The 115,343-nt window shown below is 73.9% G+C and carries 93 protein-coding genes and 1 pseudogene (2 of these 94 cut by a window edge); 47 read left to right on the top strand and 47 right to left on the bottom strand.

The features are described from left to right. From PO879_RS12360 to PO879_RS12335, 6 genes are all read right to left on the bottom strand, one after another. A protein-coding gene (locus PO879_RS12360) for a LacI family DNA-binding transcriptional regulator (RefSeq protein WP_278235185.1) crosses the window boundary here: on the bottom strand, positions 1-592 show its 5' portion. Its footprint begins 419 nt before the window's first position; the window shows 592 of its 1,011 coding nt (coding positions 1-592); its start codon is at positions 590-592; its stop codon lies off the left edge, out of view. A 20-nt stretch (positions 593-612) separates the two neighbouring features. Beyond that, positions 613-2,184 carry a family 1 glycosylhydrolase gene (locus PO879_RS12355; protein WP_278235184.1) on the bottom strand — a complete coding sequence of 524 codons (1,572 nt, stop codon included), beginning with the start codon at positions 2,182-2,184 and terminating at the stop codon, positions 613-615. Positions 2,185-2,262: 78 nt separating this feature from the next. Next, positions 2,263-3,183, bottom strand: coding sequence for a carbohydrate ABC transporter permease (locus PO879_RS12350; RefSeq protein WP_278235183.1), 921 nt, complete (start codon positions 3,181-3,183; stop codon positions 2,263-2,265). Next, on the bottom strand, positions 3,180-4,364 hold the full coding sequence (locus PO879_RS12345) for a sugar ABC transporter permease (protein WP_278235182.1): 1,185 nt from the start codon (positions 4,362-4,364) through the stop codon (positions 3,180-3,182). The genes PO879_RS12350 and PO879_RS12345 overlap by 4 nt, the downstream gene beginning before the upstream one ends. A 133-nt stretch (positions 4,365-4,497) precedes the next feature. Continuing rightward, positions 4,498-5,844: an ABC transporter substrate-binding protein gene (locus PO879_RS12340; RefSeq protein WP_278235181.1), complete on the bottom strand. Its 1,347-nt coding sequence runs from the start codon at positions 5,842-5,844 to the stop codon at positions 4,498-4,500. Between the two features lie 270 nt (positions 5,845-6,114). Beyond that, positions 6,115-6,615, bottom strand: a complete 501-nt coding sequence (locus tag PO879_RS12335; protein WP_278235180.1) for a DUF2505 domain-containing protein — start codon at positions 6,613-6,615, stop codon at positions 6,115-6,117. A 63-nt stretch (positions 6,616-6,678) separates the two neighbouring features. Here PO879_RS12335 and PO879_RS12330 point away from each other — a divergent pair, with 63 nt between their 5' ends. Next, complete coding sequence (locus tag PO879_RS12330) at positions 6,679-8,154, top strand: PAS domain-containing sensor histidine kinase (RefSeq protein ID WP_278237530.1); 1,476 nt, start codon at positions 6,679-6,681, stop codon at positions 8,152-8,154. Positions 8,155-8,230: 76 nt separating this feature from the next. On the opposite strand, the gene PO879_RS12325 is transcribed toward PO879_RS12330, so the two are convergent. The 8 genes from PO879_RS12325 to PO879_RS12290 all read right to left on the bottom strand — a co-directional run bounded on the left by PO879_RS12325 (position 8,231) and on the right by PO879_RS12290 (position 20,128). Beyond that, positions 8,231-8,479, bottom strand: coding sequence for a WhiB family transcriptional regulator (locus PO879_RS12325; protein WP_171247655.1), 249 nt, complete (start codon positions 8,477-8,479; stop codon positions 8,231-8,233). 181 nt (positions 8,480-8,660) lie between these two features. Continuing rightward, on the bottom strand, positions 8,661-13,172 hold the full coding sequence (locus PO879_RS12320; protein WP_278235179.1) for an FtsK/SpoIIIE domain-containing protein: 4,512 nt from the start codon (positions 13,170-13,172) through the stop codon (positions 8,661-8,663). 181 nt (positions 13,173-13,353) lie between these two features. Beyond that, entirely contained in the window at positions 13,354-15,924 is a 2,571-nt protein-coding gene (locus tag PO879_RS12315; protein WP_278235178.1) for an FtsX-like permease family protein, read from the bottom strand. Then, positions 15,924-16,742 carry an ABC transporter ATP-binding protein gene (locus PO879_RS12310; protein WP_278237529.1) on the bottom strand — a complete coding sequence of 273 codons (819 nt, stop codon included), beginning with the start codon at positions 16,740-16,742 and terminating at the stop codon, positions 15,924-15,926. Before PO879_RS12310 ends, PO879_RS12315 begins: the two co-directional genes overlap by 1 nt. A gap of 228 nt (positions 16,743-16,970) precedes the next feature. Then, positions 16,971-17,369, bottom strand: a complete 399-nt coding sequence (locus tag PO879_RS12305; protein WP_278235177.1) for a PPOX class F420-dependent oxidoreductase — start codon at positions 17,367-17,369, stop codon at positions 16,971-16,973. Positions 17,370-17,389: 20 nt separating this feature from the next. Next, a complete protein-coding gene (locus PO879_RS12300; RefSeq protein ID WP_278235176.1) occupies positions 17,390-18,100 on the bottom strand; it encodes a hypothetical protein in 711 nt (236 codons plus the stop codon). 40 nt (positions 18,101-18,140) lie between these two features. Continuing rightward, positions 18,141-18,812: a response regulator transcription factor gene (locus PO879_RS12295; protein ID WP_278235175.1), complete on the bottom strand. Its 672-nt coding sequence runs from the start codon at positions 18,810-18,812 to the stop codon at positions 18,141-18,143. Beyond that, positions 18,809-20,128, bottom strand: a complete 1,320-nt coding sequence (locus PO879_RS12290) for a histidine kinase (RefSeq protein WP_278235174.1) — start codon at positions 20,126-20,128, stop codon at positions 18,809-18,811. Before PO879_RS12290 ends, PO879_RS12295 begins: the two co-directional genes overlap by 4 nt. Before the next feature lie 143 nt (positions 20,129-20,271). Between PO879_RS12290 and PO879_RS12285 the strand changes: the two genes are divergently transcribed. Together PO879_RS12285 and PO879_RS12280 are read left to right on the top strand one after the other, a co-directional pair. Further along, a complete protein-coding gene (locus PO879_RS12285) occupies positions 20,272-20,958 on the top strand; it encodes a response regulator transcription factor (protein ID WP_278235173.1) in 687 nt (228 codons plus the stop codon). 6 nt (positions 20,959-20,964) lie between these two features. Further along, positions 20,965-22,311, top strand: a complete 1,347-nt coding sequence (locus tag PO879_RS12280; RefSeq protein WP_278235172.1) for an ATP-binding protein — start codon at positions 20,965-20,967, stop codon at positions 22,309-22,311. A gap of 2 nt (positions 22,312-22,313) precedes the next feature. Here the strand turns inward: PO879_RS12280 and PO879_RS12275 are convergent, their stop codons facing one another. Next, positions 22,314-22,799: a GtrA family protein gene (locus PO879_RS12275; RefSeq protein ID WP_278235171.1), complete on the bottom strand. Its 486-nt coding sequence runs from the start codon at positions 22,797-22,799 to the stop codon at positions 22,314-22,316. Between the two features lie 45 nt (positions 22,800-22,844). Here PO879_RS12275 and PO879_RS12270 point away from each other — a divergent pair, with 45 nt between their 5' ends. Then, positions 22,845-24,074 (top strand): 5-(carboxyamino)imidazole ribonucleotide synthase, encoded by a 1,230-nt coding sequence (locus PO879_RS12270; protein WP_278235170.1) that lies wholly within the window; start codon positions 22,845-22,847, stop codon positions 24,072-24,074. Next, positions 24,074-24,595 carry a 5-(carboxyamino)imidazole ribonucleotide mutase gene (purE, locus tag PO879_RS12265; protein ID WP_278235169.1) on the top strand — a complete coding sequence of 174 codons (522 nt, stop codon included), beginning with the start codon at positions 24,074-24,076 and terminating at the stop codon, positions 24,593-24,595. The genes PO879_RS12270 and purE overlap by 1 nt, the downstream gene beginning before the upstream one ends. 61 nt (positions 24,596-24,656) lie before the next feature. On the opposite strand, the gene PO879_RS12260 is transcribed toward purE, so the two are convergent. The 3 genes from PO879_RS12260 to PO879_RS12250 form a co-directional block, all read right to left on the bottom strand. Beyond that, positions 24,657-25,823 carry an LCP family protein gene (locus PO879_RS12260; RefSeq protein ID WP_278235168.1) on the bottom strand — a complete coding sequence of 389 codons (1,167 nt, stop codon included), beginning with the start codon at positions 25,821-25,823 and terminating at the stop codon, positions 24,657-24,659. 208 nt (positions 25,824-26,031) lie between these two features. Next, a complete protein-coding gene (locus tag PO879_RS12255) occupies positions 26,032-27,414 on the bottom strand; it encodes an LCP family protein (protein ID WP_278235167.1) in 1,383 nt (460 codons plus the stop codon). Between the two features lie 75 nt (positions 27,415-27,489). Beyond that, the gene (locus PO879_RS12250) at positions 27,490-29,604 is read right to left on the bottom strand and encodes an N-acetylmuramoyl-L-alanine amidase (protein WP_278235166.1); all 2,115 of its coding nucleotides are present in this window, start codon (positions 29,602-29,604) and stop codon (positions 27,490-27,492) included. Between the two features lie 159 nt (positions 29,605-29,763). Here PO879_RS12250 and PO879_RS12245 point away from each other — a divergent pair, with 159 nt between their 5' ends. Then, positions 29,764-31,071: a UDP-glucose/GDP-mannose dehydrogenase family protein gene (locus PO879_RS12245; protein WP_278235165.1), complete on the top strand. Its 1,308-nt coding sequence runs from the start codon at positions 29,764-29,766 to the stop codon at positions 31,069-31,071. Positions 31,072-31,093: 22 nt separating this feature from the next. Here PO879_RS12245 and PO879_RS12240 read toward each other — a convergent pair whose 3' ends face one another. Continuing rightward, complete coding sequence (locus tag PO879_RS12240; RefSeq protein WP_278235164.1) at positions 31,094-31,822, bottom strand: TIGR03089 family protein; 729 nt, start codon at positions 31,820-31,822, stop codon at positions 31,094-31,096. A 175-nt stretch (positions 31,823-31,997) separates the two neighbouring features. On the opposite strand from PO879_RS12240, the gene PO879_RS12235 reads away from it, so the two are divergent. From PO879_RS12235 to PO879_RS12225, 3 genes are read left to right on the top strand one after another with little or no spacing between them, the layout of a single operon-like run. Next, entirely contained in the window at positions 31,998-32,336 is a 339-nt protein-coding gene (locus PO879_RS12235) for a WhiB family transcriptional regulator (protein WP_278237528.1), read from the top strand. Between the two features lie 48 nt (positions 32,337-32,384). After that, positions 32,385-35,648: a glycosyltransferase gene (locus tag PO879_RS12230; RefSeq protein ID WP_278235163.1), complete on the top strand. Its 3,264-nt coding sequence runs from the start codon at positions 32,385-32,387 to the stop codon at positions 35,646-35,648. Further along, positions 35,645-37,252 (top strand): DUF5719 family protein, encoded by a 1,608-nt coding sequence (locus tag PO879_RS12225; RefSeq protein WP_278235162.1) that lies wholly within the window; start codon positions 35,645-35,647, stop codon positions 37,250-37,252. The genes PO879_RS12230 and PO879_RS12225 overlap by 4 nt, the downstream gene beginning before the upstream one ends. Before the next feature lie 26 nt (positions 37,253-37,278). Here PO879_RS12225 and PO879_RS12220 read toward each other — a convergent pair whose 3' ends face one another. Continuing rightward, on the bottom strand, positions 37,279-37,710 hold the full coding sequence (locus PO879_RS12220; RefSeq protein ID WP_278235161.1) for a metallopeptidase family protein: 432 nt from the start codon (positions 37,708-37,710) through the stop codon (positions 37,279-37,281). 67 nt (positions 37,711-37,777) lie between these two features. Here PO879_RS12220 and PO879_RS12215 point away from each other — a divergent pair, with 67 nt between their 5' ends. Next, on the top strand, positions 37,778-38,170 hold the full coding sequence (locus tag PO879_RS12215) for a DUF3499 domain-containing protein (protein WP_278235160.1): 393 nt from the start codon (positions 37,778-37,780) through the stop codon (positions 38,168-38,170). A gap of 7 nt (positions 38,171-38,177) precedes the next feature. On the opposite strand, the gene manA (PO879_RS12210) is transcribed toward PO879_RS12215, so the two are convergent. Continuing rightward, entirely contained in the window at positions 38,178-39,386 is a 1,209-nt protein-coding gene (manA, locus tag PO879_RS12210; RefSeq protein WP_278235159.1) for a mannose-6-phosphate isomerase, class I, read from the bottom strand. 59 nt (positions 39,387-39,445) lie between these two features. On the opposite strand from manA (PO879_RS12210), the gene PO879_RS12205 reads away from it, so the two are divergent. Beyond that, positions 39,446-40,873, top strand: a complete 1,428-nt coding sequence (locus tag PO879_RS12205; protein WP_278235158.1) for a phosphomannomutase/phosphoglucomutase — start codon at positions 39,446-39,448, stop codon at positions 40,871-40,873. Next, complete coding sequence (locus tag PO879_RS12200) at positions 40,870-41,067, top strand: hypothetical protein (protein ID WP_278237580.1); 198 nt, start codon at positions 40,870-40,872, stop codon at positions 41,065-41,067. The genes PO879_RS12205 and PO879_RS12200 overlap by 4 nt, the downstream gene beginning before the upstream one ends. A gap of 36 nt (positions 41,068-41,103) precedes the next feature. Here the strand turns inward: PO879_RS12200 and PO879_RS12195 are convergent, their stop codons facing one another. Continuing rightward, complete coding sequence (locus PO879_RS12195) at positions 41,104-42,420, bottom strand: SpoIID/LytB domain-containing protein (protein WP_278235157.1); 1,317 nt, start codon at positions 42,418-42,420, stop codon at positions 41,104-41,106. Between the two features lie 163 nt (positions 42,421-42,583). On the opposite strand from PO879_RS12195, the gene PO879_RS12190 reads away from it, so the two are divergent. Genes PO879_RS12190 through PO879_RS12175 form a run of 4 tightly spaced genes read left to right on the top strand, consistent with a single transcriptional unit; the run spans position 42,584 to position 49,487 of the window. Continuing rightward, positions 42,584-44,407 (top strand): glycosyltransferase, encoded by a 1,824-nt coding sequence (locus PO879_RS12190; protein WP_278235156.1) that lies wholly within the window; start codon positions 42,584-42,586, stop codon positions 44,405-44,407. Positions 44,408-44,417: 10 nt separating this feature from the next. After that, entirely contained in the window at positions 44,418-46,277 is a 1,860-nt protein-coding gene (locus tag PO879_RS12185) for a glycosyltransferase (RefSeq protein ID WP_278235155.1), read from the top strand. A gap of 11 nt (positions 46,278-46,288) precedes the next feature. Continuing rightward, a complete protein-coding gene (gene glf, locus PO879_RS12180) occupies positions 46,289-47,425 on the top strand; it encodes a UDP-galactopyranose mutase (protein WP_278235154.1) in 1,137 nt (378 codons plus the stop codon). 46 nt (positions 47,426-47,471) lie between these two features. Beyond that, a complete protein-coding gene (locus PO879_RS12175) occupies positions 47,472-49,487 on the top strand; it encodes a CDP-glycerol glycerophosphotransferase family protein (RefSeq protein ID WP_278235153.1) in 2,016 nt (671 codons plus the stop codon). On the opposite strand, the gene manA (PO879_RS12170) is transcribed toward PO879_RS12175, so the two are convergent. Continuing rightward, positions 49,484-50,716, bottom strand: coding sequence for a mannose-6-phosphate isomerase, class I (manA, locus tag PO879_RS12170; protein ID WP_278237527.1), 1,233 nt, complete (start codon positions 50,714-50,716; stop codon positions 49,484-49,486). The genes PO879_RS12175 and manA (PO879_RS12170) overlap by 4 nt on opposite strands. 88 nt (positions 50,717-50,804) lie before the next feature. Here manA (PO879_RS12170) and PO879_RS12165 point away from each other — a divergent pair, with 88 nt between their 5' ends. Then, on the top strand, positions 50,805-51,581 hold the full coding sequence (locus PO879_RS12165; RefSeq protein ID WP_278235152.1) for a hypothetical protein: 777 nt from the start codon (positions 50,805-50,807) through the stop codon (positions 51,579-51,581). Here the strand turns inward: PO879_RS12165 and PO879_RS12160 are convergent. Beyond that, complete coding sequence (locus PO879_RS12160; protein ID WP_278235151.1) at positions 51,533-52,471, bottom strand: hypothetical protein; 939 nt, start codon at positions 52,469-52,471, stop codon at positions 51,533-51,535. The two genes, PO879_RS12165 and PO879_RS12160, sit on opposite strands and share 49 nt — an antisense overlap. Beyond that, entirely contained in the window at positions 52,468-53,349 is an 882-nt protein-coding gene (locus PO879_RS12155; protein WP_278235150.1) for a hypothetical protein, read from the bottom strand. The genes PO879_RS12160 and PO879_RS12155 overlap by 4 nt, the downstream gene beginning before the upstream one ends. Positions 53,350-53,546: 197 nt before the next feature. On the opposite strand from PO879_RS12155, the pseudogene PO879_RS12150 reads away from it, so the two are divergent. From PO879_RS12150 to PO879_RS12130, 5 genes and pseudogenes are all read left to right on the top strand, one after another. Next, a pseudogene (locus tag PO879_RS12150) lies at positions 53,547-54,674 on the top strand (acylneuraminate cytidylyltransferase); the annotation flags it as partial. Positions 54,675-54,746: 72 nt separating this feature from the next. Next, positions 54,747-55,646: an N-acetylneuraminate synthase family protein gene (locus PO879_RS12145; protein ID WP_278237526.1), complete on the top strand. Its 900-nt coding sequence runs from the start codon at positions 54,747-54,749 to the stop codon at positions 55,644-55,646. A gap of 31 nt (positions 55,647-55,677) precedes the next feature. Next, complete coding sequence (locus tag PO879_RS12140; RefSeq protein WP_278235149.1) at positions 55,678-56,649, top strand: glycosyltransferase family 2 protein; 972 nt, start codon at positions 55,678-55,680, stop codon at positions 56,647-56,649. Beyond that, positions 56,646-58,067, top strand: coding sequence for a polysialyltransferase family glycosyltransferase (locus PO879_RS12135; protein WP_278235148.1), 1,422 nt, complete (start codon positions 56,646-56,648; stop codon positions 58,065-58,067). Before PO879_RS12140 ends, PO879_RS12135 begins: the two co-directional genes overlap by 4 nt. Beyond that, positions 58,060-59,136: a glycosyltransferase family 2 protein gene (locus PO879_RS12130; RefSeq protein ID WP_278235147.1), complete on the top strand. Its 1,077-nt coding sequence runs from the start codon at positions 58,060-58,062 to the stop codon at positions 59,134-59,136. Before PO879_RS12135 ends, PO879_RS12130 begins: the two co-directional genes overlap by 8 nt. Here PO879_RS12130 and PO879_RS12125 read toward each other — a convergent pair whose 3' ends face one another. Continuing rightward, positions 59,137-60,339, bottom strand: a complete 1,203-nt coding sequence (locus PO879_RS12125) for a DUF6716 putative glycosyltransferase (RefSeq protein WP_278235146.1) — start codon at positions 60,337-60,339, stop codon at positions 59,137-59,139. It lies immediately after the preceding gene. Next, positions 60,336-61,349: a hypothetical protein gene (locus PO879_RS12120; RefSeq protein ID WP_278235145.1), complete on the bottom strand. Its 1,014-nt coding sequence runs from the start codon at positions 61,347-61,349 to the stop codon at positions 60,336-60,338. The genes PO879_RS12125 and PO879_RS12120 overlap by 4 nt, the downstream gene beginning before the upstream one ends. A 165-nt stretch (positions 61,350-61,514) precedes the next feature. Here PO879_RS12120 and PO879_RS12115 point away from each other — a divergent pair, with 165 nt between their 5' ends. The 3 genes from PO879_RS12115 (at position 61,515) to PO879_RS12105 (ending at position 64,819) form a co-directional block, all read left to right on the top strand. After that, positions 61,515-62,789, top strand: a complete 1,275-nt coding sequence (locus tag PO879_RS12115; protein ID WP_278235144.1) for a CDP-glycerol glycerophosphotransferase family protein — start codon at positions 61,515-61,517, stop codon at positions 62,787-62,789. 160 nt (positions 62,790-62,949) lie between these two features. Then, a complete protein-coding gene (locus tag PO879_RS12110; RefSeq protein WP_278235143.1) occupies positions 62,950-63,858 on the top strand; it encodes an ABC transporter permease in 909 nt (302 codons plus the stop codon). Beyond that, positions 63,851-64,819: an ABC transporter ATP-binding protein gene (locus tag PO879_RS12105; protein ID WP_347568600.1), complete on the top strand. Its 969-nt coding sequence runs from the start codon at positions 63,851-63,853 to the stop codon at positions 64,817-64,819. Before PO879_RS12110 ends, PO879_RS12105 begins: the two co-directional genes overlap by 8 nt. Here the strand turns inward: PO879_RS12105 and cysC are convergent. Both cysC and PO879_RS12095 read right to left on the bottom strand, forming a co-directional pair. Then, complete coding sequence (gene cysC, locus PO879_RS12100; protein WP_278235142.1) at positions 64,810-66,045, bottom strand: adenylyl-sulfate kinase; 1,236 nt, start codon at positions 66,043-66,045, stop codon at positions 64,810-64,812. The genes PO879_RS12105 and cysC overlap by 10 nt on opposite strands. Then, positions 66,042-67,004 carry a sulfite exporter TauE/SafE family protein gene (locus tag PO879_RS12095; protein WP_278235141.1) on the bottom strand — a complete coding sequence of 321 codons (963 nt, stop codon included), beginning with the start codon at positions 67,002-67,004 and terminating at the stop codon, positions 66,042-66,044. Before PO879_RS12095 ends, cysC begins: the two co-directional genes overlap by 4 nt. A 132-nt stretch (positions 67,005-67,136) precedes the next feature. On the opposite strand from PO879_RS12095, the gene PO879_RS12090 reads away from it, so the two are divergent. The 6 genes from PO879_RS12090 (at position 67,137) to PO879_RS12065 (ending at position 73,466) form a co-directional block, all read left to right on the top strand. Next, positions 67,137-68,033 (top strand): inositol monophosphatase family protein, encoded by an 897-nt coding sequence (locus tag PO879_RS12090; RefSeq protein WP_278235140.1) that lies wholly within the window; start codon positions 67,137-67,139, stop codon positions 68,031-68,033. Next, positions 68,030-68,932, top strand: a complete 903-nt coding sequence (cysD, locus tag PO879_RS12085) for a sulfate adenylyltransferase subunit CysD (RefSeq protein WP_278235139.1) — start codon at positions 68,030-68,032, stop codon at positions 68,930-68,932. The genes PO879_RS12090 and cysD overlap by 4 nt, the downstream gene beginning before the upstream one ends. A 3-nt stretch (positions 68,933-68,935) precedes the next feature. Further along, positions 68,936-70,246 carry a sulfate adenylyltransferase subunit CysN gene (cysN, locus tag PO879_RS12080; protein WP_278235138.1) on the top strand — a complete coding sequence of 437 codons (1,311 nt, stop codon included), beginning with the start codon at positions 68,936-68,938 and terminating at the stop codon, positions 70,244-70,246. Between the two features lie 112 nt (positions 70,247-70,358). Continuing rightward, a complete protein-coding gene (locus PO879_RS12075) occupies positions 70,359-70,979 on the top strand; it encodes a sulfotransferase family 2 domain-containing protein (protein ID WP_278235137.1) in 621 nt (206 codons plus the stop codon). A 31-nt stretch (positions 70,980-71,010) separates the two neighbouring features. After that, entirely contained in the window at positions 71,011-72,783 is a 1,773-nt protein-coding gene (locus PO879_RS12070) for a glycosyltransferase family 2 protein (protein ID WP_278235136.1), read from the top strand. 56 nt (positions 72,784-72,839) lie between these two features. Continuing rightward, positions 72,840-73,466 carry a sulfotransferase family 2 domain-containing protein gene (locus PO879_RS12065; protein WP_278235135.1) on the top strand — a complete coding sequence of 209 codons (627 nt, stop codon included), beginning with the start codon at positions 72,840-72,842 and terminating at the stop codon, positions 73,464-73,466. On the opposite strand, the gene PO879_RS12060 is transcribed toward PO879_RS12065, so the two are convergent. Both PO879_RS12060 and PO879_RS12055 read right to left on the bottom strand, forming a co-directional pair. Continuing rightward, positions 73,460-74,503: a sulfotransferase family 2 domain-containing protein gene (locus tag PO879_RS12060; RefSeq protein WP_278235134.1), complete on the bottom strand. Its 1,044-nt coding sequence runs from the start codon at positions 74,501-74,503 to the stop codon at positions 73,460-73,462. The two genes, PO879_RS12065 and PO879_RS12060, sit on opposite strands and share 7 nt — an antisense overlap. Positions 74,504-74,529: 26 nt before the next feature. Then, positions 74,530-77,109 carry a glycosyltransferase gene (locus PO879_RS12055; RefSeq protein ID WP_278235133.1) on the bottom strand — a complete coding sequence of 860 codons (2,580 nt, stop codon included), beginning with the start codon at positions 77,107-77,109 and terminating at the stop codon, positions 74,530-74,532. Between the two features lie 218 nt (positions 77,110-77,327). On the opposite strand from PO879_RS12055, the gene PO879_RS12050 reads away from it, so the two are divergent. Continuing rightward, a complete protein-coding gene (locus PO879_RS12050) occupies positions 77,328-78,386 on the top strand; it encodes a sulfotransferase family 2 domain-containing protein (protein WP_278235132.1) in 1,059 nt (352 codons plus the stop codon). A 28-nt stretch (positions 78,387-78,414) separates the two neighbouring features. Here the strand turns inward: PO879_RS12050 and PO879_RS12045 are convergent, their stop codons facing one another. The 3 genes from PO879_RS12045 to PO879_RS12035 all read right to left on the bottom strand — a co-directional run bounded on the left by PO879_RS12045 (position 78,415) and on the right by PO879_RS12035 (position 83,027). Next, positions 78,415-80,475 carry an acyltransferase family protein gene (locus PO879_RS12045; RefSeq protein ID WP_278235131.1) on the bottom strand — a complete coding sequence of 687 codons (2,061 nt, stop codon included), beginning with the start codon at positions 80,473-80,475 and terminating at the stop codon, positions 78,415-78,417. A 102-nt stretch (positions 80,476-80,577) separates the two neighbouring features. Next, positions 80,578-82,365 carry a gamma-glutamyltransferase gene (locus tag PO879_RS12040; RefSeq protein ID WP_278235130.1) on the bottom strand — a complete coding sequence of 596 codons (1,788 nt, stop codon included), beginning with the start codon at positions 82,363-82,365 and terminating at the stop codon, positions 80,578-80,580. After that, complete coding sequence (locus tag PO879_RS12035) at positions 82,362-83,027, bottom strand: YoaK family protein (protein WP_278235129.1); 666 nt, start codon at positions 83,025-83,027, stop codon at positions 82,362-82,364. The genes PO879_RS12040 and PO879_RS12035 overlap by 4 nt, the downstream gene beginning before the upstream one ends. Positions 83,028-83,431: 404 nt before the next feature. Between PO879_RS12035 and PO879_RS12030 the strand changes: the two genes are divergently transcribed. From PO879_RS12030 to PO879_RS12020, 3 genes are all read left to right on the top strand, one after another. Further along, positions 83,432-84,625: a betaine/proline/choline family ABC transporter ATP-binding protein gene (locus PO879_RS12030; RefSeq protein ID WP_347568599.1), complete on the top strand. Its 1,194-nt coding sequence runs from the start codon at positions 83,432-83,434 to the stop codon at positions 84,623-84,625. 8 nt (positions 84,626-84,633) lie between these two features. Further along, on the top strand, positions 84,634-85,539 hold the full coding sequence (locus PO879_RS12025; protein WP_278235127.1) for an ABC transporter permease subunit: 906 nt from the start codon (positions 84,634-84,636) through the stop codon (positions 85,537-85,539). 119 nt (positions 85,540-85,658) lie between these two features. After that, positions 85,659-86,615: a glycine betaine ABC transporter substrate-binding protein gene (locus PO879_RS12020; protein WP_278235126.1), complete on the top strand. Its 957-nt coding sequence runs from the start codon at positions 85,659-85,661 to the stop codon at positions 86,613-86,615. 84 nt (positions 86,616-86,699) lie between these two features. Here the strand turns inward: PO879_RS12020 and PO879_RS12015 are convergent, their stop codons facing one another. Then, the gene (locus PO879_RS12015; protein ID WP_278235125.1) at positions 86,700-87,947 is read right to left on the bottom strand and encodes an acyltransferase; all 1,248 of its coding nucleotides are present in this window, start codon (positions 87,945-87,947) and stop codon (positions 86,700-86,702) included. A gap of 65 nt (positions 87,948-88,012) precedes the next feature. Next, positions 88,013-88,405 (bottom strand): glycerol-3-phosphate cytidylyltransferase, encoded by a 393-nt coding sequence (tagD, locus tag PO879_RS12010; protein WP_278235124.1) that lies wholly within the window; start codon positions 88,403-88,405, stop codon positions 88,013-88,015. A 185-nt stretch (positions 88,406-88,590) separates the two neighbouring features. Here tagD and ahcY point away from each other — a divergent pair, with 185 nt between their 5' ends. Then, complete coding sequence (gene ahcY / locus PO879_RS12005; RefSeq protein WP_278235123.1) at positions 88,591-90,129, top strand: adenosylhomocysteinase; 1,539 nt, start codon at positions 88,591-88,593, stop codon at positions 90,127-90,129. Between the two features lie 41 nt (positions 90,130-90,170). Here ahcY and PO879_RS12000 read toward each other — a convergent pair whose 3' ends face one another. Both PO879_RS12000 and PO879_RS11995 read right to left on the bottom strand, forming a co-directional pair. Beyond that, positions 90,171-91,778 carry a hypothetical protein gene (locus PO879_RS12000; protein WP_278235122.1) on the bottom strand — a complete coding sequence of 536 codons (1,608 nt, stop codon included), beginning with the start codon at positions 91,776-91,778 and terminating at the stop codon, positions 90,171-90,173. Next, on the bottom strand, positions 91,775-92,686 hold the full coding sequence (locus PO879_RS11995) for an ABC transporter ATP-binding protein (RefSeq protein ID WP_278235121.1): 912 nt from the start codon (positions 92,684-92,686) through the stop codon (positions 91,775-91,777). The genes PO879_RS12000 and PO879_RS11995 overlap by 4 nt, the downstream gene beginning before the upstream one ends. A 79-nt stretch (positions 92,687-92,765) precedes the next feature. On the opposite strand from PO879_RS11995, the gene PO879_RS11990 reads away from it, so the two are divergent. Then, positions 92,766-93,383: a TetR family transcriptional regulator gene (locus tag PO879_RS11990; protein WP_278235120.1), complete on the top strand. Its 618-nt coding sequence runs from the start codon at positions 92,766-92,768 to the stop codon at positions 93,381-93,383. Here the strand turns inward: PO879_RS11990 and PO879_RS11985 are convergent. Then, positions 93,356-94,189, bottom strand: coding sequence for an RDD family protein (locus PO879_RS11985; protein ID WP_278235119.1), 834 nt, complete (start codon positions 94,187-94,189; stop codon positions 93,356-93,358). The genes PO879_RS11990 and PO879_RS11985 overlap by 28 nt on opposite strands. Before the next feature lie 49 nt (positions 94,190-94,238). Here PO879_RS11985 and PO879_RS11980 point away from each other — a divergent pair, with 49 nt between their 5' ends. After that, on the top strand, positions 94,239-95,228 hold the full coding sequence (locus PO879_RS11980) for a stage II sporulation protein M (RefSeq protein WP_278235118.1): 990 nt from the start codon (positions 94,239-94,241) through the stop codon (positions 95,226-95,228). 118 nt (positions 95,229-95,346) lie between these two features. Here the strand turns inward: PO879_RS11980 and PO879_RS11975 are convergent, their stop codons facing one another. The 5 genes from PO879_RS11975 to PO879_RS11955 are packed head-to-tail and all read right to left on the bottom strand — an operon-like array spanning position 95,347 to position 100,966. Beyond that, a complete protein-coding gene (locus tag PO879_RS11975) occupies positions 95,347-96,717 on the bottom strand; it encodes a DUF58 domain-containing protein (protein ID WP_278235117.1) in 1,371 nt (456 codons plus the stop codon). A gap of 1 nt (position 96,718) precedes the next feature. Next, complete coding sequence (locus tag PO879_RS11970) at positions 96,719-97,900, bottom strand: AAA family ATPase (protein WP_278235116.1); 1,182 nt, start codon at positions 97,898-97,900, stop codon at positions 96,719-96,721. Continuing rightward, the gene (locus tag PO879_RS11965) at positions 97,897-99,138 is read right to left on the bottom strand and encodes a DUF4350 domain-containing protein (protein ID WP_278235115.1); all 1,242 of its coding nucleotides are present in this window, start codon (positions 99,136-99,138) and stop codon (positions 97,897-97,899) included. The genes PO879_RS11970 and PO879_RS11965 overlap by 4 nt, the downstream gene beginning before the upstream one ends. Then, complete coding sequence (locus PO879_RS11960) at positions 99,135-99,788, bottom strand: DUF4129 domain-containing protein (RefSeq protein ID WP_278235114.1); 654 nt, start codon at positions 99,786-99,788, stop codon at positions 99,135-99,137. The genes PO879_RS11965 and PO879_RS11960 overlap by 4 nt, the downstream gene beginning before the upstream one ends. Then, positions 99,785-100,966 carry a glycerophosphoryl diester phosphodiesterase membrane domain-containing protein gene (locus PO879_RS11955; protein WP_278235113.1) on the bottom strand — a complete coding sequence of 394 codons (1,182 nt, stop codon included), beginning with the start codon at positions 100,964-100,966 and terminating at the stop codon, positions 99,785-99,787. Before PO879_RS11955 ends, PO879_RS11960 begins: the two co-directional genes overlap by 4 nt. A 116-nt stretch (positions 100,967-101,082) precedes the next feature. Between PO879_RS11955 and mtrA the strand changes: the two genes are divergently transcribed. The 8 genes from mtrA to secA all read left to right on the top strand — a co-directional run bounded on the left by mtrA (position 101,083) and on the right by secA (position 113,058). Beyond that, positions 101,083-101,763: an MtrAB system response regulator MtrA gene (gene mtrA, locus PO879_RS11950; protein ID WP_278235112.1), complete on the top strand. Its 681-nt coding sequence runs from the start codon at positions 101,083-101,085 to the stop codon at positions 101,761-101,763. Then, positions 101,750-103,516, top strand: a complete 1,767-nt coding sequence (mtrB, locus tag PO879_RS11945) for an MtrAB system histidine kinase MtrB (protein WP_347568598.1) — start codon at positions 101,750-101,752, stop codon at positions 103,514-103,516. Before mtrA ends, mtrB begins: the two co-directional genes overlap by 14 nt. Then, positions 103,513-105,249 (top strand): LpqB family beta-propeller domain-containing protein, encoded by a 1,737-nt coding sequence (locus tag PO879_RS11940; RefSeq protein WP_278235111.1) that lies wholly within the window; start codon positions 103,513-103,515, stop codon positions 105,247-105,249. Before mtrB ends, PO879_RS11940 begins: the two co-directional genes overlap by 4 nt. Before the next feature lie 101 nt (positions 105,250-105,350). Beyond that, a complete protein-coding gene (locus PO879_RS11935; RefSeq protein ID WP_278235110.1) occupies positions 105,351-106,073 on the top strand; it encodes a ComF family protein in 723 nt (240 codons plus the stop codon). A 219-nt stretch (positions 106,074-106,292) separates the two neighbouring features. Beyond that, entirely contained in the window at positions 106,293-106,952 is a 660-nt protein-coding gene (raiA, locus tag PO879_RS11930; protein ID WP_278237523.1) for a ribosome-associated translation inhibitor RaiA, read from the top strand. A gap of 75 nt (positions 106,953-107,027) precedes the next feature. Beyond that, positions 107,028-108,272, top strand: coding sequence for a crosslink repair DNA glycosylase YcaQ family protein (locus tag PO879_RS11925; protein ID WP_278237522.1), 1,245 nt, complete (start codon positions 107,028-107,030; stop codon positions 108,270-108,272). A 56-nt stretch (positions 108,273-108,328) separates the two neighbouring features. Continuing rightward, the gene (locus PO879_RS11920; RefSeq protein WP_278235109.1) at positions 108,329-109,912 is read left to right on the top strand and encodes a cation:proton antiporter family protein; all 1,584 of its coding nucleotides are present in this window, start codon (positions 108,329-108,331) and stop codon (positions 109,910-109,912) included. A 176-nt stretch (positions 109,913-110,088) separates the two neighbouring features. After that, on the top strand, positions 110,089-113,058 hold the full coding sequence (gene secA, locus PO879_RS11915; protein WP_278235108.1) for a preprotein translocase subunit SecA: 2,970 nt from the start codon (positions 110,089-110,091) through the stop codon (positions 113,056-113,058). Positions 113,059-113,086: 28 nt separating this feature from the next. On the opposite strand, the gene PO879_RS11910 is transcribed toward secA, so the two are convergent. Further along, on the bottom strand, positions 113,087-113,644 hold the full coding sequence (locus PO879_RS11910; protein WP_278235107.1) for an Rv3235 family protein: 558 nt from the start codon (positions 113,642-113,644) through the stop codon (positions 113,087-113,089). 76 nt (positions 113,645-113,720) lie between these two features. Continuing rightward, positions 113,721-114,554, bottom strand: a complete 834-nt coding sequence (locus PO879_RS11905) for a hypothetical protein (protein WP_278235106.1) — start codon at positions 114,552-114,554, stop codon at positions 113,721-113,723. Positions 114,555-114,686: 132 nt separating this feature from the next. Between PO879_RS11905 and PO879_RS11900 the strand changes: the two genes are divergently transcribed. Beyond that, positions 114,687-115,232 carry a hypothetical protein gene (locus PO879_RS11900; RefSeq protein ID WP_278235105.1) on the top strand — a complete coding sequence of 182 codons (546 nt, stop codon included), beginning with the start codon at positions 114,687-114,689 and terminating at the stop codon, positions 115,230-115,232. Here PO879_RS11900 and PO879_RS11895 read toward each other — a convergent pair whose 3' ends face one another. Next, positions 115,233-115,343, bottom strand: partial view of a helix-turn-helix domain-containing protein gene (locus tag PO879_RS11895; protein WP_278235104.1) — the 3' portion only. It continues 99 nt past the right edge of the window; only the last 111 of its 210 coding nucleotides appear in the window; the start codon falls outside the window, past its right edge — the gene reads right to left on this strand; the stop codon is at positions 115,233-115,235.

Here is a 115,343-nt window from a genome sequence, read left to right as displayed (position 1 = left end):
TGTCCCGCGGCCCGGTCAGGGTCGCGATCGACCGGCACCCTCGGTCGATGAGCCGCTGCGTGGCGACCCGGGCGCCGGCCCGGTTGTCGACGTCCACGTAGTGCAGGCCGGCGGCGTCGAACGGGCGCCCGACGAAGATCGCGGGCAGCGAGCCGGACCGCAGCTCGGGCTCGAGGTTGTCGTCCTTGTGGTGCGAGGCGACGATGACGCCGTCCACGTGCCCGCTGGTCAGGTACCGGGCGAGGTGCCCGGGGCGCTCGCCCTGGCGGGCCAGCAGCAGGACGAGCTGCAGGTCCGTGCCCCCCAGCCCCTCGCTGACGCCGCGCACGACGCCGGCGAGGAACGGGTCGGTGAGGATCCTCGCGTCCGGCTCCGGGACCACCAGGGCGATGGAGTCCGTCCGTCGGGTCACGAGCGACCGGGCCGCCCGGTTGGGTGCGTACCCGAGGCGCACGATGGCGGAGTCCACGGCTTGCTGCGCCTCGGGCGAGACCCGGTCGCCGCCGTTGATCGCCCGCGATGCGGTCGAGCGCGAGACGCCGGCGGTGCGCGCGACGTCGTCGAGCGTCGGTGCGATGTGCTTCGTGACCACGGTCGGAGATTACCTTCCGCTCAATCCTGTGCCGGGACGGCGTTGTCGCGGGCGACCTCGGCGTACCAGCGGCCCGAAGCCTTCACGATACGCTCCTGGGTCTCGTAGTCGACACGGGTGAGGCCGAACCGCTTGGTGTAGCCCAGCGCCCACTCGAAGTTGTCCATCAGCGACCAGGCGAAGTATCCGCGCACGTCGGCGCCGGCGTCGACAGCGTCCTTGACCGCGCGCAGGTGACGGTCGATGAACTCCAGGCGGTCCTGGTCGTCGACGCTGCCGTCCGCCTCGACGACGTCGGGGTAGGCCGCGCCGTTCTCGGTGACGACCAGCGCCGTGCCGCGCGGCCCCGCGTAGTCCCGCTGCAGCCGCGTCAGCAGGCGCGTCAGTCCCTCCGGCTGCACCTCCCAGCCCATGTCGGTCAGGGGCAGGCCGCGGCTGTGCGGGTGCACGCCGTCCGGCACCGGGTTCGGCGAGCGGGTCTCGCGCACCGGCCCGGACGCGTCCGGGGTGCGTTCGCCGTCGGGACCGGCGGTGCCCTCGGGGCTCGCGGTGCCGTCGGGACGGGTCCCGGCCTGCGGCGTCGCGGAGACGGCGCCGCCGTTGTAGTAGTTCACGCCGAGCACGTCGATCGGCGTGGAGATGATCTCCAGGTCGCCGGGGCGGACGTGGTCGGCCAGGCCCAGGTGGGCGACGTCCTCCAGGAGGTCCTGCGGGTAGGCGCCCCGGAAGATCGGGTCGAGGAAGATCCGGTTGAACACGGCGTCGTCACGGCGCGCGGCGTCCACGTCGGCCGGGTCCGTCGGGTCGACGGGGTCGGAGACGGTGAAGTTGAGCGTCAGCCCCAGCGTCGCCTCGGGGTCACGGTCCCGCAGCGCCTCCACGGCCAGGCCGTGCCCGAGCATGAGGTGGTGCGCTGCGGCGAGGCCGAGCTCGGGGGACGTCCGGCCGGGGGCGTGCACCCCGGCCGTGTAGCCGAGGAACGCCGAGCAGTACGGCTCGTTGAGCGTCGCCCAGATCTTCACCCGGTCGCCCAGGGCCTCGTGCATGGTGGCGGCGTAGTCCGCGAACCGGTAGGCCGTGTCCCGGGCCGGCCAGCCGCCGGCCTCCTCGAGAGCCTGCGGCAGGTCCCAGTGATACAGCGTGAGCCAGGGGGTGATGCCGGCGCCCAGCAGCTCGTCGACGAGGCGGGAGTAGAAGTCCAGCCCCTCCGGGTTCGGGGTGCGGCCGTCCGGCATCACCCGGGCCCAGGAGCTCGAGAACCGGTAGGCGCCCAGGTTCAGCCGGGACATCAGCGCGACGTCCTCGCGGTACCGGTGGTAGTGGTCGCAGGCGACCATGCCGTCGTCACCGTGGACGACCGCACCGGGGACCCGGCAGAAGACGTCCCAGATGGAGTCGCCCCGGCCGCCCTCGGCCCCGGCGCCCTCGATCTGGTAGGCGGCGGTGGCCGCTCCCCACAGGAAGCCCTCGGGGAACGCGACGCGGCCACGGGCGTTGGCCGTCGGCTCGGTGAGCGGGGAGGACGGGGTGAAGGGGACGGGCGTCCCGGGGGCTGCGGTCCGGGCTCCGGCGCCCGGTGCGATCAGAGTCATGTCAGCAGTTCTTCCCTGTGAGGTGGAGGGGCCCGGACGCGACGGTCCGGGCCCCGCGGAGGATCGGTCGGTCGCGCGTCAGCCCTTCACCGCACCCGCCATGATCCCGGCGACGAGCTGGCGGCCGACGAAGAAGAACATGATCAGCAGCGGCAGCGTCACGAGGAACACGCCACCCATCACCAGCGAGTAGTCGACGAAATAGTTGTCGCGCAGCGACTGCACCACCAGCGGCAGCGTCGGGTTGTCCGAGGTGAGGATGATCGACGGCCAGAAGTAGTTGGTCCACTGCTGCACGAACTGGAAGAGCCCGAGCATCGCCGCCGCGGGCAGCGCCGCCGGCATCGCGACCGACCAGAAGGTCCGGAACATCGACGCCCCGTCGACGCGGGCGGCCTCGATGAGCTCGTACGGCAGCGCCTCCGAGAGGTACTGGGTCATCCAGAACACGCCGAACGCGGTGACCAGACCGGGCACGATGACCGCCTGGACCTGGCCGTACCAGCCGATCTCGCTCATGAGGATGTACAGCGGGATGATGCCGAGCTGGACCGGCACCGCCATCGTGGCGATGACGAAGACGAGCAGCGGGCCCCGTCCCCGGAAGTTCAGCTTGGCGAAGGAGTACCCGGCGAGCGTCGAGAAGAACACCACCGACAGCGACGAGAAGACGCCGATCAGCGTGGAGTTCCACAGCGCCTTCCAGAAGTTGATGTTCGAGTCGGTGATGACCGTGGCGAACTGCGAGAAGAGGCTGGAGTCGGGCAGCCACTGCGGGATCGGGTTCTGCGCGATCGCGACCGGGTCGGAGGACCCGAGCAGGAGCGTGTAGTACAGCGGGAAGATCGAGATCAGCAGGACGGCGCCGAGCAGGAAGTAGGTCAGGCGTCCGGCACGGCGGGCCGACCCGCCGAGCGGCACCTTGCGCTGGCGACGCTTGGCGGCGGCTCGCGCGGCGCCCGCCCCGGCGGTCTGTGCGGTGACGGCGACGGAGCTCATCGGACGTCCTCCCCGGAGTTCGTGGTGGGCGAGTCGGCGGACGGCTGCGGGGGCGGGTCCACCGGGGGTGGTGGCGGCGACCCGGGCTGGGGGCCGGGGGTGCCGCCCGGCGGGGCCGACGTCGTCGGGGTCTCGCCCCGGGCCGCGGCGGCGCGGGCCTCGGCCATCAGCCGCTTGGTGTGCCGGCGGCTGATCTTGGCGCCCTTCGGCCCGGCGGTGGCGATCCGCTGGGTCATGAGGAAGTTGACCATGCCGACGGCGACGATGATGAGGAACAGCAGCCAGGCGACCGCGGCGGCGCGGCCGAAGTTCTTCTGGTTGCCCCACGCGACGTCGTAGAGGTAGACGACCGTGGTCATCCAGTCGCGGTTCGGGCCGCCGAGGCCGCCGGCGTCGTACATGCGGACCTCGTCGAAGATCTGCATGCCGCCGACGGTGGAGGTGATGACCACGAAGATGACGGTCGCGCGGATCTGCGGGACGGTGACCGAGAAGAACTGTCGGACCCGGCCGGCGCCGTCGATGACGGCCGCCTCGTAGAGGTCGCGCGGGACGGCCTGCATGGCCGCCAGGAAGATCAGGGTGTTGTAGCCGGTCCACCGGTAGTTGACCATCGTGGCGATCGCGACGTGGCTGGCGATCCGGTCGCCGTGCCAGGCGATCGGGTCGATCCCGACGAGGCCGAGCAGCTCGTTGATGAAGCCGTACTGGTCGGCGAAGAGGCGGCCGAAGATCATCGAGATGGCGACCGGGGCCACGATGAACGGCACCAGCACGCCCATGCGCCAGAATGTGGCCGCGCGCAGGTTCTGGTCCAGCAGGGCGGCGATCGTGATCGCCATGATCACCTGCGGGACCGAGGAGAACAGGAAGATCGAGAAGGTGTTCCCGACCGACTTCCAGAAGGTCGGCTGCTGCAGGACGTCGACGTAGTTCTGCATGCCGACGAACTCGCCCTGCCCGCCGAGCAGGTTCCACTCGTACACCGACACCACGGCGGTGTAGGCGAGAGGGAACAGGCCGACGACGGCGAAGAGCAGGAAGAACGGGGAGATGTACAGGTACGGCGAGACCTTGACGTCCAGGCGTCCGAGTCGTTGGGAGAAGCCGAGCCGTCGCGGCGGACGGTCGTCGGAGCCGTCGCGCGGCTGCGCGGGCTTGGTGGGGGACAAGAGGGCCATGAGCTGCTTCCTGTACGTCTCCGGTACGTGCTGCGGGCGCGTGTCGGGCCGGTCGCCGGGGACGGCGACCGGCCCGACACGGTGGTGATCGAAGGGTGGGGTGCGGTGACCGCTCACCCTTGCGCGGGTGGTGTCAGAGACCCAGCTCGTTCACCGAGGAGACCGAGGTCTCCCAGGACTCCTCGGGGTCCTCACCGTTGAGGTCGACACGGTTGATGCCGTTCTGGACCTCCTGGTGGATGGAGAAGTAGTGCGGCCCCTTGTAGACGGCGCCGTCGATGGCCTGCGCCCGCGAGGAGAAGATCGCACCGGCGGGTGCCTCGCTCATGAAGTCGTTGACGAAGGACTGCACCTCGTCGGACTCCTGGGCCTCGATCTGCGACGGGAAGGTGCCGGCCTCGACGAAGGCCTGCGTCTGGACCTCGGGGGAGGTCAGCCAGTCGGCGAGCTCCTGGGCGGCCTCGACGTTGTCGCCGGAGGCCGGGACGGTCAGGAAGGAACCGCCCCAGTTGCCGCCGCCACCCGGGAAGACGTCGGCGATGTCCCAGCCCTCGACGCCACCGGCGTTCTGCTCGATCGGCCCGGTCATCCAGGACGGGCAGAGCATCGTGGCGAAGGCGTCGTTCTGGAAGCCGGCCGACCAGTCGTCGCCCCACTGCTCCAGACCGGCCGAGAGGTTGTCGTCGACCGCGGCCGTGATGACCTGGTCGTAGAGGTCCTTGACCTCGGTGTTGGAGGCGAGGTCCTTCGGCTCCCCGGTCTCCGGGTCCTCGTAGGCGGCCTCGACCTGGTTGATCATGCCCTGGTAGGTGGCGACCGCCCCGTCGAACCAGGCGTTGCCGCTGGCGTCGACGTACTCCTTGCCGGCGTCGAAGTAGCTCTCCCAGGTGGCGCTGTCGCCGCCGATCCACTCGGCGACCTCCTCGCGCTCCGACGGCAGGCCGGCGGCCTCGAGCAGGTCGGAGCGGTAGCAGATCGCCTCGGGGCCGATGTCGGTGCCGTAGCCGATGAGCTTGCCGTCCGGTGTGGTGGCCTGCTCGACCTTCCAGTCGACCCAGCGGCCGTCGACGGCGGGCATCTCGGCGAACAGGTCCGGGTACTGCATGAACTCGGACAGCCAGTCGACCTCGACGGCCTCGATGTCGGCCAGGCCCTCGCCGCCGGCGGCGAGCTTGGTGGACAGGTTGGTGCGGGCGTCCTCGGCCTGCGCTGCCGTCGTGTGCTCGACGGTGACGTTCGGGTGCTCCTCCTCGTACTGCGCGAGCAGCTCGTCGGTGTACCCGAAGTTGTTGAAGGTGGCGACCGTGAGGGTGATCTCCTCGTCGGTCGACGCGCCACCGTCCTCTTCGGCGGCGGTCTCCTCACCGGCGGGCTCCTCGGCGTCGCCGGAGCAGGCGGCGAGGAGAAGGCCGAGGGACGCGATGCCGGCGGTGGCCGCGGCGAGGCGGCGAGTCCGGCGCGGGCGGGTGCTGCTGAGCACGGTGACTCCCTTGTCTGGTTCGATCAGTGTCGGCGCTGTGGGAGCGCAACCACATCGTTGGATGGTAGCGCTTCCACGACCGAGCACGATGTTTCCGCTGCGGACGGGCCCGCGTCAAGCCGTCCTGGGGATAGTTGTCGGACGGTGATGTTGCCTGCGGATGTCGTCGCAGGTCAGCAGGGGTGTGGGAGCGCTCCCGTTATTAAACCGTGATGCGCTGTCTTCCGGGTCCGCAAGCGCGGAGGGGTCTCGGGAGGGGCTGCGGGGCCGTCAGGACCGGGCCAGCCAGTCACGGCCGGCCTGCGCCTCCGCCTCCAGGGCACGGCGGACGGCTGCGGCCGCGGCGTCCTCGACGGCCGCGGCGAACAGGGGGACCGAGGCGTGCACGACGCCGTCGACGACCTGCCGGGTTCCGCCGTCGTCCGTCGGGGCCAGGAGCAGGGTGCCGGTGAGACGGACCGGGGCGCCGGTGATCTCGACGACCACGGTGCCCGTGTAGCGCCCCTCGGTCGGGGGTTCCCACGCCTCCGCCTGACGGATCTCCAGCTGGTCGCCCACCACGTGCCGCAGGTGGACGGGGATGACGTCGGTGGGCAGCGTCCGGCGCAGGGCCACGGTGAACCCCGCGTGCGGCGAGCCGGACTGGTCCACCACGGTCGCGGCGGCCGCACCCGGGTCGCGGGCCCGCCAGCGCAGGAACTCCGGGTCGCTGAGCATGGCGGCCACGGAAGCCGTGTCCGCCGGGTAGGTCAGCTCCACCGTCAGGTGCACGTCCACACCCTACCGGCGCCGTCGAGCGCCGTGCGGGCCCGTAGGCTGGTGGGCGTGTCCGCCATGAGTGACCTGATCGCCGAGCACGCCGACCTGCACGAGGGGGACGGCGAGTGGCTCCACCTCCTCGTCGGCGACTGGCAGATCGTCTCCGACCTCGCCTTCGCCGACCTCGTGCTCTGGCTGCCGACCCGCGACGGCCGCTTCGTCGCCGTGGCGCAGTGCCGGCCCAGCACCGGTGCCACCGTGCACTACGACGACGTCGTGGGGTCCTTCGCGCCCGACGGGCAGACGCCGCAGCTCACCGCGGCGATGGCCGAGGCGCGCGCCCAGCGGTCCCGCGAGCCCCGGTGGTTCGGCGCGTACGCCGTCCGGGAGGAGGCCGTGCCCGTCGTCCACGAGGGCCGCGCGATCGCCGTCGTCGCCCGGCAGACCAACCTCGGGTCCGGGCGGACGCCCAGCCGCCTCGAGCTCAACTACGTCGAGTCGGCCGACGACCTGCTCGCGATGATCGGGCGCGGGGAGTACCCGTCGCCCAACGCCGCGACGGGGCCGCGGCGGGGCGCGCCGCGCGTCGGGGACGGTCTCATCCGGCTGAACTCCGAGGGCGAGGTGCTCTACGCCAGCCCCAACGCGCTGTCGTGCTTCCACCGGCTCGGCGTCATCGGCCCGCTGGTCGGCCAGTCGCTCGTCGAGGTCACCGCCGGGATCGTCGAGCAGCAGAACACCGTCGACGAGTCCATGCCGCTGGTCGTCATGGGTCGCGCGCCCTGGCGCACCGACATCGAGGCCGGCCGCGTGGCGCTGTCGTTGCGCGCCCTGCCGCTGACCGACCACGGTCAGCGCATCGGCGCCGTCCTGCTGTGCCGCGACGTCTCCGAGCTGCGCCGACGCGAGCGCGAGCTCATGACCAAGGACGCCACGATCCGCGAGATCCACCACCGCGTGAAGAACAACCTGGCCACGGTGGCCGCCCTGCTGCGGCTGCAGGCCCGCCGCATGGACGTCCCGGAGGCGCGGGCCGCGCTGGAGGAGGCGATGCGGCGCGTCGCCACGATCTCGCTGGTGCACGAGTCGCTGTCGCAGACGCTGGACGAGCAGGTCGGGCTCGACGACATGCTCAAGCGCGCGCTGCGCCTCGCCGCGGACGTGGCCTCGACCCACACCTCGGTGCGCACGGAGCAGCAGGGGTCCTTCGGGATGATCCCCGCGCCGGATGCCACGCCGCTGGCGCTGGTGCTCACCGAGCTGGTGACGAACGCCGTCGAGCACGCGTTCCCCGACCGTGAGTCCGGGACCGTGTGGATCGACGTGCAGCGCGAGGCCGCGGGGCTCCGCGTGGTCGTGGCGGACGACGGCGTCGGCATGCGGGAGGGGATCGAGCAGCTCGGGCGGGCGTCGCGCAGCGGGCTCGGCTCGCAGATCGTCAAGACGCTCGTGACGAACGAGCTGCGTGGCACGATCGACTGGCGCCCCCGCGAGGGCGGCGGCACGGAGGTCGTGCTCGCGGTGGAGCTGCGCGAGGACTCCCACCGCTGACCGGCGGTCGTCGCCGCACGCGAACGCCCCCCTCGCTCGGGAGCGAGGGGGGCGTGGCGCGACGTGTCGCGAGGGGTCAGCCGGCGCGGCGCGCGCGAGCGGTGCGACGCTTGAGCGCGCGACGCTCGTCCTCGCTCATCCCGCCCCAGACGCCGGCGTCCTGACCGGACTCCATGGCCCACTTGAGGCAGGTGTCGACGACGTCGCAGCGACGGCAGACCGCCTTGGCCTCCTCGATCTGCATGAGCGCGGGGCCGGTGTTGCCGATCGGGAAGAAGAGTTCGGGGTCCTCGTCGAGGCAGGCCGCCTGGTGCCGCCAGTCCATGTCATCTCCTCAGTGCTCGTCCCCGGCCTCGGGCGCTCGACCCGGCGCATGCCGACGGCTGCCCGTCCGGGTCCGGTATCGTCCAGGGGGGTTCGGAATCTGCCATCAAGACTCACACCTCGTGAAGCGCCGCACAAGGGGTTACACCGAGATTTCTGCCGCGTGAACCCTGAGGGTTTCATCACACTGCACAACGGGGCAGGTCAGCCGTATCATCACGACGATGCCCACCTCTGACGCCCCCTCGGGCCCGGCCGACGCCACCCCGTCCCCGGCCGGGATGCCCCGGGCTCTGCTCGCCGTCGTGGCGGGCGTCGGGCTCGAGGTCGTGGCGATGGTGGTCTTCGCCGGCGCGATGATCGTCGACCTCGTCGTGGGCCAGGCGGAGAGCCTCGGCGTCAGCCTCTTCACGGCCGCCTTCTTCCTCGCCCTCGCCTGGCTCCTGGGCTGGTCCGCGCGCGCCCTGTGGCAGGGCCGCCGGGGCGGCCGGTCGCCCGTCGCCGGCTGGCAGATCTTCCAGGGGCTGATCGCCATCGCGCTGCTGACCAGTGGGTCCCTGGTGGTGACGCTCGGCGGGGTGCTGGTGCTCGCGCTGGCCGCCGGCGTCCTGGTCTGCCTCATGACGCGCGGCGTCGTCGAGCACACGCTCGGCTGAGCCCGTCCCGGCCGCGACGGGCCGGGCCACCTGGACGCAGACCGCCTCCCCGGACCGGACCAGCGCGCCGCGCCCCGGTCGCGGCGGACCGGGGTCCGCGACGTCGGCGACCGGCGTCCCGAGCACCTCGTCCGCGCCCCGCTCGCCCGGCGCCAGCACCACCCCGGTGCGCCGCCCGCGCAGCTCGGCGAGCACCCCCCGGTGGGCCATCAGCGCCCCCTGGGTGGTCGCCGAGGCCACCACGCGCAGCCCCTCCTGCTCGAGCGCGGCGAGTCGTTCGGCCTCCACCGGGCACGTCTGCGCCACGGCGTCCAGGTCGTCGACGACGACGGTGCCCGACCCGGGCGACAGGGACTCGACGAGCCCCCGTACCGCCGCGGAGGCGAGACCCGCCGTCGGCGCGGTCCCGGCGTCCTCGCGCAGGGTCCGGTCGCGGGAGACGACCGCGGCGAGCCGACCGCGCCGGGCGAGGGCGCGGGTGACGGTCCGCAGCGTGGTGGTGCGGCCCGAGCCGTGCGGTCCGACGACCAGTGCGCCCTCGCCGACGTCGAGGGAGACCGGGACGGCGGCGTCCCCGCCCAGCCCGACCGTCACCGCGGTCCCCTCGTCGGTTGCGGCGGCGTCCGGCGGGCCGGTGCCCAGGGTGCGGCGGGTGCCAGGTGGGCCTCCACCGAGGTGCGCCGGCGTCACGTCCGCGGGGAGCGGCAGCACCCGCACGGGCGTGCCGGCGACCGCTGCGTCGGAGACCCGCGCGTCGCGCGACGGAGCGACGGGCTCCGGCGACAGCACCTGGCAGGCCAGCGGGGTTCCCTGGGTGAGCCAGACGGCACGTCCTGGCGGGCCGCCCGTCCCGGCGAAGGGCGCCGGCGCGCCGAGCATGACGTCGGTGTGCTGGTCGGTGCCGAGCAGCACAAGCCGCGGTCCCACGCGCGCGGCCACCCCGCCCACGGTGGCGCCGTCGGCCGTGACCGCGAACGCCGCGCGGCCCGCGGAGAGTGCCGTGACGAGCGGGTCCCAGGGGTCCGTCCCGGCGAGCGCGGCGCGCAGGGCCGCGACGTCCTCGACCAGGACGAGGGGCGCCGGGCCGTCGTCCGCACCGGACGGCGCGGGTGCGGCGAGGAGCTGCAGCAGGCGGCGCGCCCGGCGCGGGTCGTCGGCGCCGGCGAGCGTGCCGAACCCGGGACGGTCGGCGAGAGGGGCGAAGCGGTGCTGCGCGGCGGCGGGGGCGAGCACGTGCACGGCGCGTCCGCGCTCCAGCGCCGCCCGGGCCAGGGTGACCAGGGCGGTGGTGCGTCCGGACCGGGCGGGGCCCAGGACGGCGAGGTGGCCGTCGGCCGGACGCCAGCAGGCGGCCGTCCGGCGCTGGCGGTCGGGATCGTCGGCCAGCGCCAGGGGCAGGTGGTCGTGCCCGGCCGGGGCGTCCGAGGGCAGGTCGGCGACGGTGACCCGGGCCGGCAGGGCGGGGAGCCACGGTGCCGGGCCGGGGCGGTGGCCACCCGCCGCGGCCGCCTCGCGCAGGACCGTGACGGCCGCGGCGACGGTGTCGGCGTCGTCGGGCCGACCGGGTGCTGTCGGAGCGGCAGCGGTTCCGGCCGGCGGTGTCGGGTGCGTGCCGGGGACCCGCCGCACTGCCGAGGTCGACTCCCCGCCGGGTGCTCCCGCGTGGGCGCACTGGAGCGCGACCGGCGGTGCGGAACCGATGCGCAGCACGGCGCGGCCGGGTTCGCCGACCCGGATCGCCGCGGCGCCCGGGTGCTCGACGACGTCGCGCGAGTCGGCGGGGTCGACGACCCGCAGCGCGAGTCGTGCCGAGACGTTGGCGCGCAGGTCGGCGCCGACGGCGCCGGCCGGGCGCTGGGTCGCCAGGACGAGGTGGACCCCGAGCGAGCGGCCCTGGGCAGCGATGCGGAGCAGGCCGGGCAGGAAGTCGGGCAGGTCGTCGGCCAGGGCCCGGAACTCGTCGATGACCACCAGCAGCCGGGGCAGGGCTCCGCGCGGGAGATCGTGCGAGGCGGCGACGCCGTGGTCGGCGAGCACGCGCTCGCGGCGGTGCAGCTCGGCCCGCAGCCCGACCAGGGCGCGGCCGGCGAGCCCGGCCTCGAGGTCGGTGACCTGCCCGACGACGTGGGGAAGCTCGGCGCAGCGGCCGAACGAGGCACCGCCCTTGAAGTCGACGAGCGTGACGGCGAGGTCGGCGGGGGAGCGGGTGGCGGCCAGCCCGAGCACGAGGGACTGCAGCAGCTCCGACTTGCCGGCCCCGGTGGTGCCGGCCACGAGCAGGTGGGGCCCGTCGGTGTCGAGATCGAGGTCGACGGTGCGTCCCGCGGCGTCGCGGCCCAGCGGGACGCGCCAGGTGTCGGCGCGTGCCCAGCGGTCGGCGGGGTCGTCGAGGTCCACGAGGTCGGCCAGCGCGACCGAGGACGGCAGCCGCGGGTCGGTGGGGTCGGTGCCGTCGCCCTCCGGTGCGGTCGCCGCCTGCGCGGACGGCCCGGTCGCGGGGCGGCGCAGGTGGCGCAGACCCGCCAGCCGCCGCGCGGTGCGCTCCGCCCACGCGGTGCTCACCCCGGTCGCAGGGGCGAGGGAGTCGCTGCCGTCGGGGGCGGTGCGCAGGACACGGCCGTCCGGGCCGATCGTCCAGGTGGTGCGGCACCAGGCCGGGGCGGGCACCGGACCGCCGGGGCCGTCGTCGGGCAGGCAGAGCACGACCACGCCCCCGTGGCGCGCCGTCCGGTCCGCCGTCGCGAGGTCGTCCGCGGTCGGGGCGTCGGCGACCAGGACGCCCGGTGTGCCGTCCGCGGCCGGCGCGGGGTCCGGGGCGAGCCACCGGCACCAGCGCCAGGCGCCGCGGCCCGTGCCCACGGCGCGCACCGGGGCGCCCGTGGTCGCGAGGTCGACCACGACGGAGCGTGCCACGGACCGGACCGACGCGGCCGGCCCGCGCAGGCACAGCGCGCCGTCGGGCAGCATCGTGCCCGGCGTGGGCGGCGGTACCGGGGTGCCGGCGGTGGCGCGTTCGGCGAGCGCCCGCGCGGCCCGGCGCCAGGCACCGTCGGAGGCCTGGTGCGCCGCGGCGATCCGTGCGGCGGTGCGGCCCGGGGCCGCGCCGACGTCCGCCGGGACGTCCGGGCCGACGGTCCGCGGGGCCCGTCGGCGACGACGCACGGCCGCGACGAACTGCGGTACCAGCGCGACGACCGCGACGAGCGAGAACAGCGCGTACAGGGGCTGGCGCAGGGTCACCGCGAGCACGACCGAACCGAGCACGGGCACCAGTCCCGTCGCGAGCATCGCCGGCCCGACGGTCGGTGCAGTGTCCGTCGGCGCCGCCCCCAGGGCGAGCCAGACCTCGACGTCGCCGGACCGGTGCAGCGCGTACCGGACACCGTCGAGGTCGAGCTCGTGGTGGGACGGCCAGCGGCGTGGCCACCACCCGAGCCCCCGACGGCGGCGGACGCCGGGGTGCCCCAGCGTGGCGGGCCGCCGTCGGCCGGGCCACGGCAGACCGGGCCGCGGCAGACCGGGCCACGGCAGACCGGGCCGCGGCAGGCCGGGCCACCACGGACCGGCCCGTCCCGGTGCGGTGCCGCCCGTCGGCGGCACGGGCGACAGCAGCCGGACCCGGACGCCTCCGCGCGCGCCGGCGGTCACCCGGACCCGGTGCCTGCCTTGCGCGAGGGTGAGGGGTGCGCCGGGAGCCAGGGGCCGGGGCTCCCCCGCGGCGAGCCCGGTCGTGGCCGCCACGCACCACGGGCTGCGCAGGACCGCGACGTCCGCCGCACCGTCCGTGGGGTCGCCGGCGGCGGGTCTGCCCAGGGCACGTCCGCCGGACCGTGCGGGGCGCAGCACCGTGCCCGGCAGCAGGGGGCGGGAGCCGACCCGGGCGTCGTCACCCACGGGGCGGTCGTCGGCGAGCAGGTCGGCGCGCAGCAGCTCCGGGCGGCGCACGAGATCGGCCAGCGGGGCGCGCAGGTCACCGAGCCGGACGTCGTCGGGCAGCTCGACGTCCTCGTCGGGGTGCAGGGTGAGGCGGACGGGCATGTCGCCAGCGTGCCGCCCTCGGGCGGCCGCGCGCCGCCGTCGTCCACAGCCTGTGCACGGCCGCGAGATCGACGCACCCGGCCGAGATCGACGCACCGTCCGTCGATCTCGGCCCGGGCACGTCGATCTCGCGGCCGGGGATGGAGGGAGCGGGCACCTCGGGCTCCTCGGGCTCCTCGGGCTACTCGGTGGCGAGCGCCTCCACCGGCGAGGCCTTCAGCGCCGTGCGGGCCGGGGCCACCGAGGCGACCAGACCGGCCAGGAGCGCCACCAGCAGCACGAGGCCCACCTCGAGCCACGGGACCGAGAGCGCCACGTCCCCCATGATCCCGAGCGCCGCCGCGGCGCCTGCCCACCCGTAGACCAGGCCGAGCACGACGCCGAGCACGGCGCCGACACCCGCGATGAGCAGGCCCTCGATCGCGAGCATGCCGCGCAGCTGGGCCTTCGACAGCCCGATCGCGCGCAGCGTCGCGGACTCGCGCCGCCGCTCGATCACCGACAGCGACAGCGTGTTCGCCACCCCGATCAGGGCGATGACCACGGCCACCGCGAGCAGCCCGACGACGATGCCCAGCATCGTGTCGATCACCTGGTCGAACAGGGCGCGCTGGGACGCGATGCCGGTGACCTGGGCCGACTCGCCCGAGTCCGCCACGACGTCCTGGATCGCGCCGACGGCGGACGCGGCGTCCACGTCGTCGTCCAGCGCCAGGTACATCCCCGTCACGGGCGCGTCCGGGGACAGCGCCGCCAGGTCGTCGGTCGTCAGGTAGTTCGTGTAGCCCGACGCTCCGACCGCCACGGTGACGGTCACCGCGCCGTCGGTGTCCGTGAGCTCCACGGTGTCCCCGGAGCCCAGCCCCAGGTCCTGCGCCTGGTCGTGACCGACGAGCACCGTGCCCGGCTCGAGGCCCGCCAGGACGTCCGGGGAGTTCAACGCCTCCGCGCCGGCTCCCGGGTCGATGGCGGTGAGCGGCAGCCAGTTCGCGACCGACCCGGCGCCGGACGTCGCCTGCACCAGGATCTCCGAGACGTCGGTGGTCGCACCGACGCCGTCCACGGCGGCCACGTCGGCCCGCAGCTCGTCCGCCAGCGCCGCCTGCTCTCCGCCGGCGCCGTACTCCGCCGACGTGACCACCACGTCCACCGGGAACTGCTCGTCCATCGCCGCCGTCAGCGACGTCCGGGCGCTCGCGGCCCCCGTGGTCATCATCGCCACCAGGGTCACGCCGATGAGAAGCGCCGTGCTCGTGGTCGCCGTGCGCCGCGGGTTGCGCAGCGTGTTCGCGGCCGCGAGCCGCGCCGTCGGGCCCGAGGCTCCGACCAGCCGCCCGGCCGCCGCGGCGACCTTCGGCAGCCAGAAGACGGCCCCGACGGCCACGCCGACGAACGACAGCGCGCCGCCGGCGATCCCGGCCGGGAGGCCGAGCGTCGGCTCCTGCCAGGCCGTGCCCAGCGCGGCGCCCGCGCCGAGCAGCCCGAAGCCGACGACGGTGGCCAGCAGCGACAGCACCAGGCGGACCTTTCCGGCGCGGCGCGACGTCGTGGGGGAGTCGGCCGGACGGAGCGCGGCCAGCGGTGCCACCCGGGTCGCGACCCGGGCGGGGACCAGCGCGGCACCGACGGTGACCAGGGTGCCGACCAGCACCGGGACCACCACGACCTGCCAGGTGAGCGTCACCGTGCCGGGCAGCGGCACGGGGACGTCCAGGGCGTGCGCCACCCACAGGGCCGCCTGCCCGAGCGCCGTGCCGAGGAGCACGCCGGCCACCGAGGCGACCAGGCCGAGGATCGCGGCCTCGGTGAGCACGCCGCGTCCGACCTGCGCCTTGTCCGCTCCCACGCAGCGCAGCAGCGCCAGGGTGCGCGCCCGCTGGGCCACCAGCACCTGGAACGTGTTGGCGATGACCAGCCCGGCCACCACCAGGGCGATCGCGGCGAAGGTCAGCACGAACACGAGGAACATCAGGTCCTGGCCGCCGGTGAGCTCGGCGGCGGACTCGGCGGCACGCTCGTCGGTGGTGACCGCCCACCGGGGGGCGTCCGTGCTGGTGCTTCCGCCGACGGTCTCGGCGAGCGCGGCTTGTGTCTCTGCCACGTCCGTGCCGTCCGCCACGACGACGGCGGCCTCGGTCACGGCGACCGGTTCGCCCCAGCGATCGCTCTGCCACGTCGTGTACGTCGCGGGGTCGACGACGGCGGCACCCCCGGTCCGCGCGTACGCCCCGAACGGGTCGTCCAGCAGCCCGACGACCGTCGGGGACTCGGTGACCTGCTGCCACGAGCCGTCGTCGACGACGTCGCGGTGCACGTCGACCGTCTCCCCGACCCCGACGCCGAGCCGGTCGGCGACCTCGGTGGGCAGCGCGATCTCGTCGGCGGCCGACGGCATCGCGCCCTCGGTCACCTCGAGGGGCATGAGCCGCTCGTCGGCGGTGGGGACGATGCTCTGGTAGACCGAGCGGCCCCCGTCGGTCAGCTCGGCGTCCGTGGACGTCACCGGCGCCACGGCCGCGACGCCGTCGGTCGCGGCCAGCGCGTCGAGGTCGAGCGGGTCGTCCGTCGTGGCGCCCACGACCAGGTCGGCGTCACCGTACTGCGCGGCGATGGAGTCGTAGGTCGTGCGCGTGATGACGCCCGAGGCCAGCAGCGTGGCGGCCACGAACGCCGTGCCGATGACGATCGCGACACCGGCCGCGGCGAGCCGGCCCGCGCTGCGGCGCATCTGCGCCAGCGTGATCCGCAGCATCAGGCACCCGCCGGCGTGCCGTCGTCGGACGGGGTCCCGGTCACCGGGGCCTCGAGGGAGCGCAGCGCGTCCAGCCCGGCGAGCACGGCCTCGGGGGTCGGGTCGGAGATCTCCCCGGCGATGCGGCCGTCGGCGATGAGGACCACCCGGTCCGCGTACGCGGCGGCCGTGGGGTCGTGGGTGACCATGATGATCGTGCGGCCCAGCTCGCGCACCGACCGGCGCAGGAAGCTCAGTACCTCCACCCCGGCGCGGGAGTCCAGGTTGCCGGTGGGCTCGTCGGCGAAGACGACCTCCGGCTGGGCGATGAGCGCGCGGGCGACGGCGACGCGCTGCTGCTGGCCGCCGGACAGCTCGCTCGGGCGGTGGGTGAGGCGCTCGGACAGCCCGAGCGTGGTCACCAGCGTGTCGAACCAGGCGCGGTCCACGGTCCCGCCGGCGAGCTCCACGGGCAGCGTGATGTTCTGCTCGGCGGTGAACATCGGCAGCAGGTTGAACTGCTGGAAGACGAACCCGACGCGGTCGCGGCGCAGCCTCGTCAGGGCCTTGTCGCCCAGGGCGGTCACGTCGGTGGAGCCGAGGAACGCCTGCCCGCGCGTGGCGCTGTCGAGGCCGGCCAGCAGGTGCATGAGCGTGGACTTGCCCGACCCGGACGGCCCCATGATCGCGGTGAACCGGCCGGCCGCGAAGTCCACGTCGACGCCGTCCAGGGCGCGGACCTGCGCCTGGCCGGTGCCGTAGGTCTTGGTCAGGGCTCGGGCGCGCACGGCGGGGGTCTGGTCGCTGGGGGCGACGGCGCCGGGGGCGTCGTCGTCGATCGGGACGTACACGGTGGTGTCCACGGGGATGCTCTCCGCATGTCTGGTGCTGACGGCTCCCGTCGGGGAGCGCGATGACAGCACCGACGCTACGGAGCGCCGGGCGCGGCGTCGTCGGCCCCGAGGCTGGTCCCGGCGGGCGTCCAGGTCATCCTCAGGGATGACCTCCACCCCGGGCGCCCTCGGGGTTCCCCCGGACGCGGTCGGGGGAACCCGGAGGGCGACGGCTCAGCGCGGCGGCCAGAGGTGGGACGAGGTGACCGTCATCCAGGCGCTCACCCGGGGGTTGTCGCGGACCACGTACGGCTTGCCGGTGTAGTGCCGGGCGAGGCGGTCGATGTCGGCCAGGTCCGGGTCGTCGACGAGCTCGACCTCGCCGCGCAGGCTCACGTGGTGGTACCAGTTCGCGTCCAGCACCGTCAGCGAGACCCGCGGGTCGTGCTCGAGGTGCCGCAGGCGGGCGCGGCCGGCGTCGAGGTTGAGCAGGACGCGCTGCGAGTCGTCGTCCCAGAGGTACCAGGTGGCCACCGACACGGGTGCCCCGGAGGGCGTCACCGTGGCCATGACGGCCGGGTTCGGACGGCGGAGCAGCTCGACGGTCTCGGGCTTCAGGGGAGTGGTCGCCATCGGCCCATTCTGCGGGGTGGTCAGCCGTCGTCGCGCAGGCGCGCCCGCACCAGCACGAAGACCGCCGCCGACAGCAGCAGGCCGGCGAGCAGGACGAGCCACACGTACGCCGGACCGCCGACGAGGCTCTCCAGCAGGACCCGGCTCTGCGACGTCGGGTCGGCGAGGACCACGGCCACGAAGGCGGCCACGACGGCGATGATCACCCCGGTCAGGACCCGCTCCCACCGCTTGTCCAGCCGGGAGTGGTCCATGACCCGCCGGCCGGCCCGGACGATGTGGCGCGCGCGCAGCAGGCGCAGCGCACCGACCGCCCGCACCAGCCGCAGGAGCTGGGTCGGGCCGATGGCCAGCACCGCCGAGACCACGATGGCCAGCGTCACGACGACCAGCCACCGGTGCTGCCACACCCACCGCCGCTTGTCGCCGGAGACCGCGAACAGCACGACCGTCTCCGCGAGCAGCACGGCACCGGTGAGCAGGCTGCCGACGGTGCCGACCGTCGCGTAGGGCTCGGAGAGCAGGGTCAGCCAGACGGCGGGCACGGAGGCCAGGGCCGCGACGATCACCGGCCAGGCGAACCGCCGTTCCCAGCGCTCCTCGGCCTGCTCTGCCGGCTCTGCCGGCTCTGCCTGCTCGGCCCGCGGGGTCTGCCGGGTCTGCCGGGTCTGCTCGGTCGACGGCTCCTCCGTCACGGAGGAGCCGCGCTCGACGGGGGACTGGCGGGACACGGCACCCAGGGTAGAGGCAGCCGGCCCGGCGCGGCGCCGCTCAGGCGCCGGGCCGCACCAGCCCGGTCTCGTAGGCGGTCACCACGGCCTGGACGCGGTCCCGGGCGCCGAGCTTGGCCAGCACGCGTCCGACGTGCGTCTTGACGGTCGCCTCGGCGACGAACAGGTCCGCCGCGATCTCGGTGTTCGACCGGCCCCGCGCCATGAGGACCAGCACCTCGCGCTCGCGCTCGGTCAGCGCCGCCAGGGCCGCGTGCTGGGCGGGGGCGGACGACGCCGGCAGCGCGGTGACGAGGTGCTCCAGCAGCCGGCGGGTGGACGACGGCGCGATGACGGCGTCGCCGCGCTGGACCGTCCGGACCGCGGCGAGCAGCTCCTCGGGCGGGGTGTCCTTGAGCAGGAAGCCCGACGCCCCCGCGCGGATCGCCTCCAGGACGTACTCGTCGAGGTCGAAGGTCGTCAGCACGACCACCGTCGGCGCGTCCGGGGACGCCGTGAGCCGAGCGGTGGCCGTGAGCCCGTCCATGGTGGGCATGCGCACGTCCATGAGCACCACGTCCACCCGGTGGTCGGTCAGCAGCCGCAGCGCCTGCGCGCCGTCGGCGGCCTCGACGACGACGGTCAGGTCGTCCTGGGAGTCGATGACCATGCGCAGGCCGGCGCGCACGAGCTGCTGGTCGTCGACGAGGGCGACCCGGATCGGTGCCGTCATGCCTGCTCCTCGGGTTCGTCGGACGTCCCCGCGGTCGAGGCGGGGACCGGCATCGTGAACCGTACCCGCCACCCTCCGCCCGGTCGGGGACCGGCGGTGACCGAGCCCCCGAACACAGCGGCGCGCTCGCGCATGCCCAGCAGCCCGTAGCCGTCCGTGCCGGGCAGGGCCGCCGCCCCCCGGCCGTCGTCGGACACCTCGACGGTCACCGCCTCCGCCTCCCAGCGCAGCACCACCGTCACGCGCGGCTGCGGACCGGCGTGCTTGCGGACGTTGCTCAGGGCCTCCTGAGTCACCCGGTGCAGGGTGAGCCCGGCTCCCGGTGGGAGCCGGCGCGGCGTCCCGACACGCACCAGCGACACCCGCATCCCGGCCTCGCGGGCCTGCACCACGAGGCCGTCGAGCTCGGCGTCGTCCGGCTGCGGGGCCAGCGGTGCCGGGGACGACGGCGGTGCGGTGGCCCCGGACGGTGTCGCGGGCCCGCCCCCGCCCGGTGCCGGCCCGGCGCCCGACAGAGCCGGCGCCCGGACCACGTGACCGTCGTCGTCGCGCAGGACGCCGAGCAGGCGGCGCATGTCCGCCAGTGCGGCGCGCCCCGTCTCCGACACGACGTCGAGGGCGCGCACGGCGGCCTGCGGGTCGGACGAGGCCGCGTAGCGGCCGCCGTCGGCCTGGGCGACCACGATCGAGAGCGAGTGGGCCACGATGTCGTGCATCTCGCGGGCGATGCGGGCGCGTTCGGCGGCGGTGGCGATCCGGGCCTGCTGGTCGCGCTCGACCTCGAGCCGTTCGGCGCGGTCCCGCAGCGCCTCGACGGTGACCCGACGGTAGCGGCGGACCAGCGCCAGCGCCCACACGGCCAGCGCGACGGTCGAGCAGAACAGGCTGATCCCGAGAGTGTCCGCGAGCCCGGAGAACCAGGCGCCCTGCAGGACCAGCACCGGACCGAGGAGGAAGCAGCCGGCGACGGCGGAGACGATCGCCGTGACGTGGGCCCACCGGGGTCCGTAGACCGTCACCGCCCACAGCGCGGCGAGCACCGCGAGGTCCCCGGGCAGCAGCAGCGGCAGCCCGGAGACGAGGTGGGCCAGCGCGACCGCATAGACCGCGACGACGGAGGCGACCGGGTGCGTGCGTCGCCAGGCGAGAGGGACGACCAGGGCCACGGACCAGACGACGACGGCGGGACCGCGGTCGCTCCCCGACAGGTCGCTGGCCGTCAGCAGCACGACGAGGGCGAGGATCCCGGCCCCGACGGCGTCGACGAGGAACCGATGGTGCTCGAACCACCGGTTCACCCGTCCTGACCAGCCCATGCTCGCTACCCTAGGCAGGTGCGGGACGGCACGACGTCCCCCTCCGGTCGGATGTGCGACGGATCGCGACATGCCACCCGGGGGCGATCTCACCGTCGTGTCCGACGTGCCGTGCGCAGGGGTATTGCCGCTAGCATGAGGGAATGACCCACGTACTGCTGGCCGAGGACGACCCGGCGATTGCCGAGCCTTTGGCGCGGGCCCTTTCTCGTGAGGGTTACGACGTCGTCGTGCAAGGAACAGGTCAAGGAGCGATCGATCACGCCGGGGACGCGGACATCGTGGTCCTCGACCTCGGCCTGCCGGACGTCGACGGGCTCGACGTCGCCCGGGAGATCCGCGGCCGCGGCCTGTCCACGCCGATCCTGGTGCTGACCGCGCGCGCGGACGAGGTCGACCTCGTGGTCGGGCTCGACGCCGGCGCCGACGACTACGTCACCAAGCCGTTCCGGCTGGCCGAGCTGCTCGCACGGGTGCGGGCGCTGCTGCGGCGCACGCACGGCGAGGCGACCGAGGACGAGGAGATGCGGGCGCAGGACGTGCGCGTCGACGTCTCCGCGCACCGTGCCTTCCAGGGCGACCGCGAGCTGCACCTGACCACCAAGGAGTTCGACCTGCTCAAGGTGCTCGTGGGCAACGCGGGCTCCGTGGTCGTGCGCGACACGCTCATGCGGGACGTGTGGGGCTCGGACCCCGTCGGCTCGACCAAGACGCTGGACATGCACGTGTCCTGGCTGCGGCGCAAGCTCGGCGACGACGCGAACGCGCCGCGCTACATCTCGACCGTGCGAGGTCTCGGCTTCCGCTTCGAGCTCGGTCAGCAGGCCTGAGGCACCGTGCGTCGTCGCGTCCTGCAGGCGACGATCTCGGCGGTCGCGGTCGCGGTGATCCTGCTCGGCGTCCCGCTGGGCATCTTCGGCGCGCGCTACGTCGTCGCCGGTGCCGAGCAGCGGATCTCCGACCGGCTCGACGCCTTCACCCTGACGGTGTCGCGCGCGGTCGAACGGGGCGAACGGCCCACCGACGACCAGCTGCAACGCGCCGCCGAGGGACGCGAGGGCGACCTGCCGGCCCGCGTGACCGTCAGCCTGCCCAGCGGCGAGCAGCTCACCTACGGCGAGGAGATGGCCGACCCGGTCGTCGTCAAGGCGCGGCAGACCGAGAGCGGGCGCGCCTGGATCTCCTTCGAGGTGTCCGCCCGGGGCGCCTACATCCAGGCCGCCCAGATCGTCGCCCTCGTCGTCGTGGCCGGGGTCGTGGCCATCGGAGCCGGGGTCGCGATGGCCGTGTGGCAGGCCAACCGGCTCTCCGCGCCCCTGGTGTACCTGGCGGCGTCGGCCGAACAGCTCGGCTCGGGCCAGGTCCGCCCCAGCCTGGATCCCTCCGGCGTGGAGGAGATCGACCTCGTCGCCGCCGAGCTGGCCCGGTCCGGGGACCGCCTGGCGGGCCGGCTGGCCGCCGAGCGCCAGTTCACCCAGGACGCGTCCCACCAGCTGCGCACCCCGCTGACGGCGTTGTCGATGCGGCTGGAGGAGATCATGCTGACCTCCACCGACGAGGAGGTCGTCGACGAGGCACGGGTGTCGCTGGAGCAGGTGGAACGGCTCGTCACCGTCGTCGACGACCTGCTGGCCACCTCGCGCCGCTCGCAGGGCGGCACGACCGAGGCCGTGGTCCTGCTCGACGTGGTGCGCCAGCAGCACGAGGAGTGGGCCGACACCTTCGCGGGGGCCGGCCGCGAGCTCGTGCTCGACGTCGCCGAGGACCACCGGGTGCTCGCCACGCCGGGAGCCCTGGCCCAGGTGATCGCCACCCTGCTGGAGAACTCGCTGAAGTACGGCGACGGGACGACCACCATCCGGTCGAAGCCCTCGGGGCCGAAGAACGCCGTCGCCCTCGAGGTCACCGACCAGGGGCCGGGCGTCGACGACGAGATCGCCCCGCGGATCTTCGAGCGGGGAGCCTCCACGGGGGGCAGCACCGGTCTCGGCCTCGCGCTGGCCCGTGACCTCGTGGCGGCCGACGGCGGACGCCTGGAGCTGGCGCAGCGGCGGCCGCCGGTCTTCCGGATCTTCCTCTCCGGCGTGCCGCGCACCCTCGACCCGCGGGTCGTGCTGCCGCCGGGGACCACGATCTCGTCGCGCGGACGGCGCCGCGGCTGGTTGCACCACCACGAGGACTGACGTCAGCCGTCGCCGCGGAACACCACCGTGCGGTACAGGACGTAGCGGAACACCATCCCCAGGACCAGGCCGACCACCTTGGCGGTGTTGTCGGCGAGCACCGAGTCCAGGTCCAGCAGGTAGCGGGAGACGGCCAGGCAGAGCGAGGAGATCGCCATGCCGCCCACGTTCACGGCCCCGTACTCCAGGAGCTCCCGCACCCGGTGCCGGGTGCGGCGCGTGGCGAACGTCCAGTACCGGTTGCCCACCCAGGAGACCAGGGTGGCGACTCCGGTGGCGATGATGTTGACCGTCACCGGCTTGTGGGCGAGGACGTCCACCGGCCCGTGCGTCATGAGGTTGAACAGCGTGAAGTCGACGACGAACGCCACGCCCCCGACGGTGCCGAAGCGCAGCAGCTCGAGCCGGCGCCGCCACAGCGCGGCCACGAGCCGGACCGGCCACACGGGTCGCCCGACGGAGGCGGGGGCGGGGGCCGACGGGGACATGGCCGTCAGCCTATCGCCCGGCGCGGGACGGTATCCTCGTCGTCCGTGACTCCCGCCGCCCCGCACCCCGCACCCCCCGTCGTCGCCGTCGTCGGTGGCGGCCAGCTGGCGCGCATGATGGCGCCCCCGGCCGCCGAGCTCGGCGTGCACCTGCGCGTCCTGGTCGAGGACCCCACGACCTCGGCCGCGCAGGTCGTCGTCGACACCCCGGTGGGCGCGGCGTCCGACGACGCGGCGATCCGCGACCTCATCGCCCCGGCCGACGGCCGGCCCGGTGCCGACGTGCTCACCTTCGAGCACGAGCACGTCCCGAACGCGCTGCTCGCCGACCTCATCGACCACGGCACCCCGGTCCGCCCGGGCCCCGAGGCCCTCGTGCACGCGCAGGACAAGATCATCATGCGGCGTCGGCTCACCGACCTCGGCGTGCCCTGCCCGCGCTGGGCCGCCCTGCCGAGCGAGCCCGCGGAGGCGCGCACCGCGCTGGCGGCCTTCCTCGCCGACACGGCGGACGGCGAGGCGGTCGTCAAGACCGCCCGCGGCGGGTACGACGGCAAGGGCGTCCGGGTCGTCGGCGCGGCCGACGCGGCGGACGACTGGATCGCCGCGCACCGCGACGGCGGCCCCGAGCTCCTCGTCGAGGACAAGGTGCCGTTCACCCGCGAGCTCGCCGTGCTCGTCGCGCGCCGGCCCTCGGGCGAGGTGCGCACGTGGCCCGTGGTCGAGTCGATCCAGCGCGACGGCGTCTGCGCCGAGGTCGTCGCCCCGGCCCCGGACCTGTCGGCCGACCTCGCCCGCGAGGCACGCGACGTCGCCGTGCGGATCGCCGAGGGTCTGGACGTCACCGGGGTCTTCGCCGTCGAGATGTTCCAGGCGGCCGGGCCCGACGGCGCCCCGCACGTCCTGGTCAACGAGCTGGCGATGCGTCCGCACAACTCGGGGCACTGGACGATCGACGGTGCCGTCACCAGCCAGTTCGAGCAGCACCTGCGGGCCGTCCTGGATCTCCCGCTCGGCTCCACCGAGCCGGTGGCCGGCTGGACGGTCATGGCCAACGTGCTCGGCTCGTCCCTCGAGCGGCTCACCGACGCGCTGCCGGCCGTCGGCGAGCGGTTCCCGGACGCGCACGTCAACCTGTACGGCAAGGGCATCCGCCCGGGACGCAAGCTCGGTCACGTGAACGTCTGCGGCGACGACCTGGACGAGGTGCGCCGCCGTGCCCGCGCCGCCGCGGCGCTGCTGCGCGGCGAGACCTCCGAGGAGCAGGAGAACTGATGAGCGACACCGCACCCGCCGTCGGCATCGTCATGGGGTCGGACTCCGACTGGCCCGTCATGGAGGCCGCCGCCGACGCGCTGGCCGAGCTCGGCGTGGACTGCGAGGTCGACGTCGTGTCCGCCCACCGCATGCCGACCGAGATGATCGACTACGGCCGGCGGGCCGCCGACCGGGGCGTGCGGGTGATCATCGCCGGCGCCGGCGGCGCCGCGCACCTGCCCGGCATGCTCGCCGCCGTCACGCCGCTGCCCGTCATCGGGGTCCCGGTGCCGCTCAAGCACCTGGACGGCATGGACTCGCTGCTGTCGATCGTGCAGATGCCCGCCGGGGTGCCGGTCGCGACCGTCTCCATCGGCGGAGCCCGCAACGCAGGGCTGCTGGCCGCCCAGATCCTCGGTGCCGGCACCGACGCCGCGTCCCTCGCGCTGCGCGAGCGGATGGTGGAGTTCCAGGAGGGGCTGCGCGAGGTGGCTCAGGAGAAGGGCGCGCGGCTGCGCGCTTCGCGTTCCGGTCGCTGAGCGGTCGGGTGGCGGGCCCCCGGGGCGCGGTCGCGCTCACGGGCGCTGCGCGCCCTGCGGGTCAGAGGCCGCCGACCGTGCTGCCGGGCTCGAGGTCGCCGGAGAGGACGTCGGACCAGAACTGGTCGGCGTCGTCCGAGAGCAGCACCGTGGAACCGACACCGTTGCCGGGGTTGTAGCCGGGGTCGGCGATCGGCGGGGTGCCGGTCACGCCCTCGGGCCCCGTCGCGTCGCGGAACGCCAGCGCCAGCCGGCCCAGGTCGATCATGCCGGTGTCCTCGTCGACGAGCAGGGCGTCGGTGCCGGCCTCCACGAGCTGGACCTGGTCGATCGGGTTGAGCAGCACGCTGGGCTGGACCACCTTCCCGGCGACGGCGGCGATCACCTGGCGCTGCCGCTCGGCACGTCCGATGTCCCCCTGCGGGTCCGAGTACCGCATGCGGGAGAACGCGAGGGCCGTCTGGCCGTCGGACACGTGGCAGCCCGCCTCCCAGTCGAGCTCGCTCTTCTCGTCCTGGACCGTCCGGTCGTAGCAGAGCTCGACGCCGCCGACCGCGTCGACGATCTCCTCGAGGCTGCCGAACCCGACCTCCGCGTAGTGGTCGACGGTCATCCCGGTCAGGCCCTCGACCGTCTCCACCAGCAGCGGCGGCCCGCCCCAGGCGTAGGCCGCGTTGATCTTGCTGGCGCCCTCCCCGGGGATCTCCGCGTAGGTGTCGCGCGGGATCGAGATCAGGGCGGTCGGCCCGCTGCGCGGTGCGTGCAGCACCATGATCGTGTCCGTCCGGGCGCCCGAGGTGCTGTCGTCGACACCGCCGGACCCTCGCGCGTCGGACCCGGCGAGCAGGTAGGTCGTGCCCGGCGTCCCGGAGGCGTCGGACAGGGCCTCGGTGTGCTGGATCTTGCCGTTGGCCCAGACCACCAGCCCGATCGGCCAGGCGAGCAGCAGCACGAGCACCATGGCGAGCACCAGCACCGCGACGCGGCCCTTGCGCACGCGGAAGCCGTCGTCGCCCCCGGCGGTCCGGGAGCCGGCGGGCGGACCCGAGGGCGGGGGAGTGCGGCGCGGGGGCGGTGCCGCCGCACGGGCGGCACCCTGCTGACGCGCGGCCGCCTGCTGACGCCCGGCCGGGGGGTGCGACGCGGGCCGGGCGGACCGCTCGGTACCGCCGGGCGGATAGGCGCGCGGCTGGCGCTGAGGCGCGGCGGAGCGACGCGGGGGCGTCACGGGGATCTCCCGGGAGGACTGCCGGCGGACACGGGGCTCGCGGCTCTCCATCGGCACCGCGTCGTCCCGTCGGCCGACCCGGCCCGTGGGGCGAGGGGTGCGGTCGGAGCCGCCGACCGAGATGGCGTCGTTCGTCGCGGCCGGGCGGGCGCTGCGGCCTCCGGCCGGGGTAAAGCTCGGGGGGATGCGTCGTTCGTCCGTCATGCGATCACCCGCACACCGCGGTCACGTCGGCCCCGGTGAAGGCTTCCTCGCGCGGGTCGCGCGTCTGTCCGGGGGAGGGCTCCTCGGTCGGCGTCGCCGTCGGCCCGTCGGTCTCCGCGTCCGTCACGACGGTCTGCGCGACCGTGGTCGCCGCGGCGTCGGACTCCGCCCCGTCGGCCGCAGCGCCCTCCGAGGACGACCCGTCCTCCTCGGTCCCGCCGTCGGAGGTCTCGCCGTCGCCGGTCCCCGGGGACGGCTCGGTCTCCTCCGAGCCCGCGACGACGTCGCTGAGAGGACGGTCGTGCCGCAGGTCGTCCCACGTGGTGGCCGCTTCCTCGGTGAGCACGACGTTCGCGGGGTTGTCCGGGTCGTAGCGCCACGGGACGGTCATGAAGGCGATGCTCTCAGGCCGCACCCCGCGGGCGCTGTACGCGAGCCCGGCGAGTCCTTGGACCGAGGCGAAGTTGCTGCTCATCGTCAACGACCCGGTCGTCGCCCCGAGGAACTGCAGCAACCGGGCGGAGTCGGTCAGCATGTTCTGGTCCAGGACGGTGCGGGCCAGGGCCGCCATGAGCTCCTGCTGGCGGGCGATGCGCCCGATGTCGGAGCCGTCGCCCAGCCCTTGGCCGGTGCGGGCGCGGGCGTACTGCAGCGCGGTCTTGCCGTCCAGCTCCTGCACGCCCGCCGACAGCACGAGGTCGTCCGCCTTGGGCGCCGAGATGTCGTTCGGGATGCACATCTCGACGCCGCCGAGAGCGTCGATCATGCCCCGGAAACCGGAGAAGTCGACCACGACGAACCCGTCCATCCGGACGTCGGACAGCGTCTCGACGGTCTTCATGGTGCACAGTGCACCGGACTCCACGTCGCCGCCGTACGTCACTCCCTGGGAGAACGCGGCGTTGAACTTCACGCCGTACAGCGGCGGGGTCTCGCCGCCGGAGGTGGTCGGGCAGGCCGGGATGTCCGTCGTGGTGTCCCGCGGGATCGACATCAGCTCGACCCGGGATCGGTCCGCGGACAGGTGCAGGACCATCGTGGTGTCCGAGCGTGCCCCCTCGGTGCCGTCGGCGTCGTTGCCGTTGTCGCCTTCGCGCGAGTCGGACCCGAGCAGGAGGATGTTCAGCGGCGCGCCGGCGTTCGGGTCGTCCGGGACGACCTTCTCGGGGCGGTCCTCGCCGAGCGCGGCCTCGGCGTCGACGGCGTCGATGTTGCCGGTGAGCTGGACGGCCGCGGTCGCGGCTCCGACACCGACGAAGGCGAGCACGGCCGTCATGAGCAGCGCGCCGACACGCAGGAGCGAGGCTCCCGGCTGCGTCCGGGCGTGCGCCGGCCCGGTCGCGGTGCCGTGTCGCGGCGCGACGTGGCGGGCGGTCGGGGGAGTCACGGTAGGCGAGCATAGATGCCGTGGGCGTCGCCCCTGCGGCTGCGGGCCGCCGTTCCCGTAGAGGTCCTGTGAGAATCAGAGCGGTGAGCCGACCGGAAGTTGCCGCTTCGTGACCTTGAGGATGACGTGCACCGGCGGCTTCGTCCCCCCGTTGAGCTGTCGGGCCCGCGCTCGGGACACCGGCCGCAGCTCGCCGTCGCGCACCACGTAGAGCTGGCTCTGCTTGCGGACCCGCACCACGACGACGTCGGGCCGGCCTCGGAAGCGGGGGACCTCGGCCATCAGGGCCTTGCCCCAGTGCTGCGTGCCGGCGGAGGGGAGGACCTGACCCGTGCCGTCGGTGCGGACCAGACCCTGGCGGGTCATGAGGAACTCGCGACCGTTGTTGCGCGCGACGACGCCGGTCGTGCGGGACACCCGGGGCAGCAGCGAGACGCTGCGGCCGTCGAGACGCTCGGTGTCCAGCTCGCCGAGCGGAGTGCGCCGGTAGAGAGCGTTGTTCAGGTACCCGTGCTTGCGCCCTTGCACGACGAGCCGCCGGTTGCCGTTGTCGCGGTTGACGACGACCACCGCCGGACGGACGACCGGCGTGCCGTACGGGAGCCCGTCGACGGCGCTGAACGACATGGTCACCACCGGGGTGTCCTTGTCCACGCGCTGCAGCGACTCCATGTCGAACGCCTCGCGCTTCGTCCCGTCGACGATGCGGTACAGGCGACCGTCGGTGGTGCGGACCGTGCGGTGGAGGCGGCCACCGGGCTCGAGCGCGCGCCACTGCGCGCGGGTGACGGGAACGGCTCCGTCGCAGTCGGCCCCGTAGTGCTGGGCGACGTCGCACCGGGACTTGTGCTTGCGGCCCTGCTCGACGAGGGCGAGCGTGCCGCGGGGGTGCTCGACGAAGCTGCCGTCGGGCACGTCGAGCTCCGCAGCGGCCTCCTGTGCCGCCGCGGCCCGTCGCCGGATCTCGCCCAACCGGTCGTACAGGGTCCGGCCGGGGCACGCCGTCGAGCCGACGTCACGGTGGCCGAACACGGCGGCGAGAGGCGTGCCGGCGATGGAGATCGAGTCGTCCGCGGCCACGCCGTGCAGAGCGAGCTTCCAGGCGACGAGGCGGACGACGGCGCTGACGGCCGCGTTCGACACGGTGGTGGTCTCGTAGTTGCCCAGCACGCTGACGCCGGTGGAGCCGCTGTTGTAGCCACGGGCGTGGGCGCCGACGGTCTGCCGGTCGACGCCGCCGGCGCGGCCCTCCCAGATACGGCCGAACTTGTCGACGAGGAAGTTGTAGCCGATGTCCCCCCACCCGCGGGTCTGGGCGTGGTAGGAGTAGATGCCGCGCAGGATCCCGGGGACCTGGCTCTCGCTGTAGGAGTTCGTGCCGGCCGTGTGGTGGATCGCGGCGCCGCGGACGTCGCCCTGGCGCGGCGTCCAGGTCATGATCGACTCGTCCGCACCCCAGGCGGCGCGCGAGGCGATCGTGGGACGGTCCGGGACGGGAGCCGCGGCCACGGCCCGTCCCGAGGGCGAGGTCTCCTCGGAGGGCACGGGGACGTCGTCGTCGGCCGGGGACGTGCCGGGGTCGATGACGGTGAGCCCCAGGTCGCGGACCGCGCCGGCGGACGGGCCCGAGACGCGGGCCTGTACCCGGGCGACCTCCCCGACGACCACGGGTTCGGTCCCGTCCAGGTCCCCGCGCGGCGACGGTTCGACGTCGACCCGCTCCCAGGCGCTCCACGCGCCGTCGTCGTCCGGCGCGGCACTGGTGTCGTCGGAGGTACGTACCTCGACCACGAGGGCGTCGTGCGCGACCGGGCTCGACCAGGTGACGCCCACGACGCCGAACCCCGTGACGTCGGAGGTCGCCTCGAGCGGGACGCCGGCGTGCTCCGGCCGGTCCGGCGGCCCGGCGGAGTCCCGCGGGGCGTCCTGCGCTCGTGGCGAGGCCGGCGAACCGGCGGCAGCCGGCGCTGCCGGGGAGAACCCGGTCGTCTCGGTCGTGGCCTCGATCGGTTCCGCCGACCTGCCGTGCGCTGCGCCGGGTGCTCCGGCGTCGTCGGAGGAGTCGGCGGCGACCGCGCCCGGGGACGCGGGGACGGCCTGTGCCCCGGGGACGGCGACCAGCGAGAACGACAGCAGGCCGACCAGGACGGTCACGGCGGTCCGCCGGCCTGCACGTGTGGCGGGTGTCACGAGAGAGACGGTATGTGTCGCCCGGAGCACGCGCATCGGCGACCCGGTCATGGGCCCCACGCCGGGAATGTCGGACCTGCGGGGATGACCGACGAGTGTTCACCGGGTGGCCATCGGGACGCCCGCTCCGCGGGCGGACCGCGACCTAGACTCGCGATCATGTGGATCTCCGTGGTGGGGCTGGGGTATCTGGGCGCGGTGCATGCGGCGTCGATGGCCGCGCTGGGGCACCGGGTCGTGGGTGTCGACGTGGACGAGGCGCGGGTGGAGTCGTTGGCGTCGGGGCGGGCGCCGTTCTTCGAGCCGGGGTTCGACGAGCTGTTGTCGCAGGTGGGGGGCACGGGTCGGTTGTCGGTGACGACGGAGACGGCGGCGGTCGAGGGTGCCGGGGTGCACTTCGTGTGTGTGGGCACCCCGCAGCGTGCGGACGGCTATGCCGCGGACCTGACGTACGTGGAGCTGGCGGTGTCGGGTCTGGTGCCCCACCTGGCCCCGGGTGATGTGGTGGTGGGCAAGTCCACCGTGCCGGTGGGGACCGCGGCGCGGCTGGCCGCCCAGGTCGAGGCGGCGGGCGCGACGCTGGTGTGGAACCCGGAGTTCTTGCGCGAGGGCTTCGCGGTGAAGGACACCCTGCATCCGGACCGGATCGTGTACGGCGTGCCGGACGGCGAGGCCGGGGTGCGCGCGGCGGGGGTGCTGGACGAGGTGTACGCGACCCCGCTGTCCGAGGGGATCGCGCAGGTGGTCACGGACTACGCGACCGCGGAGCTGGTCAAGGTGGCGGCGAACTCGTTCCTGGCCACGAAGATCTCGTTCATCAACGCGATGGCCGAGCTGTGCGAGGTCGCCGGGGGTGACGTGACCCGGCTGGCCGACGCGATCGGGTTCGACGAGCGCATCGGGCGCAAGTTCCTCAACGCCGGTCTCGGGTTCGGCGGTGGCTGTCTGCCGAAGGACATCCGGGCGTTCATGGCCCGCGCGGACGAGCTCGGTGCCGGGGAGGCGGTGGCGTTCCTGGGGGAGGTCGACGAGATCAACACCCGGCGCCGGCACCGCATGGTCGAGCTGACCGGTCAGGTCCTGGACGGGGAGGTCACGGGCAAGCGGGTGACGGTGCTGGGGGCGGCGTTCAAGCCGAACAGCGACGACGTGCGTGACTCCCCGGCCCTGGACGTGGCCGCCCGCCTCGGCGAGGCCGGCGCGGACGTGGTGGTGCACGACCCCCAAGCCATCGACAACGCCCGCCGCAAGGCCCCCGCGCTGCGCTACGAGCCCGACCTGGAGACCGCGCTGACCGGAGCCGACGCCGTCCTGGTCCTGACCGAGTGGCAGCACTACAAGGACCTCGACCCGCACTGGGCCGGTGACCTCGTCGCGCAGGCGCACGTCCTCGACGGGCGCAACGCCCTGGACCGCGACACGTGGCTCACCGCCGGCTGGACCTACCGCGCCCTCGGCCGGAGGTGAGCGCTGCCCGGTGTCGACCGGGTCAGGGCCGCGTGATCTGCTCCGTGGCGACGAGCCGCTCCTGGCGCGCCGGCTCGGCGTCCAGGACGGCCGCCGTCGCGGCGGAGGTGAGCACGACCGACCCGCCGGCGGACCACACGGCGACGCACGCGGACAGGACCTGCGCCACCGTGCCCGTGCCCCGGACCAGGACACGACCCGCCGCGTCCGCGTCCGTCGACGCCGACGGACCGCCGTCCCCCGTCAGCAGGGTCAGGGGTGTCGCGGCACCGGGGGCCGGGTCGAGGCCGATGGCGTCGCCGTAGGTCATCACCGCCGCCGCCGCGTCGATCGCGCCGTCGGGCAGCTCGCCGTCGAACCGGCGGGCCAGCGCGGGCAGCGCGACGGCGACGATCTCGTCGACGTCCGGCCACCGGAGCGGGCGGGAGGTCACCACGACGTCCGCCGCCGCGTGCCCGGGCGGGTCCGTCGTCGGGTCCAGCAGGACGACCCCGGCCCCGCACCGCGCGGCGGCCAGCGCCCAGACGAGCTGGCGCCACCCGACGGGCAGGTCGACGACGACGGTGCTGCCGGGCTCGGTGTCGAACTCCTCGGCGAGGAGGTTGACGGTCTTGGCGACCCAGTTGTCGAGGACGGCGCCGGACAGCTCGATCCGTTCGCCGTCGTCGCCGTACCACGTCAGGGCGGGGCGTCCGCCGAGCGCGGCGAGTCGGGCGAGGAGGCCGGTCACGGTGGTGGGTGGGGTGCTCACCCCGTCACCCTACGAGGCACCCAGCAACCTCAGAGGTACCTCAACGTTGCCTCAGACACGGGTGAACAGGTCGTGGAATTGTGCTGCCTAGCACATTTCGGCTTGACGCCCCGTCATGACACGCGTGTAATTCCAGGTATGCAGTTTCCTCGAGAACGGCATGGAGGGGCACGCCATGTGGAATTTGCTCGACGGGGACCAGGGGGCCTTCCCGTCTGACGTCCGTCAGGAACCGGACCGGGTCGCTCCGGTCCTTCCGCTCTTCGGCCAGGAGATCGTCGCCGAGGACGAGACCCTGTTGGGGTGGCAGGAGCGAGCCCTGTGCGCCCAGACCGACCCGGAGGCCTTCTTCCCGGAGAAGGGCGGGTCCACGCGCGAGGCCAAGAAGGTCTGCGCCTCCTGCGAGGTCCGGTCGGAATGCCTCGACTACGCGCTGGAGAACGACGAGCGTTTCGGGATCTGGGGCGGGTTGTCCGAGCGGGAACGGCGAAAGCTCAAGCGGCGCGCCGTCTGAGCCAAATCCCCGCCGAGGACGTCCGGGCGCCGCATCATGGCGCTCAGGATGACTGCACCGCACCTGACCCGGACGCCGGACGGGGCTGACGTCCACGACGTGGCCCCGGACCCGGTCACGGGCGTGCCCGCACGGCAGTCCGTGACGGTGGCGGCCGTGGTCGTCACCCGCGGACGGACACCGTTCCTGCCGGACACCCTCGACGCCGTCGCCGCCCAGGTCCGCGCGCCGCAGGACGTGGTCGTCGTCGACGTCGACGCCGCCTCCTCCACCGGCCAGCACCCCGACCTGCGGCTCGGGGACCGGCACTTCGTCGGCGCCGCCGGGTCCCGCACCCTCGGCGAGGCCGTCGACCACGCGCTGACCACGCTGGGGCTCGAGGACACGACCTGGCTGTGGATCCTGCACGACGACTCCGCACCGGCGCCGGACGCGCTCGCCGCGCTGCTGCGGGCCGTGGAGCACTCCGCGGCGGTGGCGGTCGCGGGCTGCAAGCAGCGCCGCTGGCCCCTCGACGAGGACGGGAACCCCCTCACCCCCGACCCCGACCGTCCCGGGCTGCTCGTCGAGGTCGGGTACACCGTCTCGCCGCTCGGGCGGCGGATGACGGGCATCGACGACTCGGAGATCGACCAGGGCCAGCACGACGCCCGCGAGGACGTGCTGGCCGTCGGGCTGGCCGGCGCGCTGGTGCGGCGGTCCGCGTGGAGCGAGCTCGACGGCACCGACCCCGAGCTGGGCCGGTTCGGCGACAGCCTCGACCTGTGCCGGCGCGCCCGGCTGGCCGGACATCGCGTCGTCGTCGTGCCCGACGCCGTCGTCCACCACGCGCAGGCCTCCCTGCGCGGACTGCGCGGGCCCCGGAGCCACCGCACCCGCGGCAGCCGGGACGCCTCCGCCTACGCCCGCCGGCGCAGCCAGCTCTACGCCCGGCTCGTCACCGTCCCGCTGCCCCTGCTGCCGCTGGCGCTGGTCGCCCTGATCGTGTGGGCGCCCGTCGCCGCGGCCTACCGGTTGGCGCTGACGCGTCCGGCCGAGGCGCGCGACGAGCTCGTCGCCCCCGTGGTCACGGTGCTGCGGGTGGTGCCGCTCGTCCGCGGCCGACGGCGGGCCGCGCGCACCCGCGCGATGCCGCGGCGCGTCCTGCGCCCCCTGCAGGCAGGCTGGCGCGACGTCGCCGCCCGACGTCGCGACGCCCGCCTCACGCGGGCCGAGACCCACCGCTCACGCCGGTCCCTGACCGATCTCGAGCGCGCCGAGCTGCACGCTCTGGCCCGCCGGCGCCGCGCCGGCCTCGCCGTCGTGCTGACGGCCACCGTCCTGCTCGCCCTGGTGACCTTCGGCCCCTGGCAGGGAGTTCTCGCCGACGGCGGGCGGGTGGTCGGGGGCGCGCTCCTGCCCGCCCCCGCCTCGTTCGCCGAGGTGGCCGACGCCGCCACCTCCGGATGGGTCCACGACGGGCTCGGCACCGGCGCGCCCGCGGACCCGTGGCTCGGCGTGCTGACGGTCCTGACCGCGCTGGCCGGGGGCGCGGCGCAGACGGCGGTGAACGCGCTCGTCCTGGCCGCCCTGCCGCTGGCCGCGGTCGGTGCCTGGTTCGGTGCCGGCGCCGTGTCCCGGTCGGTCTGGGCCCGCCTGGCCGCGGCCCTGGTGTGGACGGCCTGGCCCGGGTTCCTGGAGTCCCTGACCACGGGCCGGTTGGGTGCCGTCGTGGCCCATCTCGCCCTGCCCTGGCTGCTGCTCGCCGCGCTGCGGGCCGTCGGCCACCAGGCGCGCGACGACGTCGGGCCCACGGTCGGTCCCCGCGGCTCCCGCGGCTCCCTGGGCGCGGCCGCGGCCGCCGGCCTGCTGCTGGCCGTCGTGGTCGCCGCCGCCCCCGCGCTCGCGTCCGTCGCCCTCCTGGCCGGGGCGGTCGGGCTCGCCGTCGTCCCCCGGCACTGGCGTCGGGTGCTGGTCGTGCTCGGCCCCGCCGTCGTCGTCGCGCTGCCGTACTGGTGGCACGCCGCCGCGACCTGGACCGCGGGAGGGTGGCGACCTCTGCTGGCCACCCCCGGGGCTCCCGTCGGGGGAGCGGACGTCGACGGCATCACCCTGCTGCTCGGCCACGCGACCACGCCGCAGCCGTGGCTGGCCGGCCTGGACCTGCCGACGGGCCCCGTGCTCGACGCCGGTCCGTGGATCCTCGGGGCCGCGCTGACGGTCCTCGCGGTCGCCGGTCTCGTCCTGGGCCGCCGCCCCCTCGCGGCGCGGCTCGGCGTCGGCCTGGCCGCCCTCGGTCTGGTCCTGGCGCTCGTGGCCGAGGGCACCGTGGTGGCGGCCGACAGCGCCGGCGGACCCGTCCACGGCTGGCCCGCGCCGGGACTGTCGGTGCTGCTCCTCGGGCTCGGGGTCGCGGCCCTGGCCGCGGTCCCGGCGCCCGGCACCCGACGCGCGCTGCGCGTGGCGGCCGGGGCGCTGGCCGCCGTCGCCCTGCTCGTACCGGTGCTCGGGCTCGGTGCCTGGTGGTACGCCGACGGGCGCGGCCACGCCGTCGGCGACCTCCGGGTCGACGACACCGCGGTGGTGCCCGCCGTCGGCCGTCAGCTCCAGTCCGCACCCCAGGCCGCCCGCGTGCTCCAGCTCGACCGGGTCGACGGCGTGGTCGAGTACACGCTGCTGCGCCGCGACGGGTCGAGCGTGCTCGACTCCTCCACGGTGGTCCGCGCACGCGAGGCGGGCCTCGCGCCCGGCGGCGCGCGGGCCGACGTCGCCGCCCTCGACGAGCTGACCGCCCAGGTGGCGGCCGGGCGCAGCCCCGACCTGACCACCCGGCTCACCGCTCTCGGGGTCGGTGCCGTCCAGATGCCGGCCGACGGTGACACCGAGCTCGTCACCACCCTCGACCTGGTCCCCGGCCTGACCCGGGTCACCGAGAGCTCCGTGCTGCTGTGGCGGGTCGACCCCGACGGGCCGGCGCCCGCCTGGGCGACGGTCCTGCGCCGGGCACCCGACGACGGGCAGGCGGGCGCGGCGGTGCGCACCCTCTCCGGCGACGGCCGCACCGTGGACGACACCGTCGGCACCGGCGAGCAGGACCGGATGCTGGTGCTGGCCGAGAGCGAGGGGGCGGGCTGGCGCGCCACGCTCGACGGCCGTCGGCTCCCCGCCACCGCCCTGGACGGGCGCCAGGCGTTCCGGCTCGGGGCCCAGGCCGGCGACGTGCACGTCGAGTACGCCGCGCCGTCGCGCCCGCCGTGGTTCGCGCTGACGGGGCTCGTGCTCGTCGTCTACGTGCTGCTGGCGCTGCCGCTGTCGCGACGGAGGCACCGATGAGGGGCCGCCGGACCGTGCGCCGGATCGCCCTCGTGACGTCCGGCACCGCCGTCGCCGCGGCGCTCGTCGCCACGGCGGCCGTCGGGGAGCAGTGGGCGCAACGATTCACCGCCCCCGAGTCGACGGCGGTCGCCGCGACCACGCGCCAGGTCGAGGTCGACCCGCCGACCTCGACGTACGTCTGCCCGCGACCGGCCCGCCTGCCCGAGGGCTCGGACGTGGGGGACGACCAGTTCGGTGCGGCACCCGTCGAGACGCGCACCGCCGCGGCCGCGGTCGTGGGCGGAGCGGCCGGCGACCCCGTGCTCGCGCGGCTGGACGGCAGCCGGGGCACCGGCCTGACGGCGGGGCCGGACCTCGACGTGCTGACCCGGGAGGTCTCCGGGACCCGGGTCCTGCTCGCCGACCCCCGCGCCGGGTCGGCGCTGCGTCTCGCGGGAGCCCTCGCGTCCAGCACGGCCGCCGGCGACCTGCGCGGGCTGGCGGCCGCCTCGTGCCGCGCCCCCGCCACCGAGCACTGGCTGGTCGGCGGCGGCAGCCAGGTCGGGCGTACCGCCGTGCTGACGGTCCAGAACCCCAGCGAGTCCCCGGCGACGGTCGGCCTCGCGGTGCACGGGCCGAACGGCCCGGTGTCCATCGGCGGACGGGGCGCGTTCACCGTGGCGCCCGGTGAGCAGGAGGTGCTGCGTCTCGACTCCCTGGCGCCGGAGCAGCGTCGTCTCGCGGTGCGCGTCAGCGCCGCCGGCGCCCGCGTCACCGCCTCCTGGCAGACCCAGGGGATCGACGGGCTCGTCCCGGCGGGCACGGACCTGCTCGAACCGGGGGCTCCGCCGTCACGGACCGTGGCGTTCAGCGGTGTCGTCAGCCGCGGCGAGGCGCCCCTCGAGGACCAGGCCGCGGAGCTGTGGCTGCTCGCCCCCGACGACCGGTCCGGGACGGCCCGGGTGAGCGTCTACGGTCCGCAGGGCCGGGTGACGCTGCGCGGCGCGGACATCGTCGACCTGGGGGCGGGCGCCGTGACCACCGTGCCCCTGGGCGGGCTCGACCCCGGCACCTACACGGTCGTCGTCGACGCGGACGTACCCGTGGTCGGTGCGGCCCGCTTCGCGCTGCCGGGGGAGCAGCCCGAGGACTCCGTGGTGGACGGCACCCCGTACGACCTCGCCTGGAACGCCGGCCAGGTCCTGGCGGACGAGCCGGCCGGTGCCGGCCAGGTGGCCCTGCCGGCGGTGGCCGAGGAGGCCACGGTCGTGCTCTCCGCCGTGCCGACGGACCGCTCCGAGGACGCGGACCTCGACGGGACCGTGGCGGTGCGGCTGCGGGGCGTCGACACGGACGGCGGCGTCGCGGGGGAGCAGCAGGTCGACGTCCCGGTCGGGGGGACCGTCGAGGTCCCGGCGGCCGACGTCGGCGCCGCGACGGCGGTGTTCGTCGACCCGGCCACGGACGGCGCGGGCGGCGCCGCGGCGCGGGTGCTCTGGTCGGTCCGGCTCACGGCCTCCGACGGGACCGGCACGGACGGGACGCTCGTGGCGACCCTGGACCCCACGTCGGCCGCCGAGACGGACGGCGTCGAGGAGGTCCGCCGCGTCGACGCGCCGTGACGCGCTCCGACGGCGACCCAGGAACCTCAGCGGTCGCCGAACCGCGGGTCGATCTCCTCCGGCGTCCGGGCCAGCAGGTGCGCGACCTGCTCCACCACGACCTCGTGGACCAGGTCGGCGAGGTCCTCCGGGTCGACGGCGCGGGTCTCCACCGGTCGGCGGTAGACGACGACGCGGGCCGGCTGACCGGCCTCGGCCGGGAAGAGCCGCCCCAGCGGGACGCCCCTCGACTCCCAGGGCGCGGGGTCCGACGGGGGCACGTCCTCGACGCCGAACTCGGCCCGGCCCACCGCCGGCCACCGACGCTCGATCGACTCGACCGCCGCCAGCACGGTGTCGTCGAACCGCTCGGCGCGCGTGCGGTGCCCCGGCAGGCCCGGGGGCACCAGAGGGCCGCGCAGCCCTCGCCCACGGCGGTCGCGGCGACGGAGGCCGTGGTGCGGTGCGGCGTCGTTCACGATCCGAGGGTATCCAGTCCCGGCGCGCCTGGAGCCCAGGTCCCCGCGCGACACGTATTCTCCCTGCGTGAGATCGGTCAGGCAGTGCTCGCGGACGGCATGCACGCAGGCGGCGGTGGCAACCCTCACCTACGTGTACGCGGACTCGACCGCGGTGCTGGGGCCGCTGGCGCAGCGCGCCGAACCGCACAGCTACGACCTGTGCGCCCAGCACGCGGAGCGCCTCACGGCGCCGCGCGGCTGGGAGGTGGTGCGGCTGCAGCCGGAGTTCGAGACGCCGGCCCCTTCCAAGGACGACCTGTCGGCGCTCGCCGAGGCGGTCCGCGAGGCGGGGCGCGGGGGGCGGGTGACGCAGCGTCCGGCACCGGCCGAACCCGCCAGCGTCACCGAGACGGCGCGCCGCGGGCACCTCCGCGTGCTGCGCGCCGAGTCCGACGGCGGGCCCGCCGCGGGCGTCTGAGGTCCGGTCAGGGCACCCACGCGCAGACGACGTGCCCCGACCCGGCGACCGCGAGGCTGCCGGCGTCGTGCGGGACGAAGACCGACGACCCCCGGGGCAGGTCGGCCGGCCCGGTGTCGCAGTGCTCCGCCGTGAGCGTGACCGCGCCGTCCAGGCACAGCACGATCCGCGGCCCGGCGTCCGGCAGGTCGACCGGTCCCGACGGGTCGACGTCGGCGACCGTCAGGGCGAACTCCGGTACCGGGGCGCGGTACGTCGTCACGTGCCCCCGCGTGCCCGTCGTGGTGATCTCGGGGGTCGCCGGGCGCCGCGGCGCGAACGAGGCGCACTCCAGCAAGGCCTCGACGTCGACGTGCTTGCTGGTCAGCCCGGCGCGGAGCACGTTGTCGCTGGACGCCATCACCTCGACGGCCGTCCCGCCGAGGTAGGCGTGCACCTCGCCGGGTGGCAGGAACAGGGCGTCGCCCGGGTCGAGGGTGACCCGGTTGAGCAGCAGCGAGGCGATGACACCCGGGTCGCCGGGATGCTCCTGCGCCAGCGCCAGCACGGTGGCGTCGGCCCGCTGGGACGGGGACCCGGGCCCCAGCCGGGCACGAACGTCGGCGACCGCCTTCTCGACGGACTCCGGGCACGACGTCGAGTCCCGGGACGCCAGCAGCGTCCGGAACGCGGCGCGGACCCCCCGCTCCGAGCGGTCGGCCCGCAGCTCCGCGCGCACCGCGTCGACGATCGGGCCCTCGAGCCCGTCCAGGAGCGCGAGGGCGCTGCGGGGCGTGCGGAAACCCGCGAGCCCCTCGAACTCGGTGAGCGCGACCACCATCTCCGGCTTGTGCTGGTCGTCGTGGAAGGACCGCTCGGGCGAGCCGGCCGGGATGCCGAGCCGGTTCTCCCGGTGGAAGCCCGCGCGGGCCAGGTGCGGCCGGGGATGGACCTGCAGCGACAGCGACCGGTCGGCGGCCAGCACCTTGAGCAGGTAGGGCAGCCGGGGACCGAACCGGTCGGCGACCCGTTCGCCCAGGACGCCGACGGGGTCGGCACGCACGATCTCGTGCAGCGGGACGCCCGCCGAGGTGCTGGGTGCGCTGCGGTGCGCTCCCAGCCAGAGCTCGGCGACGGGACGGCCGTCCGCGGGCAGGCCCAGGAGTGCGGGGATACGTGTCGGCGACCCCCAGTCGTACCTCCTCAGGGGGTTCTCGAGCGGGTGCAGCGCGGCCACGACGCCCAGCCAACCACACTCGTGCCGACCGTTCCGGGTGCGCGCCGTAGGGTGGGTGGGTGACGACGAACCTGGCGAAGATCGTGAAGGCCTACGACGTGCGTGGCCTGGTCCCGGCCGAGCTGTCGCCGCGGGTGGCGTGGGCGCTGGGCGTGGCGTTCGCGGAGGTCGTGGCGCTGCGCGAGGGGGCGTCGCGGGTGGTGGTCGGCCGGGACATGCGGGACTCGGGTCCGGCGCTGGCGCGGGAGCTCGCGGCGGGTCTGACGAGTCGGGGCGTGGACGTCGTCGACGTCGGGCTGTGCTCGACCGACGGGTTGTACTTCGCCTCGGGCAGCCTGGAGGCGCCCGGGGTGATGTTCACCGCCTCGCACAACCCGGCGGAGTACAACGGGCTGAAGCTGTGCCGGGCCGGGGCGCGGCCGGTGGGCCAGGACACGGGCCTGGCGCAGGTGCGCGACCGGGCCCAGGAGATCCTGGACGGTTCCGAGCCGGACGTGGCCGCCACGCCGGGCCACGTGGTCGAGCAGAACGTGCTGGGCGACTACGCGGGGTTCCTGCGTTCCCTGGTGGACCTGTCGGCGGTCCGGCCGCTGAAGGTCGTCGTGGACGCCGGGAACGGCATGGCCGGGCTGACTGTCCCGGCGGTGCTGGGCGAGGCGGCGGGACTGCCGGCCGTTCCCGTCGAGGTCGTGCCGCTGTACTTCGAGCTGGACGGCACGTTCCCGCACCACGAGGCCAACCCCCTGGAGCCGGAGAACCTGCGCGACCTGCAGCGCGCGGTGGTCTCCCACGGCGCCGACCTCGGGCTCGCCTTCGACGGCGACGCCGACCGCTGCTTCGTGGTCGACGAGACGGGCGCGGCGGTGTCCCCGTCGGCGATCACCGCGCTGGTGGGGATGCGCGAGATCGCCCGCGAGCAGGCCGCCGGCCGGCCGGCGACGGTCATCGCGAACCTCATCACCTCCCGGGCGGTGACCGACCTGCTCGGTGAGTCCGCCACCGTGGTGCGCACCCGCGTGGGCCACTCCTTCATCAAGCAGACCATGGCCGACCACGAGGCCGTCTTCGGCGGGGAGCACTCGGCGCACTACTACTTCCGCGACTTCTGGTTCGCCGACACCGGCATGCTCGCCGCGCTGCACGTGCTGGCCGCGCTCGGCGGCCAGCCCCACCCCGCCAGCGCGCTGTCCGACATGTACACGCCGTACAGCGCCTCGGGCGAGATCAACTCGACCGTCACCGACCCCGGCGCGACCGTGGAGCGCGTGCGCACCACCTACGAACGCGCCTACCCCGAGGCGGTCGTGGACACCCTCGACGGCCTGACCGTCACGCACTGGGACGACCAGCACCCCAAGTGGTGGTTCAACCTGCGCGCGTCCAACACCGAACCCCTGCTGCGCCTCAACGTCGAGGCCGCCGACCACGACATCATGACCAAGCTGCGCGACGACGTGCTGTCCCTCGTGCACGAGGAGGACCTGTGAGCGACCCGACCCCCCCGATGGACCCGTGGGTGCGCAGCGTGCTGCGCTGCCCGGTCACCGGTGCCGAGCTGGTCGACGCCGTCGGCCCCGAGGGCGCCCCGGAGCTGCGCTCGACCGACCCGGAGCGGCCGCTGGCCTACCCGGTCCGCGACGGGATCCCGGTGCTGCTCGAGACCGAGGCACGGGCGCTCTGACGACCGAGGCGGCCCGCAGGTGCCTCGCGAGTCGCCTCAGCTCCCCTGAACGTCCGTGATCCAGGCCGCGGGCATGCTGCCGCGTTCGGTCGCCCGGCCGATCCAGTGACGCATCTGGTCCGCCTTGCCGCTGATCGTGGCGGTGCGCCCGTTCGGTTGCGTGCCCTGCAGCGTGCGGACCTGACCGCTGGACCACGTCCGCGTCACCTCGATGGAGGCGACGTTGTTCAGGTCGAACAGGTCGCGGGCGGCCTGCTGCGTGATCGTGCGGGTCCATGACGCGTAGGAGTTGCCCGGCGCGCGCAGGCTGTCCGGGTCGTCCACGCTGCGCTCGTAGGACAGCGCGCTGGACCACACGTCCTCGGAGTTCGCCGTCCGTCCGCCGCTGGAGGAGAAGAAGTGGGCGATGACGGGCTCCCCTCCGACCTGGAGGGCGCGCGCCTCCCGCGCGCCGCGGGTGTTCTTGTCGACGGCCGCGACCCACTGCGCGCCGTACCGGCCGTCGCTCCCCTCGCTCTCCTTGAGCCAGCCGGTGTAGTGCTGGTCGCGCACGTCGTCGACGAGGTGGCAGCGGCAGTCCGGCTTCCCGTCGTGCTTGGCCATCGCGTAGGACCGCGCCGTCATCGCCTGGGCCCGCAGCGCGTACTTCCCGCCCGAGAAGCCCCACGACGACGGCATCTCGGCGATCCCGTACAGGTACTCGGTGTTCAGCAGGACGTCGTGGGTGATGTTCGGGGTCATCTCGCGGTTGACGATGGTCAGCCGCCCGTGCCGGTACGCCCCGTGCGCACCGTCGATCGTGGCGACGGCCTGGTCGCCCCGGGTCCGCCAGTAGCTCGTGCCGGACCACTGGATGCGCATCATGTCGCCCTTGTAGACCCGGCCGTCGACCTTCACGCGCACGGCCCCCTTGTTGCCGATGCGCACCTTCATCGTGACGGGGCCGCTGCCCTTCGCCTTGGTGCCGACGCCGGGCTTGCGGATCCTCCAGTCACCCCCGGTGATGGTGACCCAGGTCGTGCGGCCGCCGTCGCCCCAGGACGAGCTCGAGTATCCGTACGGGTCGGGGCCGTAGACCTGGACCCTGATGCGCTTCGGCGTCGTGGTGTACGGGGCGCGGGCACCGGTGTAGTAGTGCTTGAGGATCTTGATCCCCCCGGCGCCCTCGCGGGAGAGCTGGTAGGCGCCGAACTGGCTCATCCCCACACCGTGGCCGTAGCCGGAACCCGTGACGGTGAACTCGTCCGGGTAGCTCGCCGCGGACGCCGACGTCGTCGTCGCAGCACCACCGGCCAGGACGAGGAACCCGGTGAGTGCGGCTGCTGCCAGTCGGCGGACTGCTTGGTAAGACATCACGAAAGACCCCCTCCGACCATGGTGCACCAGCCGGTGGCGGGCAGCACCCCGGACCGGTGGCGGGCAGCACCCCGGAGCGAGGACGACGAGCGAGCAGCGGCACGTCGTCGACACCTGCTCGGGCGGCCGGTTAATGACGAGCACCCAGTAGGCTCCCGTCGTGCTCCTTGCCCAGCGACTGGTCCTGTCCGGTAGCCCCGAGCGCCGTCTGCTGTGCCTGCCGCCGGGGCCGGGCCGCGTCGTCGACGGCGTGCTCCGGGTCCCCGACGGCACGGTGCAGTCCACGGCGGCGTACCTCAACGGTCTCCCTGCCGCGTACTGGGTCCGGTGGACGGGCGCGCGGCGAGCTCGACTCACGCTCGACGTGACCGGCCAGGGTCAGGTCCGCGTCCTGCGCTCCGACGAGGAGGGGCGGGCCCACGAGGTGACCCGTGGTCTGCTCGGGGAGCCGCTCGACGTCGATCTGGCCGGGATGGCCGGTGGCGGCTGGCTGTGGTTCGAGGTGGAGGCCGGCGCGGGCGGTGCGGAGATCTCGGCCGGGGCATGGTGGCTCGACGCGGACCGGCGTCGGTCCGGCGAGGTCGTCGTCTCGATCACCACGATGGACAAGCCCGACTACTGCCTGGCCACGTTGCGCACGCTCGCGGACTGCGCGGAGCTCGTCGACGAGGACGTCCGGGTCCAGGTGGTCGACCAGGGGACGCGGAAGGTCTCCGCCCAGGACGGGTTCGCCGAGGTGGCCGCCCGGCTGGGCGATCGTCTGCACGTCGTCGACCAGCCGAACCTCGGGGGCTCGGGCGGCTTCTCCCGCGGGATGCTCGAGACGCTCGACGCGGGGGCCGACTCCGTGCTGATCTGCGACGACGACGTCGAGGTCGAGCCGGAGTGCCTCCTGCGAGCCGTACGGTTCCACCGGGCGGCGGCGTCGCCGGTGATCGTGGGTGGGCACATGTTCGACCTGGCGCGCCCGACGGTGCTCAACTCGTTCAGCGAGGTGGTCCACCGGCGCACCTTCAACTGGGGACCACCCCGGATGGACGAGCAGTGGCAGGACCTCGGCGGCGGTCTGCGCACGGCCCCGTGGGTGCACCCGCGGGCCGCGTCGGACTTCAACGGGTGGTGGATGTGCCTCATCCCCGCCGAGGTGCTGCGGACCGTCGGGCTGAGCATGCCCTTCTTCCTCAAGTGGGACGACGCCGAGTTCTGCCTCCGCGCCGGCGAGGCCGGCTACCCGACCGTGTCGCTGCCCGGGGCCTGCCTGTGGCACATGGCCTGGACGGAGAAGGACGACTCCGTGGAGTGGCAGGCCTACCTGCACGTGCGCAACCGGGTCGTGACGGCGCTGCTGCACGCGTCGGGCCCCCGCCTCCTCCCGCTCGCCCTGCTCGGCACCGACCTCAAGCTGCTCCTCGCGATGCGGTACTACCCGGTGGACCTGCACCTGCGGGCGCTGCAGGAGGTCGTCGAGGGCCCCGAGCGCCTGCACGCCGAGCTCGGCACCGTCGTGGGTCGGGCGCGCGCCGTGGGTGCCGAGCACCCGGAGACCGTGCGGTACCGGACCGGTGACGCGGTGTTCGACGCCGTCGCCGAGGACCCGCAGGACGTCGCCGCGGCCGGAACGGGCCGGCCGACGGGGCCGTGGGCCCTGGGCCGGTTCGTCCTGCGCGGGCTCGTCCGGACCCTGCGTCCGCTGCCCGACGCCGCCCGAGAACGTCCCTCGACCGTGCTCGCCCGGGAGTCGGCGTCGTGGTGGGAGGTGCCGGCGCACGACTCCGTGCTCGTGCTGGACGCCGACCGCCGCAGCGGGGTCTGGCTGCGTCGGGACCGCGCGACCTTCTGGCGGCTGGCGAGGTCCGCCGTCGTCGAGCACGCGCGACTGACGTGGCGCTGGCGCTCCCTGGCGCGTCGGTGGCGGACGGCTGCGCCCCGGCTCACGTCCCCGCAGCGGTGGCGGTCGACCGTGGCACCGGACCCGGACCTTTAGGATGTCGAGGATGTCCGCCCCCGTAGTCGTCGCCGTCGTCGTGTCGTACAACCGGGCCGAGTTGCTCGGCCAGGCGCTCGACGCCCTCGGCGACCAGAGCCGTCCGGTCGACCACGTCGTCGTGGTCGACAACGCGTCGACCGACGAGGCGCTGTCCGTGGCCCGTGAGCACCCCACGGAGCCCCGCGTCGTGCCGCTCGCGCGCAACACCGGTGGCGCCGGCGGCTTCGCGGTCGGCGTCGCGACGGCGGTGACCGACCACGGCGCGGACCTCGTGTGGGTGATGGACGACGACACCGTCCCCACCCCGACGGCCCTGGCCGAGCTGCTCGCGGCGCGGGACGCCTACGACGGCGAGGTCGTCACGCTGTGCAGCCGGGTCGTGTGGACCGACGGCTCCGACCACCCGATGAACACCCCGCGCCCGCGCCCGGGCGTCTCGCCGGCCGATGCGGCGCGCGCCCACGAGGCCGGAGCGGTCCCGGTCCGCTCGATGTCCTTCGTGTCCATGCTGATCGACGCCGCGGCCGTCCGCCGCGCCGGTCTGCCGGTCACCGACTACTTCATCTGGAACGACGACTTCGAGTACTCCGCCCGGCTGCTGCGGCACCGCGTGGGTCTCTCCGTCCCGGCGAGCGTCGTCGAGCACCGCACCAAGAAGCTGGGTGCCACCGACGCCGACCCCGGCCCGCGCTTCTACTACGAGGTGCGCAACAAGGTCTGGATGTTCACCCGGTCCGACGCGCTGGGCGCCGGCGAGCGGATCCTCTACGGCGGGTCGACTCTGCGGCGCTGGGCACGGACGTTCTGGCGCTCGCGGGACCGCTCGACCCTCGTCACGGCCGGTGCCCGGGGTCTGTGGCACGGCCTGTTCCGCGGACCGCGACCGGACACGGAGGTCCTGTCCGGCGTCGGACCGGCCGCCCTGACGGTCGCCCGGCTGGAGGCCGGGGCGTCGTCGCCGGCCCCGGTCCACGTCAACCGGATCGCGGCCGCCCCCGGGTCCTTCGTCGCCGGGGAGCCGCTGGAGGACCGACGGTTCTCCGTGCTGCTGCCGGTCTACCGGGGGGACGACGCGGCGCACCTCGAGCGGGGCTTCCGCTCGGTGACCGAGGACCAGGAGCTGCGTCCGGACGAGGTCGTCGTGGTCCGCGACGGCCCCGTCGGCGAGGAGCTGGCCGCCGTGCTCGAGCGGCTGCCCGGGCTCACCGAGGTGCCGGTGACCGTGGTGCCGCTGCCGCACAACCTCGGACTGGCGCGCGCCCTGGAGGAGGGGCTCGCCGTGTGCGCGCACGAGATCGTCGCGCGGGCGGACGCCGACGACATCTCGCTGCCGGAGCGGTTCGCCGAGCAGGTGCCGCTGGTGTCCTCCGGGTACGACATCGTCGGCTCGGCCATCTGGGAGTTCGACGAGGACGAGCACGACCGCGGCCTGGTCCGGGTGCCGCCCACCGGTGCCGGCATCGCCGAGGCGGCCCGGTTCCGCGACCCCTTCAACCATCCCTCGGTCGTGTACCGGCGCTCCGCGGTGGCCGCCGTCGGGGGCTACCAGCACCTCGACCTGATGGAGGACTACCTGCTCTTCGCCCGCATGCTGGCGGCGGGTGCCCACGCGCAGAACATCACCGAGCCGCTCGTGCTGTACCGCGTCGGCGCCGGCGCGTACGCCCGGCGCGGGGGACGACGGCTGCTCGCCTCGGAGCTGGCGCTGCAGCGGACGCTGCACTCCGAGGGGTTCGTGTCCACCCCGCAGCTGGTGCGCAACGTCCTGGTGCGGGCCGGGTACCGGCTGGTCCCCGAGCGGGTCCGCGCCGCGGGCTACCGGACCTACACCCGCCGCCGCGGCGGCTACGTCCCCGACGACCTGTAGGAGATGACCGCATGAACGCCGACCTCGTCGTCGTCGGGACCGGGTTCTTCGGCCTGACCGTGGCCGAGCGGATGGCCGCGGCCGGGCGCAAGGTGCTGATGATCGACCGCCGGGACCACCTGGGTGGCAACGCGTACTCGGAGGCCGAGCCCAGCACCGGCATCGAGGTGCACCGCTACGGCGCCCACCTGTTCCACACCGCGAACGAGCGGGTGTGGGAGTACGTCAACCGGTTCACGTCCTTCACCTCGTACGAGCACCGTGTGTACACCACCCACCGGGGGGAGGTGTTCCCGATGCCGATCAACCTGGGCACCATCAACCAGTTCTTCCGGTCCGCGTACGGCCCCGCCGAGGCCCGGGCGCTCCTGGCGGAGCAGGCGGCCGAGCTCGGCGACCGGACGCCGGAGAACCTCGACGAGCAGGGCGTCCGCCTGATCGGGCGACCGCTGTACGAGGCGTTCATCCGGGAGTACACGGCCAAGCAGTGGCAGACGGATCCCCGCGACCTGCCCGCCTCGATCATCAAGCGGCTGCCCGTGCGGTACACCTACGACAACCGCTACTTCAACGACCCGCACCAGGGACTGCCGGTGGACGGGTACACGGCGTGGCTCGAGCGCATGGCCGACCACCCGAACATCGAGGTCCGGCTCTCGACGGACTTCTTCGACCCGTCCCAGCCGGTGCACAAGGACGCCGTGGTCGGGCAGGTCCCCGTGGTCTACACCGGGCCCGTCGACCGGTACTTCGACTACGCCGAGGGCGAGCTGTCCTGGCGCACCCTCGACTTCGAGACCGAGGTCCTCGACGTCGGCGACTTCCAGGGCACGTCGGTGATGAACTACGCCGACGCCGAGGTCCCCTACACGCGGATCCACGAGTTCCGGCACTTCCACCCGGAGCGCGACTACCCGGGCGACCGCACCGTCATCATGCGGGAGTACTCCCGCTTCGCGGCGCGGCAGGACGAGCCGTACTACCCGGTCAACACCCCCGAGGACCGTGAGCGCCTGCGGCGCTACCGCGAGCTGATGGCCGGCGAGGCCGACGTGCACTTCGGCGGACGCCTCGGCACCTACCAGTACCTGGACATGCACATGGCCATCGGGTCGGCGCTGTCGATGGTGGACAATCGGCTGTCGTAGTCGGGACGGCCGGGCCGGCCCGCCGACCGAAGACGAAGGAGATGGGATGGACGCCGCTCGGCAGCACGACGTCACGTCCGGGCCGCGGCGCTCGCTCACCGTCGGTCTCCTGCCGGACCGGGTGCGGCTGACCTTCGGCCCCGAGTCGTCGTCCCGCACCACGGCGGTCGGCACCGGCCTGCGCGGACGGCCCGTCGACCGGTGGAGCCCGTCCACCGGGGCCGCGACGGGTGACACGGTCGAGCTCTCCCTGCCGGACCTCGTCGCCGCGTACCCGGACGCCGCCGTCGTCGACCTGTGGCAGCAGGTCGAGACGCCCTCGGGCGAACCTCGGGTGCGGCGTCTCGGCCGCTTCCCGCGCACGTTCCGCGAGGTCGAGTCGACGGAGTGCGTCGTCGACGGCCGGTCGGTGCGCCTGCGCGTGAACGACAAGGGGAACCTCGTCCTCGTCCTGGACGACGCCGTCGCCCCCCGGGGGTTCGCCGTCGACGCCGGCACGGTCTCCCACCAGGACGCGACGCTCGCCGTCGCTCTGACGGTGGCGGCGTTCGACCGCGAGCTCGAGCACGTCGAGCTGCTGGTCTCGTCCCGCCGCACCGCAGCGGAGTCCGGCGTGGTCCTGGCGACGGAGCCGGACCGGAGCGCGTCGGAGCGTCGGTACGGGGCGGTGGTCCACCGCGTCGAGGGCGCCCTGGACCTCAGGGACCTCCTGTCACGGTCGGGTCCCGACGAGACCCGCCTGGACGCCCGACTGGTGCTGACCGACACCAGCGGGCGAGTCCAGACCGTGCGCCTCAACGAGCGGCACGTGGCGCAGGGGACGCTCGAGCCGTCCGCCGTCGTCGTCGACGCCACGGTGCTGCACGTGGTCCCGCACTTCGCCTTTCTCTCGGGCGGTCTCGGCCTGCAGGTGGACCGGTTCACCCCGCGGGCGCACGCCGCGCTCGAGCGCGTCGTCCGACGGCCCTGGTGGACGGCGGCGGCCCGCAGGATCCTCGGCATCTGGTTGATCGGCGAGGTCCCGTACAAGGCTCAGGACAACGGCTACCACTTCTTCCGCTGGGTCCGGACCCGGCGTCCGTGGCGGCTCGCCTTCTACGTCATCGACGCGGACTCGCCCGACCGGTCGCGGGTGGAGCCCTTCGGACGTGTGGTCGAACGGGGCTCGGTCGAGCACGTGTACCTCGCCGCGTGCGCATCGCGGCTGGTCGGCACGCATCATGCCGACTACCTGCTGCCCACGTCCGATCCCCGGATGCAGGCGGCCGCTCCGGGAGTCCAGGTCATGCTCCGGCACGGCGTGCTCGGGATGAGGAACATGGCCGCGACCTACGGAAGCTCCGGTCGGGTCCGTGCCGCGGACGTGGTGCACGTCAGCTCGGATCGCGAGAAGGACATCGTGGTCGGTGACCTCGGATACGAGGCACACCGTGTGCGGGTCACGGGCCTGCCGCGCTTCGACGCGCTCCTCGCTCCGACGGAGACCCGCCCTCGGGGCCTGCTCGTGATCCCGACCTGGCGCAGCTGGCTCGGGAACCGCCGTCAGTTCGACGACAGCGAGTTCCGGGTCCGCTGGCAGGCGTTCTTCGATCATCCGGCGGTCCGCGGGATGATCGACCGAGGTGAGCGTGTCTCGTTCATCCTGCACCCGAACATGCGCCACTTCGCGGACGGCTTCGACGTCACCGGCGTCGAGGTGTACCGCCAGGGGGAGCGCGCGGTGCAGGACCTGATGCGCGAGCACGCGGCGCTGGTGACGGACTACTCGTCGGTCGCGTTCGACTTCGCGCTGCTGGAGCGTCCGACCTTCTACTTCCAGTTCGACCGGGACCGGTTCTTCGGGTCGGGCGGCAGTCATCTTGATCTCGATGCCGAGCTGCCGGGGCCCGTCCTGTACGACGAGGACGCCTTGGCCTCGGCCGTCGCGACCGCCAGTGCCGAGGGGTTCCCCCTGGAGCCGACGTATCGGGAGCGGGCGCTGCGTGTCTTTCCCGCCCATGACCGCAGGAGCACGTACCGGGCCTATCGTTCGGTCCGTGCCGCTCGTCGCCGGGGACGCTAGGGCACCCAGGCGCACACCAGCCGGCCGTCGCCGTCGGCGGTGACCTGGCCCGCAGCGTCGGGGACGAGGCAGGACTGCCCCCGGCGCAGCGACGTGGTGCCCGCCCCCGTCAGCAGCTGCAGCTCGCCGTCCAGCGCGAGCACGATCCGCGGGCCCTCCGACGGCAACGCGACGGGTTCGCCCGGGTGGACGTCCGCGGTGAGCAGGGCGAACTCGCTCACGGGCGCGCGATAGCTGGTCACGAGCGAGTGCGCACCGGTCACCTCGGTGTCGGGCCGTGCGGGGGGCCGAGGGGAGAACGCGGCGCACTCCAGCAGCGCGTCGGCGTCGACGTGTTTCGTCGTCAGCCCCGCGCGCAGCACGTTGTCCGACGCCGCCATGATCTCGACCCCGACCCCGGACAGGTACGCGTGCACCTCGCCGGCGGGGATGAAGATCGCCTCGCCCGGTTCCAGCGAGACGCGGTTGAGCAGCAGCGACGCGACGGCACCGGGGTCGCCGGGGTGCTCCTCGTCGAGCCGGAGCACCGTGGCGTCGGCCCGCGGGTCGGGGGAGCCGGCGGCGAGCCTCGCCCGGACGGACGCCACGGTGGTCGCGACGTCGTGGGCACAGGTCGGCTCGTCGCGGGAGGCGACCAGGTGCTCGAGCGCGGCACGCAGGCCGGGCCCCGACCGGGTACCCCGGACGGCGTCGCGGACCTGCTCGACCAGCCGACCGTCCAGGCCCTCGAGCAGCGCCAGGACGGTGCGGGGGCTGCGGAAGCCGGCCAGCCCCTCGAACCGCGTCAGCGCGACGATCATCTCGGGCTTGTGCTGCTCGTCGTGGAAGGACCGCCCGGGGTCGGAGGCGGCCAGGCCGTCCGCGTTCTCCCGGCGATAGCCGGCGCGCGCCGCGTGCGGTCGCGGGTGCACCTGGAGCGAGAGCGCGCGTCGTGCCGCCAGCACCTTGAGCAGGTAGGGCAGCCGTGGTCCGAACCGGTCGGAGGTACGGCGCCCGAGAACCTCCTCGGGTGCGCGCGCGACGAGCTCGGTCAGGGCAGTGCCGTCGGTGAGCCGGGACGGGGCGACCGGGTGCGCCCCGAGCCACAGCTCGGCGGCCGGTCGGCCGTCCACCGGGAGGCCGAGGAGGCGCTGGATGTGGTCGTGCGATCCCCAGTCGTACTCCCGCACGGAATTGTCGAGGAGATGGATAGCATCGAGATCGCAACGTTGCGTTGGTGAGGTGTTCATCAGCATGTCATCGACCTTTCCGATGCTGGGGCGATTCGTCCGGCGGTCGGGTACCGTCGTCGCCATCTCTCGACCTTGCGGAGCTCTTGTGCACGTCTTTCACACCCTGGCTTATCTCGACGTCGAGAAGTCCGGCTCGACCTATGTCTCGCAATTCCTGCGGGACTTCCTCGACGACGACGAGGTCTGGTGCCGCAAGCACCACGAGATGGAGGACCGGCCGCCGCAGGGCCGGCTCCACGTGCTGTCGGTGCGGGACCCGCTGGACACGTACCTGTCGCTGTACTCCTACGGGTGCCAGCGCAAGGGCGGGCTGTCGGGCAGCCTGCGCGACGCCGGCTTCGGTCACCTGTACGACGGCACCTCCGACGGGTTCGCGCGCTGGATCGACGTCGTGCTGGACCCGGCCCACGCGTCCGCGCTGAACCCGCCGAGCTACGAGCGCCGCGGCGTGGCCGAGCACACGGGTCTGCTCTCGTACCGGGTGGCCCGGTTGTCCGCACCGCGTCCGGACCGGTGGATGCGCGACGTCGGTTCCGCCCAGGAGTTCGTCGAGGCCTTCCGCCGGCACAGCGTCGTGGACGTGGTCCTGCGCAACGAGACGCTGCCCGAGGACCTCGAGTCGCTGGTGCTGCGCGAGGAGCTGGCCTGGCGTCCGTCGCGCGAGGCGGCGCTGACGGCCGTGCGGGCCCAGCATCGGCTGAACACCTCCGCCCGGCTGGACGCCGGGTCCGGGTTCGACCTGCCGGCCGACGTGCGCGACCGCGTGGCGGCCCGCGAGCGGCTGCTGACGGAGGTCTTCGGCTACGGCGAGGGTCATCGCAGCTCGACCACCGACGCGATCCACTCCACGTCCTCGGCGTAGCGGTCGGCCAGGCGTGCGGCGGTCCCGGCGTCGAGGAAGGACGCCGGGACGTCGTCGACGGCGGGACGTCGGCCGAGCGCGTCCGTGACGAACCGGTGGAGCGCGGCGCGCTCGTCGGCGTCGGTCAGCAGCGGCAGGACGTCGACCGACAGGTCGGCCATGCGCTGGGTGTAGCGGGTGTTGGTCCGGCGGGACACATCGTCGCCGACCTGCACCCCGCGGGCGCCGAGGTGCGCCAGGGCGTCGGTCAGGACCTGTCCCACCAGCGGTCGCTCCGGGGCGGTCCTGGACCGCTCGTAGTCGTAGACGGTGACGTGGTCGGCGCCGAACGTCTCCACCAGCCGGGTCACGACGTCCCGCCACGAGACGCCGGCGCCGACCCGCTGCACGAGCTCGTCGAACCGCACCGGCTGCCCGTGCTTGAGCTGCTGCTGGTAGGCCGACTCGAGGAAGTCCCCGTAGCTGCGGACGGTGAACTGCACGTGCCGCTCGACGCCCTCGGTCGCCCGGGCGATCCCGGCGACGGCCCCGGCGAGCTTCGGGTACAGCGTCGCGTCCTGGGGGGTGAACGCCGGGCCGACGTTGGACTCGCACGAGTAGAACAGTCCGGGCGCGCCGCTGGACGTCCAGGCCGACTCCAGGAAGCTCCGCAGCATCTCGTCCGCCCCCTGTCGGGACGTGTCGTACCAGCCGCCCAGCGCGGCGCGGATCTCCGGCTGCGTGGTGCGAGCGACCACCCCGGCGCGCAGCAGCTCCGCGGCGTGGTCGCGGCACCACGCCTGCACGGCGGTGGTTCCCGTCTTCTGCGAGCCGAGGTGCAGGACGATCCGCCGGTCGTCGGGTGCGGGCCGTCGCCGCAGGAGGGCGGCGGCGCGGTCGAGCAGGTTCATCGGACCTCCACCAGCGTGCTCAGGCGGGCACGGTCGTCCGCGTCCCGAGCGGCCAGTCGCTCCCGCTGCGCTCCCGTCAGCGGCCGGACGGGCTCGCCGTCGGTGTCGACGGTCCGGTCGACGAAGCCGCGCAGGGCCCGCCGTTCGTCCCACGAGCGCAGGTGGGGCAGCGCGGTGAGGGCGACCTCGACCTGACGTGCGGACCAGTGCCGCTCCGGCGCCGACGCGGCGTCGGACCCCAGCGTGGTGGGCTCGCCCAGCAGCTGGCCCAGGGCCGCGGCGAGGACCGCGGGTCCGGCGTCGGGGCGGCCGGACGCCGCGGCCGCGGCGGCGTCGTGCACCGTGACACGGTCGGAGCCCGCGACCCGCACCAGGTGCTCGACCAGCGGCACCCAGGAGCCCTCCGCGGTGGCCCGCAGGAAGTCCTCGAACGACACACGGTGCCCGCCGCGGACGGCGGCGACCCAGGACTCGACGACCGTCTCGGCGTGGCCGCCGATGGTCAGGTGCAGGGTCCACGGCACGTCCGCGAGGGCCGCGGCCACGCCGTCGACCCCGGCCGGCGCCGTGGGGTACAGCGGCCCCCCGGTGTGCCGGTAGGCGGGGCCCAGCGGCGCGTGGGAGGAGAACAGCACCGGTCCGCGGCCCGTGAGGTACTCGCGCAGCTGCCGACGGCTGCGGTCGGACCGCCAGTCCAGCGCGGGGACGGCGTCGCGCAGCCCCGACCAGGTCGTGCGCGCGACCACACGCCGTCGGCGCAGGTCGTCGCGGTGGCTGCCGCACCAGTCCCGGACGGCCCGCGCCGTCGGCCCGTGGGCGCCGAGATGGACGGCCACCGTCGGCGGGGTCGTGGCCCGTTCCGGATTCGCCTCCGGCATCGTCGTCTGCTCCTGTTCACGAAGGGTCGATGTCGGGAACGTTAGTCCCCGTGGCGCGCCAGAAATGACATTCTCGGGGTCCGACGGGAAAATGGGACCGAGGCTTTCGCAATGTTCACCGCGAGGCAACCCGATGTTCGTCGACAGTTCTCAGGAAATGGGCGGGCCCGCCGCCGGGCACGCCTAAGGTCTCCGTCATGACCGAATCCGTGCTCGTCGTGATCCCCGCCCGTGGTGGGTCCGCCGGCGTGCCGCTGAAGAACCTGCAGCGTGTGGGCGGCACCTCGCTGGTGGCCCGCGCGACGCGCGCCGCGGCGGCCGCCGCCTCGGTGACCGACGTCGTCGTCTCCACCGACCACGACGAGATCGCCCGCGAGGCCGTCGAGCACGGAGCGCGCGTCGTCGAGCGACCGGCCGACCTGTCCGGGGCGACGGCCAGCTCGGAGTCGGCCGTGCTGCACGTGCTCGACGAGCTCGCCGCCCAGGGGCGGCCCGAGCCCGCGGTCACCGTGCTGCTGCAGGCGACCAGCCCGTTCGTGGACCCCGCCGAGCTCGACGCCGCCGTGGGCCAGGTGCTCGCCGGCGACCACGACGTGGTCGTGGCCGTGTCCCCGACGCACGACTTCCAGTGGCGCCTGGACGTCGACGGGCCCGTCCCGGTGGGGCACACCACCGACCACCGGCCCCGCCGCCAGGACCGTGCTCCCCACTTCCGCGAGACCGGCGCGTTCTACGTCATGCGCACCGCGGGCCTGCGGACCGCCGGGACGCGGTTCTTCGGTTCGGTGGGGCTGCAGCCCGTCGCGCCCGAGTGGGCGGTCGAGATCGACGAGCCCCGCGACCTGTGGCTGGCCCGCACGCTGCTGGACCAGCCGGCCGACGGCACCGAGACACGGCCCGAGCCCGGCCGGGCGCCGGTGCCGCTGGACGTCGACGCCCTCGTGACCGACTTCGACGGCGTGCACACCGACGACGGCGTCCTCGTCGACTCCGACGGCGTGGAGTCGGTGCGGGTCCACCGCGGCGACGGCCTCGGCGTCGGCCGCCTGCGCGACGCGGGCCTGCCGATCCTCGTCCTGTCCAAGGAGCGCAACCCGGTGGTCACCGCCCGGGCGCGCAAGCTCGGCGTCGAGGTCCTGCAGGGCGTCGACGACAAGGCCACGGCCCTGCGCGAGTGGTGCGTCGCGCGCGGCGTCGACCTCGACCGCACCGTCTACGTCGGCAACGACGTCAACGACCTCCCCGCCCTGCGCGTCGTCGGCTGGCCCGTGGCCGTCGCCGACGCCCACCCCGACGTCCTCGCCGCCGCGCGGGTCGTCACGGCAGCTCGCGGCGGCCACGGTGCCGTGCGCGAGATCTGCGACCAGATCGTCATCACCCATCGGAAGGACCCCGTCATGACCGCCACGACTGCCACCGCCGAGCCCCAGCCGGTCCACATCGGCGAGCACCTGGTCGGTGCCGGCCGGCCCGTCTACGTGATCGGCGAGATCGGGATCAACCACAACGGCGACGTCGAGATCGCCAAGCAGCTCATCGACGTCGCCGCGGCCGCCGGCTGCCAGGCCGTCAAGTTCCAGAAGCGCACCCCGGAGATCTCCACCCCCAAGGACCAGCGGGACAAGATCCGCCAGACCCCCTGGGGCGAGATGACCTACCTGGAGTACAAGTACAAGGTCGAGTTCGAGCGCGACGAGTACACCGAGATCGACCAGTACGCCAAGGCCCAGGGCATCCAGTGGTTCGCCTCCCCGTGGGACGTCCCCTCCGTCGCGTTCCTCGAGGAGTTCGGGGTGCCCACCCACAAGATCGCCTCGGCCTCGGTCACCGACCACGAGCTGCTGCGCGCGCTGGCCGAGACGGGCAAGCCGCTGATCCTGTCGACCGGGATGTCGACCCTCGAGCAGATCGACGCCGCCGTGGAGATCCTCGGCACCGACGGTCTGGTCATGCTGCACGCGACGTCGACCTACCCCCTCCCGCCGGAGGAGGCCAACCTGCGCACGATCGCCACGCTGCGCGAGCGCTACGGGGTGCCCGTCGGCTACTCGGGCCACGAGACGGGCCTGCAGATCTCGCTCGGTGCGGTCGCCCTGGGTGCCGTCGCGGTCGAGCGGCACATCACCCTGGACCGGGCCATGTGGGGCTCGGACCACGCCGCCTCGGTGGAGCCGAAGGGCCTGAACAACCTGGTCCGCGACATCCGCATCCTGCAGGACGCGCTCGGCGACGGCGAGAAGCGCGTGATGCCCGGCGAGATGGCCCCGATGTCGCGCCTGCGCCGCGTCGAGGGCTGAGTACTTGACCGAAGGGGAGGTCGCGGACCGGATGACCGACGCACGACCCGAGGTGTCCGTCGTCGTCCCCGCGCGGGACGCCGGCGGGCACCTGCCCGACGCCCTGGGCAGCCTGGAGCGCCAGCAGGTCGACCTGTCACGCCTCGAGGTGGTCGTGGTCGACGACGGGTCGACGGACACGACCGCCGAGGTGCTGGACGCGGCCGAGCCGAGGTTCCCCGCGCTGCGCCGGGTCCACCACGCGACGCCGCAGGGCGTCTCGGCGGCGCGCAACCGGGGCGTCCGCGAGGCCACGGGACGGTGGATCACGTTCCTCGACCCCGACGACTGGTACTTCCCGGGCCACCTGGCCGCGATGCTGCGTGCGGCCGAGCGTCACGACGTCGACTTCCTCGTGTCGGACCAGGTGCAGGCCTACGGCAACAACCGCCGGCTGGTCCGTGCCCCGGAGCCCCGCCGGCACGTCGTCCTCGACCCGCGGTCCGGCATCATGCCGACGTCGCGGTCCACGATGGTGAACTACGTCCAGGTCTCCTCGCGGATGCTCGCGCGCCGCGTGGTGGACGAGGGTCTCGCCGTCTTCGACGAACGGCTGCCCACGGCGGAGGACCGCGAGTGGGCGTGGCGGCTGCTGCTGGGTACCCGCAGCTACACCGTCGTCGACGCGCCCGGCTACGTCTACCGGCGTGCCGTGGAGGGGTCGCTGACCGACATCGGGGACGCCCGTCAGCTCGGGTTCCTCGAGGCCTACGACACGGTGGTCGACCGGCTGCGCCGGGAGGGCCGGACCGAGTACGAGCCCAAGGTTGTCCGGGACGTCCTGGCCGTGCTGCACCACCACGTCAAGCGCCGCGCGTCGTACGGTGACGAGGTCTGGAGAGCGATGACCGCACGTGCCGGCCAGCTCCTGGCCCGCTTCGACCGCGGCGTCGTCGCCCAGCAGGTCGCCGGGATCGGTCCCGAGCGGGCCCGGGCGATCCGGAAGGAGGGGGTCTCGCTGTGAGCACGGGACCGACGCAGGTGGTCACCGCCTCGACGCTGTTCGGCGCGGCCACGGTCGTGGCGGCGTGGGACGCCGGCGTGCTGCCCCGGCGGGACCGGACGCTGCTGGTGGTGCAGCACAACGTGCCCGCACCCGAGACGTCCGACGACTTCACGGCGGGTCCGGCGTTCTCGGCGCTGGCCGACCGGTTCGACGACGTCGTGACGTGGAACGACGTCGTCGCCCCCTACCACCCCAAGGAGTGGAGGCCGCGCGCCGCCGACGCCCCGCTGTGGGAACGGCTGCTGCGCCAGCGGTGGGACCTCGGCGACGCACCCGTGGAGCTCGTCGGCGAGTCCGTGGCGACCCCGCCGACGGGCGCGCTCGTGTCGATCTTCGCCTCCGCGGCCGTCACGGTGTACGCCGACGGCCTCATGGTCTACGGGCCGACCCGGTTCGGTCTGGGCCACGACGTCGGCGGCCGCGTCGAGCGCGTGCTGCACCCCGACCTGCTGCCGGGTGTCCGGCCGACGCTGCTCGCGGAGTGGGACGTCCCCGGCGTCGTGGTGCCCGGCGAGTCGTTCCGCAAGGTCGTCGCGGCCCTGACCGACGCCGCCGAGCGGGCCGGGGCCGCGGCCACGGCCACGTTGCCGCCGGCCGGCTCCTACGCGCTCGTCCTGGGGCAGTACATGGCGGCGATCGGGCTGCTCACGCCGGCCGAGGAGGACCGGCTGCACCGGCAGATGGTGGACACCGCCGCCGAGCGCGGTTTCACCCACGTGCTGCTCAAGCCGCACCCCTCGGCTCCCCGCCAGGGGACCGGCGAGCTCGTCGAGCACGCGGCGTCGCGCGGTGTCGACCTGACGGTGGCCCCGGCGGCCGTGCTCGCGGAGTCGACGTTCGCCGAGTCGCCTCCCGGGCTGGTGGTCTCCTGCTTCTCGACGGCGCTGGCCACCGCCCGCGCCCTCTACGACGTGCCCACGGCCGGCGTCGGCACGCGGATGCTGCTGGAGCGGCTCGACCCGTACTCCAACTCCAACCGCGTCCCGGCGGTGGTCGTCGACGCCCAGGCGTGCGGCGACGACCGCTGGGAGGATCCCGCGCAGATGCAGCGGCTGGTGCGGGCGATGTCCTACTGCCAGCAGCCCGAGCGTCTGGCCCGGTTCCGGGACGAGACCGCGGCGCTCCTTCGCGAGCTGGACGACGCCGAGCTGCGGTCGTGGTTCCGCCGCAAGCGTCTGACGGCGCTCGGCCTGCCGGGCGGGTTCCCGGTGCCGTGGTGGCGGTCGACGCGGCTCGTCACGGCGGCCGACGCCGTCGACCGACGGCTGCTCGGGGGACGACTGCGGCGACTGGCGGCCTCGCGTCTCCCCGGCGGGGGCGAGGACCTGCGGGCGGCCGTCGGCGTCGCGAAGGCGACGGTGAGCTCCGGTGGGTGACGCCGACCTGGCCGAGGTCCTCCGTCACAGCGAGGCGGTGCCGGAACGTTGCGGCGTGACCGTGGTCGCCTGCGTCCGGGACGAGGAGACCTATCTCGAGGCCGCGGCCCGGTCCGTGCTCGAGCAGGACCACGACGGCGACCTCGTGCTCGTCGTCGCCGTCGGACCGTCGCACGACGCGACCGCCGAGATCGCCGCGCGCCTCGCCGCGGACGACGACCGCGTGGTCGTGCTGGACAACCCGACCGGGTCACGCTCGATCGGGCTCAACCTGGCGATCGACCACGCCGAGGAGTGCACCGACCACCCCGTGATCCTCCGCGTCGACGGGCACACCGAGCTGCCGCCCGGCTACGTGCGACGGTGCGTCGAGCTGCTGCGCCGGACCGGTGCGGTCGGCGTCGGAGGCGTGATGCGGCCCGTGGGCACCGGCACCGTCCAGGAGGCCGTGGCCCGGGCGATGAGCCACCCGGCGGGCATCGGCGCGGCCTCGTTCCACGTCGGGGGCGAACCGGGGCCGGCCGAGACCGTCTACCTGGGGGCCTTCCGACGCGCCGCGGTGCGTCGGGTCGGCGGCTACGACCCGACGCTGTTCCGCGCCGAGGACTGGGACCTGTGCCTCCGGCTGCGCCGGGCGGGCGGACTGCTGTGGTTCGACCCCTCGCTGGTCGTGGAGTACCGGCCGCGGCGCACGCTGCGGGCCGTGGCCAAGCAGTTCTGGCGCACCGGGATGTGGCGTCGTGAGGTGGTCCGCCGAGACCCGTCCACGGCGGGGGTGCGCTACCTGGCCCCGCCCGCCGTCGTGCTGGCGCTGGGACTGTCGGTGCTGCTCGGGACGGTCGGGCTCGTGACGGCGTCGCCGGTGCTGGTCGCGTCCGGGGCCGTGGTGCCGCTGACGTACGTGCTCGGCGTCCTGGTGGCCACCATGCACGCGGCCACCCGCCGACCGCGGCTCCCGCTGCGCTCGGCGCTGGCGCTGCCCGCCGTGCTGGCGACGATGCACCTGTGCTGGGGGGCCGGGTTCGTCCGCGGTCTCACGGCGCGCGCCGCGGCCGACCACCGGGCCTGACTAGGGACGCCGGCGCAGCCGCGCGGACACGGCGGTGGGCAGCGCGCTGCGCCCGACCACCCACAGGTGCCGCGGCCAGGACCACGGGGCCGTGCGCGGGGTGCTCAGCGTCCCGCGTCGGGCCCGGTCGGCGAGCTCGGTGACCGCCGCGGGCAGCTCGTCCCGGTCGTGCAGGTATCCCTCCGCGCACCAGGAGGGGTCGGGGACGGGACCGCCGCGGCGGAGGGTGTCGGCGACGTCGTCGAGGTGGCGCAGGCACCCGGAGGCGGCGAACGCCTCGTTGAGCTGCGTCACGCCGACGCCGAAGTCTTCGACCATCACCGTGGGCAGCCCCCGGGCAAGCGACTCCAGCGCCGCGGTCGAGCTGACGGTCGCCAGGGCCGTCCCCGGCGTGAGGTGGTCGGCCATCGGGCCGACGGCGAAGGACAGGTCGTCCGCCGACCGACCGAGACGGCGGTGCTCGGCGTCCCAGAGCTCGTCCAGCGGGAACGGATCGTTGTGCGTCTGGCGCTCGCCGGCGCGCGCCCGCAGCTTGACCGTCACCTCGAGGCCCTCGTCCGTCAGCCGGGCCAGCCCGTCGAGGAGGCGGACCCGCTCCTCGCGGGTCGCCGGGACCTTCGCCTGCGCGGCGAAGACCACGCGGTGCGGGACCCCCGGCACGCGCTCCGAGGCCGCGCGCGCCGCGGTGACCGGCGCGGCCAGGAAGGGCAGGCGGGCGACCACGATCCGGGGCGCGGCCCCGTGCGCGGCGAAGGCGCGGGCGTACGGTGCGACCTCGTGCGGGCCGTGCACGACGAACGCGTCCGCCCAGCGCCGCCATCCGGTGCCCTGCGGGGTGGCGGGCAGGGCCATCCCGGGAAGCCCCGTCACCAGGGCCGGGCGCCGACCGCGCGCGGTGGCCCGCACCACGTGCCGGGCGACGAGCTCGGCGACGGGGCCCGTGGCGGCCACGAGGACGACGTCGGGTGCGGTGCGGCGCACCAGCCGTCCGAGCGCACGGGGTCCGAGCGTCACGGGTGGCCGCGGGCCGGTGCCGGCCACCGCGGCCTCCGACTGCTCCGGGGTGGGTGCCAGCGGGGACCGGACCACGACCACGTGCGTCTCCGCCGCGCGGGTGGTGGTCCCCAGGCGGCCGAGGGTCCAGGCGGCCCACTTGAGGTACGAGTCGGAGTCGGCGACGGCCAGGACGCGGACGGGCTTCACGGGATCGGGAACCGTTGCGTGGAGCGTGCTTCCTCGGCCGCGGCGCGAGCGAGCGCCGATGCCGTGCCCAGGTGCCGGCGCAACGTCGGGTCCGCGCGGTGCGTCCACCACTCGTCGGGCACGTCGTGGGGGAGCACGGCCACCCCGCGGGGCACCAGCAGACGCGTCAGCGTCACGGTGGAGGTCGAGGGCAGCGCAACCACCCGTTGACGGCGGGTGAGGTTGCGCAGCCGGATCTCCACGGCTGCGCCGGGCGGTGCGACGGTGACGCCCGGGAGCTGCTGGAACAACGCCGTCACGAGCGGGTCGTGCCTGCGGTGGGGCACGTAGTGCACGGGGCCGTCGGCGGCGACCCCACGGAGCCAGGCGACATAGTGGTCTGCGCCGACGAGGCGGTCGGCCACGAGTGCGGAACCGACGACGACGGTCGGTTCCTGGATCGAGTCGTCGGCGCCGCGATGGGGCTCCCGGGAGGCGAGCCAGTCGAACGAGTGCCGGACGACGTCCACACCGAGCGCGTCGAGGTCGTCACGGAGACCGGGCTCGAGGGGCAGCATGGTGGACAGGGTCACACGGCCCTCTCGGGCGAGCCTGCGCAGCCGACGGGTCGCGAGGCGGCCCAGGGCGTAGCGCAGGGGCCGGGTCGGGGTGGCGAGCCGCACGAGCGACGACCCGTCCACGAGTCGTCGCGCCAGTTCCAGGGTGGCGAGGCCGTCGTCGACGACGACGATCCGCTCCGGCGTGCCGCCTCGCGCCAGGCTCGCCTGGAAGACCCCCGAGAAGGCGTCGCCGACGAGGCAGGTCTCCCCGGTCGTGACGTCGATCCGGGGCGGTCCCGTCTCGATCGCGAGACCATCGGGGAGCCCGAGACCCTGCACGCTGCGCACCGACCGCGCGAGCGCGGGGACGTCCTCGCGTGCGGTCACCCGTGTCGGCCGGGCGCCCGTGTCGGACGCGTACGTCTCGACGGCGCACAGCAGCTGCAGCGGGGACTCCACGAGCGCACTCATGTGACTAGTCCAGCACGGCGGGGCGACCGGCCGGGGACGATCAGGTGACGTGCGGCTGAACGTTCGGCGCCCGTGCTCCGCACCCTCAGGTGCCCGCCGAGGCGGGACTCGTCGCCCGGTATGCTGCGTCCGGTCCGGCCCCCGTCCCGCACGCCGAGGAGCACCATGCCCGTCACACCTCGCGGCGCCACCCTGAAGCGTCGGCTCCGCTCCCTCGGGGGCGCCGTGATCCGTCGGCTCGGGATGCTCCCGGGAGGGATGCCCGACGGTCTCGGCGAGGACGCCGACCTGCTCGGGACGTCGTGGCCCTACGAGGTGCTCGTCTACTTCGCGGACACGCCCGACGCCCTCTACCAGATCGAGCAGTGGTACAGCACGCTGCGTGCCCTGGACGCCGAGCACCGCGTCGTCGTCGTGACCCAGGACTCGCGCACCACCCGGTCCGTGCGGAGGGACAGCGGCCTGGACGTCCGGACGGTGGCCCACTACACGACCCTCGACGACGTGCTGGGGCGCTCGCCGACCAAGCTGGCTCTCTACGTCAACCACAACCCGCAGAACTTCACGTGCCTGCGCTTCGGGAACCTCGTGCACGCCTCGCTGATGCACGGCGACAGCGACAAGCTCGTCTCCGTCTCGAACCAGACCAAGGCCTATGACTTCTCCTTCGTCGCGGGCCGCGCCGCGGTGGAGCGGATGGACCGGTTCAGCACGCTCTACGACGCGCAGGCTCGCTGCGTCCCGGTCGGGCGGCCGCAGCTCGACGAGCAGCTCCGGCTCCGTGCCGAGACGGCCCGTGGCCCGGTTCCGACGGTCCTGTACGCGCCGACCTGGGAGGGTGGACAGCCGTCGGCCGAGTACGGGTCGGTGGCGACCCTGGGGCTCTCCCTGGTCCGCGCTCTCACGGCGTCGGGCCGGTACCGGGTCCTCTACCGGCCGCACCCGCTGACGGGGGTGCGCGACGCCGGCTACGGCGAGGCCGACCGGGAGATCCGTGAGTTCCTCGCAGCGGAGCCTGCCGTGCCCGGTGCCCCGCCCCACGCCACGGACGTGCACCGGGACGTCTCGCAGGCGTTCGCCGCCGCCGACCTGCTCGTCTGCGACGTCTCCGGGGTGGCGATGGACTGGCTGGTGACCGGCGAGCCGATCGTCGTGACGCGGCCCGGCCACGGCGCTGTCGTGGCGGCGAGCCCTCTGCAGGAGGTCGCTCCGTCGCTGCGACCGGAGGACGTCGAGGGCGTCGTCGCCCTGGTCGACCGCGAGCTGGGCGAGGACCCGACCCGCGAGGAGCGGTTGCGTCTCCGGGAGCACTACCTCGGCGACACCACGCCGGGGGCGTCCACCCGCCGTTTCGTCGACGCCTGCGAGCGCCTGATGAGGATCCGGGACGCCGAGGTCGCCAGGATCGCGGCGGCGAGCGGGACGAGCGACGACGGATGACGGACGTCCCGGCTGTAGCATTGACGAGACCGGCCCGGTCGGTCGTCACCCCCCGGAAGACAGGTTTGCAGGTCACGTGACTCCCGACTCCACCTCGAGCACCACCTCGGCAGAACGTCGAACGGCGGGACGTGACCCGCTCGAGCCGCCGCCCCCGCTCGTGCCGACGACGACCTCGGCCGAGCGCCGTGCGATCGCCGAGGAGCACGGCCTGACCAGGATGGGCGTGCGCCCGCCGTTGTGGACGTACGTCAAGGACGTGGCCCGGCGGGGGGCCTTCATCCGCGTGCTCGGCACAGCGAGCGCCTACGCGCGCAACCAGAACACCTACCTGGGCCAGCTCTGGGCGGTCCTCAACCCGATCCTCAACGCCGCGGTCTACGTGCTGATCTTCGGGATGCTGCTCAACGTCAGCCGCGGGGTCGACAACACGATCGCCTTCATCGTCATCGGGGTCTTCCTCTTCCGGTTCGTGGAGCAGTCGGTCAACGGCGGGGCGCAGTCGATCGCCAAGCGGTCGAACCTGATCCGGTCGTTGCACTTCCCCCGCGCGGTGCTGCCGCTGTCGAACGTCATGTCGCACCTGGCGACGCTCGTCCCGGCGCTGGTGGTGATGTGCCTGATCGTCCTGGGCTCGGGCCTGCTGCCCGACTACGAGCCCGTGCCGATCACCTGGGAGTGGCTGCTGCTCGTCCCTGCCGTGGCGATGCTGTGGGTCTTCAACATGGGTCTCGCGTTCATCATGGCCCGGTTGGTCGCGATCACCCCGGACCTGGACAACGTCATCGGCTTCATCCTGCGGCTGGCCATGTACGGCTCGGGAGTCATCTTCCCCGTCGTGCGCTACGTGAGCGAGCTGCCCGAGTGGATGCAGGGCTGGATGGGCACGATCCTGGAGTTCCAGCCCATCGCCGTCTACCTGTATCTGGGCCGGGCCTCGTTGATGAACGAGGACAGCTTCGTGCAGGAGCCGCTGATGTGGGGCCTGGGCGCCGCCTGGGCCGTGGTGTTCTTCGTGGCCGGGTTCATCATCTTCTGGCGCGGTGAGGAGAGGTACGGACGTGACTGACGACGTCGTCGAGGCGGACGCCCATCTCGACTTCGACATGGAGGACGAGGCGGACGACGCCGGAGAGCACGCGGAGGCGATCCCGCTCGGTGACCCGTGCCTGGTCGTGGACGACCTGCACGTCGTGTTCCGGGTCTTCGGCGGCAAGAAGCGCGAGAAGGCCCGGCAGCAGGGCCTGCACGTGCAGGAGGCCGCGCCGCCGCGGCAGGGCTTCGTCAAGCGGCTGCTCGGTGCGGGCCGGCAGCACGTCGGCGCCGTCTCCGAGGTCCACGCCGTGCGTGGCGTGTCGTTCACGGCGCGCCACGGGGAGTCGATCGGGATCGTCGGCATCAACGGTTCCGGCAAGTCGACGCTCCTGCGGGCGATCACCGGGCTCATCCCTCCGCACTCCGGGTCGGTCTACGTCGACGGCGAGCCGGCCCTGCTGGGGGTCAACGCGGCCCTCATGCCGCAGATGACCGGTGCGAAGAACATCGAGATCGGTGGCCTGGCCCTGGGGATGACCCCCAAGGAGATCGACGCCAAGTTCGACGAGGTCGTCGACTTCGCCGACATCGGCGACTTCGTCGACATGCCCATGAAGACGTACTCCTCGGGCATGGCCGCGCGGCTGCGGTTCGCGATCAGCTCGGCCGCCGTGCCCGACATCCTCATGGTGGACGAGGCGCTCGCCACCGGCGACGCCGCGTTCAAGGCGCGGTCCAAGGCCCGTATCGCGGAGGTGCGTCAGCAGGCGGGGACGGTGTTCCTGGTCAGCCACTCGATCTCGACGATCGAGGCGATGTGCACCCGGGTGCTCTGGATGCACCAGGGCCAGCTCGTCATGGACGGCCCGGTCGAGCAGGTGACGGAGGCCTACCGGCAGTTTGTCCGGGCGAACCGTCAGGCGCGGTCGGGGGGCCGCAACGGCGGCGAACGCCGCAACCGCGCCCGACGGAACCGCGACGGCGCTCAGGCCTGACGGGCGAGCCGCTCCTTCACCTGCGCCACGGCGTCCTCGACCGACGTCACCGACGTGTCGATCACGAGGTCGGCGTCCGTCGGCTCCTCGTAGGGCGAGGAGATGCCGGTGAACTCGGGGATCTCCCCGGCCCGCGCCTTGGCGTAGAGGCCCTTGCGGTCCCGGGCCTCGCAGACCTCGAGCGGGGTCGAGACGTGGACCAGCAGGAACCGGCCCGCAGCCTCCGCCATCTCGCGGACCCGCGCGCGCGAGGACGCGAACGGCGCGATCGGCGCCGCGACGGCGGTCCCGCCGTGGTAGGCCACCAGCGAGGCCACGTAGCCGATCCGCTCGACGTTCAGCTCCCGCGAGGCCTTGTCGAACCCGAGCCCCCTGGACAGGTGCTGACGCACGGCGTCGCCGTCGAGCAGCGTCGTGTGACGGCCCTCGTCGTCGAGCTCGGCGGCGAGCGCCTGCGCGACGGTCGACTTCCCGGAGCCCGACAACCCGGTGAAGAACACGACGGTGCCCGTCCGGCGGGCCCCGCGGGCGGCGTCCTCGACCTCGCGTGCCACGTCCTGCGGGTACAGGGCCGCCACCTCCTGCGACCACAGCGTGTCCAGGTGTGCCAGTCGCTCGGTCGTGCCCGGGCCGCGGTGGTCGGACAGCCGCTCCACCCGGTCGGCGCCGTGGCGCGCGGCGACGTCGTGCCACCGCAGGCCGGCGTCGGGGGCCCAGGGGACGACGACGGTGCGCACCGGCGCGGCGGATGCCGCGGCGACGGCCGCGTGGACGACGGTGCCGACCCGGGCGAGGCCGGGAGCCCCGAGGCCGCCGGGGGCGGGGGCGCGCCGGGCGGCCGGGACCAGCACCAGGACGGCGGCCGCGCCGGCGACGAGGCCGGCGACGGCGTCCAGCTCCTCGCGTGTCGGCGCGGCGTCGACGACGACCGCGAGGACGTCCGCCTCCGGTCCGACCTCGCGGCGGATCTCGTGGGCGACGTCGTGGGCCCCGCGGCGCACGGCCGGGTCCCAGTGCGGCCCGACCGCTCGGGCGACGGGCTTGACGGCGCTCGCGCGGGAACCGTCGAGGACCGCCAGCGGCGTGTTCTCCGCGTCGGTCAGGGTCACCGGCCTGCCGGGCGCGACGCCCGGCAGGGTGAGCGTGGCGGTACCGCCGCCGAGGTGGAGCTCGAGCAGGTCGAGCTCGTCGGGCGTCAGGACGTGGGTGGTGTCCGGGAGGTTCATGGGCGTTCGGTGTCGTCCTTCGTCGTCGCGGTCGACGCCCGGTCCGGCGTCGAGGAGGTGCGTGGGGCGTGCCGGGCCAGCCGTTCGCGGACCACGACCCAGGCGATGTTCCCACCGACCAGGGCGACCACCGCGGCGGCCAGCACGATCTCGAGCGGTGCCCCCAGGAGCTTGAGCCCGGAGGCCAGGAGAAGGATGGCCAGGGCGCGCCGGATCAGTCCGCCGGGGGCGCGGCTCGAGACGTGCGCCCCGAGCCAGGCGCCGGGCACGGCGCCGAGGAGCAGGGAGGTGGTCAGGTCCAGGGAGAAGTCGCCGTACATCAGGTGCCCGACCGCGGCCGCCGCGACCAGGGGGACCGCCTGGACCAGGTCCGTGCCGACCAGGTTGGACGCCTTGAGCGCGGGGTAGAGCATGAGCAGCGCCACGATGACGATCGACCCGGACCCGACGGAGGTCATGCCGACCAGCAGGCCGGCGACGAGCCCCAGCACGACGGTGGGCAGCGGGCGGACCACCACGCCCGCGTTCGAGGGCCGAACGGGTCCCTCGCCCAGGGCGCGCTGGTGCTGCACCATCCCGATCGTCGCGCGAACGACCAGCAGGGTCGCCGCCAGCAGGAGCGCGACGCCCAGGACGAGCCGCAGCGCCTCGTCCAGCGAGTCGCCGAACGGCAGGGCGCGGATCAGGAAGACGCCGCTGAACGCCGCGGGCACGGAGCCCACGCAGAGCCAGGCGACGAGACGCAGATTCACCGTCCGGCGCCGCAGGTGCACCACGGCGCCGGCAGGCTTCATGAACAGGCTCGCCACGATGTCGCTCGAGACGGCGACCAGCGGGTCGATCCGGAACACGAAGATCAGCATGGGTGTCATGAGGGCCCCGCCGCCCATGCCGGTCAGCCCCACGACGAAGCCCACCAGCAGGCCGCCCAGGACGAGTGCCGGGTCGACGTCGATCACGCCGTGCCCTCCGGCCCGCGGACGGTGCTCGCCGACCGCCGGGAGCAGTGGCTGGCAGACATGGCGGCAATGGTAGCCTCGGCCAGGTTCGCGAATCGACGTGCGCCATCTCCCGAGACCCTGAGGAGCTCGATGACCACGCCTGTACCGGCTCTTCCCGACCCCGCTCTGGACGACGACTCGCTCGCCGTCGCACTGGCGGAGGGGGCGGGCCAGGTCCTGCTCGGGCTGCGCACCGCGATCGACGCCGCCGACGGCTCGTTCGACGCTCGCGAGCTCAAGGACGCCGGCGACGCCGCCGCGCAGTCGTGGCTCGCCGCCGCTCTGGCGCACGCCCGTCCGTCCGACGCCGTGCTGTCGGAGGAGGCCAAAGACGACGCAGCCCGTCTGGACGCCGACCGGGTCTGGATCATCGACCCGCTCGACGGCACCCGGGAGTTCTCGGAGAGGTCCGACGACGGTGCGGCGTCCGGCGGTTGGCGGGACGACTTCGCAGTGCACGTCGCGCTCTGGGCCCGCGGCGTGGACGACGCGACCGACGGTCCCGGCGGGCTCGCGACGTCGGCGGTGGCCCTGCCCGCGCGTGCGGTGGTCCACACCACCGGCTCGCCGTCGTCGGCCACGGACCAGGACGCCGCTGCCCGGGCCGTGCTGGCCGGGGACCGCCCGCTGCGCATCGCCGCGAGCCGGTCCCGACCGCCCGCGTTCGTCGCCGCGCTCGCCGAGCGTGACGACGTCGAGCTGGTGCCGATGGGCTCCGCGGGCGTCAAGGTCGTCTCGGTCGTGGACGGCACCGTCGACGCCTACGTCCACGGCGGTGGACAATACGAGTGGGACTCGGCGGCTCCTGTCGGTGTCGCGCTCGCCGCGGGGCACGTGGCCACCCGGCTCGACGCCTCCGCTCTCGAGTACAACCGCCAGGATCCCTGGCTCCCCGATCTGTTCGTCTGCCACCCGGCCCTGGCCGCGCACCTGCGGGACGCGCTGCAGGAGGTCGGCGTGGTGATCAAGGAAGGTGCCCAGTCGTGACATCTCACGTCCTGAGCCAGCTCCGCAGCCTCGAAGCGGAGAGCATCCACATCATCCGTGAGGTCGTCGCGGAGATGCAGCGCCCCGTGCTGCTGTTCTCCGGCGGCAAGGACTCCATCGTGATGCTGCACATGGCGGCGAAGGCGTTCGCGCCGGCGCGGATCCCGTTCCCGATCATGCACGTCGACACCGGTCTGAACTTCCAGACCGTGCTCGACTGCCGCGACCGCTGGGTCGACCGGCTGGGTATCCAGCTCGTGGTCGCCTCGGTGCAGGACGCGATCGACCGTGGGCTGGTCCGCGAGGAGCCGAACGGTTCGCGCAACCGGATCCAGACCCCCGTGCTGCTGGAGGCCGTCGAGAAGAACGGCTTCGACGCGGCGTTCGGCGGCGGGCGCCGCGACGAGGAGAAGGCCCGCGCCAAGGAGCGCGTGTTCTCCTTCCGCGACGACTTCGGCCAGTGGGACCCGAAGAACCAGCGCCCGGAGATCTGGAGCCTGTACAACGGCCGCGTCCACCAGGGCGAGTCGATCCGCGTGTTCCCGCTGTCCAACTGGACCGAGCTGGACATCTGGTCCTACATCGCGGCCGAGCAGATCGACATCCCCGACCTGTACCTCGCCCAGGAGCGCGAGGTGGTGGACCGGGACGGCATGCTCTTCGCCGTCAACGAGTTCACGCCGCTCAAGGACGGCGAGACGTCCGAGATCCGCTCCGTGCGCTACCGCACGGTCGGTGACGCCAACCTGACGGCCGCCGTCGAGTCCGAGGCCAGCACGCTGGAGGCGATCGTCGAGGAGACCGCCGCCGTGCGGATCACCGAGCGTGGCGCGACCCGCGGTGACGACAAGGTCAGCGAGGCCGCGATGGAGGACCGCAAGCGAGAGGGCTACTTCTAAGCCATGACCACCACCGAGAACACCACCGCCGAGGCCCTGACCGACGGTTCCGTGGACCTGCTGCGGTTCGCGACGGCCGGTTCGGTCGACGACGGCAAGTCGACGCTCATCGGCCGCCTGCTGTTCGACTCGAAGACGATCTTCGAGGACCAGCTGGACTCGGTCGAGCAAGTCTCGCAGGACCGCGGGAACGACTACACCGACCTGGCGCTGCTCACCGACGGCCTGCGCGCCGAGCGCGAGCAGGGCATCACGATCGACGTCGCCTACCGCTACTTCGCGACGCCGAAGCGCAAGTTCATCATCGCCGACACCCCCGGGCACATCCAGTACACCCGGAACATGGTCACGGGCGCCTCGACGGCGGACGTCGCGCTGATCCTCGTGGACGCGCGCAAGGGCGTCATCGAGCAGTCGCGCCGGCACACCTTCCTGGCGACGCTGCTCGGCGTGCCGCACATCGTGGTCTGCGTGAACAAGATGGACCTCGTGGACTACTCCGAGGAGATCTTCGAGAACATCCGCAAGGACTTCACGGAGTTCGCCTCCCGCCTGCGGGTGCCCGACCTGACGTTCATCCCGATCTCCGCGCTGGAGGGCGACAACGTCGTCAACCGCTCCGAGAACACCCCGTGGTACGACGGCCCGGCGCTGCTCAGCCACCTGGAGCGCCTGCACGTGGCCTCGGACCGCAACCTCATGGACGTCCGGTTCCCCGTGCAGTACGTGATCCGGCCGCAGTCCCACGACGCCCGCGACTACCGCGGTTACGCCGGGACCGTCGCCTCCGGCGTCATGAAGCCGGGGGACAAGGTCGTGGCGCTGCCCACGGGCCTGGAGACCACGATCGAGGCGATCGACACCGCCGACGGGCCGGTCGACGAGGCCTACCCGCCGATGGCCGTCACGGTCCGTCTCGCGGACGAGATCGACATCTCCCGCGGTGACATGATCGCCCGGCCGAACAACACTCCGGCGGCGCTGCAGAACATCGACGCGCAGATCTGCTGGATGGACTCCGACTCGTCGCTCGTCCCGGGCAAGAAGTACGCGATCAAGCACACGACCCGGTGGGCGCGCGCGATGGTCAAGGACATCAACTACCGCGTCGACGTCAACACGCTGCACCGCGACGAGGAGGCGACCGAGATCAAGCTCAACGAGATCGGCCGCATCCAGCTCCGGGTCACGCAGCCGCTGTTCGTCGACCCGTACCAGCAGAACCCGCAGACGGGCTCGTTCATCCTGGTCGACGAGTCGACGAACAAGACCGTCGCCGCCGGGATGATCGGCGGCCTGCCGCACGCGTCCTGAACGATCCCCTGAACAGACGGTTCCTCGGCACCGGTCGGTGCCGAGGAACCTGTCATGACGTCCGGCCGAGGTGTCCGTCGTGGCTCGCGGCACTGAGGAAAGGTCCCAGCCCATGCCGATCTTGACCAAGGACGGCCGTGGCGTGCTCTTCATCCACGTCCCCAAGACCGGGGGGTCGTCGATCGAGAACCACTTCAAGGCCGCCGGCTGGCAGATCGCGTACCACGACGGGCGCATCGGGCCCGGCACGCTCAACAACTTCCGCTGGTGCACGCCGCAGCACATGCACGGGGAGATGCTCCAGGAGAACTTCGTGCTGGAGTCCTTCGAGGCCGTGTTCATGGTGGTCCGCGAACCGCTGGCGCGCTTCCGCTCGGAGTACGTCTGGCGGCGCGGCACCGACGTGGACACCTCCGAGCGCGCGGTGGACCGCTGGGCCCGGAAGATCCTGGCCCGGTACGAGGAGAACCCGTTCGTGCTGGGCAACCACATCCGCCCGCAGGCGGAGTACCTCGTGCCCGGTGCCGAGGTCTTCGCGTTCGAGGACGGGCTGGACGCCGTCGTCGAGCGCCTCAACGCCGAGCACGGGTTCGACCTGCCGCCCCACGTGGGACGTGACCGGACGAGCGAGAAGACCAGCGGCGTGTCCAGTCGCGAGGTGCGGATCAGCCCCGAGCTGGAGGACCGGCTCCGGGACTTCTACGCCCTCGACCACCTGATGTTCGGGTACTGAGGATGACGCCCGACCGCACGAGGAGGACGGCGTGAGCGCACCCGCCACGAAGCAGCGACCCAAGGTGTGCGTCGTCGTCGCGGCCTACAACTCGCCCCCTGAGCTGGACGACCTGATCGCGTCGGTCCTGGCCCAGCGCTGGGACGCGGAGAACTGGGAGCTGCGGTTCGTCGACGACGGCTCCACCGACGACACCTACGAGCGGCTCGCGGCCGTGGCGGCCGAGCACCCGAACGTCTTCGTCGAGCGGATCCCGAACTCCGGGTGGCCCGGGCGGCCGCGCAACGTCGCGGTCGCCGCGACGGAGGCGGAGTTCGTGTTCTTCTCCGACCACGACGACTACCTGTTCCCCGAGGCGCTGCGCAGGATGTACGAGTTCGCCGCGGGGCACGACCTGGACGTCGTGCACCCGAAGGAGGTCGTGTCCGGGTGGCTGACCCCGGGCTGGCGGTCCTGGCCGGCGCAGGAGGGGCGGACCCGGCTCGACCAGCAGCGGCTGCAGTGCATCACGCCCCACAAGCTGTACCGGCGGTCTTTCCTCCTGGAGCACGGCATCGCGTTCCCCGAGGGCCCGGTCCGCCTCGAGGACTTCAGCTACAACGCCGAGGTCTGGTCCCGGACGGACCGGATCGGGATCCTGGCGGACTACCCGTGCTACCGCTGGATGATCTACGACGACAACAGCCACAAGGGGGGCTACGACTTCGACGTCTACTGGAGCTCTTTCGAGTCGTCGCTGCAGCCGGTGGTCGCCATGCCTCCGTCCGAGAAGAAGGACCAGCTGCTGATCAGGTGGTATCGCAGCCGGATCCTCGAACGACTGGCCGGTGGCTTCCACCGGTACTCGGACGACTTCCGCGACCGGTTGATCGACCGCGTGACCGGGCTGCTGCGGTACTTCCCCGTCGAGATCGACCGCCTGCTGACCCCCGCCGACCGGATCCGGTCGACCCTGCTGCGCCAGGGCGCGGTCGACGCGCTCGTCCGGCTCTCGCGCATCGACCACGGGACCCGGCTCGCGGCGACGGCGTCCTCGGCCCGGTGGGCCGAGGACGGGCTCCACGTGGCCGTCGAGGCCCGGCTGGTCGACGGCCGGGGAGAGCCCGTCCGGTTCCGGCGGCAGGCGAGCGGCAGCGTGGTCCGTGCGCTCCCGGAGGAGCTGCTGGCCGCTGTCGGCGACAGCGCGGTCGTCCCCGACCCGTCGACCTTCGTCCCCGAGGTCGTCGTCCGCGGACGGGACTCGAGCGTGGACTGGATCCAGCCGACCACCGGGTCGGCGACGTTCTCGCAGGAGAGCGACGGGGAGCTGACGCTCGTCCTGACGGCCGAGGCCGTCGTCGACCCGCTCGCGGCGGCCCTCGGGGGCCCGCTGGACCGGGAGGTCCAGGACCTGTACTTCCGCATGACGGGCCTGGGCCTCGGCGCGACGCACCGCGTCCCTGCGCTCCACCACCGCGCCTCCGGCGCCGTCCTCGACGGCACGACCGGTGTCGTCTACCGTACGAGGGCGGGGTTCCTGGCCGTCGACCTGGGGTCCCGGGTCCGCACCGTCGTCGGGACGGGACAGCCGACCCCTGCCGACGTGTCACGGTCCTTCGGCGTGACGACGATCTCGTTGCCGAAGGTCGTGGGGCGGGGCCGGACGGCGATCGACGCCGAGGTGGAGATCGACGGCTCGCTCTCGCCGGCCCGGCTACGGGTCGACCGCAAGGGCGTCCGCGTGACGACCCGGGCGCGGTGGGAGCCCGACCAGCAGGTGCGCGTCGTCCTCGAAGGGCGTCGCAGCGCGATCCTCTTCCGCTGAGCGCGTCCGGCGACGCGCTCTCGTCAGCGTCATCCGCAGCACAGAAAGGGCCGACGGTGCCTGTCTTCGTCCGGGACGACAAGAGCGTCCTCTTCGTCCACGTCCCCAAGACCGGGGGCACCTCGATCGAGAACCTCTTCCGGTCCAGCGGCTACCGGATGAGCTACTGCGACCGGCGGTCCGGGACCAAGGGCCCCTGGTTCAACGGCTACCGCCGGGCGTCCCCGCAGCACATGCACCGGGAGGCGCTGGAGGCCGAGCTGCGTCTGGACCGGTTCACAGCGATCTTCATGGTCGTGCGGGATCCCGTCGCCCGGTTCCGCTCGGAGTACGTGATGCGCAACTACCGTGACCTGCGCACCGACGCCGCCTCGGTCGACCGGTGGGCGGCCGGGGCGTTGGAGGGTTACCTCGAGAACCCCTACCTGCACGACAACCACCTGCGGCCGCAGAGCGAGTTCTACGTGCCCGGCAGCGAGGTCTTCCGGTACGAGGACGGTCTCGACCGCGCGATCGAGCGCCTCGACAGCGTCTACGACCTCGGTGTCGGATCGACCGTACCCCGCGCGCAGCGGCCCGAGGAGGCCGCCGGCGTCTCCACGGCCGACGTCGAGGTCTCCGACCGCCTGCGCCGCGGGCTGCGGGAGTTCTACCGCAGCGACTACGAGCAGTTCGGCTACTGAGAGGTCGTGCGGCGGGACGGCCGCAGTCGTCCCGCGACCCGGCCGGCGAGCGACCGGCCGCGGTGGACGGCGGCGCGGACGGGTGACCTCGGGGCCTCCAGCGCCGCGATCCGTGCCTGCGCCCGTGACAGCTCCTTGCGGGTCTCCTTGAGCGAGCCCTGGATCTCCCGGGCGCGCACGCTGAGCGCCGAGATCCTCTCGTTGGCCGCGACCTGGGCCCGGATGTTGGCCAGGGCGTCGTCCGACCAGGTGTCGACGCACTTCAGGTCGTCCACGCTCCACCAGCCCGGGAACGTCTCCAGGTCGGCCGCGTAGGCCTCCTCGACGACGCCGGTCGCCGCGCCGTCGAACAGTCCCGGCACGGGGGCCAGCGGTGTCTCGTTCGCCCGCGGGACGTACAGCTCCTGGTCCTGGCCGAGGCCCTCGAGGTGGGTGTGCAGGTCGGAGAGCAGGGTCCCGATCTCGCGCACGTCGTAGACGCGGGAGTAGGGCACGCGGTCCTTGGCCACCGAGCGCGACTGCGTCCGGAAGTGGGCGTCCTTGGTCAGCACCGGGTGCTGGAGCCACGGGCGGGCCGCGACGAACGACTGGAAGTCCTCGACGACGTCCTGCGGACTCTCCGGCTGACGGGGGAAGAACGGCTCGTCGGCGTACGTCCGCCGGTAGAACGCGTGCTGGACGAGGAACTTCGACTGCCAGGCCGACCAGAGCCTGCTCCACGGGTTGCGGACGACGGCGAACACGAACCACCCGTTGTCGGGACGGATCTCGCGGAGCACGGCGGGGTCGAGCTGGGCGAGCGTGGGGGTGTGCTGCCAGCGCCCCCGACCACCGTGGATCGTCATGAGCTGGGTCTGGGTCGCGCCGGTGCCGTGCAGGAAGGACTCGGGGTCCTCCCCGGCCAGGTCGGCGACCATCCACCGCATGCTCGTGCAGGCGGCCTTCGTGACCGACATGTAGACGATCCGCTTGTCGGGGATGACGAACGAGTTGGTCGGCGCGTTGGCCGTCGTCAGCTCGACGTGGGGCTCGGACATGGACTCTGCTCCGTCGGTCGGGAAGGTCAGTGGCCGCGGCCGGTCGCACCGACCGCGGCGAAGAACTCTCGGAGAGCCTCGCGGTTGTAGGCCGCGGTGTCGAACGGACGCTGGGGGACGCCCGACCGGATGAACGTCAGCATCCCCTGGGCGAGGGCGTCGGCGTCCCGGGGCACGCGGAGACCCTCGTCGTCGGCCAGCGCTCCCTTCGCGGACCCGAACTCCGTCGTGATGACGGGGACGCCGAGGGTCCGAGCCTCGAGGATGACCATCGGCTGGCCCTCGTAGTCGCTGGACAGGACGAAGCAGTCCGCCTCGCCCAGCGCCGCGTACGGGTTGGGTTGGAAGCCGGTCAGCCGGACGTTGTCCTGGAGGCCGAGGCTCGCGACCTGCTTCTCGAGCGCGGGCAGGAGGGGGCCGCCGCCCAGGATCGCCAGCTGGCTGTCCGGCTCCGCGGCGACGACCGTGGCGAACGCCTGGACGAGCCGTGCGTGGTTCTTCTCCGGCGACAGCCGGCCCATGGTGATGAACCTGGTGCCCTTGCGGTGGCCGAAGGCGGCGCGGACGACCTGCTGACGCGTCCACGCCTCGTCGACCCGGTGCGCCCCGTACAGGTCGGACAACGTGTGCAGGTCTGTCACGAGGTCCTTGCCCAGACGTTCGTCCGGTCCGACTGGACGGCGCGGCGAGCCGTCGACGTCCGTGCCGGCCATGCGGCGTACCCGCTCCGCGTCCATGAGGTTGCGCGCGTAGGTGAACTTCTCCGCGGGGGCACGGTCCGAGAGCTTCGACGCGTTGATCCGGGCCAGCTCCTCGGACACCGAGACGAGCGAGTCGAAGCGGTCGTAGGTGGAGAACACGGCGTGCAGCAGCTGCTCGAGGTTGCGCTTGCCGTCGACCTCGCGCTGCGCGTCGGCCAGGACGTCGTTGTGCAGCCAGATGGACTTGTGGCCGGTCGGCGCGGCGAGCAGGATGTTCGGCCACATCGGGCCGTAACCGGAGAAGTCGACGACGTGGTCGAAGCGCGAGTCGCCGAAGCAGCGGTGCCACTCGTCCTCGAAGTAGGGCTGCATCCGCTGCCGGCTGACGCGGGAGTGCGTCTGGTCGAGTCCGTTGAACAGCGCGCGCCGGGCGTTGCGCAGCCGCTTGGAACCGTTGAACCCGCCGACGCGGGGGAACAGCCGGACCGTGGACGGGATGCGTGCCTCGTTCTGCATCTCGTCCTGCGTCTGCGGCGGTCCGTAGAAGGCCGAGACGTCGTACCTGTCGGGGTCGATCGCCGACAGGAGGTTCAGGACGGAGGTCGTGATGCCGTTCGACCGGAGCCCGCCGAGGTAGACGAGGAGCGACGTCCGGCCGTCGTCGTCCAGGTCACGGTGCACGACCCCGGCCGGTCGGCCGCCGAACACGGTGTCGACGACGCGCCTCGTCGCTCCGCCGTCGTCGTGCGGGGCATAGGTGGCCACGAAGCGGTCGTAGTTCGCCCGTCGATCGGGCTCGAGCCCGTCGAGCCCCTCCTCGGCCAGCCGCAGCACGGCCTCGCCGAGCTCGGTCCGCGTCGTCGCCACAGGACCGGGAAGGGCGTCGAGGTCCTCGTACAGCCCACGCGCGCCGCCGTAGTGCGCGGCGTCCGGCGCGAAGTGGACGATCGGCGTCCGCGTCGGCAGCACGTCGAAGAAGATGCTGGAGTAGTCGGTGACCAGCAGGTCCGTGGCGGAGAGCACGACGTTCGTGGGGATGTCGTTCGGCACGACGACGTCGCGGCCGGATCCCGAGGAGCGGGCGAACCCGTAGGCGACCTGGTGCGTCTTGAGCAGCACCCGGTACGCATCGCCGAGACGGGTCTGCAACGACTCGACGACCTCGAGGAGCTGCTTCGTCTCGTCGGCCGGCGCGTAGAACGATCCTCGCCAGGTGGGCGCGTAGAGCACGACCCGGCGACCCTCGACGTCGAGGCCCGCCTCGGCCAGCTGCCGGCGCGCCCGGACCCCGGCGCCCTCGGTGAGCTGCACGTCGGTGCGGGGCTGACCGCTCTCGAGGATCTCGCCGCGGAAGATCCCGCGCAGCTTGTAGCCGGCGGCGTACATCTGCTCCGTCATGAACGGGCTCGAGGAGACCAGGTAGTCCGCCATGACGAAGTTGCGCACGATGTTGCGCGAGCTGCTCCCACCCTCGGCCATGTCGTACCCCATCTTCTTCAACGGGGTGCCGTGCCAGGTGTTGAGGTACGTCTGGCCCTCCCGCTTGCTGAACTGCGGGGGGAAGGTCGCGTTGTTGACGAGGTACTGGGAGGTGGCCAGGGCGCGGTAGTAGGCCCTCGACTCCTTGAGGACGAAGCGGACCCGGTCGGGCCACCGGGAGCGTGCCGCGTCGATCGCCTCGGTCGAGTCGAGCGCCCAGACGTGGGTCAACGAGCGGTAGGCGGGGTCCTCGAGCAGCATCTCGAAGACGGCCCGGGGGTTGCAGAGCATGCCGTTGCCGGAGAAGGACTCGTACAGGACGGTTCCCGGCACGATCGGACGGGACCGCCAGAAAGCATGCGACTCGAAGTCGACCGCGCGCGAGTACCGTTCGCGCGACTTGTCGATCGCCTGCTTGAACGACATGCAAGGCCTCCCAGCCGGGTCTCGGGTTCCGTGCAGCGGGCGGGAGCGCGACGGCCGCCCGGAGCAACCCAGGGAGTCTAGCGTGCTGGCCCGGAGTGGTGGCAGGTTCTCCGGGGTGGCCGCCGGAAACCCCTAGACTCGGGTTCCTCCACCCGGACGGTGGACGCGCACGCGTCCCTCCCCGGGCCCTGCGGACCGACGAGAGAGGCACCAGCGAGATGAGTGAGCAGCGCCGGCGTATCGAGACCCGGGACGACGCGCCCCGCGACGCCGGTGACGCCGGCGACGTGTGGAACTCGTGGGTCCTGCCCGACCACCGGGTCGTCTTCGTCAACGTCGCGAAGAACGCCAGCACCAGCCTCAAGTGGCTGATGGCCGAGCTCACGGGCAAGGACCCGCAGCGCTTCCACCAGGTCATGAACCTCGCACCGACGCGCCAGCAGACGATCCACCGCAAGTCGGCGTGGAGCGGGGTGGACTCGCTGGTCTCGGTGGACCCCGAGCTGCGTGCGCAGATCTCCCCGGAGAACGGCTGGTTCGTCTTCGCCGTGGTGCGCGACCCCCGGCTGCGGGTCTGGTCGGCGTGGCAGTCGAAGTTCCTCATCGGCAACCCGCGCCACTCGTTCGACAAGTTCCGGGACGCACCGTGGCTCCCTCGTGTTCCCGGGAGCACCCAGGACGTCGTCGAGGACTTCGCCGCCTTCGTCCGGCTGCTCGACTCGCCGCAGGGCTCCCGCGTGTTCGGCGACGTCCACTTCCGCCCCCAGGTGTCGCTCCTCAACGAGGACACGGTGCCGTACAGCCACCTGTACCAGACCTCCGAGATCCCCAAGCTGCTCACGGACCTCGGTGCGCACGTGGGAGAGCAGGGCCACCGGGGCGAGATCGGTCCGCTCGCGCGCGAGAACGAGACGCCGCTGCCCGTGGCGGGCCGGCTCTTCCCCACCGAGGTCCGGGAGACGCTCGACCGGCTCTACGCGGACGATCTCGCGCGGTTCGGGCACCTGTGGGACTTCGACACGGTGCTGGCCAAGGACCCCGAGTGGTCCGCAGACGCGTTCAAGGACATCGCCGCCCGGGTGGCGACCGGGCAGCGGCTGGCCGACATCGCGCTCGCGGGTCGGCAGGTCCGCCGGGAGCGTGCCGCCACCGACGAGGAGATCCGGCAGCTCCGGGGCCGGGTCGCCGAGCTCGAGGCAGCGCTCGAGCGGCGGACGGTGCGGGGGGCCTCCCGTGCCGCAGCCGACCGGCTGCGGAGCGTGTGGGGGCGTCGCTGACGCGACCCGGACGCAGCGGCCGGCCAGGTCAGAACAGTGACGGCACCGCGTCCTGCACGGCCGTCCGCAGGTACGGCGCGAGCGTGCGGACGTAGGTCGCCGTGAGGTGGTCGTCGTCGCGGTAGACGAGCACGTTGCCGACCACGGCCGGGCACTCGTCATCGAGGCACAGCCACGGGCTCATGTCGACCGGGTGCACGTTGTCCGGAACGGTCGCCGTCGTCAGCGGGTTGCTCGGCGCGAGGACGTGGGGCCGGGCGACGGTGCACCGCTCGGAAGCGGGCCCGTGCCGCCCGACGCAGTCGGGCGGGTCGACGTCGAAGCGCGGGTTGTCGCGGACCGCGACCACCGGGATGTCGTGCGCCTGCAGCTCCTGCCACGCGTGCACCTGCTCGTCCTCGACGGTCTCGCCCGGATGCGGTGCCCCGGCCCGGGTCTGCGTCCCGGTGACGACCACGGCGTCCGGGGCGAGGCGGACGATCTCGTCCAGCGCGTCCGCCGCCCAGCGGGCGCAGTCGTCGCCGGCGTCCCGCACGGCGAGCCGGCACCCGCCCTTCCCGAGGACGGTCAGCTCCCACCCCTGCTGCTCGGCGATGCTCGTCAGCGCCGGCTCCCACTGGTACGAGTGCGACCCCCCGGCGATCACGACGTGCCGCGCGGGGGTCGGCGGTCGGTGCACCGAGCAGACGTGCAGCTCGTCGCGGCCGCGGCCGTCCCCGGCCTTCTGGATGCAGTCGTCGGCGTCGATGATCGCGGGCTTGTCGGCGCTCCCGTGCTCCGCCGAGGGGCGGTACCCGGCACGCCACGGCCGGGAGTCGTCCGCGTCCGCGGCGAGCGCGGCGGCACCGGGGTGCTCCGGCGACACCGAGGTCAGCTGCGCCAGGGCGGCCTGCTGCCGGTGCTCCATGGCGGCGACGACGCCGGTCCCCGTGGCGACCACCAGGGCGGTCGACACCGCAGCGGCCAGCAGTGTCCGTCGAGGGCCCACCCGGTACGACCGGTCACGCGTGGGCGTCGCGACGAGGCGGTGCGTGAGCCAGGCCAGGAGGACCGAGAGGGCCAGCAGTGCCGCGGCGCCCCGCCACCCGACCTGCTCGTACCCCCGGGCTCGGAGGTAGAAGACCAGGAGCGGCCAGTGCCACAGGTACAGCGGGTACGAGATGTCGGCGGCGAAGCGCAGCGGGCGGACCTGCAGCGCGCGGCGCGGGCTCCACGACGCGGTGGAACCCGCGCCGGCCAGGACCAGCAGAGCACCCAGCACCGGCCACAGGGTCCAGGGGCCGGGGTAGAGCCGCGCCCCGTCGACGAGCAGGCCGGCGCTGCCGATGAGCAGGAGACCCAGCCACGACATCCCCGCGCGCAGGACGTGCGGCAGACGGAGGTGCGGTGCCGCCAGCGCCAGCAGCGCCCCGGCACCGAGCTCCCAGTACCGTGCGACGGAGTCGAAGTACGCCACCTGCTGGTCGACCGCGGTCAGGTGGACGGCGTAGGCGAAGGACGCGGTCGTCGTCGCCGCCACGAACCAGGCCGTGACCTGGCCGGTCGTCGAGCCCGCGCGGCGGGCGACCACGGCGAGCGCCATCACGGCGAGCGGCCACAGCAGGAAGAACTGCCCCTGGACCGACAGCGACCAGAAGTGCTGGAGCGGGCTGGCGGTCGGTCCGGCCGCCCCGTAGTCGAGCTGGAAGGCGATCAGCGCCCAGTTCTCGACGTACAGCGCCGAGGCGACGATCTCGCGGCCGACGTCGATCATCTGCGCGGGCGGCAGGAGCACCGCGGCGAGCAGGGCGACGCCCGCGAAGGTCGCCAGGGCCGGGGGGACGAGTCGCGCGGCGGTGCGGCCGAGGTGCTGCCCCAGCCGGATGCCGGGCCCGTCGGCGCGACGCACGAGCGAGCGGGTGACGAGGAACCCGGAGATGACCAGGAACACGTCGACGCCGCCGGAGACGCGACCGTTGCCGAACAGGTGGAACAGGACCACCAGGCCGAGGGCAAGACCGCGCAGCCCGTGGAGCTCGACGATGTGGCCCGAGGCGTCGGGGGAGTGGTGGCGGGCGTGCCGCGGTCGGGCGGAGGTGACGTCGGGCACGGCGGAGCTCCTGGACGGGGCGGAGGTGGCCCTCGCGGTCGGGGCAGCGGTCGTCCCGGATGGTATCCGGCCCTGCCCGGCGGCGGAGAACTCGCCCCGCCGTCACCGCCCGGCCGCGTACCCCTGGGCCCCGCGCGGGTTGGCCGCGGCCCCGAGCAGACCGGTCGCCGGGTCCCGGGTCACCGCCGACAGCCGGCCGAGCGACCACGGCCCGGCCTCGGTCAGCGCGTGGCCGCGCCGTACCAGCCCGTCGAGCACGTCCGTACCGAGCCGGGACTCCGCGACGGCGCCGCCAGGCGTCCAGGTGCGGGGCCAGAACGAGTCGGCCATCGACGTCGTGTGCAGGGTCGGCGCGTCGATCGCCTGCTGCGGCGTGTACCCGCCGACCAGCGTGCGCAGCAGGAAGGGCAGCTGCCACTGGTCCTGCTGGTCGCCGCCGGGCGTGCCGCAGGCCATCACGGGGAAGCCGTCGGCGAGCACGAGCGTGGGCGACAGCGTGGTCCGGGGACGGACCCCGGGCGCCAGCCGGGACGGGGAGGACTCGTCCAACCAGGTCATCTGCAGCCGCGTGCCGAGGCAGAACCCCAGTGCGGGGATCTCCGGCGAGGACTGCAGCCACCCGCCGGACGGCGTCACGCTGACCATGTTGCCCCACCGGTCGACGACGTCCACGTGGCACGTGTCGCCCCGCGTCGTGCCGCTCACCTGGACGGTGGGCTCCCCGGTGCCCGACGACGCGGCCCCGGTCGTGCGCAGCGGGGGCAGCGGGGGAGCGGTCCGGCCGGGCACGCTGCCGGGCCGCAGCTCGTGCGAGGCCCTGTCCCCGATCAGGTCCCGGCGCTGCGCGGCGTACTCCGCGGACAGGAGGTGGTCGAGCGGCACGTCGGTGTCGCCGTACCAGACGTCCCGGTCGGCGAGCGCGAGCTTGAGCGTCTCGAGCACTGTGTGGGCGCCGAGCTCGGTGGCCACGTCCAGCCGGTCGTCCTCGAACCCGTCGAGGAGGCGCAGGGACTGCAGCAGCACGGGGCCCTGGGTCCACGCACCGGGCTTGACGACCGTGCGGTCCCGGAACGAGATCGTCGCCGGCTCCTCGTAGCCCGCGCCCGTGCCGGCCAGGTCGGCGGCGGTCAGCACGCCCGCGTGGTCGCGGCCGTCCGAGTGCCGGTGCGGCGTGGCGACGAACTCCTCCGCGGCGGGCCCGACGATCTCTCGCCAGGCGGTGCGCGCGGCCTCCACCCCGGCGGTGCGCGAGGGTGCGGCGTCGGCGGCGTCGCCGAGCCGGTCCAGGACGGCGGCGTAGGCCGGGTTGGTCACCGTCTCGCCGGGCCGTGGCGGCCGGCCGTGCGGCATCCACCGCGCGGCGGACGTCGGCCAGTGCTCGGCGAAGAGGTCGGCCACGCGTCCGATCGTCGCGGCGACGGCCGGCAGCACCGGGTGCCCGTCGCGGGCGTACCCGACGGCGTAGGTCAGCACGTCGCGCACGGTCCAGGTCCCGTGGTCGCGCAGCAGGACGAGCCAGGCGTCGACGGCGGCCGGCACGGCGGCGGCCAGGGCACCGGAACCGGGCACCAGGTCGAGGCCCTCGGTGTCGCGGTAGTGCGCGATCGTGGCCGCGGCCGGCGCCGGTCCCTGGCCCCTGAGCACCTGGGGCTGGCCCGGTGCGTCGGCGGTCGCGAACAGGCCGACCAGGTCGCCGCCCGGGCCGTTGAGGTGCGGCTCGACGACGTGCAGCACGAACGCCGCGGCGCAGGCGGCGTCGAACGCGTTGCCGCCGCGCTCCAGCACCGACTGCGCGCTGCCGGTGGCCGACCAGTGGGTGGAGGCGGCCATGCCGAACGAGCCCTGCAGGTCGGGGCGGGTGGTCGGTGCGGGCGCTGGGGTGAAGGTCATGCGGTCTCCCGTCCGCGGAGGTGGCCGACGGCGGTCACGGTCAGCGCGACGGCCGCGCTGAGGGCGACGCCCCAGGCCAGGTGGATCTGCAGCAGTGCCGCGCCGACGCCGGCCCCGGCCCCGAGCAGGAGGATCGCCGCGACGCGGCGGCCGACGTGCCGGCCGTGACCGCCGACCAGCCGCGAGTCCATGGCCAGTCCGGTGATCGCGCTGGTGACCACCACCGTGGTGATCTCCTTGACCGCCAGGTGACGGGCGGCGGCCGCCTGGAGGCCCATCGCGCCGGCCAGCAGGCCGGTGACGACGAGCTGGACGCCGTGGGACAGGTCGCCGCCGGAGGTCCCCAGCAGCACGGTGAGGGCGACGAGGACGAGACCGACCGCGCCGAAGCACGCCGTGGTCCGTCCGGTCCACCCGACGTCGTCGGCGCGGAGCACGAGCCCGCCGGCGGCGGCACCGGCGAGGAAGGTGACGAACGCCAGGAGCGGGCCGACCACCGGCAGGTCGTCGGCGCCGGCGAGTCCCATACCGAGGATGACGACGTTGCCGGTCATGTTGCCGGTGAAGACCCGGTCGAGGCCGAGGAAGCCGACGGCGTCGGCGACCCCGGTGGAGAAGGTCAGGGCGAGCATGAGGCCGAGGTGGAGACGGTCGCGGGGCACGGCGCCACCCTAGGCCCGGCCGGCTACCTGCGGAGACGCGTCATGTTTCGTTCTCGTGATCATCCTCACGGGTCGAAGACCGCTCATGTTTCCGAATTGTCTTCGCTGCGCCCCGCCAGATCACATGTCGATAACAAAAAGGTACACATCGTGATAAAGATCATCGGTCGCCCCAGGGATGGTCGGTGGACCACATGTGCCTATCGCCTATGGTGAGAAGTAGTGCGTGAGTGTCGACTCGCGGCCGACAGGCTGTCGAGGCGGGTGGTCGCAGCCCGCACGGGCCAGGCCTGAGCCGAGTCCGACGACCAGTTTCTGCCCCCTGACCAGGGAGAATTGTGCCAGCCATCGAGGCAAGTGGCCTGACAAAGATCTTCGGGCGCCGCCCGCAACGCGGCGTCCGCATGCTGAAGGACGGCGCCGACCGCGCCGAGCTCCGCAAGGAGGGGCTGACGGCTGCGGTCATCGATGCCACCTTCGACGTCCAGCCCGGCGAGATCTTCGTCGTCATGGGTCTGTCCGGATCCGGTAAGTCGACGTTGATCCGTATGGTCAACGGTCTGCTCGAGCCGACCGACGGCGTCATCACCATCGACGGACAGGACGTCACCCACCTGTCCGCGAACGCCCTGCGCGAGGTGCGCCGGACCAAGGTGTCCATGGTGTTCCAGCACTTCGCCCTGCTGCCGCACCGCACCGTCGGGGAGAACGCCGCCTACCCCATGCAGCTGCGGGGGGTGAACAAGGCCGAGCGCGAGGCCCGCGCCGAGGAGGCCCTCGGCATGGTGGGCCTGGGCGGCTGGGGCGGCTACATGCCGGACCAGCTCTCGGGCGGTATGCGCCAGCGCGTCGGGCTGGCCCGAGCGCTCGCCGCCGGCACCGACGTCATGCTGATGGACGAGGCGTTCAGCGCGCTCGACCCGCTGATCCGCAAGGAGATGCAGGACCAGCTCCTGGAGCTGCAGTCCGAGCTCGGCAAGACCATCCTGTTCATCACCCACGACCTCAACGAGGCGATGCGCCTCGGTGACCGCATCGCCATGATGCGCGACGGTCGCGTGGTGCAGGTCGGCACCTCCGAGGAGATCCTCAACGAGCCGGCCAACGACTACGTCGCCCAGTTCGTGGCCGACGTCGACCGCTCGCGCGTGCTGACCGCCGGTGCGGTCATGGAGCGCCCGGTGGCCGTGGTGGGCCCGGACTCGGGTCCCAAGGCCGCCCACAAGCTGATGCGCGAGCACCAGACGTCCTCGCTGCTCGTCGTCGGGCGCGACCGCACGGTCGCCGGCGCCGTCCTCGAGAGCGACGTCGCCGACGCGGTGCGGCGCGGTGTCGAGAAGCTGCCGATCAGCCACGTGCCCGTGCCACGGGTGTCGCCCGACGCGGCGCTGGCCGAGCTGTTCCACCACGCGGCCGAGAGCAAGGCTCCGATCGCCGTCGTCGGTGAGTCGGGGCGCCTGGAAGGTGTCATCCCGCGGGTGACCCTGCTCAGCGCGCTGTCCGGCCCCTCGATGGACAGCCCCGACGTGGCCGCGGACGGCCAGGGCGAGGGCCCTGCCGACGGTGAGCCCGTTCTCGACCCGGCAGGAGCGAAGTGATGGTCCCGATGTCCACCTCTGACGACACTCTGATCCCCAAGGTGCCGGTCGGTGAGGCCGTCGACAGCGGGATCGACTGGATCAACGACAACCTCGAGTGGCTGCTGGACGGCATCACCGCCGTGATGTCGTTCCTCATCGACGGCATCACGGACCTGCTGCTGCTGCCGCCGCCGCTCGTCCTGGCCGCGCTGTTCACGCTGCTCGCGCTCCTGGTGCGGTCGTGGGGCTTCGCCGTCTTCACGCTGATCGGCACGCTGCTGATCATCAGCATGGAGATGTGGGAACCCGCGATGGAGACCCTCAGCCTGGTGCTGGTCGCCACCGTCGTCGCGGTGATCGTCGCGGTACCTGTCGGCATCCTCGCCGCCCGGAACGACGCGGTCAGCGCCTTCGTCCGCCCCATCCTGGACTTCATGCAGACGATGCCCGCCTTCGTCTACCTGGTCCCGGTGGTCATCTTCTTCGGTATCGGCGTCGTCCCCGGTGTCTGCGCGACCATCGTGTTCGCGCTGCCGCCCGGCGTCCGCCTCACCGAGCTGGGCATCCGTCAGGTCGACGGCGAGACCGTCGAGGCGGGCGAGGCCTTCGGCGGCACGCCGTGGCAGATCCTGCGAGGCATCCAGCTGCCGCTGGGCCTGCCGACCATCATGGCCGGCGTCAACCAGGTCATCATGCTGGCCCTGTCGATGGCGGTCGTCGCCGGCATCGTCGGCGCGGGCGGCCTCGGTGGTGAGGTCGTGCAGTCGATCTCCACGCTCGACGTCCCGCAGGGTGTCGAGGGCGGCCTCGCCGTAGTCATCCTGGCCATCTTCCTCGACCGCACCACCGGTGCCATCGGCCAGCCGACGGGCCGCTCGCTCCTCGCGGTCATCAAGAGCCGCAAGCTCGCGGCCGAGACCGCCGCGGCCTGAGGCGCCGCCGGCACCTACCCACCGTCCTGCCGGGCAGGGCACGACCTGTCCGGAACCAACTGTCCCGGGACCCGTCCCACCACGGGGCACCGTCCCCCGACACGGAAGGAACTCATCACATGAGCACTCATCGCAAGCACCTTCGCCGCCGCCAGGGCCTGGCCCTCGTCTCCGCCGCGGCGCTCGGCCTCACCCTGGCCGCCTGCAGCACGGACGACGGCGGTTCGGACGACGCCGGTGCCGAGGGCACCGACGAGTCGACCGAGGAGATGGCCGACGGCGACATGGGCACCATCACGCTCGGCTACCTCCCGGCCTGGACCGACGGTCTGAGCATGGCCTACCTCGCGGACAACCTGCTCACCGAGGCCGGCTACACGGTCGAGCACCAGGACGTCCAGGAGGCCGGCCTGCTCTACACCGCTCTCGCCGAGGGCGACGTCGACATGTACCCGTCCGCGTGGCCCGAGGTCACGCACGCGCAGTACATGGAGGAGTACGGCGACTCGATCGACGACATCGGCACGTACTACGACAACGCCAAGCTCACCATGGCGGTGCCGGAGTACACCGAGGTCGACTCGATCGCCGAGCTGGCCGACAACGCCGACCTGTTCGGCAGCACCATCGTGGGCATCGAGCCGGGCGCCGGTCTGACGGCGGCCGTGCAGGACTCGGTCATCCCGACCTACGGCCTGGACGAGGCGGGCTACGAGCTGCAGACCTCCTCCACCACGGCGATGCTCACCGAGCTGGAGCAGGCCACCGAGGACGAGGAGGACATCCTCGTCACGCTGTGGCAGCCGTTCTGGGCGAACGCCGCCTACCCGGTCAAGACGCTCGAGGACCCGGAGGGTGCGCTCGGTGAGGCCGAGGGCCTGCACTTCCTGGGCACCAGCGGCTTCGCCGACGAGTACCCGGAGGCCGCCGAGATCATCGGTGGCATCCAGCTCGACGACACGCAGTTCGGCACGCTCGAGGACCTCGTCGTGAACGAGAACCCGGACGACCCGGCTGCCGGTGTCGAGGCCTGGCTCGAGGAGAACCCCGACGTGATCCCGATGCCGGAGAGCTGAGCCTCCCTCTGACGTCCGGCCCCACGGCCGACCCGAAGCGCCCGTCCCGGTCCGTCCGGGGCGGGCGCTTCGTCGTGCCGCGGGTCAGCGCAGGACGGGGTCGGGCATCGGGGCCCCGGCCGGCAGGGCGGCCCCGCGGTGGTGCTCCCCGAGCCCGAGCAGCTCGGACCGGGCGGGTCGACGGACCGGTCCGGTCGTGCCGGGGCCCGGTGCCGTGCGCTGCAGCCGCTCGGTGACGGCCCGCCGCATCGGGCGCGAGAACGGCCGTTCGACGCCGTGGTGGATCGCGGCGGCCAGCAGCAGGGAGACGGCCGTCGCCGCCGCCAGCGTCGCGCCGGGGCCCGCTCCGGCCCCGGTGAGCCACTGGGTCACGGCCCAGCCGAACTGGGTGTGCACCAGGTACACGGGGTAGGTGAGGGCGCCCGCGGTGACGCACGCACCGGCGGCCCAGCGCTGCCGCACCGTGACGCCCGGGTGGGTGGCGAGGGCGACGAGGGCGATGCTGGTCAGCAGCACCCCGACGGCGACCGCCGGGTCCACCCGGACGCCCTGCAGCTCCTGGGCCAGCTGGGCGGACCGGACCACGCGGGCGGCGCCCGCCACGACGAGCACGGCGAGCGCCGCCGCGACCGCGCGGGTGGAGGGCGACCGGGGTCCGGCGACCGGTGCGGCGCCGCGGCCGGTCAGGTCCTGCCAGAGCACGAAGAGCAGCATGCCGATGCCGAAGTACACGGCGTGGCGGACGGCGAGAGCCTCGGCCAGTCCGGGCGCTCCGAGGCCCTGGGCGACCAGGCCGGCGGCGGGCCAGCCCAGCGCCAGGGCGACGGCCCGTCCCCGGGTCAGCGGGCCGACGGCGAGCGCGAGGCCGACGAGCAGGTAGAACTTGAGCTCGACCAGCAGGGTCCAGTAGACGACCTGGGAGGGTTCGGCACCCAGCAGGTCGGGCGCCATCGTCAGGTTCGCGACGGTCTCGACGGCGGTCAGGTGCCGCCCGTCGTCCCACAGGGCCTGCAGCACCGCGGTGAGGACGACGCACGCCCAGAAGGCGGGGTAGAGGCGGCCGACGCGCGAGCCGGTGAACTGGGCGAGCGTCCGGCCCTGGACGCTCCACAGGATCGCGAAGCCGCTGATCACGAAGAAGGCCTCGACGGCGAGCCAGCCGTAGCGGGTGACCTGGTTGATCCCCTCGAACAGGCTCGTGACGTCCGCGCCCCAGTAGCGGTTCGCCGTCGGCGTCGCGGTGAAGTGGTACACCACGACGGCCATCGCCGCGCCGAAGCGCAGGAGGTCGAGGAGGTGCATGCGCGATGCCGTGTGCGTCGTCGAGCCCATCCTCGGACTCTAGATCACGGTTGAGTAACGATCCACATCTCGCGCTTGACCTGCGCGGCGGTCGGTCAGCTCTTGGAGGCGAGGCCCGCCTTGATCTGCGTCGTGGAGATCTCCGGGGTCCGCTCCAGGTAGACGACCTCGCACAGCGGCTTGAGGTCGTCGAACTTGCCGGTCCAGTCGTCGCCGATGACGAAGGTGTCGACGTGGTACATCCGGATGTCGTCCGCCTTCTGCTCCCAGGTGCGCTCGGGGATGACGAGGTCGACGTGCCGGATCGCCTCGAGCATGCGGCGGCGCTCCTCGAAGGAGAAGTAGGACGCCTTGCCCTTGCCCGCGTTGAACTCGTCCGTGGACAGCGCCACGATCAGGTAGTCGCCGAGGGCGCGGGCGCGACGCAGCAGCTCGATGTGCCCGTAGTGCAGCAGGTCGTAGGTGCCGTAGGTGATGACTCGCTTCATGCCCCGTTCCTCGCGTCGATGCCGCGGCGACACTCACCGGTCGCCGATCGTTCATCCTACGCTGCGCGAAGCCTGCCGCGGTCGACCACCACCGGCGGGCGCCGTCCCGCCGTTACGCTGGGACCAGCGCCGACGGGAGCCCCCAGCGCGCGACACGAGTCCCACGACGTCCCAGGAGGGCACCCATGACTGACACGATCGCGACGACCGACCGGCCGGCCGGCGGCTTCGACGAGGCGCCGGGCCGCTACAAGGTCCGCTCGCTCGCCCTGGCCGAGGCGGGCCGGCACCAGATCCGGCTCGCCGAGCACGAGATGCCGGGCCTCATGGCGCTGCGTGCCGAGTACGGCGACACCCGCCCGCTGGCCGGCGCGCGCATCGCCGGGTCGCTGCACATGACCGTGCAGACCGCCGTCCTCATCGAGACGCTCACTGCGCTCGGCGCCGAGGTGCGCTGGGCGAGCTGCAACATCTTCAGCACCCAGGACGAGGCCGCGGCCGCCGTCGTCGTCGGCCCGCACGGCACGCCGGACGACCCGCAGGGCGTGCCGGTCTTCGCCTGGAAGGGCGAGACCCTCGTGGAGTACTGGGACTGCACCGAGCAGATCCTCGCGTGGCCCGGTGGGGAGGGCCCGAACCTGATCCTGGACGACGGCGGGGACGCGACCCTGCTCGTCCACCTCGGTCTGCAGTACGAGCGCGTCGGCGCCGTGCCGCCGAACACGCTGCCCGGCGAGCCGGACCACACCCACGAGATGAACGTCGTGCGCGACGTCCTGCGCCGGGACCTCGAGATCGACCCGCTGCGCTGGACCGGGATCGCCGAGCAGATCGGGGGCGTCACCGAGGAGACGACCACCGGCGTGCACCGGCTGTACCACCTGGCCGAGTCCGGCGAGCTGCTGTTCCCGGCGATCAACGTCAACGACTCCGTCACGAAGTCGAAGTTCGACAACAAGTACGGCATCCGGCACTCCCTGCCCGACGGCATCAACCGGGCCACCGACGTGCTCGTCGGCGGCAAGGTCGCGTTCGTGGCCGGCTACGGCGACGTCGGCAAGGGCGCGGCGGAGGCCTTCCGCGGCCAGGGCGCCCGCGTGATCGTCTCCGAGGTGGACCCCATCTGCGCGCTGCAGGCCGCCATGGACGGGTTCCAGGTCGCGCGCCTGGAGGACGTCGTCGGCGAGGCGGACTTCTTCATCACCACCACCGGCAACAAGGACGTCGTCCGGGTCGAGCACATGCTGGCCATGAAGGACAAGGCCGTGGTCGGCAACATCGGCCACTTCGACAACGAGATCGACATGGCGGGCCTCGAGGCCGTGCCGGGGGTCGTCAGGACCGAGATCAAGCCGCAGGTGCACGAGTGGACGCTGTCGGCCGACGACGACGGCGACCGCGCCGAGCGGTCGATCATCGTGCTGTCCGAGGGGCGCCTGCTGAACCTGGGTAACGCGACCGGCCACCCGTCGTTCGTGATGTCCAACTCGTTCGCGAACCAGGTCATCGGCCAGCTTGAGCTGTTCGCCGACATGGCCCGGCCGGCCGAGGAGCGGCAGTACGCCCGCCAGGTCTACCGGCTGCCCAAGGTGCTCGACGAGAAGGTGGCCCGGCTGCACCTGGACGCCCTCGGTGTGCGCCTGACCGACCTCAGCACCGAGCAGGCCGAGTACCTCGGCGTCCCGGTCGAGGGGCCGTACAAGCCGGAGCACTACCGGTACTGAGCCCGCGCCCTGCCCGCCCGGCCCTGCCGGGCGGGCACGGCTCAGCGGGGCACGTCGCGGTGGCGGAAGCCGGCCAGCCCGGCGCCGAGCAGCGCCACCGCGACGGCCCCGACCACCAGGACCCCGGTGCCGGACGGGTCCTCGGCCGGCAGCCGCCCGATCGCGTGCAGCGGGGAGACCTGGAGCGCGGCGTCGGGCATGCTCAGCGTCTCGCCGAGCATCTCGACGACCGCGACGTAGGCGATCGCCACCCAGAGCAGCCCCAGGGCCCGGGGGAGCAGGCCGAGCAGCGCCACCCCGAGGCCGACGACGGCGACCACCGCGGGCAGGTACTGCGCCGCGGCGGTGAACGCCCCGGCGGTGTCGCCGGTGGCGCGCGAGGCGGTCACCGCCAGCCCGGCGCCGCCGGCCAGCGCGACCAGCGCGCCGCCGAGCACCGCGACCGCGGCGTGCGTGCCGAGCCAGGTCGTGCGCCGCACGGACCGTGCCAGCACCGCCTCCAGGCGACCGCCGGTCTCCTCGCGGCGCACCCGGGCCACGACCTGCGCGGCCGCGCCGAAGGCCATGAGCATCACCAGCACGAGCGTGAAGGACAGGTACCAGCTCGTCGGGTCGCCGGCGGCGCCCGCCGAGAAGGCGGCCTGCAGGTCGGGGTTGGCGGCCACGACGTCGGCGATGTCGTCGGTGAACGCGCCGAACACGGCCCCGACCAGCGCGGCGCCGACGGCCCAGGCCAGCAGGGTCGCACCGTGCTGGCGCAGGGCCTGCCCTGGGCCGCTCGCCAGGAACCGGCCCGCCCGGGCGGGCCCGGGACGGCTCGGCACGACGGCGCTGCCCAGGTCGCGACGGCCGACGAGCGCCAGGCCGAGCCCGCTCAGCGTCGCGGCCACGCCGAGGGCCAGCAGCAGCGGCCACACGCGCGGGTCCTCGGCGAAGGGGCGGGTCTCCTGCTGCCAGGCCAGGGGGGACAGCCACTTCCAGCCGTTGTCCTCGACGTCCCCGATCGCGCGGAAGACGTAGGCGGCACCCAGCACCACGATGCCGACGGCCACCACCCCCGCGGCCCGGCGCAGGAGCTGGCCGGCCAGGGTCGCGACGCCCGCGAACACCAGGCCCAGCGCGGTCACCGAGGCTCCGTAGAGCGCGGCGTCGGCGGCCTCGACGCCGTAGGCCAGCAGGGAACCGGCCATGCCCAGGCCGACGAGCACGAGGGCCCCGGCCGTGACGCCCAGCGCGGCGCTCCACGGTGCGCGGGAGCCGATCGCCCGCGAGCGCAGGAGCTCGAGCAGCCCGTTCTCCTCGGCGGCCCGCGTCGAGCGCGTCACGAGCAGCAGGCCCATGAGCGGCACGGCGATCGCCGCGATGAAGCCGAACTCGTTGGCCACCACCCCGCCGAGCGTGTCGGCGCCGTAGGGGGTGCCGTTGATCGCCGCCATCGTCGGGTCCGAGCCCACGGTCGCCTGGTACGTCGCGAGCTGCTCCGGCGTGCCGTAGGTCGTGTCGATGGCCGCGACCGTGGCGGCGTAGACCCCGACCAGTCCGGCCACCCAGGCCAGCAGGGCCTTCCACCCGGTGCGCAGCTGCAGCCGCAGCACCGCGGTCAGCCCGTCGCCGGTGCGCCGCGTCGTGCCGGTGCCCGGGGCCGTCATGCCGGTGCCCCGTCGTACTCGGACAGGAAGAGCTCGTCGAGACTCGGCGGGCGCACGGTCAGGCCCGTCAGCCCGGCGTCGACGAGCGGCCGCAGCACCTTCTCCAGGTCGCCCGGCTCCACGGTAAACGTCACGTCGTGGCCCGCGCCGCCGTCGGCCACGGGGGTGACCGACAGGTCGTGCAGGTCGAAGCCGTCGAGGTCCGGCGGGGTGCCGGGGGTGACGGCGTGCACGGTCGTGCGGGCCAGGCCCCGCAGCTCGGCGACCGTGCCGGCCCGGACGGCCCGCCCGCGTCGGATGATCGTCACCGTCGAGCACAGCGCCTCGACCTCGGACAGGATGTGGCTGCTCAGCAGCACCGCCGCGCCGTCGGCGGCCCGCTCCGTGACGCACTCGCGGAAGACCTCCTCCATGAGGGGGTCGAGGCCGGAGGTGGGTTCGTCGAGCACGAGCAGGTCGGCGCGCGCGGCGAGGGCGGCCACCAGCGCGACCTTCTGCCGGTTGCCCTTGGAGTAGTCGCGCACCCGCTTGGTGGGGTCCAGGTCGAAGCGCTCGACGAGCTCGTCGCGGCGCGCCGGGTCGAGCGGCGCGCCCGACGCCCCGAGCACGTCGAGGCACTGGCCGCCGGTCAGCCCGGGCCACAGCGCGACGTCGCCGGGGACGTAGGTCAGCCGCCGGTGCAGGGCGACCGCCCGGCGCCACGGGTCCTGCCCGAAGAGCCGGACGCGGCCGCCCGAGGCGCGCATCATCCCGAGCAGCACGCGGATCGTGGTGGTCTTGCCGGCGCCGTTGGGGCCGAGGAAGCCGCGCACCTCCCCGGGATCGAGGCGGAGGTCGAAGCCGTCGAGCGCACGGAACGAGCCGAACGTCTTGACGAGGCCGGAGACGTCGATGATGGGGTCGGGCACGCCGGTACTCCAGTGTCAGTCGCTGCCAGTTGGCAGTGACTGTACTCTTGTCGTCTACGGTCTGCGAGACGGGAGGAGCATGGATCTGCGCGAGCGGCGCCGTCGGTCGACGATGCGGCACGTCCAGCAGGTCGCTCTCGACCTCTTCGAGCAGCACGGTTTCGACGCCGTGTCCGTGGCCCAGGTGGCCGCCGCGGCCCAGGTCGCCGAACGCACGGTCTACCGGCACTTCGGCACCAAGGAGATGCTCGTCGTCCACGACGAGGCGGACGACGCCTTCCTCGCGGACCTGCTCCGCCACGCTGCCGTCGTGGGGGCGGTGGACGCCGTCGAGGCGGCGCTCGCGGGACCGGCGGCGCACGGCTGGCGCCGCGGGGGCCCGACGGCGCAGGCCTGGCTGCGCAAGATGCGGCTGCTGCGGGCCACCCCGGCGCTGCGCACCGTGTTCGAGCAGGCCGTCTCCGAGCTCGGCGACGCCCTGGGGGCCGCCGAGCGAGGGGGCTGCGGGGCCGACGCCTTCGCCGCGCGGGTCCGCGGACGCGCGGTGGCCGCGATGCTCGCGGCGGCGGCGGAGGCCTGGGACGCGAGCGACGGCGACGACGACCTCGCGGCGTTCGTGCGGGCCGGCGTCGAGGCGCTGCGCACCCCCGCCCGGCCGGGCGCCGGGACTCAGTCGCGCGGGTCGGCGATCCCGTAGGGCAGGCGGTGCAGCGACTCGGCCTGGCGCAGCGCGCGCTCGCGCTCGCTGCGGCCCCGGGCCAGCTCCCGGTCGCGACGCTCGTGCAGCACCGCGTGCAGGAACGTCTCGGCGGGCGTGCCCGACGGCGGCCCGGGGGCCACGTAGGCCTCCACCTGGGCGGCCAGCTCGTCCGTCAGACGCGCCCGCGACGCCGGAGCCAGCCGTGGTGCGCGGTCGAGTACCTGCCGCGTGCGCAGCGCCAGGCCGTCCGGCAGCCGGCGGATGTCGGCCGTCCGCGCCCAGGTCGCCAGGGCCGGGGACATCATCAGCGGCTGCTCCCAGCCGCGCGCACCGCGGACCCGCACCGCGTAGGTGCCCGCCAGGACGTCGCCCAGCCGCTTGCCGCGCGGGTTCGCCAGCGACGTGACGACCGCGCCGGCCCCCGCCGTCAGCCAGATCTCGAAGACCCCCACCAACGCCCGCACCAGGGCGTGGCGCACCCGGACCGGGCCGCCGTCGTCGCGCACCACGCGCAGGCCCGCGGCGAGCTTGCCGAGCGAGCGCCCCCGCGTGAGCGTCTCGACGGTCGTCGGCAGCACGACGAGCAGCAGGACGAGGACGGCGATCAGGGCGGCGCGCCCCCACTGCGTCCCGGCCACGACGTCCGTCTGCCAGACCAGGACGCCCGCGAACAGCCAGAACGCCAGGACGAACCCGGCGACGGTCACGGCGACGTCGATCAGCGCGCCCGCCGACCGCGAGGCGAAGGAGGCCGGACGGGCGTCCAGCACCACGCCTTCGCCGATGAGGATGCCGTCGGTCACGGTGCCTCCGTCCGTTCGGTGCGTCGTCACATGTGGCAGGGTAGCCGCCGTGGACCTGGACGCCTTCACCGCCGTGCACCGCCCGGAGTGGGACCGCCTGACGGAGCTGACGAAGCGGCGCCGGCTCGACGGTGCCGAGGCCGACGAGATCGTCCGCCTGTACCAGGCCGTGGCCACCCACCTGTCGACGGTGCGATCGACGGCCCCGGACCCGGCGACCGTCACCCGGCTCTCCGAGCTGCTCGCCCGGGCGCGGACCAAGATCACCGGCGCGCACGAGCCCGCCTGGTCCGACGTGGTCCGGTTCACCGTCGTCACCGTCCCCGCGGCCCTGTACCGCATCCGGTGGTGGATCCTCGGGGTGACGGTCGCCTTCCTCGCCGTGGCCGTCACGGCGGGGGTCTGGGTCGCCGTCGACCCCGACGCGCTCGCCGCGATGGGCACGCCCTCGGAGCGCCAGCAGTACGTCGACGAGGCGTTCGCCTCCTACTACGACCCGCAGGCGTCCTTCGCGGCGATGGTGTGGACCAACAACGCCTGGATCGCCGCCCAGATGATCGCCACCGGCATCACGGGGGTCTTCCCCGTGTACGTCCTGCTCAACAACGCCGTCCAGATCGGCGCCACCGGCGGCATGATGGCCGCCCACGGCGAGCTCGCGCTCTTCGGCCAGCTCATCGCCCCGCACGGGCTGCTGGAGCTGACCAGCATCTTCGTCGCCGGGGCCGCCGGTCTGAAGCTGTTCTGGACGTGGGTCGACCCGGGTCCGCGCCGGCGCGGCACCGCGCTGGCCGCCGAGGGGCGCTCGCTGGTGACCGTGGCCGTCGGCCTGGTGGGTGCGCTGGCGCTGTCCGGCCTGGTCGAGGGCTTCGTGACCGGCTCGGCGCTGCCGTGGTGGCTCAAGATCGTGATCGGCGCGTTCGCCCTCGCCGCGTTCCTCGCCTACGCCCTCGTGCTGGGCCGGCGTGCCGCGGCCGCGGGGGAGACCGGCGACCTGGACGCCGACCGCGCCGGTGCCGTGCTGCCCACCGCCGGCTGACCCAGCCAGCGCTCATCAGCGTGCACCCAGCGTTCACCCAGCGCTGTGGGTATGAAATCTGCAGGTGGCCGTCGAAGAACACTTGCAGATTCCATGCCCACAGCGGGGTGGCAGGGAGTCAGAGCCGACCGGCGGCCTTGAGCGCGAGGTAGGTGTCCGCCAGCCGTGGCGCCAGCTCGTCCGGCAGCGCCTCGACCACCTCGGCGCCGTGGCGGCGCAGCACCGCCGCCACCGCGGACCGGTCCAGATCGCCCCGCGCGGCGGCCGCCGCGTCGTAGACATCCTCGACCGACTCCCGGCCCGCCCCGAGCGCCGCCACCTCGGCGTCGCTGACGGCGGCCACCACGACCTGGTGGGTCTCGGCGAGCCCGTCGATCACGGGCAGCAGACCCGTCTCGACGGCTGCGGGGTCCAGCGAGGTGAGCAGGACGACCAGCGAGCGCTGCGAGACCCGGGCGCGGACCTGCCCGACCAGGCCCGTCCAGTCGGTCTCCAGCAGCACCGGCTCGACGGCGGCGAGGGCGTCGGCCATCGCGGGCAGGAGCCGCGGGCCGGAGGCGCCGGCGACCCGGGCGCGCACCGCCCGGTCGTAGGCCAGCACCTGGACGCGGTCGCCGGCGCGGTCGGCCAGCGTGCCGAGCAGGAGCGCCGCCTCCACGCTCGCCTCGAGCCGGGTGCCGCCGACGTTGACCGCGCCGTCGTCCACCGTGCCGATCCGCGCCGCGGAGGTGCGTCCGGTGTCCAGCACGACGACGACGCGCCGGTCGCGCTCCGGACGCCAGGTGCGCACGACGACGTCGCCGCGCCGGGCCGTGGCGCGCCAGTCGATGGAGCGGACGTCGTCGCCGACGACGTACTCGCGCAGCGAGTCGAACTCCGTGCCCTCGCCGCGTACCTGGACGGCGGCGCGGCCGTCCATCTCGCGCAGCCGCGCCAGGCGGCTGGGCAGGTGGCGTCGCGCGGTGAACTCCGGCAGCACGCGCAGGCGACCGCCGACGGGGATCGACGCCTGGCGGCCGGCCACGCGCAGCGGGCCGAGCGTGCGCACCGTGACCGGTCCCGCCGACCGGTCACCGCGGCGGGTGGGCAGCAGCGGCGTGCGCAGGCGCACCGCGTCCCCGGGGGCCAGGTCGACGGTGTGCCGGGCCGCGCGGACCGGGGCCGCCGGGTCGTCGTGCGCACGGCGACCGGCGTCGTGGGCCTCCGCGGCCAGCGACGGCGGCCAGGCGTCCCGGACGACGGCGCGCAGCCGGCGACGGGCGGCGTTGGTGACCACGAGCCGGGAGTCGACCGGGGTGCCCAGCCGCACGGCGGTGGGTACGGAGCGCTGCAGGGCGACCTGTCGCGGGGAGGCGGCGAGCGCGACGTCGAGGCAGCACACCCCCACGACGACCAGCGCCCAGACCAGCACGACGCCGGGCACCGGCCAGAGCGCCACCGGCACCGCGCCGAGGGCCGCCAGGACGACGGCCCGCCAGGTCAGCACCATGTCAGCGGGGGACCGGGACGGCGGCGAGCACGGTGCCGAGCACGGTCTCGGCGGTCACCCCTTCCAGCTCGGCCTCCGGGCGCAGCTGGACGCGGTGGCGCAGCGTGGGGAAGGCGAGCGCCTTGACGTCGTCGGGCGTGACGTACATGCGGCCCGAGAGCCACGCCCACGCGCGCGAGGTGGCCAGCAGCGCGGTGGCGCCGCGCGGGGAGACACCGAGCTGCAGCGACGGGGACTGGCGGGTGGCGCGGCAGATGTCGACGGCGTAGCCGAGCACCTCGGGGGCGACCTCGACCCGGCGCACCTCGGCGCGGGCCGCGGCGAGGGTCTCCGGACCGGCCACGGCCCGCACGCCCGCGGCGGCGAGGTCGCGCGGGTCGAAGCCGGCGGCGTGCCGGGCCAGGACCTCGATCTCGCTGTCCCGCTCCGGCAGGGGGAGCAGCACCTTGAGCAGGAACCGGTCGAGCTGCGCCTCGGGCAGCGGGTAGGTGCCCTCGTGCTCGACCGGGTTCTGCGTGGCGATCACCACGAAGGGCTCGGGCAGGTGCCGCGGCTCGCCGTCGACGGAGACCTGCCGCTCCTCCATCGCCTCGAGCAGGGAGGCCTGCGTCTTGGGCGGGGTGCGGTTGATCTCGTCGGCGAGCAGGAGGTTGGTGAACACCGGTCCCTCGCGGAACGAGAACTCGGCGGTGCGGGCGTCGTAGACCAGGGAGCCCGTGACGTCGCCGGGCATGAGGTCGGGGGTGAACTGCACGCGCTTGGAGTCCAGGTCCAGGGCCGCGGCGAGAGTGCGCACGAGCAGCGTCTTGGCGACGCCGGGCACCCCCTCGAGCAGCACGTGGCCGGAGCACAGCAGCGCGATGAGCAGGCTCGTCACCGCGGAGTCCTGGCCGACGACGCCGCGCCCGACCTCGGTGCGCACGCCCGCCAGCGCGCGGCGCAGCTCGAGCGAGGGCTGCGGGGGCTCCGGGGCGGGTGCGGCGGCGGTCTCCTGGACGCCCGGCTCGGTCGGCTGCTCGGTCGGCTGCTCGGCCGTCCGCTCCGTGGGGTCCGCGACCGGCTCGGCCGGTGCCTCGGGGGAGCGCTCGGTCGGCCGCTCCGCCGGACGCTCCGTGGGCTCGGCGGTCTCGACCGGCCGGTCCCGCGGGGTGCCGGCGGGCAGGTTCTCGTCGGGGTGGGTCACGGTCGGTGAACCTCGCTCTCCAGGGTGTCGAGCCGGCGGGCGAGCTCGGTGAGCGCCACGTCGTCGGCCGGGGGTGGTCCGTACAGCAGGTCGGTGACGGTGTGCGGGTCGCCGCCCGTGGCGCGGACCACGGCGTCGACCACGGTGGCGCGGTCGGCCGAGCGGGGCAACCCGAGCCGGTGGGCGACGCGGGCGGCAGCCGCGGCGCGCAGGCCGGCGGCGGCATGGCCGCGCGAGCGCGCGCGCCGGTACAGCCGGCCACGACCGCGCGTGGACTCGGCGGCGGGCACGACGACGGGCAGGTCCTCGGCCACGAGCGGGCCCAGGCGACGCACTCGCCACAGCGCGGCGACGACCGCCACGAGCAGGGCCCACCAGGCCACGGCGCCGAACCACGGCGGCAGCAGGTCGGCCAGTCCGGCGGACTCGCCGGGGGAGCCGGGGCCGGACGGCGCGTCCAGGTCGGTCGCGCTGAGGTCGCCGGGGTCCTGGACGAGCCAGACGAGCCGGCGGTGCTGACCGAGCAGGTGCAGCGCGAGCGCGGCGTTGCCCTCGGTGAGCACGTCGCCGTTGCGCAGGAACGCCGCGTCGTGCACCGCCGTGACGGTGCGCCCGTCCTGCTCGGTCGTCGCGAGCGCCGCCGTGTTCGACATCCGACCGGGCCAGCACGTGGTCACCCCGTCGGACAGCGCCTCCAGACCGGGTTCGAGGAGCGAGGCGCCGGCGGCGACGGCGGCGGGCAGCTCGCAGTCCGGCGGGACGGGGGTCGGCGGCGTGGTCCCGCGCTCGGCACGTCCGATCCGGCCCGCGGAGACGGCGTCCAGCAGGTCGTGCCCGGCGTCGGCGACGACGACGTCGGCCTCGGTCCCGGCGAGCGCCTCGGCCTGCTGGGCCAGCAGGTAGGGAGACGGCGGCACGAGCAGCGTCGTGCCGGGTCCGGCGGCGGCGACGGCGTCGGCGACCCGGTCGACCTGCTGGACGGTGACGCCCTGGCGCGCGAGCACCTGGGCCAGCGCGCGCGAACCGTCGTCCCGGGTGTTGCCGGTGTCGTACGGCGTGGTGGAGGTCGGGGGCCGCAGGACGGCCAGCAGCGCGACGAGCGCGGCCAGGCTGACCAGGACGAGCAGCGCCCAGCGCACGGTGCGCCAGCGTCGGCGGCTGCGCGAGGCGAACGTGGTGCCGTCCCCGGTGGCGCTCGCCGTCCAGGTGCCGGTGGCCTCGGTGGTGGGGGCGCTCACGGGGCGTCCGCCGTCGCCGGGGTCGCGGGTCGCGCGGCGGCCGCCTGCTCCTCCAGGGCGCGCAGCCGGTCGTCGTCCCCGGGGCCGGCCGGGCGGTGCCCGTAGCAGACGCCGTCGAACAGCCGGGCGGCCGCCCGCAGCGGGTCGGCGATCTGCGGCACGCGCGCGCCGGCGTCGCGGGCGGCCTCCTGGGCGGTGCGGCCGGGCCGCTCGTCGAGCACGGCTCGTTCCTCGAGGTCGCGGACCACGGCGCGGAATCGCTCCAGCACCGCCGTGGCCCAGTCCTGGCGTGCGGCGGCCGCGTCGGCCGCGGCGCGCATCTCGGCGGCGGTGCGCGGGTCGTCGTCGTGCACGACGACGGACCGGGCCTGCGCACGACGCCGCAGCCGGACGGGACCGGAGATCCACCACGCCAGCGCCGCCACGACGGCGAGGACGCCGACGACGAGGGCGGCCAGCACGAGGGGGTCGCCGTCGACGGTGCCGAGTCCGTCGAAGAGCCCCAGGAACCAGTCCAGCAGGCGCATCAGCCACGACTCGTCCTGCGCGTACTCGGGCCGGGCGAGCTCCTCGACGAGCCAGCGGCGCGCCGTCTCCCGGTCGGGGTCGACGGGGACCTCGGCGAGCACCGCGGCCGCGCGCGTGGTCACCACTGCGGGGCGGATCCGGTCGGCGGCGGTCCCGGCGCCGTGGGCCCGGCGGGGCCGGCCTGCTCCGCGGCCGCCCGCTCGGCGGCCTGCGCCAGGCGCACGTCCAGGCCCTCGCGGCGCATGCGGACGTCGGTGTAGACCAGCGCCACCACGCCGGAGACGAAGATCAGGTAGATGAGCGTGGTCAGGACCGACGCGACGATCGACGCCACGAGGTAGCCCCAGCCGAACACCGCCGTGCCGTCGACGGCCTGCCCGGCGAAGGCGAGGGGGACGCCGACGACCTGGCCGGCCAGCCCGGCGATGATGCTCGCCAGCAGGATCGTGCCGAGGATGCGCCAGTAGTTGCCGCGGGTGAGCCGCCAGGCCCGGGCGAGGGTGCTGCCCAGCCCGCGGCCCTCGAGGACGAGCGCGGGGGCGACGAGCAGCAGCCGGACCCACAGCCACAGCGCGGCGGCCACGACGGCGACGACGCCCAGGATCGCCACGAGCACGGTGGCGGCCGTGGAGCCGGTGGCGGCGTTGGTGCCGGCCACGACCAGGACGACCAGCACGACGGCCGCCGTGTAGCCCACGAAGAGGCCCACGGTGCGCAGCAGCATCCAGCCGATCAGGACGCCGAGGCGCGGACGGACCCGGGCCGAGACCTCGCCGACCGAGAGCTTGCGGCCGATGACCGACTGGCTGACCGAGACGGTGACGATCCCCTCGGCGATCGGCTGGGCGATCACGAGGGTCAGCGACATCGCCAGCGAGATCGAGACGACCTGCGCCATGGCGCCGGCGTCGGGGAACAGCATCCCGACCTCGGGGTCGTCGAGCGGCGCCGACGAGAACAGGCCGGTGAGCCACGGCACGGCGACCTGGGCCAGCACGACGGCCACCAGCGTGGCGACGACGACGACGAGCGTGACCAGGCCGAGCATCACGCCCGGGTTGTGCCGGACCGAGGAGAACGAGCCGTCGAACACCTCGCCGAGGGAGAGCGGGCGCAGGGGCACCACGCCCGGCTTGCTCGCCGCGGGGCCGTAGGGCGAGGGCGGCGTGGCCGGTCCTCCGCCGGCGGGGCCGCCGCCGGACCCGCCGCCGTACTGCCCCGGGCCGTACTGCCCGTAGGCGGGCGGGCGCGGAGCCTCCCCCCAGCCGGAGGGCGGGGTCGGCTGGTCGGGCGAGCTCATGCGGACTCCTCGGGCGAGACACGGGCGGTGCGGGACCGCCACCGACCCTATAACCTCCCCGGGTCCCCCGGGCGCGCCCGGACGTGCATGTCCGCCCCACCTGGCAGACTGTGCCCATGAGGTCCCGTGTCCTGGTGGTCGACGACGACACTGCGCTGTCCGAGATGATCGGCATCGTCCTGGAGTCGGAGGGGTTCGAGACGAGCTTCTGCGCCGACGGCGACGAGGCGATCGGCATGTTTCGCTCCCTGCAGCCCGACCTGGTGCTGCTCGACCTGATGCTGCCCGGCAAGGACGGCATCGAGATCGCCCGGGAGATCCGCGGCGAGTCGGGCGTGCCCATCATCATGCTCACCGCCAAGACGGACACGGTCGACGTCGTCCTCGGCCTGGAGTCCGGTGCCGACGACTACGTGACCAAGCCGTTCAAGCCCAAGGAGCTGGTCGCCCGCGTCCGTGCGCGGCTGCGCCGCTCCGACGAGCCCGGCCCCGAGCGCCTCAAGATCGGTGACGTGGAGATCGACGTCACCGGCCACGCGGTCACCCGCGACGGCGAGCGCATCAGCCTGACGCCGCTCGAGTTCGACCTGCTCGTCGAGCTCGCGCGCAAGCCCTGGCAGGTGTTCACCCGCGAGGTGCTGCTGGAGAAGGTGTGGGGCTACCGCCACAGCGCGGACACCCGCCTGGTGAACGTCCACGTCCAGCGGCTGCGCTCCAAGATCGAGAAGGACCCCGAGAGCCCCGAGGTCGTCCAGACGGTGCGGGGTGTGGGCTACAAGGCCGGTGCCGCCCGCTGACGAGCGGGCGGGTCGACCCACCGCGGACGACGACGGCGTCCCCGCGGCGGAGGGACCCGCCACCGGACCGCAGAACCCCGTGGCCGCGGGGGCGCGCTCGCTGGGGCTGCGCTGGCGCTCCTCGATGCAGGTGCGCGTGGTCACCTCGGCCCTCGCCCTGGGCGTGCTGGTGGTGGTGGTCCTGGGCCTGTTCCTGTCCTACTCCGTGCGGGACGGGCTGTTCGAGCAGCGCATCGACCAGATCGAGGCGGAGAACGCCGCGCTCGTCCAGGAGACCCAGTCACGGTTCTCCGCCTCGACGGCCACGACGATCGGCGAGCAGCAGTCGCTCCTGCGCGACGTCATCCTCGGACTCAGCGCGATCGGTTCCAGCGCGCAGGACTACTTCCTGCGCCAGGCGCCCGACCAGAGCCTGCCCCTGGTGGACCCGTCCTCGCGGCAGGACCTGTCGGTGCGCGACGTCGTCAGCCCGGCCATGCGCGAGGCCACGCTGACCACCGACGGCCCCGTGCTGCAGTCGGTGCTCATCCCGGCCGCGTACAGCGAGTCCGGCCAGGACGAGCCCGGCGTCGTCTTCGGCACCACGGTCGAGCTCGCCTCGGCCGGGACGTACGAGCTGTACGCGCTGTACTCGCTCGCCTCCCAGCAGGAGACGCTGCGCTTCGTCCAACGCACGCTGGCCGTCGGCGGCGCGGTGATCCTGGCGATGATCGGCCTGCTCACCTGGACGGTGACCCGCCAGACGGTGGCTCCGGTGCGTCGTGCCGCGACGGCGGCGTCCCGCCTCGGCGAGGGCCACCTGGACGTCCGCATGCCCGGCTCGCGCGGCCAGGACGAGATGGCCACCCTGGCCCGGACCTTCAACGAGATGGCCTCCAGCCTGGAGGATCAGATCGCGCGCATGGAGGAGCTGTCCGCCTCCCAGCGCCGGTTCGTCTCCGACGTCTCGCACGAGCTGCGCACCCCGCTGACGACCGTGCGGATGGCGGGCGAGGTCATCTACGCCGCGCGCGAGGACCTGGGCCCGGCGGCCCGCCGGTCGGCCGAGCTGCTGCAGACCCAGCTCGACCGGTTCGAGGAGCTGCTGACCGACCTGCTCGAGATCAGCCGGTTCGACGCCGGGGCCGCGGTGCTGGACGTCGAGCACCGCGACCTGCGTGACGTGGTGACCGCCGTCGTGGAGACAGCGGCCCCGCTGGCCGAGCGCAAGGGGGTGTTCCTGTCCGTCGACATGCCCGGCGAGGCGGTGCGCGCCGACATCGACCCGCGGCGGGTCGAGCGCATCCTGCGCAACCTGGTAGTCAACGCCGTCGAGCACGCCGAGGGCAACCCGGTCGAGGTGTCGGTCGGGGCCGACGACAAGGCCGTCGCCGTGGTGGTGCGCGACCACGGGATCGGCCTGACGCCGGACGAGCTCAACCGGGTCTTCGACCGGTTCTGGCGCGCGGACCCGGCCCGTGCCCGCACCACGGGCGGCACCGGACTGGGCCTGGCGATCTCCCAGGAGGACGCGCGGCTGCACGCCGGCCGGCTGCAGGCCTGGGGCAGCCCCGGCGCGGGGGCCAGCTTCCGCCTGACGCTGCCCCGGCGCGCCGGCATCAAGCTGACCGGGTCGCCGCTGCCGCTGGAGGGGCCCGCCCGCTCGACCGGACGCCACGTGCCGACCGGCCAGGTGCCGGTGGTCAACCCGCCCACCGGGCCGACGCCGACCGCGATCCCCGACCTCTCGGTGAGCCAGGAGGAGTCCTCATGAGCGCGCACGCACCGCTGCGGAGGGTCGCGACGACGGTCGCCGGCCTCGTCGCGACCGCGCTCGTCCTGGTCGGCTGCGCGTCGATGCCGACCTCGGGGGACGTGATGGAGGGCGAGGTCCGCGTCGACAACCCCGTGGAGGTCGGGTTCAACGTCCAGGGGCCGTCGCCCGGCGCCGACCCGCAGCAGATCGTGCAGGACTTCGTCTCGGTGGCGCAGTTCGGGCCGGCCTCGACGAACACCTTCACCGTCGCCCGGGAGTACCTCACGCCGGTCGCCTGGTCGGAGTGGGACCGGGGCGCCCCGGTGCTGGTGCTCGCCGAGTACCCCGACTGGACGGTCGAGGACTTCGACGACTCCTCGGCGACCACGTCGGTGCGGGGCGAGGCGCTCGTGACGGCCACCATCGACGAGACCGGCACGTACACCGAGCTGCCCGCGCCGAGTACGGTCGAGGTCGGCTACGAGCTGTCGCGCGGGACCGACGGCGAGTGGCGCATCACCGAGCTGGACGACGGCCTGCTGGTGCTGGCCAACTTCCTCGCCGACGCCTTCCACCGCACGACCCTGTACTACCCGACCCCGGACCGGCGCTGGTGGGTCCCGGACGTGCGGTGGTACCCCGAGCAGTCCTGGCGGACCGCCGCCACGCAGGAGATCCTGGCCGGTCCTCCGGAACCGTTGCGGCAGTCGGTCGTCTCGGTGGTGCCGGAGGGGACGACCCTCGCGATCGACTCCGTCAGCGTGGACGACCGCGGCGTGATCGGCGTGTCGGTGACGTCGGCCATCTCCGCCGCCCCGGCCGAGGACCGCGCCCTGCTGGTCGCCCAGCTCGAGGAGACCCTGCGCGAGGGCGACGGGCGCAGCGTCGAGCTGTCCGACGGCAACAACCCGCTGGCGGTCGGGCCGGCCGACGCGCCCTCGCGGCCGGTGACCGTCGGGGACGCGCTCGCCGTCGTGGAGGACGCCGAGGGGGCGACCTCGTTGCGGCGCGTGGCCGGCACGGAGCTCGTCGAGCTCGCCGCACCGCTGCGCACCGGCGGTCTCGACCTCACCGCCGTGGGGACGGGGCCCGACGAGGGCCCGGTCGTGGTGCGCGACGGACCCGACCGTCTGCTGCGTGTCACGGCCGAGGAGGCACCGGTGGAGCTGCTGCAGGGCGACGGCGTGCTGCCCCCGTCGGTCGACCGGTTCGGCACGGTGTGGACCGCGGTGGACGGCGAGCTGTGGGTCGTGGGGGCCGCGGGGCGGGCCGCGCCGCTGGAGGCCGAGTGGCTCGTCGACCGGCCGGTGCGGTCGGTGCGGGTGTCCCCGGAGGCCGCTCGCGTCGTCGTCGTGGTCGAGGGGTCCGACGGCCCGGAGGTGTGGGTCGCCGCCGTCCAGCGGGACGCCGACGACGTCCCCACGGGCCTGTCTACGCCGTGGCGGGTCGGTGCGCCGGTGCCGGGCGTGGCCGCGGCCGACTGGTCCGACGAGACGACCGTGGTGCTGCTCGGGCGGGACCCGGACGGGACCCGCGTGCTGTCCGTGGCCGGCGTCGGCGGGCTCGCCGGCACCGCCGACGCCGGGTCGCGGACGCTCGTCACCCCCGGGGCCCCCGTCGCCGTGGCGTCCGGGGTGGGCGCCAGCCCGATGCTGGTGCTCGACGCGGACGGGGTGCTCCAGACGCGCCAGAGCGCTGCGCTCTGGCCGACGGTCGCCGAGGACGTCGTCGCGGTCGCCTACCCCGGCTGACGCCCCGCACGCGTCGACCACAGCCGGCCGCCGTGCACCGGGCCGGGCTCGTCGAGGGCCCGGACCCGCGTCGACCGCGACCGGTCGGGCACGCTCGGCGGGTGCTCACCGACCTGGCCCGCCTCGTGGTCCCCGTCGTCTGCCCCGGGTGCGGGCTCCCCGACGTGCCGTGGTGCCCCGGCTGCGCGCGTGCCGCCGTCGGCGGTCCGGCCCGGCGGGTCGAGGCCGGTGCCCCCCGCCTGGACCGGCTGGACGGCGCGGGCCCCCTGCCGACCTGGGCGCTCGCGGACTACGCGGGCGCCGTGCGCGACCTCGTCGTGGCCTGGAAGGACCGCGGGCGCGCGGACCTGGACCGGCTGCTCGTGCCGGCGCTGCGCCGGGCGGCCGGCACGACGGCGCCCCGGCTGCGGGCGGCCGCGGCGTCGCGGCCGGTCGCGGTGGTGCCGGCCCCGTCGGCCCCGGGGGCGCGGTGGCGTCGGGCACGTGAACCGGTGCGGACCCTCGCCGACGCGGTCGCCGACGGGCTCGCGGCGGCAGGCCTGCGGGCGAGGGTCGTGCCCGCCCTGCGCCGGCGCCCGTCGCGCGACCAGGTCGGCCTGGGCGCCCGGGCACGCGGGCGGAACCTCGCGGCGTCGGTCGCCCTGCGGCACGGGCGGCTGCGGCAGCCCACGGTCTGCGTGCTCGTCGACGACGTGCTGACCACGGGGGCGACGCTGGCGGTCGCCGAGCAGGTCCTCGGCCGCGGCGGCCACCAGGTCCTGGGGGCGTTCGTGCTCGCCGCGACACCCCCGCCGGACGGCGCCGCGACACGCCTGGGCACGTGATCGCGGCCAGCGGTTCACCCCGAGGTCACGTTGGGGTTACTGTGAGTATCCGACGACGCCCCGCCGCACGCGGCAGGGAGTCGCATCGCACGAGCGGACCGGGCGACGACCCGGCGACCGGGAGGTGGTGCCATCCCTGGCACCGGCAACGGTGCCCAGACCGAACTCCCCGGCCGGCCGCGAGATGCGGCGGCCACCCTGATGAAGTGGAGCGACACGATGGAGATCGCCGTCGTCGGCAGGCACACGGAGGTGACGGACCGGTTCCGTCACCACGTCGAGGACAAGCTCACCAAGATCACCCAGCTCTCGCCGAACACGCGTCGCGTGGACGTCGAGGTCACGCACGAGAAGAACCCGCGGCTGTCGGACGTCAGCGAGCGGGTCGAGCTCACGGTGCGGTCCAAGGGGCCCATCATCCGCGCCGAGGCGGCCGCGGACGACCGGTTCGCCGCGCTGGACCTCGCCATGGAGAAGCTCAGTGAGCGTCTGCGGCGGTCGCGGGACCGGCACAAGAAGGACCACCGGCGTCGGGCCGCGGACGACTCGCGTCCCTTCGCCGACCCGAGCACGGTCGACGAGGTGCTGGCGGAGCGGTCCGAGCCGGAGCACGCCGTGCTGGAGTCGCCGGGCGACGCGATCGAGCACCAGCTCGGTGACTCGCCGGTGGTGATCCGTCAGAAGCTGCACCACGGCGAGCCGATGACCGTCGACGACGCGGTCGAGCGCATGGAGCTCGTGGGCCACGACTTCTTCCTCTTCATCGACAAGGAGTCCGCACGACCGGCGGCGGTGTACCGGCGTCGCGGGTGGTCCTACGGGGTCATCGAGCTGGACACCACCTGCGCGGCGGCGGCCCCCGTCACCGAGCTGACCTGAGGTTTGGCGCAGGAGCGGGTCCCTGCCCACGGTCGTGGGCAGGGACCCGCTCGCGTGTCGGAGGGGTCCGGCACGATGGCGGGCGTGGAGACGATGACACGGGCCCAGGCCCGGCGGGTCGCGCTGCGCGCCCAGGCGCTGGACCGGCCCCGGCGCGACGCACCGGTGACCATGCGCCGCCTGACCGGCACGGTCGAGCGCATCAACCTGCTGCAGATCGACTCGGTCACCGTGCTCGCCCGCGCCCACCTGATGCCCCTGTTCTCCCGCCTCGGGCCGTACGACACCGCCCTGCTGGACCGGGCGGCCGGTCGGGCGCCGCGGAAGCTGGTCGAGACGTGGGCGCACGAGGCCTCCTACGTCCCCGCCGCCACCTACCCGCTGCTGGAGTGGCGCCGCCGGGCGGCGCAGCAGGAGGCGTGGGGCGTCATCGCCGGCGCCACCGACGCGCACCCGGTCGAGCTGGACCTGGTGCGCTCGCTGGTGACGGACCTCGGGCCCGTCACCGCCGGCCGGATCCACGCCGAGCTGGAGGCCGCCGGGCGGTCGGGCGGCCGGTCCCGCGAGGCGTGGGGCTGGAACTGGTCGGTGGCGAAACGCTGCCTGGAGTACCTGTTCTTCACCGGTGAGGTGCTCTCGGCCCGGCGCAACGGGTCGTTCGAGCGCTGCTACGACCTGGCCGAGCGGGTGCTGCCGCCCGCGGTCCGGGCGACGCCCCCGGTGCCCGACGACGTCGCCGTGCGCCGCCTGCTCGAGCTCGGCGCCCGGGCGCACGGCGTCGGGACGGTCCGGTGCTTCCGGGACTACTTCCGGCTGCGCGGCCCCGCCGTCACCACGGCGCTGGACGAGCTCGTCGACGACGGCACGCTGGTGCCCGTCGAGGTGCAGGGATGGCCGGAGCGTACCTACCGCCACCGTGACGCCGTCGTGCCCCGCCGGGCCGGGGCCGCCACGCTGCTGAGCCCCTTCGACCCCCTGGTGTGGGAGCGCCGGCGCCTGCTGGCCCTGTTCGACCTGCACTACCGGATCGAGATCTACACCCCGGCCCCGCAGCGCCGCCTGGGCTACTACGTGCTGCCGTTCCTCGAGGGTGAGCGGATCGGCGCCCTGGTGGACCTCAAGGCCGACCGGGCCGGGCGCGTGCTGCGCGTGATGGCCGCCCACCGCACCGACGACACGGGTCCGGACACCCCCGGCCGCCTCGCGGCCGAGCTGTGGACGCTCGCGGCCTGGCTGGGTCTCGACGACGTCGCCGTGGCCCCGCGGGGCGACCTGTCCGCGGCGCTGGCGGTGACCGCCGGGACCCGGATGACGGACTGAGGTCCCCCCGGGGGGCTCTCGAACCGTAGGATCGGCGCACGGGGGAGGAGGTGCCCATGGAGACCCTCGCGCTCTATCTCGGCGTGGCGTTCGTCGGCGGTGTGCTGGCCACGCTGGTGCGCCTGCCCCCGCTGGTGGGGTTCCTCGCGGCCGGGTTCGCGCTCGGCGCCGCGGGTGCCCCGGACCTGCCGGGGCTCGGCACCATCGCCGAGGTCGGCGTGGCGCTGCTGCTGTTCACGATCGGGCTGAAGCTGGACGTGCGCTCCCTGGTCCGGCCCGAGATCTGGCTGACGACGGTGAGCCACATGGTGCTGGCCGTCGCGGTCGGCATCGGGTTCCTCGGCCTGCTCGCCGTGATGGGCATGGCGCTGGTCGCCGGCGACGGGCTCGGCACCCTCGCGCTCATCGCGCTCGCGCTGTCCTTCAGCTCGACGGTGTTCGTGATCAAGGTGCTCGAGGACCGGTCGGACGCCACGAGCCTGTACGGGCGCATCGCCGTCGGCATCCTCATCATCCAGGACATCGTCGCCGTCACGTTCCTCGCGATCGCCGAGGGGCGTCCGCCGAGCCTGTGGGCCGTCGCCCTGCTGCTGTTCATCCCCGGGCGGCGCGTGCTGTACGCGATCTGGTCCCGGGTGGGCCACGGCGAGCTGCAGGCGATCTTCGGCGTCGCGGTGGCCCTCGGTCCCGGCTTCTACCTGTTCGAGCACCTCGGCCTGTCCGGGGACGTCGGTGCCCTGGTCATGGGGGCGCTGCTGGCCGCCCACCCGAGCGCCGGCGAGATGTCCCGGTCGCTGATGACGTTCAAGGACGTCATGCTCGTCGCGTTCTTCCTCGAGATCGGCCTGCACGGGACGCCCGAGCCGCAGCACGTCGCGCTGGCTCTCGTGCTGCTGCTGATGCTGCCGCTGCAGGCCGCCGCCTACGCGGTCCTGCTGTGGACGGCCCGGCTGCGCCGGCGCACGGCCTTCCTCACCGGGCTCGCCCTGGGCAACTACTCCGAGTTCGGCATCATCGTGGTCGCCGTCGGGGTCGAGGTCGGCATGATCGACGACGACTGGCTGATCGTCATCTCCCTGGCCGTCGCGGCGAGCTTCGCGCTCTCGGCGGCGGTCAACCGCCGGGGCGTGGAGATCGCCGCCTGGCTCACCCGGTTCCTGCCGCCCAAGGACCCCTCCCGCCTGCACCCGGACGACCGGGTCGTGGACATCGGCGACGTGGACGCCCTGGTCATGGGGCTGGGGCGCGTGGGGTCGACGACGTGCGCCCGGTTGCGCGACGAGTACGGGCTGCGGGTCGTGGGCGTCGAGCACGACGTCAACCGCGTGTCGTCCCTGCAGGGCGACGGCTTCGAGGTGGTGCGCGCGGACGCCACCGACGTCGAGTTCTGGGCGCGGGTCAAACGGGCCGGGCACGTCCGCCTGGCGGTGCTGGCGATGCCGTTCCACAACGCGAACCTCATCGCCCTGTCCCGCCTGCAGGACGCCGGGTTCGAGGGTCAGGTCGCGGCGATCGCCCGGTACGACGACGACGCCGCGGAGCTGCGTCGCCACGGCGCGGACGCGGTGTTCCACATCTACGGGGCGGCCGGCGCCGAGCTCGCCGACCGGGCCGCCGAGGTGCTCTCGACGGACCGCTGAGACCGGTCCGGACACCCTCTCGTCGTTCGTCGGTCGCGAACCCGGCCCACCGGGGCCGCGAGAGCGAATAGGATGGCAGACGGTGCGACGGGCGACGAGGGCGACGCCAGCGGGTCCCGTCGGCACCAGCGAACGGGCTCGGGGTCACCCGGGCACCACCGACACGGGAGTACTGCGTGCCTGCGATCCTCGAGAAGATCCTCCGCATCGGCGAGGGGCGGACCCTCAAGAAGCTGACCGCGCTCGCCGAGCAGGTGAACCAGCTGGAGGACAGCTTCACCGAGCTCAGCGACACCGAGCTGCAGGAGGAGACCCAGCGGTTCAAGGACCGCCTGGAGCACGGCTCCTCCCTGGACGAGTTGCTCCCGGAGGCCTTCGCCACGGTCCGCGAGGCGGCGCGCCGCACGCTGGGCCAGCGTCACTTCGACGTCCAGCTCATCGGCGGTGCCGCCCTGCACCACGGCAACATCGCCGAGATGAAGACCGGTGAGGGCAAGACGCTGGTCGCCACGACGGCCGCCTACCTCAACGCCCTGAACGGCAAGGGCGTGCACGTCATCACCACCAACGACTTCCTCGCGAAGTACCAGGGCGAGCTGATGGGCCGCGTCTACCGGTTCCTCGGTATGGAGACGGGCATCATCGTCTCCGGGCAGACGCCGGACGAGCGCCGCCGCCAGTACGCCGCCGACATCACCTACGGCACGAACAACGAGTTCGGCTTCGACTACCTGCGCGACAACATGGCCTGGTCGCCGGACGACCTGGTCCAGCGCGGGCACCACTTCGCGATCGTCGACGAGGTGGACTCGATCCTCATCGACGAGGCGCGTACCCCGCTGATCATCTCCGGCCCGTCCTCGGGCGACGCCAACCGCTGGTACGTCGAGTTCGCGAAGGTCGTCAAGCGCCTGCACCGCGACACCGACTACGAGGTCGACGAGAAGAAGCGCACCGTCGGCATCCTCGAGCCGGGTATCGAGAAGATCGAGGACTACCTCGGCATCGACAACCTCTACGAGTCGCTGAACACCCCGCTGATCGGGTTCGTCAACAACGCGATCAAGGCGAAGGAGCTGTTCAACCGCGACAAGGACTACGTCGTGCTCAACGGCGAGGTCATGATCGTCGACGAGCACACCGGCCGTATCCTCGCCGGGCGCCGCTACAACGAGGGCATGCACCAGGCCATCGAGGCCAAGGAAGGCGTGCAGATCAAGGCGGAGAACCAGACGCTCGCCACGATCACCCTGCAGAACTACTTCCGTCAGTACGAGAAGGTCGCCGGCATGACCGGTACGGCCGAGACCGAGGCCGCGGAGTTCCAGGGCACCTACAAGCTCGGCGTCGTCCCGATCCCGACGAACCGGCCGATGATCCGCATGGACCAGCCCGACCTCGTCTACAAGGCCGAGGAGGGCAAGTTCAACGCCGTCGTCGACGACATCGTCGAGCGGCACGCCAAGGGCCAGCCGGTCCTGGTGGGCACCACCAGCGTCGAGAAGTCGGAGCTGCTGTCGACGCTGCTCCAGCGCGCCGGCGTCCCCCACAACGTCCTCAACGCCAAGGAGCACGACCGCGAGGCCGCCGTCATCGCTCAGGCGGGACGCAAGGGCGCCGTCACGGTCGCCACGAACATGGCCGGCCGTGGCACCGACATCATGCTCGGTGGCAACGCCGAGTTCATCGCGGTCGCCGAGATGTCCCAGCGCGGGTTCGACTCCACCGAGGACCCGGAGGCCTACGAGGCCGCGTGGCCCGAGGTGCTGGCCAAGGCCGAGGAGTCCGTGGCCTCCGAGCACGAGGAGGTCGTCGACCTGGGCGGGCTGTACGTGCTCGGCACGGAGCGGCACGAGTCCCGGCGGATCGACAACCAGCTCCGCGGCCGCTCCGGCCGACAGGGCGACCCGGGCGAGTCGCGCTTCTACCTGTCCATGCAGGACGACCTGATGCGGCTGTTCAACTCCGGGCTGGCCGAGTCGATGATGGGACGCGCCGGCTTCCCGGACGACATGCCGCTCGAGTCGAAGATGGTCACGCGCGGTATCCAGAGCGCCCAGTCGCAGGTCGAGTCGCGCAACTTCGAGATCCGCAAGAACGTCCTCAAGTACGACGACGTCCTGGCGCGCCAGCGCACCGTCATCTACGACGAGCGTCGTCGGGTGCTCGAGGGCGAGGACCTGCACGAGCAGGTCCAGCACTTCCTCACCGACGTCGTCACCGCCTACGTCGAGGGTGCCGCCGACGACGGCAACGCCGAGGGCTGGGACCTGGACTCGCTGTGGACCGCGCTGAAGTCGGTCTTCCCGGTCTCGATCACGGTCGACGACGTCGTGGACGAGGCCGGCGGCCGGGACCGCCTGACCAAGGAGATGCTCCTCGAGGAGCTGCTCTCCGACGCGCGGGTCGCCTACCAGGCGCGCGAGGACTCCCTCGGGTCTCCGGCGATGCGTCAGCTCGAGCGCCGCGTGGTCCTGTCCGTGCTGGACCGCAAGTGGCGTGAGCACCTCTACGAGATGGACTACCTCAAGGAGGGCATCGGGCTGCGCGCGATGGCCCAGCGCGACCCCCTCATCGAGTACCAGCGCGAGGGCTACCAGCTCTTCCAGGCCATGACCGAGGCCATCAAGGAGGAGTCGGTCGGCTACCTGTTCAACCTGGAGGTCCAGGTCAAGCAGCCGGGCGAGGAGGGCGCCGCGGGCGGTGGTCCGCAGGTCTCCGTGCAGTCGGCGGCGGCGACGGCCGGTTCCTCGGCCGCCCAGGGCATCGCTGCCGGCGCGGCCTCGGTGGCCGGTGCCGACGTCGTCGAGGAGGCCCCGGCCGCCGAGGACGAGCCGGTCGAGGCCGAGACGGACACCACCTCGGAGCAGGAGATCCCGGCGGCGTTCGGCGGCTCGGAGGAGCCGACGCTCGTCGCGAAGGGTCTCGAGACGCCGCAGCGGCCGCAGAACCTGCAGTACTCGGCGCCGAGTGAGGACGGGTCCACCTCCCGCACCGGGGACTCCCGGGCGGCGCGTCGTGCGCTGCACGGCGAGGCGAGCGCGGCCAACGCCGACGGGCGCACGTTCCCCGGCACGCCCCGCAACGCCCAGTGCCCCTGCGGCTCGGGCAAGAAGTACAAGGTCTGCCACGGCGCCAACGAGTGAACGGACGCCCCGGGGGACCGGGGCGTCCTCACCCGAGCTCGAGCACGGCGACCCGCCAGGTGCCCCGGTGCACCTCGAGCCGGGCCGCCGCGGCGCGCACGCGTCCGCGGTCCTCGAGCACGACCGTGGCCTCCGCCGTCGCGGCGCCGAGCCGCACCATGCGCACCCGCCGCACGGCGACGGGCCGCGTCGTCGCGGCCGCCGCCGGGCGTGACCGCAGCAGGCGGGCACGCTGCGTCAGCTGGTCGTACACCTGCGGCGTGACCCAGCGCGCCACCTGAGCCACGGGCCGTTCGCCCCGCAGCACCTCCACGGCTGCGCGCACCACCGAGCAGCACAGGGCGGTCGGGTCCGCGGGGTGCGGGGCGGCCGGCTGCTCCGTCGGGGCGAGCGGGCGCCCGGGGACCGGAGCCGGCGGGGCGGAGTCCGCGCCGACCCGCACCCGGCGCGACGGCGGACGGTGCGTCGGCGCCTGGGGCGGGCGCGCGGGCGGCCGGCCGCCGGGAGGCGCCGAGACGCGGAGCCGGCGCGGCCGGGGGCCCTGCGGCGGGTCCTGACGGGGCGGTGCGGTGGGCGTGACGGTCATGACGGCTCCCTCGGGGTTCGTGACGACAGGACGGCGGTCGGTGGTCGGCGGGTGCGGGGCTCAGCGGATGCGGGGCTCAGGGGGCCTGCAGGACCTGGCCCGGCAGGATCACGTCGGGGTCGGCGCCGATGACGTCGCGGTTGGCCTCGTGCCACCGGGTCGTCGCGGCGAGGACCTCCGCGTCCGTGGCGGACGCCGGCAGCCCGCGGGCCGCGATCTCCCACAGGCTGTCCCCGCGGTGGACCACCACCTCGGCCGCGTCCGGGCCGGTCGTCGCCCGTGACGCGGGAGCGGCGTCGGAGGACGTGGTCGCAGCCACGGTGGCCTCCTCGGACGTGGCGCCGGACGTGCCGCCGACCTGCCGGTCCGGCGCAGACGTCGCGCGGGGCTCCAGGGCGATCGGGTGGGCCGAGACGTCCTCCGGCACGTCGGTCCGGTCGGGTGCGACGTCCGCCGTCGACCGCCAGCCCACGTCGAGGACGGTCGCGGGGGAGTCGACGGGCTCGTCGGCCAGCGCGGCGGACGGGGCGAGCGCCAGGCCCGCTCCGACGCCAAGCCCGACGGCACCGCGGGCCAGCCGGCGGACCACGCGAGGAGTCCACCGCCCGAGGGCGGTGTCCACCGCCCGGGCGCGGTACCGGGGTACGACGGCGACGCACGCCAGCGCGACGAGGGCGCCGAGCGTCAGCCACGCGGTCGCGGCCGCGCCGACGGTCAGCACGGTGATCTCCACCCACCGGTCGATCCCGGTGCGGGCGGCGGTCCCGCCGTCGCGCGGGACGATCGCTCCGAGGCGCAGTCCCAGGAGCGCCAGGACGACGGCGCCGCCGACGGCGCACGCCACGAGCCCGGCCAGCGACCGCCCGGCGCCCGTCGATCCCTCGACGTCGACTCTTCTCAAGGTTGTCATCTGATCCACTCTGATCGTGTCGTTTGATAGCAGTTGATGCGTCGTGATGTCGGAAATCCCAGCAGAGTTCGGCCGTCCTGTCCAGAGCGGGCATGCTGGTCCGGTCCACCCGCAAGCGGTAAGGAGATGTCGATGACGCCGTCGGACGCCTCGCGCTGGGCGCTGCTGTTCGCCGACCTCGAGGCCCAGCTCGCGGCCGAGGAGGCTGCTGAGCGCGAGGGTGCTGTCGCCGAGCTCACGCGCGCCGAGCAGGCCTCGGTGGGGCTGACCGACCGGCTGCGCGCCGCGGACGGTCCGCTCCGGGTCGAGCTGCGGGACGGGGAGGTGCTCGAGGGTCGTGTGGCGCACGTCGCCGACACCTGGCTCCAGCTCGACGCGCACGGTGCCCGGGGCCGGGTGCAGCACGTCGTCCCCCTGGCCGGGGTGGCGGGCCTGGTCGGGCTCGGGCCGCACGCGCGGCCCTCGGCGGCGCGCACCGACCGGCTGGGACTGGGGACGGCGTTGCGGGGGCTGCAGCGGGACCGTGCTCGCGTGCAGGTGCGGACCGCGTCCGGTCAGGTCGTGGGTCGCATCGCGCGGGTGGGTGCCGACCACCTGGACGTCGCGGAGGTCGACCGGGCCCGGCCCGTGTCCCGGGTCGTGCCGTTCGCCGCGCTGCTGCGGGTCAGCGAGGCGTGATCACATCTCGCCGGAGGCGATGCGCTCGCGGGTGCGCGCGTACTGCCGCTCGATGTACTCCTCGAGCTGGGCGGCCTCGACGCGCCAGACCTTCTTGGGGCCCACCTGGAT

The sequence above is a fragment of the Isoptericola sp. AK164 genome (genome assembly GCF_029643425.1).
GTDB classification, from domain to species: Bacteria; Actinomycetota; Actinomycetes; order Actinomycetales; family Cellulomonadaceae; genus Isoptericola; species Isoptericola haloaureus.
The sequence above is the reverse complement of the archived record's forward strand: the minus strand, read 5'-3'. Positions and strand labels throughout refer to the sequence as shown.

Excerpts from the sequence above, each read along its gene's own strand:
- PO879_RS11955 (WP_278235113.1), bottom strand. The coding sequence starts at position 100,966 with ATGAGCTCGCCCGACCAGCCGACCCCGCCCTCCGGCTGGGGGGAGGCT.
- PO879_RS11990 (WP_278235120.1), top strand. The coding sequence starts at position 92,766 with ATGGATCTGCGCGAGCGGCGCCGTCGGTCGACGATGCGGCACGTCCAG.
- PO879_RS12320 (WP_278235179.1), bottom strand. The coding sequence starts at position 13,172 with ATGCCCGTCCGCCTCACCCTGCACCCCGACGAGGACGTCGAGCTGCCC.
- PO879_RS12015 (WP_278235125.1), bottom strand. The coding sequence starts at position 87,947 with ATGGGCTCGACGACGCACACGGCATCGCGCATGCACCTCCTCGACCTC.
- cysN (WP_278235138.1), top strand. The coding sequence starts at position 68,936 with ATGACCACCACCGAGAACACCACCGCCGAGGCCCTGACCGACGGTTCC.
- manA (WP_278237527.1), bottom strand. The coding sequence starts at position 50,716 with ATGAACACCTCACCAACGCAACGTTGCGATCTCGATGCTATCCATCTC.
- PO879_RS12185 (WP_278235155.1), top strand. The coding sequence starts at position 44,418 with ATGTCCGCCCCCGTAGTCGTCGCCGTCGTCGTGTCGTACAACCGGGCC.
- tagD (WP_278235124.1), bottom strand. The coding sequence starts at position 88,405 with ATGAAGCGAGTCATCACCTACGGCACCTACGACCTGCTGCACTACGGG.
- PO879_RS12140 (WP_278235149.1), top strand. The coding sequence starts at position 55,678 with ATGACCGACGCACGACCCGAGGTGTCCGTCGTCGTCCCCGCGCGGGAC.
- PO879_RS12235 (WP_278237528.1), top strand. The coding sequence starts at position 31,998 with ATGTGGAATTTGCTCGACGGGGACCAGGGGGCCTTCCCGTCTGACGTC.
- raiA (WP_278237523.1), top strand. The coding sequence starts at position 106,293 with ATGGAGATCGCCGTCGTCGGCAGGCACACGGAGGTGACGGACCGGTTC.
- PO879_RS12230 (WP_278235163.1), top strand. The coding sequence starts at position 32,385 with ATGACTGCACCGCACCTGACCCGGACGCCGGACGGGGCTGACGTCCAC.
- PO879_RS12040 (WP_278235130.1), bottom strand. The coding sequence starts at position 82,365 with ATGACCTTCACCCCAGCGCCCGCACCGACCACCCGCCCCGACCTGCAG.
- PO879_RS12115 (WP_278235144.1), top strand. The coding sequence starts at position 61,515 with ATGCCCGTCACACCTCGCGGCGCCACCCTGAAGCGTCGGCTCCGCTCC.
- PO879_RS12350 (WP_278235183.1), bottom strand. The coding sequence starts at position 3,183 with ATGAGCTCCGTCGCCGTCACCGCACAGACCGCCGGGGCGGGCGCCGCG.
- PO879_RS12055 (WP_278235133.1), bottom strand. The coding sequence starts at position 77,109 with ATGTCGTTCAAGCAGGCGATCGACAAGTCGCGCGAACGGTACTCGCGC.
- PO879_RS12295 (WP_278235175.1), bottom strand. The coding sequence starts at position 18,812 with ATGACGGCACCGATCCGGGTCGCCCTCGTCGACGACCAGCAGCTCGTG.
- PO879_RS12155 (WP_278235150.1), bottom strand. The coding sequence starts at position 53,349 with ATGCCGGAGGCGAATCCGGAACGGGCCACGACCCCGCCGACGGTGGCC.
- PO879_RS12225 (WP_278235162.1), top strand. The coding sequence starts at position 35,645 with ATGAGGGGCCGCCGGACCGTGCGCCGGATCGCCCTCGTGACGTCCGGC.
- PO879_RS12325 (WP_171247655.1), bottom strand. The coding sequence starts at position 8,479 with ATGGACTGGCGGCACCAGGCGGCCTGCCTCGACGAGGACCCCGAACTC.
- PO879_RS12245 (WP_278235165.1), top strand. The coding sequence starts at position 29,764 with ATGTGGATCTCCGTGGTGGGGCTGGGGTATCTGGGCGCGGTGCATGCG.
- PO879_RS12275 (WP_278235171.1), bottom strand. The coding sequence starts at position 22,799 with ATGTCCCCGTCGGCCCCCGCCCCCGCCTCCGTCGGGCGACCCGTGTGG.
- PO879_RS12285 (WP_278235173.1), top strand. The coding sequence starts at position 20,272 with ATGACCCACGTACTGCTGGCCGAGGACGACCCGGCGATTGCCGAGCCT.
- purE (WP_278235169.1), top strand. The coding sequence starts at position 24,074 with ATGAGCGACACCGCACCCGCCGTCGGCATCGTCATGGGGTCGGACTCC.
- PO879_RS12345 (WP_278235182.1), bottom strand. The coding sequence starts at position 4,364 with ATGGCCCTCTTGTCCCCCACCAAGCCCGCGCAGCCGCGCGACGGCTCC.
- ahcY (WP_278235123.1), top strand. The coding sequence starts at position 88,591 with ATGACTGACACGATCGCGACGACCGACCGGCCGGCCGGCGGCTTCGAC.
- PO879_RS11940 (WP_278235111.1), top strand. The coding sequence starts at position 103,513 with ATGAGCGCGCACGCACCGCTGCGGAGGGTCGCGACGACGGTCGCCGGC.
- PO879_RS12020 (WP_278235126.1), top strand. The coding sequence starts at position 85,659 with ATGAGCACTCATCGCAAGCACCTTCGCCGCCGCCAGGGCCTGGCCCTC.
- mtrA (WP_278235112.1), top strand. The coding sequence starts at position 101,083 with ATGAGGTCCCGTGTCCTGGTGGTCGACGACGACACTGCGCTGTCCGAG.
- PO879_RS12330 (WP_278237530.1), top strand. The coding sequence starts at position 6,679 with ATGAGTGACCTGATCGCCGAGCACGCCGACCTGCACGAGGGGGACGGC.
- PO879_RS12000 (WP_278235122.1), bottom strand. The coding sequence starts at position 91,778 with ATGACGGCCCCGGGCACCGGCACGACGCGGCGCACCGGCGACGGGCTG.
- PO879_RS12075 (WP_278235137.1), top strand. The coding sequence starts at position 70,359 with ATGCCGATCTTGACCAAGGACGGCCGTGGCGTGCTCTTCATCCACGTC.
- PO879_RS12290 (WP_278235174.1), bottom strand. The coding sequence starts at position 20,128 with ATGGGCTGGTCAGGACGGGTGAACCGGTGGTTCGAGCACCATCGGTTC.
- PO879_RS11910 (WP_278235107.1), bottom strand. The coding sequence starts at position 113,644 with ATGACCGTCACGCCCACCGCACCGCCCCGTCAGGACCCGCCGCAGGGC.
- PO879_RS12030 (WP_347568599.1), top strand. The coding sequence starts at position 83,432 with ATGCTGAAGGACGGCGCCGACCGCGCCGAGCTCCGCAAGGAGGGGCTG.
- PO879_RS11905 (WP_278235106.1), bottom strand. The coding sequence starts at position 114,554 with ATGACAACCTTGAGAAGAGTCGACGTCGAGGGATCGACGGGCGCCGGG.
- PO879_RS12050 (WP_278235132.1), top strand. The coding sequence starts at position 77,328 with ATGAGTGAGCAGCGCCGGCGTATCGAGACCCGGGACGACGCGCCCCGC.
- PO879_RS12315 (WP_278235178.1), bottom strand. The coding sequence starts at position 15,924 with ATGCTGCGGATCACGCTGGCGCAGATGCGCCGCAGCGCGGGCCGGCTC.
- PO879_RS12175 (WP_278235153.1), top strand. The coding sequence starts at position 47,472 with ATGGACGCCGCTCGGCAGCACGACGTCACGTCCGGGCCGCGGCGCTCG.
- PO879_RS11975 (WP_278235117.1), bottom strand. The coding sequence starts at position 96,717 with ATGGTGCTGACCTGGCGGGCCGTCGTCCTGGCGGCCCTCGGCGCGGTG.
- PO879_RS12195 (WP_278235157.1), bottom strand. The coding sequence starts at position 42,420 with ATGTCTTACCAAGCAGTCCGCCGACTGGCAGCAGCCGCACTCACCGGG.
- PO879_RS11920 (WP_278235109.1), top strand. The coding sequence starts at position 108,329 with ATGGAGACCCTCGCGCTCTATCTCGGCGTGGCGTTCGTCGGCGGTGTG.
- PO879_RS12355 (WP_278235184.1), bottom strand. The coding sequence starts at position 2,184 with ATGACTCTGATCGCACCGGGCGCCGGAGCCCGGACCGCAGCCCCCGGG.
- PO879_RS12090 (WP_278235140.1), top strand. The coding sequence starts at position 67,137 with ATGACCACGCCTGTACCGGCTCTTCCCGACCCCGCTCTGGACGACGAC.
- PO879_RS12025 (WP_278235127.1), top strand. The coding sequence starts at position 84,634 with ATGTCCACCTCTGACGACACTCTGATCCCCAAGGTGCCGGTCGGTGAG.
- PO879_RS12305 (WP_278235177.1), bottom strand. The coding sequence starts at position 17,369 with ATGGCGACCACTCCCCTGAAGCCCGAGACCGTCGAGCTGCTCCGCCGT.
- glf (WP_278235154.1), top strand. The coding sequence starts at position 46,289 with ATGAACGCCGACCTCGTCGTCGTCGGGACCGGGTTCTTCGGCCTGACC.
- PO879_RS12060 (WP_278235134.1), bottom strand. The coding sequence starts at position 74,503 with ATGTCCGAGCCCCACGTCGAGCTGACGACGGCCAACGCGCCGACCAAC.
- cysC (WP_278235142.1), bottom strand. The coding sequence starts at position 66,045 with ATGAACCTCCCGGACACCACCCACGTCCTGACGCCCGACGAGCTCGAC.
- PO879_RS11900 (WP_278235105.1), top strand. The coding sequence starts at position 114,687 with ATGACGCCGTCGGACGCCTCGCGCTGGGCGCTGCTGTTCGCCGACCTC.
- PO879_RS12145 (WP_278237526.1), top strand. The coding sequence starts at position 54,747 with ATGACCGCCACGACTGCCACCGCCGAGCCCCAGCCGGTCCACATCGGC.
- PO879_RS12120 (WP_278235145.1), bottom strand. The coding sequence starts at position 61,349 with ATGAGTGCGCTCGTGGAGTCCCCGCTGCAGCTGCTGTGCGCCGTCGAG.
- PO879_RS12160 (WP_278235151.1), bottom strand. The coding sequence starts at position 52,471 with ATGAACCTGCTCGACCGCGCCGCCGCCCTCCTGCGGCGACGGCCCGCA.
- PO879_RS11925 (WP_278237522.1), top strand. The coding sequence starts at position 107,028 with ATGGCGGGCGTGGAGACGATGACACGGGCCCAGGCCCGGCGGGTCGCG.